General features: G+C 61.1%; 97 protein-coding genes and 1 pseudogene (1 of these 98 running past the window's edge). 29 read left to right on the forward strand and 69 right to left on the reverse strand.

The genetic code is table 11. From position 1 onward, the window contains the following. The 11 genes from OU993_RS12300 to OU993_RS12350 all read right to left on the reverse strand — a co-directional run. Positions 1–810, reverse strand: an 810-nt coding sequence (locus OU993_RS12300) for an ABC transporter ATP-binding protein (protein ID WP_268157744.1), incomplete at its 3' end; no start/stop codon positions are given. Next, entirely contained in the window at positions 807–1,817 is a 1,011-nt protein-coding gene (locus tag OU993_RS12305; protein ID WP_268159639.1) for a FecCD family ABC transporter permease, read from the reverse strand. The genes OU993_RS12300 and OU993_RS12305, both read right to left, overlap by 4 nt. Before the next feature lie 107 nt (positions 1,818–1,924). Next, entirely contained in the window at positions 1,925–3,112 is a 1,188-nt protein-coding gene (locus tag OU993_RS12310) for a FecCD family ABC transporter permease (RefSeq protein ID WP_268157746.1), read from the reverse strand. Next, the gene (locus OU993_RS12315) at positions 3,109–3,951 is read right to left on the reverse strand and encodes a siderophore-interacting protein (protein ID WP_268157748.1); all 843 of its coding nucleotides are present in this window, start codon (positions 3,949–3,951) and stop codon (positions 3,109–3,111) included. The genes OU993_RS12310 and OU993_RS12315 overlap by 4 nt, the downstream gene beginning before the upstream one ends. Before the next feature lies 1 nt (position 3,952). Continuing rightward, entirely contained in the window at positions 3,953–4,921 is a 969-nt protein-coding gene (locus OU993_RS12320; RefSeq protein ID WP_268157750.1) for an ABC transporter substrate-binding protein, read from the reverse strand. Positions 4,922–4,932: 11 nt separating this feature from the next. After that, entirely contained in the window at positions 4,933–7,434 is a 2,502-nt protein-coding gene (locus tag OU993_RS12325) for a TonB-dependent siderophore receptor (protein WP_268157752.1), read from the reverse strand. Between the two features lie 154 nt (positions 7,435–7,588). Then, positions 7,589–8,623, reverse strand: coding sequence for a FecR family protein (locus OU993_RS12330; RefSeq protein WP_268157754.1), 1,035 nt, complete (start codon positions 8,621–8,623; stop codon positions 7,589–7,591). 83 nt (positions 8,624–8,706) lie between these two features. Continuing rightward, positions 8,707–9,213 carry an RNA polymerase sigma factor gene (locus tag OU993_RS12335; RefSeq protein ID WP_268157756.1) on the reverse strand — a complete coding sequence of 169 codons (507 nt, stop codon included), beginning with the start codon at positions 9,211–9,213 and terminating at the stop codon, positions 8,707–8,709. Positions 9,214–9,362: 149 nt separating this feature from the next. Then, the gene (locus OU993_RS12340) at positions 9,363–10,856 is read right to left on the reverse strand and encodes an efflux transporter outer membrane subunit (protein WP_326493838.1); all 1,494 of its coding nucleotides are present in this window, start codon (positions 10,854–10,856) and stop codon (positions 9,363–9,365) included. 9 nt (positions 10,857–10,865) lie between these two features. Then, the gene (locus OU993_RS12345) at positions 10,866–14,033 is read right to left on the reverse strand and encodes an efflux RND transporter permease subunit (protein ID WP_268157758.1); all 3,168 of its coding nucleotides are present in this window, start codon (positions 14,031–14,033) and stop codon (positions 10,866–10,868) included. An 8-nt stretch (positions 14,034–14,041) separates the two neighbouring features. Beyond that, a complete protein-coding gene (locus OU993_RS12350; RefSeq protein WP_326493845.1) occupies positions 14,042–15,298 on the reverse strand; it encodes an efflux RND transporter periplasmic adaptor subunit in 1,257 nt (418 codons plus the stop codon). Positions 15,299–15,601: 303 nt separating this feature from the next. On the opposite strand from OU993_RS12350, the gene OU993_RS12355 reads away from it, so the two are divergent. Further along, on the forward strand, positions 15,602–16,327 hold the full coding sequence (locus OU993_RS12355; protein ID WP_268157760.1) for a response regulator: 726 nt from the start codon (positions 15,602–15,604) through the stop codon (positions 16,325–16,327). Beyond that, positions 16,324–17,595: an ATP-binding protein gene (locus OU993_RS12360; protein ID WP_268157762.1), complete on the forward strand. Its 1,272-nt coding sequence runs from the start codon at positions 16,324–16,326 to the stop codon at positions 17,593–17,595. The genes OU993_RS12355 and OU993_RS12360 overlap by 4 nt, the downstream gene beginning before the upstream one ends. 207 nt (positions 17,596–17,802) lie before the next feature. Here OU993_RS12360 and OU993_RS12365 read toward each other — a convergent pair whose 3' ends face one another. The 3 genes from OU993_RS12365 to OU993_RS12375 form a co-directional block, all read right to left on the reverse strand. Continuing rightward, on the reverse strand, positions 17,803–19,797 hold the full coding sequence (locus OU993_RS12365; protein ID WP_268157764.1) for a primary-amine oxidase: 1,995 nt from the start codon (positions 19,795–19,797) through the stop codon (positions 17,803–17,805). 66 nt (positions 19,798–19,863) lie between these two features. Then, the gene (locus tag OU993_RS12370; protein ID WP_268157766.1) at positions 19,864–20,034 is read right to left on the reverse strand and encodes a hypothetical protein; all 171 of its coding nucleotides are present in this window, start codon (positions 20,032–20,034) and stop codon (positions 19,864–19,866) included. Then, positions 20,031–21,470: an APC family permease gene (locus OU993_RS12375; protein WP_268157768.1), complete on the reverse strand. Its 1,440-nt coding sequence runs from the start codon at positions 21,468–21,470 to the stop codon at positions 20,031–20,033. The genes OU993_RS12370 and OU993_RS12375 overlap by 4 nt, the downstream gene beginning before the upstream one ends. Positions 21,471–21,591: 121 nt before the next feature. On the opposite strand from OU993_RS12375, the gene OU993_RS12380 reads away from it, so the two are divergent. Beyond that, entirely contained in the window at positions 21,592–22,614 is a 1,023-nt protein-coding gene (locus tag OU993_RS12380; RefSeq protein WP_268157770.1) for an AraC family transcriptional regulator, read from the forward strand. A 417-nt stretch (positions 22,615–23,031) separates the two neighbouring features. On the opposite strand, the gene OU993_RS12385 is transcribed toward OU993_RS12380, so the two are convergent. The 7 genes from OU993_RS12385 to urtA all read right to left on the reverse strand — a co-directional run bounded on the left by OU993_RS12385 (position 23,032) and on the right by urtA (position 29,522). Then, positions 23,032–23,442, reverse strand: a complete 411-nt coding sequence (locus OU993_RS12385; RefSeq protein ID WP_442792953.1) for an FmdB family zinc ribbon protein — start codon at positions 23,440–23,442, stop codon at positions 23,032–23,034. Beyond that, positions 23,432–24,664 (reverse strand): formamidase, encoded by a 1,233-nt coding sequence (fmdA, locus tag OU993_RS12390; RefSeq protein ID WP_268157775.1) that lies wholly within the window; start codon positions 24,662–24,664, stop codon positions 23,432–23,434. The genes OU993_RS12385 and fmdA overlap by 11 nt, the downstream gene beginning before the upstream one ends. Before the next feature lie 46 nt (positions 24,665–24,710). Next, a complete protein-coding gene (gene urtE, locus OU993_RS12395) occupies positions 24,711–25,400 on the reverse strand; it encodes an urea ABC transporter ATP-binding subunit UrtE (protein WP_268157778.1) in 690 nt (229 codons plus the stop codon). Between the two features lie 9 nt (positions 25,401–25,409). Next, positions 25,410–26,168, reverse strand: coding sequence for an urea ABC transporter ATP-binding protein UrtD (gene urtD / locus OU993_RS12400; RefSeq protein WP_268157785.1), 759 nt, complete (start codon positions 26,166–26,168; stop codon positions 25,410–25,412). 11 nt (positions 26,169–26,179) lie between these two features. Beyond that, positions 26,180–27,307 (reverse strand): urea ABC transporter permease subunit UrtC, encoded by a 1,128-nt coding sequence (gene urtC, locus OU993_RS12405; RefSeq protein WP_268157787.1) that lies wholly within the window; start codon positions 27,305–27,307, stop codon positions 26,180–26,182. 11 nt (positions 27,308–27,318) lie between these two features. Then, the gene (gene urtB / locus OU993_RS12410) at positions 27,319–28,245 is read right to left on the reverse strand and encodes an urea ABC transporter permease subunit UrtB (RefSeq protein ID WP_268157789.1); all 927 of its coding nucleotides are present in this window, start codon (positions 28,243–28,245) and stop codon (positions 27,319–27,321) included. Between the two features lie 92 nt (positions 28,246–28,337). Then, positions 28,338–29,522 (reverse strand): urea ABC transporter substrate-binding protein, encoded by a 1,185-nt coding sequence (urtA, locus tag OU993_RS12415; protein WP_442792954.1) that lies wholly within the window; start codon positions 29,520–29,522, stop codon positions 28,338–28,340. Positions 29,523–29,928: 406 nt separating this feature from the next. Here urtA and OU993_RS12420 point away from each other — a divergent pair, with 406 nt between their 5' ends. The 3 genes and pseudogenes from OU993_RS12420 to OU993_RS28880 form a co-directional block, all read left to right on the forward strand. Further along, complete coding sequence (locus OU993_RS12420; RefSeq protein WP_268157793.1) at positions 29,929–33,306, forward strand: ATP-binding protein; 3,378 nt, start codon at positions 29,929–29,931, stop codon at positions 33,304–33,306. Continuing rightward, positions 33,299–34,222: a response regulator transcription factor gene (locus OU993_RS12425; RefSeq protein WP_268157795.1), complete on the forward strand. Its 924-nt coding sequence runs from the start codon at positions 33,299–33,301 to the stop codon at positions 34,220–34,222. The genes OU993_RS12420 and OU993_RS12425 overlap by 8 nt, the downstream gene beginning before the upstream one ends. Further along, positions 34,221–34,376: pseudogene (locus OU993_RS28880) on the forward strand (recombinase family protein); the annotation flags it as partial. The gene OU993_RS12425 and the pseudogene OU993_RS28880, both read left to right, overlap by 2 nt. A gap of 129 nt (positions 34,377–34,505) precedes the next feature. Here OU993_RS28880 and OU993_RS12435 read toward each other — a convergent pair. From OU993_RS12435 to OU993_RS12470, 8 genes are all read right to left on the reverse strand, one after another. Beyond that, positions 34,506–35,597: a polyamine ABC transporter substrate-binding protein gene (locus tag OU993_RS12435; RefSeq protein ID WP_442792955.1), complete on the reverse strand. Its 1,092-nt coding sequence runs from the start codon at positions 35,595–35,597 to the stop codon at positions 34,506–34,508. A 486-nt stretch (positions 35,598–36,083) separates the two neighbouring features. Then, the gene (locus OU993_RS12440; protein WP_268157799.1) at positions 36,084–37,700 is read right to left on the reverse strand and encodes a copper resistance CopC/CopD family protein; all 1,617 of its coding nucleotides are present in this window, start codon (positions 37,698–37,700) and stop codon (positions 36,084–36,086) included. Positions 37,701–37,749: 49 nt separating this feature from the next. Further along, positions 37,750–38,244, reverse strand: coding sequence for a YcnI family copper-binding membrane protein (locus OU993_RS12445; protein ID WP_442792981.1), 495 nt, complete (start codon positions 38,242–38,244; stop codon positions 37,750–37,752). A 260-nt stretch (positions 38,245–38,504) separates the two neighbouring features. Further along, positions 38,505–39,281, reverse strand: coding sequence for an anti-sigma factor family protein (locus OU993_RS12450; protein WP_268157803.1), 777 nt, complete (start codon positions 39,279–39,281; stop codon positions 38,505–38,507). Then, complete coding sequence (locus OU993_RS12455; RefSeq protein ID WP_268157805.1) at positions 39,278–39,802, reverse strand: sigma-70 family RNA polymerase sigma factor; 525 nt, start codon at positions 39,800–39,802, stop codon at positions 39,278–39,280. Before OU993_RS12455 ends, OU993_RS12450 begins: the two co-directional genes overlap by 4 nt. A 56-nt stretch (positions 39,803–39,858) precedes the next feature. Then, entirely contained in the window at positions 39,859–41,313 is a 1,455-nt protein-coding gene (locus OU993_RS12460) for a YncE family protein (protein ID WP_268157807.1), read from the reverse strand. Between the two features lie 61 nt (positions 41,314–41,374). After that, entirely contained in the window at positions 41,375–41,824 is a 450-nt protein-coding gene (locus OU993_RS12465) for a DUF305 domain-containing protein (RefSeq protein ID WP_268157809.1), read from the reverse strand. Between the two features lie 518 nt (positions 41,825–42,342). Beyond that, positions 42,343–43,599 (reverse strand): SfnB family sulfur acquisition oxidoreductase, encoded by a 1,257-nt coding sequence (locus OU993_RS12470; RefSeq protein ID WP_268157811.1) that lies wholly within the window; start codon positions 43,597–43,599, stop codon positions 42,343–42,345. Positions 43,600–44,042: 443 nt separating this feature from the next. Here OU993_RS12470 and hpaR point away from each other — a divergent pair, with 443 nt between their 5' ends. After that, a complete protein-coding gene (gene hpaR / locus OU993_RS12475) occupies positions 44,043–44,534 on the forward strand; it encodes a homoprotocatechuate degradation operon regulator HpaR (RefSeq protein ID WP_268157813.1) in 492 nt (163 codons plus the stop codon). Here the strand turns inward: hpaR and OU993_RS12480 are convergent. The 8 genes from OU993_RS12480 to OU993_RS12515 all read right to left on the reverse strand — a co-directional run bounded on the left by OU993_RS12480 (position 44,531) and on the right by OU993_RS12515 (position 51,818). Continuing rightward, complete coding sequence (locus OU993_RS12480) at positions 44,531–45,025, reverse strand: RES family NAD+ phosphorylase (RefSeq protein WP_268157815.1); 495 nt, start codon at positions 45,023–45,025, stop codon at positions 44,531–44,533. The two genes, hpaR and OU993_RS12480, sit on opposite strands and share 4 nt — an antisense overlap. 8 nt (positions 45,026–45,033) lie before the next feature. Continuing rightward, complete coding sequence (locus OU993_RS12485; protein ID WP_268157817.1) at positions 45,034–45,384, reverse strand: antitoxin Xre/MbcA/ParS toxin-binding domain-containing protein; 351 nt, start codon at positions 45,382–45,384, stop codon at positions 45,034–45,036. Between the two features lie 97 nt (positions 45,385–45,481). Next, the gene (locus OU993_RS12490) at positions 45,482–46,465 is read right to left on the reverse strand and encodes a phosphotransferase enzyme family protein (RefSeq protein WP_268157819.1); all 984 of its coding nucleotides are present in this window, start codon (positions 46,463–46,465) and stop codon (positions 45,482–45,484) included. A gap of 2 nt (positions 46,466–46,467) precedes the next feature. Then, complete coding sequence (locus OU993_RS12495) at positions 46,468–47,751, reverse strand: aspartate aminotransferase family protein (RefSeq protein ID WP_268157821.1); 1,284 nt, start codon at positions 47,749–47,751, stop codon at positions 46,468–46,470. Between the two features lie 3 nt (positions 47,752–47,754). After that, a complete protein-coding gene (locus OU993_RS12500; protein ID WP_268157823.1) occupies positions 47,755–49,113 on the reverse strand; it encodes an aspartate aminotransferase family protein in 1,359 nt (452 codons plus the stop codon). Positions 49,114–49,126: 13 nt separating this feature from the next. Beyond that, positions 49,127–49,777 carry an HAD family hydrolase gene (locus OU993_RS12505; protein ID WP_268157825.1) on the reverse strand — a complete coding sequence of 217 codons (651 nt, stop codon included), beginning with the start codon at positions 49,775–49,777 and terminating at the stop codon, positions 49,127–49,129. Then, positions 49,774–51,042: a Tm-1-like ATP-binding domain-containing protein gene (locus OU993_RS12510; protein WP_268157827.1), complete on the reverse strand. Its 1,269-nt coding sequence runs from the start codon at positions 51,040–51,042 to the stop codon at positions 49,774–49,776. Before OU993_RS12510 ends, OU993_RS12505 begins: the two co-directional genes overlap by 4 nt. Beyond that, positions 50,994–51,818: an IclR family transcriptional regulator gene (locus OU993_RS12515; RefSeq protein ID WP_268157829.1), complete on the reverse strand. Its 825-nt coding sequence runs from the start codon at positions 51,816–51,818 to the stop codon at positions 50,994–50,996. The genes OU993_RS12510 and OU993_RS12515 overlap by 49 nt, the downstream gene beginning before the upstream one ends. A gap of 246 nt (positions 51,819–52,064) precedes the next feature. On the opposite strand from OU993_RS12515, the gene OU993_RS12520 reads away from it, so the two are divergent. Continuing rightward, positions 52,065–53,516, forward strand: a complete 1,452-nt coding sequence (locus tag OU993_RS12520) for an APC family permease (RefSeq protein ID WP_268157831.1) — start codon at positions 52,065–52,067, stop codon at positions 53,514–53,516. Positions 53,517–53,574: 58 nt separating this feature from the next. Next, positions 53,575–55,056 (forward strand): aldehyde dehydrogenase, encoded by a 1,482-nt coding sequence (locus tag OU993_RS12525; protein ID WP_268157833.1) that lies wholly within the window; start codon positions 53,575–53,577, stop codon positions 55,054–55,056. Between the two features lie 86 nt (positions 55,057–55,142). Here the strand turns inward: OU993_RS12525 and OU993_RS12530 are convergent, their stop codons facing one another. Further along, entirely contained in the window at positions 55,143–56,063 is a 921-nt protein-coding gene (locus tag OU993_RS12530; protein ID WP_268157835.1) for a LysR substrate-binding domain-containing protein, read from the reverse strand. 107 nt (positions 56,064–56,170) lie between these two features. Here OU993_RS12530 and OU993_RS12535 point away from each other — a divergent pair, with 107 nt between their 5' ends. The 5 genes from OU993_RS12535 (at position 56,171) to OU993_RS12555 (ending at position 62,935) form a co-directional block, all read left to right on the forward strand. Next, on the forward strand, positions 56,171–57,064 hold the full coding sequence (locus OU993_RS12535; RefSeq protein ID WP_268157837.1) for an MBL fold metallo-hydrolase: 894 nt from the start codon (positions 56,171–56,173) through the stop codon (positions 57,062–57,064). A 591-nt stretch (positions 57,065–57,655) separates the two neighbouring features. Further along, a complete protein-coding gene (locus OU993_RS12540; RefSeq protein WP_268157839.1) occupies positions 57,656–58,162 on the forward strand; it encodes a sigma-70 family RNA polymerase sigma factor in 507 nt (168 codons plus the stop codon). Positions 58,163–58,259: 97 nt separating this feature from the next. After that, positions 58,260–59,195, forward strand: a complete 936-nt coding sequence (locus OU993_RS12545) for a FecR family protein (protein WP_268157841.1) — start codon at positions 58,260–58,262, stop codon at positions 59,193–59,195. A 114-nt stretch (positions 59,196–59,309) separates the two neighbouring features. Further along, entirely contained in the window at positions 59,310–61,712 is a 2,403-nt protein-coding gene (locus tag OU993_RS12550) for a TonB-dependent siderophore receptor (protein WP_268157843.1), read from the forward strand. Next, positions 61,709–62,935, forward strand: a complete 1,227-nt coding sequence (locus OU993_RS12555) for an MFS transporter (protein WP_442792982.1) — start codon at positions 61,709–61,711, stop codon at positions 62,933–62,935. The genes OU993_RS12550 and OU993_RS12555 overlap by 4 nt, the downstream gene beginning before the upstream one ends. A 473-nt stretch (positions 62,936–63,408) precedes the next feature. Here the strand turns inward: OU993_RS12555 and OU993_RS12560 are convergent, their stop codons facing one another. After that, on the reverse strand, positions 63,409–64,299 hold the full coding sequence (locus tag OU993_RS12560) for a SphA family protein (protein ID WP_268157847.1): 891 nt from the start codon (positions 64,297–64,299) through the stop codon (positions 63,409–63,411). A 498-nt stretch (positions 64,300–64,797) separates the two neighbouring features. Here OU993_RS12560 and OU993_RS12565 point away from each other — a divergent pair, with 498 nt between their 5' ends. The 7 genes from OU993_RS12565 to OU993_RS12595 all read left to right on the forward strand — a co-directional run bounded on the left by OU993_RS12565 (position 64,798) and on the right by OU993_RS12595 (position 72,776). Beyond that, complete coding sequence (locus OU993_RS12565) at positions 64,798–64,947, forward strand: hypothetical protein (protein WP_268157849.1); 150 nt, start codon at positions 64,798–64,800, stop codon at positions 64,945–64,947. 72 nt (positions 64,948–65,019) lie between these two features. Next, complete coding sequence (locus OU993_RS12570) at positions 65,020–66,168, forward strand: MFS transporter (protein ID WP_326493840.1); 1,149 nt, start codon at positions 65,020–65,022, stop codon at positions 66,166–66,168. A 95-nt stretch (positions 66,169–66,263) separates the two neighbouring features. Continuing rightward, a complete protein-coding gene (locus OU993_RS12575; protein WP_268157851.1) occupies positions 66,264–67,271 on the forward strand; it encodes a helix-turn-helix transcriptional regulator in 1,008 nt (335 codons plus the stop codon). Positions 67,272–67,390: 119 nt separating this feature from the next. Beyond that, complete coding sequence (locus tag OU993_RS12580) at positions 67,391–68,821, forward strand: FAD-binding oxidoreductase (protein WP_268157853.1); 1,431 nt, start codon at positions 67,391–67,393, stop codon at positions 68,819–68,821. Beyond that, positions 68,821–70,137 carry a (Fe-S)-binding protein gene (locus OU993_RS12585; RefSeq protein ID WP_268157855.1) on the forward strand — a complete coding sequence of 439 codons (1,317 nt, stop codon included), beginning with the start codon at positions 68,821–68,823 and terminating at the stop codon, positions 70,135–70,137. The genes OU993_RS12580 and OU993_RS12585 overlap by 1 nt, the downstream gene beginning before the upstream one ends. Position 70,138: 1 nt before the next feature. Then, positions 70,139–71,827 carry an FAD-binding oxidoreductase gene (locus tag OU993_RS12590; RefSeq protein ID WP_268157857.1) on the forward strand — a complete coding sequence of 563 codons (1,689 nt, stop codon included), beginning with the start codon at positions 70,139–70,141 and terminating at the stop codon, positions 71,825–71,827. A gap of 163 nt (positions 71,828–71,990) precedes the next feature. Beyond that, complete coding sequence (locus tag OU993_RS12595) at positions 71,991–72,776, forward strand: SDR family NAD(P)-dependent oxidoreductase (RefSeq protein ID WP_268157859.1); 786 nt, start codon at positions 71,991–71,993, stop codon at positions 72,774–72,776. Positions 72,777–72,887: 111 nt separating this feature from the next. Here the strand turns inward: OU993_RS12595 and OU993_RS12600 are convergent, their stop codons facing one another. The 10 genes from OU993_RS12600 to OU993_RS12645 all read right to left on the reverse strand — a co-directional run bounded on the left by OU993_RS12600 (position 72,888) and on the right by OU993_RS12645 (position 81,743). After that, complete coding sequence (locus tag OU993_RS12600; protein ID WP_268157861.1) at positions 72,888–73,658, reverse strand: cyclase family protein; 771 nt, start codon at positions 73,656–73,658, stop codon at positions 72,888–72,890. Then, complete coding sequence (locus OU993_RS12605; RefSeq protein WP_268157863.1) at positions 73,655–74,572, reverse strand: NAD-dependent epimerase/dehydratase family protein; 918 nt, start codon at positions 74,570–74,572, stop codon at positions 73,655–73,657. The genes OU993_RS12600 and OU993_RS12605 overlap by 4 nt, the downstream gene beginning before the upstream one ends. After that, complete coding sequence (locus OU993_RS12610; protein WP_268157866.1) at positions 74,572–75,549, reverse strand: fumarylacetoacetate hydrolase family protein; 978 nt, start codon at positions 75,547–75,549, stop codon at positions 74,572–74,574. The genes OU993_RS12605 and OU993_RS12610 overlap by 1 nt, the downstream gene beginning before the upstream one ends. Before the next feature lie 81 nt (positions 75,550–75,630). Continuing rightward, positions 75,631–76,212 carry a cupin domain-containing protein gene (locus OU993_RS12615; protein WP_268157868.1) on the reverse strand — a complete coding sequence of 194 codons (582 nt, stop codon included), beginning with the start codon at positions 76,210–76,212 and terminating at the stop codon, positions 75,631–75,633. After that, positions 76,209–77,351, reverse strand: coding sequence for an MFS transporter (locus OU993_RS12620; protein ID WP_268157870.1), 1,143 nt, complete (start codon positions 77,349–77,351; stop codon positions 76,209–76,211). The genes OU993_RS12615 and OU993_RS12620 overlap by 4 nt, the downstream gene beginning before the upstream one ends. Before the next feature lie 73 nt (positions 77,352–77,424). After that, positions 77,425–78,552 (reverse strand): FAD-dependent oxidoreductase, encoded by a 1,128-nt coding sequence (locus OU993_RS12625; RefSeq protein WP_268157872.1) that lies wholly within the window; start codon positions 78,550–78,552, stop codon positions 77,425–77,427. Beyond that, complete coding sequence (locus OU993_RS12630; RefSeq protein WP_268157874.1) at positions 78,542–78,916, reverse strand: Rieske (2Fe-2S) protein; 375 nt, start codon at positions 78,914–78,916, stop codon at positions 78,542–78,544. Before OU993_RS12630 ends, OU993_RS12625 begins: the two co-directional genes overlap by 11 nt. A gap of 14 nt (positions 78,917–78,930) precedes the next feature. Beyond that, on the reverse strand, positions 78,931–79,878 hold the full coding sequence (locus OU993_RS12635) for a VOC family protein (RefSeq protein WP_268157877.1): 948 nt from the start codon (positions 79,876–79,878) through the stop codon (positions 78,931–78,933). A gap of 27 nt (positions 79,879–79,905) precedes the next feature. After that, the gene (locus OU993_RS12640) at positions 79,906–80,574 is read right to left on the reverse strand and encodes an EthD domain-containing protein (protein WP_268157879.1); all 669 of its coding nucleotides are present in this window, start codon (positions 80,572–80,574) and stop codon (positions 79,906–79,908) included. After that, on the reverse strand, positions 80,571–81,743 hold the full coding sequence (locus tag OU993_RS12645; RefSeq protein WP_268157881.1) for an alpha/beta hydrolase family protein: 1,173 nt from the start codon (positions 81,741–81,743) through the stop codon (positions 80,571–80,573). Before OU993_RS12645 ends, OU993_RS12640 begins: the two co-directional genes overlap by 4 nt. A gap of 183 nt (positions 81,744–81,926) precedes the next feature. Between OU993_RS12645 and OU993_RS12650 the strand changes: the two genes are divergently transcribed. Then, complete coding sequence (locus tag OU993_RS12650) at positions 81,927–82,820, forward strand: LysR family transcriptional regulator (RefSeq protein ID WP_268157883.1); 894 nt, start codon at positions 81,927–81,929, stop codon at positions 82,818–82,820. Between the two features lie 160 nt (positions 82,821–82,980). Here the strand turns inward: OU993_RS12650 and OU993_RS12655 are convergent, their stop codons facing one another. After that, on the reverse strand, positions 82,981–83,967 hold the full coding sequence (locus OU993_RS12655; RefSeq protein ID WP_268157885.1) for a helix-turn-helix transcriptional regulator: 987 nt from the start codon (positions 83,965–83,967) through the stop codon (positions 82,981–82,983). 118 nt (positions 83,968–84,085) lie between these two features. Here OU993_RS12655 and OU993_RS12660 point away from each other — a divergent pair, with 118 nt between their 5' ends. Genes OU993_RS12660 through OU993_RS12670 form a run of 3 tightly spaced genes read left to right on the forward strand, consistent with a single transcriptional unit; the run spans position 84,086 to position 88,501 of the window. After that, a complete protein-coding gene (locus tag OU993_RS12660) occupies positions 84,086–85,342 on the forward strand; it encodes an MFS transporter (protein WP_268157887.1) in 1,257 nt (418 codons plus the stop codon). After that, positions 85,339–87,336, forward strand: a complete 1,998-nt coding sequence (locus OU993_RS12665) for a TonB-dependent receptor (RefSeq protein ID WP_268157889.1) — start codon at positions 85,339–85,341, stop codon at positions 87,334–87,336. The genes OU993_RS12660 and OU993_RS12665 overlap by 4 nt, the downstream gene beginning before the upstream one ends. Before the next feature lie 10 nt (positions 87,337–87,346). Beyond that, the gene (locus tag OU993_RS12670) at positions 87,347–88,501 is read left to right on the forward strand and encodes an FAD-dependent monooxygenase (RefSeq protein WP_268157891.1); all 1,155 of its coding nucleotides are present in this window, start codon (positions 87,347–87,349) and stop codon (positions 88,499–88,501) included. 160 nt (positions 88,502–88,661) lie between these two features. Here the strand turns inward: OU993_RS12670 and OU993_RS12675 are convergent, their stop codons facing one another. From OU993_RS12675 to OU993_RS12730, 12 genes are all read right to left on the reverse strand, one after another. Then, positions 88,662–89,819 carry an iron-containing alcohol dehydrogenase gene (locus tag OU993_RS12675; RefSeq protein WP_268157893.1) on the reverse strand — a complete coding sequence of 386 codons (1,158 nt, stop codon included), beginning with the start codon at positions 89,817–89,819 and terminating at the stop codon, positions 88,662–88,664. A 241-nt stretch (positions 89,820–90,060) separates the two neighbouring features. Next, positions 90,061–90,645, reverse strand: coding sequence for an RrF2 family transcriptional regulator (locus OU993_RS12680; RefSeq protein WP_268157895.1), 585 nt, complete (start codon positions 90,643–90,645; stop codon positions 90,061–90,063). Positions 90,646–90,661: 16 nt separating this feature from the next. After that, the gene (locus tag OU993_RS12685; protein ID WP_268157897.1) at positions 90,662–92,443 is read right to left on the reverse strand and encodes an ABC transporter ATP-binding protein; all 1,782 of its coding nucleotides are present in this window, start codon (positions 92,441–92,443) and stop codon (positions 90,662–90,664) included. A gap of 117 nt (positions 92,444–92,560) precedes the next feature. After that, positions 92,561–93,388, reverse strand: a complete 828-nt coding sequence (locus OU993_RS12690; RefSeq protein WP_268157899.1) for an ABC transporter ATP-binding protein — start codon at positions 93,386–93,388, stop codon at positions 92,561–92,563. Next, positions 93,385–94,395, reverse strand: a complete 1,011-nt coding sequence (locus OU993_RS12695; protein WP_268159639.1) for a FecCD family ABC transporter permease — start codon at positions 94,393–94,395, stop codon at positions 93,385–93,387. The genes OU993_RS12690 and OU993_RS12695 overlap by 4 nt, the downstream gene beginning before the upstream one ends. Positions 94,396–94,502: 107 nt before the next feature. Beyond that, the gene (locus OU993_RS12700; protein ID WP_268157746.1) at positions 94,503–95,690 is read right to left on the reverse strand and encodes a FecCD family ABC transporter permease; all 1,188 of its coding nucleotides are present in this window, start codon (positions 95,688–95,690) and stop codon (positions 94,503–94,505) included. After that, a complete protein-coding gene (locus OU993_RS12705) occupies positions 95,687–96,529 on the reverse strand; it encodes a siderophore-interacting protein (RefSeq protein WP_268157901.1) in 843 nt (280 codons plus the stop codon). The genes OU993_RS12700 and OU993_RS12705 overlap by 4 nt, the downstream gene beginning before the upstream one ends. A gap of 6 nt (positions 96,530–96,535) precedes the next feature. Then, the gene (locus OU993_RS12710; protein WP_268157903.1) at positions 96,536–97,525 is read right to left on the reverse strand and encodes an iron-siderophore ABC transporter substrate-binding protein; all 990 of its coding nucleotides are present in this window, start codon (positions 97,523–97,525) and stop codon (positions 96,536–96,538) included. 11 nt (positions 97,526–97,536) lie between these two features. After that, a complete protein-coding gene (locus tag OU993_RS12715) occupies positions 97,537–100,053 on the reverse strand; it encodes a TonB-dependent siderophore receptor (protein ID WP_268157905.1) in 2,517 nt (838 codons plus the stop codon). Between the two features lie 69 nt (positions 100,054–100,122). After that, a complete protein-coding gene (locus OU993_RS12720; protein WP_268157907.1) occupies positions 100,123–101,115 on the reverse strand; it encodes a FecR family protein in 993 nt (330 codons plus the stop codon). Positions 101,116–101,270: 155 nt separating this feature from the next. Beyond that, positions 101,271–101,786, reverse strand: a complete 516-nt coding sequence (locus tag OU993_RS12725; RefSeq protein WP_268157909.1) for an RNA polymerase sigma factor — start codon at positions 101,784–101,786, stop codon at positions 101,271–101,273. 291 nt (positions 101,787–102,077) lie between these two features. Further along, a complete protein-coding gene (locus tag OU993_RS12730) occupies positions 102,078–102,836 on the reverse strand; it encodes an SDR family oxidoreductase (RefSeq protein ID WP_268157911.1) in 759 nt (252 codons plus the stop codon). Positions 102,837–102,935: 99 nt separating this feature from the next. Between OU993_RS12730 and OU993_RS12735 the strand changes: the two genes are divergently transcribed. After that, a complete protein-coding gene (locus OU993_RS12735; RefSeq protein ID WP_268157913.1) occupies positions 102,936–103,835 on the forward strand; it encodes an AraC family transcriptional regulator in 900 nt (299 codons plus the stop codon). A gap of 73 nt (positions 103,836–103,908) precedes the next feature. On the opposite strand, the gene OU993_RS12740 is transcribed toward OU993_RS12735, so the two are convergent. Then, entirely contained in the window at positions 103,909–106,635 is a 2,727-nt protein-coding gene (locus OU993_RS12740; protein ID WP_268157915.1) for an ATP-binding protein, read from the reverse strand. A gap of 319 nt (positions 106,636–106,954) precedes the next feature. Here OU993_RS12740 and OU993_RS12745 point away from each other — a divergent pair, with 319 nt between their 5' ends. The 3 genes from OU993_RS12745 to OU993_RS12755 all read left to right on the forward strand — a co-directional run bounded on the left by OU993_RS12745 (position 106,955) and on the right by OU993_RS12755 (position 109,500). Beyond that, positions 106,955–107,929 carry an alpha/beta fold hydrolase gene (locus OU993_RS12745; RefSeq protein ID WP_268157917.1) on the forward strand — a complete coding sequence of 325 codons (975 nt, stop codon included), beginning with the start codon at positions 106,955–106,957 and terminating at the stop codon, positions 107,927–107,929. A 48-nt stretch (positions 107,930–107,977) separates the two neighbouring features. Beyond that, positions 107,978–108,706 carry an alpha/beta fold hydrolase gene (locus tag OU993_RS12750; protein ID WP_268157919.1) on the forward strand — a complete coding sequence of 243 codons (729 nt, stop codon included), beginning with the start codon at positions 107,978–107,980 and terminating at the stop codon, positions 108,704–108,706. A gap of 158 nt (positions 108,707–108,864) precedes the next feature. Next, complete coding sequence (locus tag OU993_RS12755; RefSeq protein ID WP_268157921.1) at positions 108,865–109,500, forward strand: pyridoxamine 5'-phosphate oxidase family protein; 636 nt, start codon at positions 108,865–108,867, stop codon at positions 109,498–109,500. Between the two features lie 130 nt (positions 109,501–109,630). On the opposite strand, the gene OU993_RS12760 is transcribed toward OU993_RS12755, so the two are convergent. The 6 genes from OU993_RS12760 to OU993_RS12785 all read right to left on the reverse strand — a co-directional run. After that, on the reverse strand, positions 109,631–110,551 hold the full coding sequence (locus OU993_RS12760) for a 2-hydroxyacid dehydrogenase (RefSeq protein ID WP_268157923.1): 921 nt from the start codon (positions 110,549–110,551) through the stop codon (positions 109,631–109,633). Between the two features lie 83 nt (positions 110,552–110,634). Further along, entirely contained in the window at positions 110,635–111,681 is a 1,047-nt protein-coding gene (locus OU993_RS12765; RefSeq protein WP_268159647.1) for an ABC transporter substrate-binding protein, read from the reverse strand. 3 nt (positions 111,682–111,684) lie between these two features. Next, the gene (locus tag OU993_RS12770) at positions 111,685–112,854 is read right to left on the reverse strand and encodes an NAD(P)/FAD-dependent oxidoreductase (protein ID WP_268157925.1); all 1,170 of its coding nucleotides are present in this window, start codon (positions 112,852–112,854) and stop codon (positions 111,685–111,687) included. Further along, positions 112,851–114,257: an FAD-dependent oxidoreductase gene (locus OU993_RS12775; protein ID WP_268157927.1), complete on the reverse strand. Its 1,407-nt coding sequence runs from the start codon at positions 114,255–114,257 to the stop codon at positions 112,851–112,853. Before OU993_RS12775 ends, OU993_RS12770 begins: the two co-directional genes overlap by 4 nt. Then, the gene (locus tag OU993_RS12780) at positions 114,254–114,544 is read right to left on the reverse strand and encodes a (2Fe-2S)-binding protein (protein WP_268157929.1); all 291 of its coding nucleotides are present in this window, start codon (positions 114,542–114,544) and stop codon (positions 114,254–114,256) included. Before OU993_RS12780 ends, OU993_RS12775 begins: the two co-directional genes overlap by 4 nt. A 6-nt stretch (positions 114,545–114,550) precedes the next feature. Further along, positions 114,551–115,343 carry the 3' portion of an ABC transporter permease gene (locus OU993_RS12785; RefSeq protein WP_268157931.1) on the reverse strand. 2 nt of this gene lie beyond the right edge of the window, so only the last 793 of its 795 coding nucleotides appear in the window; its start codon straddles the right edge of the window (only 1 of its three bases is visible, at position 115,343); the stop codon is at positions 114,551–114,553.

The following is a 115,343-nucleotide window of genomic DNA, read 5'->3' on the forward strand; positions in this document are numbered from 1 at the left end:
CGCTTTTGGGACGATGAGGGGTGTTGCGGTGATAGGGTCTGGGATGATGATGGCGGGCAGGCCGAAGACGTCTTTGACCAGATCTTCGGTGACGATGGCGGACGGCCTTCCTTCGGCAAGGACCGCGCCGTCCTTCATGGCGATCAGGTGGGTGGCATAACGGCAGGCATGGTTGAGATCGTGCAACACGGCGACGATCGTGCGGCCTTCCGCGTTGAGATCGGCGAGCAGGTCCATCAGCTCGATCTGGTGGGCGATGTCGAGAAAGGTGGTCGGTTCGTCGAGCAGCAGGATCGGCGTTTCCTGCGCCAGCACCATGGCGATCCAGACACGCTGGCGCTGGCCGCCGGACAGCTCATCCACCAGCCGTCCGGAGAGATCCGTCACACGGGTTGCTTCCATCGCGGCGATGACGGCCTCTTCGTCGGCGCTCGACCATTGGCGGAAGAGGGACTGGTGCGGATAACGGCCGCGCGCCACCAGATCCGCCACCGTGATGCCGTCCGGCGCCGTGGAGGATTGCGGCAGAAGGCCAAGCCGGCGGGCGACCTCACGCGCCGGGATATCGCGCAGGCTGCACCCATCGAGGATCACCTGACCCGCCGATGGCACCAGCAGCCGCGACAGGGCTCTGAGCAGGGTGGACTTGCCACAGGCATTCGGCCCGACGATGACGGTGAAGGCACCATCGGGAATGGCAACGCTGAGGTTTTGCGAGATGGTGCGTTCGTCGTATCGCAGCGTCACCTCGTTTGCGTGCAGGCGGCCGGAGCCGGATGGGGAGATGGAGCCGGATGGGGACCTGGTCATTTGCGACCCTCGCGCAGGAGAAGAAAGAGGACGTAGATCCCGCCGATGCTCACCGTCATGACCCCGACGGGAAGCTGAACCCCGAACGCATGCTGGGCGGCCCAGTCGGCGGCGAGCAGCAGCAGCCCGCCGGTCAGCGCCGAGGGACAAAGCGCAACACCGGGCGAGCGGGTCAGGCGCCGGGCGATCTGCGGGGCGCAGAGCGCGATGAAGGCAATCGGGCCGGCCGTCGCGGTGACAAGCGCCGTCAGCGCAACGCCGACAAGCATCAGCAGGCCGCGGATGCGGTTCACATCGACGCCGGACGCACGCGCGCGATCCTCGCCGAGGTCCAGCTGGCGCATCGGGCGCGCCAGAACAAAGGTCAGCGGCAAAAGCACACAGAGCACCAGTGCGACGGGGAGAAGCTGCTCCACGCCAAGCCCGTTCAGCGAACCGGCGCCCCAGATGGCCGCCGCCATCGCCATCGGAAGCTCTGCCTCGCGGATCATCCAGGCATTACAGGCCGACAGCATGGCGGCAACACCGATGCCGACAATGATCAACCGAAAACCCTGCACGCCCTTGCGCCAGGCCAGCAGGTAGACGGCGATCGCGGTGAGCAGACCGCCGGCCAGCGCACCGAGCGCTGTCTCGTAATATCCGCCGGAGACCATGAGGATCACCATGAGCGCGCCGGTATGGGCGCCGGCGGAAAAACCGATGATATCGGGGGACCCCAGCGGATTGCGTGTCAGGCTCTGGAAGATCGCCCCGCTTGTGCCGAGTGCTGCGCCGAGCAGACCGGCCAGCGCCACGCGCGGCAGACGCCATTCCACCACGATCATCCGCACCATGTCCTCGCCCTTGCCCGCCAGCGCCCTCAGCACATCGGCAAAAGCGATGGGATAGGTGCCGCTTACGAGCGACAGGGCCGCAAGGCAGGCGATGAGAGCCAGCAGCAGCAGCAGAATGACCAGCGCACGGCCATCGAGCCGGAACGACAGGCGGCCGGACAGCAGGCGCACGGTCAAGGAGGGCCGACCGATATCGAGTTTTGCGGAATGGGAAGGCGAACGAGAACAAGAACGAAAGCGAGAACGAGGATAAGAACGAGAACGAGCCGATGGCACTGTCATAACCCGCCCGCCTGTCTGCGCCGGGCAAGCGCAATCAGCACCGGTGCGCCGAGAAAGGCGGTGACGATGCCCGCCTCCAGCTCGCCCGGATAAAGCACGAGCCTGCCGGCAATATCGGCTGCCAGCAGCAGGATGGGCGCATAGATCATCACCATGGGAATGATCAGGCGCTGGTCCGGCCCGGTCAACCAGCGCACCACATGCGGCACCATCAAACCGACAAAGCCGATCGGGCCGCAGGCGGCGGTTCCCGCACCGGCGAGAAGTGTCACGGCAACCAGCGTCAGGATGCGGGTGCGGACAAGGCTTGCCCCGAGCGCGCGGGCAAGATCCTCGCCGAGTGCCACCGCATTCAGCGAACGGGCGCTCATCAGCGCGATCGCAAGACCGAGACCGATACAGGGGGCGACGGCAACAACGACATCCATGTCGCGCCCGGCGACCGAGCCGATCGACCACTGGCGCATGGCATCGAAGGCCTGCGGGTTCAACAGCGTGACCGAAGAACCGATGCCGCCGAGCATGGCCGACAACGCCACACCCGCCAACACCAGGCGCACCGGGGTTACGCCACCGCGGCCTGCCATTGAGCCCCCCGCCATCCCGCCGCCCGTCATGCCTTCGCCCGTCATGCCTCCTGCCAATGCCAGCCCATAAACGCAGAGCGTCACCAGCACCGCACCGAGAAGCGCAAACCACAGATAAACGTTGATCGACTGAACGCCGAACAGCCCGACGACGAGCGTCACGCAGAAAGCCGCCCCGGCATTGACGCCGAGGATCCCCGGATCGGCCAGCGGATTGCGTGTCGCCGCCTGGATCAGCGCCCCCGACACGCCAAACGCCATCCCGCACAAAAGCGACAGCAGCGTGCGCGGCAGGCGGTAATCGACAATCACGATATGATCGACCAAACCGCCATCATAGGCAAAAAGCGCCTCGACCGCCGTGGAGACCGCCACCGGCCGTGCCCCCAGCACAAGGCTTGCCAGAAACAGGACCACCAGCAGCACAAGGCCGAAAAGAGCCATGACCAGCACCCGTGCCAGCCCCTCTGTCAGACCCTCTGCCTGACCCCGCCTGCCCCGGGCGGCCCGATCATCGGCATCGACCGACAGGACCATCTGCGCACCCTTCACAGCCCTCACGCTCGTCACACGCGTCACCCGCTTCACACGCTTCACACCCTGGCCTGCCCTTCGATCCAGTAGCCGACGGCATCGATGCGGCGTTTGTCGAAGGAGAGCGTATCGCGGAAATGTTTGCGGCACTCGGCCACCGCCCTGGCCTCGCCGGCGATGTAGATATAGCCCGGCCCTTCCGGCAATTGACGGATCTCGCGGGCAATGCGCGGCAGTTGCGTGTAACCCGGCCGCTCCGGATGCTGCCCGTGGCCGATGTGCCAGGTCATCTCAACATCAGCCGCCGTCTCGATCATCTCCCCGATCTCCTGACGATCGGCATCCGACGGGATCTCCACATGCACCACCGCCTTAAACCCTTGCGGCAATTCCTCCAGCACCCGGCCGACGGCGGGAAGCCCGGTGATATCCGTCAGCATCAACAGCCACCGGCTGCCCTTCGGCAACCAGAACCGGCCTTCCGGATTGCAGATGCCGACGACATCCCCCACTTTGGCCGCCATTGCCCAGCGGGCCGCAACACCGCCCTCATGCACCACCATGTCGAGCATCATCTCTGAGGTCTTTGCGTTCCAGCGGCGCACCGTATAGGGCCGGTTTGGCGCATAATCCGCCCCATCCGGCATCTCCCAGCGGCCACTCTCCCGCAACACCGGCAGCACCACCGGCGTCCCATCATCCGCCGGCACCGCCAGACGCACCCATTCATCCGGATGCCCGCTCACCAACAACCGCTCGCCGCCCTCCAGCCTCAACACCACCCGCATCATCGCCGGCGTCAGGTGCCCAATCGATACCACCGAGGCCAGGAAATTGTCCTCAACATAGGCCTCGTGATCGTGATCCTCGACGCCCGAAAGAGCCTGTGCGTTTGCGTGCATATCAACGTGCCTCCGAATTCCTGGCAGCGGCTTCCATGCGCGGAAGGAAACCCGGAAATGCGTAAGGAATGGCCAGAACGCTTGGCCAGGACGCGGCCCAGATCTCCGTCGGGTCATCGAGCGCGACATATCGGCCTTCTCGCACAGGCGAGAACATCTGGAACAGCCGCTGGCTTTCCAGGGCCTGGCGGGCACCTGGTTCGTACCACATGACCAGGAGATCGGCGGCAACGCTTTCCAGGTCTTCAAGGCTGGCATCGGCTGAAACATGGCCGCTGCCCGCCTTGGCAAGCCGCAAGACGCCGGGGGAAGGCCGCATGCCGATTTCAATCATCCAATCGACCCGTGTCTCGCCGGGAAGATAGACGACAATTCTGCTGCTTCCGGCAAAATAGGAGCCGAAGGTGAAGCTCTTGCCCTTCAGATCAGGATAGGCATCGCCATAGCTTCGCAAAAGGCGTTCGGTTTCGGCAATGAGCTGCCTCGCCGTCTCATCCAGTCCCAGGATCGCTCCGGCAATGTCCGTCTGCTCGCGCCATCCGGCTCTCCATGGCCCGCTGCGATAGGCAACGGTCGGAGCAATCCGGCTCAACCGCCCGTAGGAAACCGCGTCCAGTTGCGAGAAGACGCCGACAATGAGATCCGGTTTCAGACGCGCAATATCTTCGAAATCGATCATGCTGCCATCCAGAAGGACTGGCCTTTGTGCTCCGAATTTCTGCTCGCACCAAGGCGTCATGCCGCTCGCAAACATGCCGGAATAGACGATGGCAATGGGCTTGTGTCCAAGCGAGAGGAACGGCGCCTCGTCGCCATAGCCGATCGTGACGAGTCGCCGAGGCTGCGAGCGCAATTCTGTGCGCCCGAAGGCATGGTCGACAAACCGCGGGTAGGACCCGACTTGCGCCCGCGCAAAAGTCGGCGACAAGAGCATTGCCGCCGCAGCCTTCGCCAGGGCACGTCGTGTCACGGCGAACATGGTCAGAACTTGAACTTGGTGGCGACGCTGAAGCTGCGCGGCTCGCCGTAATAGCCTGTGTCGAAGTTTCCAAGACCGACATAGTACTTTTCGTTCAAGAGGTTCTTCACGTTGAAGGTGATGTCCACCTTGTCGTTCAGCGCGTACTTCGCCATCAGGTCAACCAGGAACACGTTCTTCTGGGTGATGTCTTCATAGACATTGGCCGGGCTCCAGACATAACCATAGATCTTGCTCTGCCAACGGACACCGCCACCGATGGTCAGCTTGTCCCATTCGCCGGGAAGCGTGTAGGTCGTATAGAGCTTGACGACACTTTCGGGCGCGGTCGTCTGGATGAACGAATAGACCCTTTCTCCATCCGCCTTGCGCGCATGGGAATAGGTGTAGCTGGCATAGATGTTCCAATCCGGCCTGATCTCGCCGGACGCTTCGAGTTCGAAGCCCTTGGTGGTCACGCCATCGGCGGCAGTATAATAATACTCTCCCGTATCGGGATCGATGCCGGCCGTCTCTGCAACGTTGTCCTGCTTGATCATGAACACAGCTGCACTTGTGTTCAGCCGCCCATCCAGAAGCGCAGCCTTCACACCTGCTTCGTAGCTATTGCCTTCCTCGGGATCCAGGTAGGCGCCGGTTACGGTTTGGTTCTCCTGCGGCTTGAAGATGCTGGTATAGCTCGCGTAAACGGAAACGCTGTCATTCACGTCGTAAATGACGCCAAGATAGGGCGTGAGTTCCCCTTTGGCCGAATACTGGCTGGCGCCACTCCAACTGGAGGACGCATTGTCGTAAGACCCCTTGTCATCGTAGTCATACCAACTGATACGGCTGCCCAGGACGAAAGACAGATCATCTGTCGGCCGGAGGCGGGTCGCGGCGTAGGCTCCGTACTGCGTCAGGCTGGTTTCATACCTGCCGGTCAGGTCGAAATCGGGCTCATCGGTGTTGCCGTCCCAGGTGAAGAAGTTTGGCACTGCCGGATCGTAATTCACGCCGCCATAGCCATACAGGGGCCCCTTGGTCGTTTTGCGCGATGCCGTTGCCCCGAACATAAAATCATGTTCTCGACCGAACAGCTCGATAGGGCCGGACAATTTGGCGTCGACAGTATCCTGAACCAGTCGGCCAACATATTTCCCGACATACTGGTAGACGCCCTCTCCCGTGACGGGATCAGGATAACCGCTGCCGGCGGAGCCAAGCACGCTGTCGTGTCCGTTGCGTCGGTGGTCATAGGTCAGGCTGGCCTTCCAGCCATTGTCGAATTCATGATCGAGCGTCGCGAAGATATTGCTGGTGTATGTTTCGCGCCTGCTCCAGTCGGTTGCAGGATTTGTCGATACGTCGAAATCGGTACGGCTGCCATCACTATAAAACATGGGCAGGCCCGTCCAACTGGAGCCTCGGGGCCTGTTGCGTTGATAGTCTGCACCGACCGACAAGGTTGTATCGTCGCTCAAGTCGGCTTCCAGAATGCCGTAGAGGGTGAATGATTTCTTCTCGTAATGGTCAAGATAGGATTGAGCATCTTCGAACGAGCCAGCCATTCGGCCCCGGAGCGTGCCGTCAGGATTGATAGGACCCGACAGGTCCAGTTCGGTCCGGTAGGCATCCCAGGACCCGGCAGTTCCGGTCAAAGATCCTTGAAATGTGTCTGTTGGTCGTTTGCGCACCAGATTGACGGCGGCTCCGGGGCTGCCTGCCCCTTGCATAAGACCATTTGCCCCCTTCACGATCTCGACACGATCATAGATCGTCATGTCGGGATTGCTGAGACCATAATCATAAACGCCCTCATTCTGAATGACGACGCCGTCATACTGGAACTCTCCCACGGTGAACCCGCGAGCGAGATACTCCGTCCGGTCGCTGTCATATTTTTGGACAGCGATGCCGCTTGCCGATTCCAGCGCGTCCTGCAGGCTCGTGCTGCCTTGATCCTCAAGACGCTGACGCGTCACGACCGTGACAGACTGCGGCGTTTCCCGGATGGAAAGCGGCAATCCCGTCGCCGTGCTCATCTGCGACGTCGTGTACGACCCCGTCCCCTCCGTCGTCGCCCCCTGCCCCTGCACCAGCACCGTCCCCAGCACGGTCGAGCCATCGGCACCCAGCGATGAGGCTTCGGCAGCCTCAGGCCTGATCAACGAGACGCTATTGCCGGAGAAGCGATAGGAGACGCCTGTGCCGGAAAGCAGTTGGGCGAGCGCCTGTTCGGGGGAATAGGTGCCGCGAACGGCGGTGCTGCGCAGGCCTTCGACACGAGCGACGTCGTAAAAGACCTGGATACCGGCTTTGTTGGCAAAGGACAGGATTGCGCTGTTGAGGTTCTGCGCGGGAATATTGAAGGCGATGGACTGTGGCTGGGCCGTGTTTGCGGATGCGCTCTGCTGCGCAAGGACCGGCGAAGCGGCAACCGACAGGCCGATGGCCAGTGTAACCACGCTAACCGTCGATCCGAGCCGCTGGCGAAGATCCTGGCTCCGGCTGCTGTGTCCCACCTTTACCCCCATTACAAAACCCTTTCGTCACTTTCGATTGCGCTGGCGGAAGGTTGCTTCCGCCGGTTCGCAAATGAGACGAATCCGCTCATGTTTTTCGGTAAGGTTTTTTTGACTTTTTTTGCTGCTGTCAAAAACCGCCCCTTCACCGGGGTCAGTAGAGCAGCGTCACGAGCGGCGGAACGGAGGCAGACCGGATGCCGAGTTCCTGTGTGATGGTGGCAAGCGCCCGGTCGAGATCCCTGGTCGAGAACACGCCGCTGACCGTGCGGCCTGCAAGTGTGGGATTTCCGATGACGATACGCCCTCGGCGATAGCGATTGAGTTCGGCCACGACATCGGCCAGCGGTACCCGGTCGAAAATCAGCTTTCCCTGCCGCCATGCAGCCGCCAGTTCGACATCCTTCTCCTGAACCTTGCCCAGACCGGTCCGTGCTGAATATTGGACGGATTGGCCGGGGGACAGAACGGCGCTGGCGGATTGATGTTCCGCGTCATTCAGGTTCACACGAACTTCGTGCTCGATCACCGTCACTTCCACCGCGTCTGACAGGCGATCCACCACAAACTGCGTGCCAAGTGCCGTCGCCGTTCCTTGCGCGCCCTCGACCACAAAGGGGCGGCTTTCGCCTCCCGCCTTGGGCGCAGCGGTAAAATAGGCAGCTCCCTCCAGCAGTTCGACGCGCCGCTCCCGATCGGAAAAATGCAAGGCTATCGCACTTGCGGACGACAGGTCCACGACACTGCCGTCCGACAAGGTCACGCTGCGCTGTTCGCCGGGCAGCGTCCGGTAGTCGGCAACCATCATGGTGATGGGGCTGCCGTACCAGAAACTCGAGACGCCGATTGCGGTGGCAAGACAGATCGCGGCCATGCCAGCACCCCACCAGATCGGTCTGCGGGGCGTGTGCGGCATGCCGGTTCCGGCGAGCAACCGTTGCGGCCCCGGCTTTGAGGAGACACGATCGGGGGACAGGGAGCCGGGGGCTTCACGCAGTCCCGCCAGCTCGGCCCAGGTGTTTTGCGCGAATTCAAAAGCCTCGGCATGAGAGACGCTTTGCGAATGCCAGCGCTGAAAGGATGCGCGCGCCTGCGCATCAAGCGGATCGCCGCCGAGCCGAATGACCCATTCGGCAGCTTCCGCTTCAATCTGTTCTTTGTCGTCTCGGTGTTCCACACTTCGGTCCATGTTCTTGCACCGCCACTTAGAAGCAGTCCAGAATGAGACGTTCAAGGCGTCCCTATCCGGTAACCTTCCCGCGCTTTTTCTCGCTATTGCGGCCGGAGCCGTTTGGTGACGTGCAACAGCGCCTTGGCCAGATGTTTCTGCACGGAGCTTTCCGAGATTCCAAGGCGTTCGGCGGTTTCGGCGTAACTCAATCCCTCGACCCGGTTCAATACAAAAATCTGCCGTGTACGCTCCGGCAGTTCCGCCACGATCGATCGCAGCCGATCCAGCTTTTGCCGGGAATCCGCCGCGTCTTCCTGCGAAGGGCGATCATCCGGTACGCTCGCCATATCGTCATGGGCGGCGGCATCCGTTTTCTGTCGCGCCTTCTGGCGAACGTAGTCCACGGCAAGATTGTGCGCGGTGCGATAGAGATAGGATCGCCCGTTCAGTACAACGGTACGCCCAGCCGGATTTTGCTCGGCATAACGCAGGAAAGCCTCTTGCGTCAGGTCCGCAGCGGTGTCGGCGTCCTTCAATTTTTCGGTGAGATAGGCCTGCAGTTCACGCCGATGCGCAAGGAACAGCCCCTTCAGCGTCTTGTCCGTCACGTTTGCTTTACAGCACTTTGCTGGTTGGGAAATTCATGAGGATCACTATCCGGTTTTGTTCCTGGTCGCAATCTCAACCGTGCGGAACATCACCTTGTTCTTCAAGCGCTGAAGGGCAGGCCGGCTGTCGTAAAGGCGCCGAAGCGGCCTTACTTCGGCATATGGGGGCCTTCGTTTCTGTCCACGACCAGGGGCTGGTCGGCATTGATCGTTCCGGACCAGCCGCCGCCCAATGCCTTGTTCAGCGAGATGAAATAGGTGGCGGTGTTAGCCGTGCTTTGGATGTAGCTTTCCTCGGCCGAATAAAGCGAGGTCTCTGCGTCCAAAACGTCGAGGAAATCAGAGGCGCCCGACTGGAAGAGGCTGCGCGACAGATCCGTTGCCTGCCGATAGCCGGCCACCGACTGCCGCAGCTTCTCCTGACGCAGCCGCGATTGGGTCATACCGATGATGGCGTTCTCGGTATCCTCCATCGCGGTCAGCACAGCGGACTGATAAGCGACAAAATACGTGTCGCGCGTCGCCTTCGCCTGATCGACGGCGGCCTTCAACTGCCCGCCCTGGAACAGCGGGATCGATACGCTCGGGCCGAGTGTCCAGCCGATGGTGGATTTGCGTGCCAGATCGGACACGCTGGACGCCGAGGTGGTGACATCGCCGGTGAGGCTGATCGACGGGTAGCGGGCAGCCTGCGCCACCCCGACCTTTGCCGTATAGGCCGCCAGTTCACGCTCCGCCGCCTTCACATCCGGCCGGTTGAGCAGGATCTCGGCCGGAATGCTTGCGGGCATTGTCCGCTTCGGCACGGGGATCGGCGCCGGCTTCTTTAGCCGCGCTTCCACCGCATCCGGCGTCTGGCCGATGAGAATGCCAAGCCGGTGCACCGCCTGCGCATAGGAAATGCGATAGGAGGGAATGTCGGCTTCGGTCGAGGCGGCAGTGGCGGCGGCCTTGGCAACGTCCACGCCCGTCGCCTCACCGGCCTCGAACTGCCGTCTGGTCAGCGCCAAGACCTGCAACTGCGACGTCGCCGAACGTTCCGCCAGACTGACCAGCGCCTGATATTCGCGCGCCTCGACATAATAGGAGGCGACGTCTCCAACGAGGGTGACAAGCGTCTGCCGCAGCGTCTCTTCCTCGGCTTCTTCACTGGCACGCGCGGCTTCCAGCGACCGCCGGTTGCCACCAAACAGGTCGATCTCCCAGCTGGCATCGAAGCCGGCCTTGTATTGCGTGTTATAGGCCGCATCGCCATCGCTGACACTGCGGCTGCGCGTGGCGCTGTCGGACTGGCTGAGGCTCGGCAGCAGGGCGCCTTCGGCGTTGCGTGTGGTGGCGCGCGCCAGCCGCAGATTCGCCTTGGCCGTGGCGACATCGAGGTTGCCCTTCACCGCCTCCTCGACCAGATCGTTCAGCAACGGGTCGCCAAGCCCCTTCCACCAGCCGGCAAGCTGCGTCGGCTTCAGCGGCTCCTTGCCCTTAGATGCGGTCCAGTTCTTCAAGAAGGCAAGATCCGGTTTCGTGTAATCCGGCCCGACGACACAGCCGGCGAGCATGGACGTGGCAAGCAGCACGGCCAGTTGGGCGGTTCGCACAGTCATGCGGCGGCCGGAATGTCTGAGGTCAGCATCGATCATCGTCATGGCAGGCTTTCAATGGCTGGGTGCGGAAGGGGTGTCGGCAGCAGGCGTACTGCCCGCTGTCTCCTCGTCTTCGATTGGCCCGACATGCCCTTTGAAGACCTGGCGTACGGCGACGAACAGGAGCGGGATCAGGAAAAGCCCGAGCACGGTCGCAGAGATCATGCCGCCCATCACGCCGATACCGATGGAATTCTGGCTGCCTGAACCGGCCCCGTTGGCCGTGGCAAGCGGCAGAACACCAAGGATGAAGGCAAGCGAGGTCATCAGGATCGGTCGCAGGCGCTGGCGCGACGCCTCCAGCGTAGCCTGGATGATGTCCAACCCGCGCCGCTGCTGCTCGATGGCGAATTCGACGATCAGGATCGCGTTCTTTGCCGCAAGGCCGATTGTGGTCAGCAGACCGACCTTAAAATAAACGTCGTTGGATTGACCAAAAAGCTTCGCTGCCAGCAGCGCACCCAAAACCCCGATCGGCACCGAGAGCATGACGGCGAACGGGATCGACCAGCTTTCGTAAAGGGCCGCAAGCGCCAGGAAGACGACCAGAATGGAGATCGCATAAAGCTGCATCGCCTGGCTGCCCGACAGCCGCTCCTGCGCCGAAAGTCCCGTCCATTCGTGCGAGAAGCCTTTGGGCAGCTTGGTGACCAGCGCGTCGATCTCGTTCATCGCGTCGCCGGAGGAGACACCGGGCGCGGCAGAGCCCTGGATTTCCACGGCCGATGAGCCGTTGTAACGCTCCAGGCGCGGCGAGCCGAAAGTCCATTGTCCATCGGCGAAGGCTGCGAAGGGCACCATCTCGCCGTCGGAATTTTTCACGTACCAGCGCTTCAGATCTTCCGGCTGCATACGGGAATCCACGTCGCCTTGCACATAGACCTTCTTGACGCGACCACGGTCGATGAAATCGTTGACGTAGTCGCTGCCCCAGGCCGTGGCGAGCGTGGTATCGATGTCGGACAGGTCGAGATTGAAGGCGCTTGCCTTGTCCTGATCGATCTTGATCGAATATTGCGGCGTGTCATCCTGGCCGTTCGGCCGGGTGCCGACAAGCTTATCGCTTTTTGAGGCCATGCCGAGCAGCTGGTTTCGCGCATCGATCAGCTTCTGATGACCGGCGCCGGTGACGTCCTTCAGATAGAAGTCGAAGCCTGCATTGTTGCCGAAGCCTGGAATGGCAGGCGGCGCCAGCGCAAAGACATTGGCATCGTTGATCCTCGCAAAAGCGACGCGGGCACGCTGCGCAATCGCCTGGGCTTTCGCCTGCGGCGTCTTGCGCTCGGCAAAATCCTTGAGCTTGATGAAGGCGATGCCGACATTCTGCCCCTGCCCGCCGAAACCGAAACCGACGACGCCCATCACCCCGGCGACATAGTCTTTCTCATCGTTGAGATAATGGTCCGTCACCTGCTGCAGCACCTTCAGGGTGCGGTCGGCGGTCGCGCCGACCGGAAGCTGGACGCTGGTGATCAACGTGCCCTGATCCTCTTCCGGCAGGAAGGAGCTGGGCAGACGGTTGAACAGGAACGCCACGCCGCCGACGATCAGGACAAAGAGCGCCAGGAACACGAAACGCCGCCGGAGGATGCCGCCAACCCCCGTTTGATAGGCGCGCGTGCTGCGATCGAAGGCGCGGTTGAACAGGCCGAAAATACCCTTGCTCTTGGCATCATGGCTAGGCCTCTTCAAGATCGTGGCACAGAGCGCCGGCGTCAGGACGAGGGCGACCAGCACCGACAGCAGCATGGCCGACACGATGGTAACGGAGAACTGCCGGTAGATGACACCGACGGAGCCGGAGAAAAACGCCATCGGAATGAAGACCGCCGACAGCACCGTCGCAATGCCGACCAGCGCCCCGGTGATCTCCCCCATAGACTTGATCGTCGCCTGACGGGGCGAAAGCCCGTCCTCCTCCATCACGCGCTCGACATTCTCCACCACGACGATCGCATCGTCGACCAAGAGGCCGATCGCCAGCACCATGCCGAACATGGTGAGCGTGTTGATTGAATACCCCAGTGCGGAAAGAACGCCAAAGGTGCCGAGCAGCACCACCGGCACGGCAAGCGTCGGGATCAGCGTCGCCCTGAGGTTCTGCAGGAAGACGAACATGACCACAAAGACGAGAACGATCGCCTCGAACAAGGTCTTGACGACTTCCTCGATCGACAGTTCCACGAAGGGCGTGGTGTCATAGGGGTAGACGACCTCCACATTCGGCGGCAGCGTGTCCTTCAAGCTGTCGATGGTGGCGCGCACCGCCTCTGCCGTATCGATCGCGTTGGCACCGGAGGCCAGATTGATGGCGAGACCAGCCGTCGGTTTGCCATTGTAGATGCTCGACGTGTTGTAGCTTTCCGCGCCCAGCTCGACAGTCGCCACGTCGTTCAACCGCACCAGCGAGCCGTCGCTGTTGCTCTTCAGGATGATGTTCTCGAACTGCTCGGGCGTCTGCAGGCGGCTCTTGGCGGTCACCGTCGCATTGAGTTGCTGGCCCTTGCGCTGCGGCAGCGCACCGAGTTGGCCAGCCGCGACCTGCGTGTTCTGCGCTTCGACGGCAGCCGTGACATTGCTGATCATCAGATCATATTTTTGCAGCTTGTCCGGATCGACCCAGATCCGCATGGCATAACCGGAACCGAACAGCTGCGTGTCGCCAACGCCTGCAACGCGTTTGATCGTATCGTTCAGCGTACTGTTGACGTAGTCGGCGAGGTCGGTCGTGGTCAGTTTGCCGTCGGTGGAGACGAAGCCAATGACCATCATGAAGTTGGAGCTGGACTTGCTGACCGTGAGGCCGGTGTTCTGCACGCTCTGAGGCAGCTGCGATTCCACCAGCTGCAGCTTGTTCTGCACCTGCATCTGGGCCACGTCCGGATCGGCCGCATTGGTGAAGGTCAACGAGATCGAGGTCTGCCCATTCGACTGGGAGGTCGAGGTCATGTAGTCGAGATTGTCGATCCCGGTCATGCCCTGCTCGATGATCTTGGTCACCGAGTTTTCAACGGTCTGGGCATCCGCGCCGGAATAGGTGCCGGAAATACGTACCGTGGTGGGCGCGATCTGCGGATATTGAGAGACAGACAGCGTGCTGATCGACAGCAGGCCGGCCAGCATGATCACGATGGCGATGACCCAGGCAAAGATGGGCCTTGCGATGAAGAAACGGGACAAGGATCACCTCAATTGAAGGAATGCGTGGGGGCGCCGGCATCCCCGGCGGGTACGGCAAGCGCCATCTGTTTGATGTCGCCGGTTGCCTCGTCGATCTCGACCTCGCCCGCCGTCACCGTCTGACCGTCGCGAATGCGCTGAATGCCTTCAACGACGACACGGTCCCCGTCGGCGACACCACCGGCCACCAGCCAGTTATTGCCTACGCTGCGGCGCACCGTCAGCTCGCGCTGATGCACCGTTCCATCCGCATCGACGAAGAAGGCAACCGCCACACCCTTCAGATTTCGGGTCACGGCACGCTGCGGCACAAGGAAACTGTTCGGGGCGACGCCCTCCTCAATGGTGGCGCGGACATACATGCCCGGCAGCAGAAGACGGTCGGGGTTCGGGAAGGTGGCGCGCGCCGTCACCGTGCCGACGGTCGCAGCGACCGAGGCTTCGGCGAACTGGAAGGTTCCGGCCTGCTCGTAGCGCGAGCCGTCCTCCAGCCGAAGCGCGACGGAGACATTGGTGCCGGAGGACCGGATCTGGCCGCTGGCAATGGCGCGGCGCAGTTCCAGCAGATCGGTGCTCGACTGCGTGACATCGACATTGATCGGATCAAGCTGGTTGATCGTGGCCAGCGCCGTTGTCTGCGCTTCGGTCACAAGCGCGCCGACCGTCACGGAGGAGGCATCGATACGTCCGGAAATCGGCGCGCGGATCTTGGTGTAATCGAGATTGATGCGGGCGGAATCGACGGCGGCCTTTTCGGCGGCAACTTCGGCCTGGGCCTGCGCCAGCGTGGAGGCCGCATCGTCGAGATCCTGCTTGCTGACCGCCTCCTGCGAGGTCAGGCTGCGATAGCGGTCAACCTTGGCCTGGGCGCTCGGCACTGCGGCCTCCGCCTTTTTCAGGGCCGCAACGGCGCTGTCATAGGCCGCCTGATAGGCCGCCGGATCGATCTCGTAGAGAACGTCACCCGCCACAACCTCGCTGCCCTCCTTGAAATTGCGGGCACGGATGATGCCGGTGACCTGCGGACGGACTTCCGCTACCAGCGAGGCGGCGGTGCGCCCGGGCACATCCGCCGTCAGCACCACAGATTGCGGATGCAGCGTCACGACGCTGACCTGGGCGCGGACATTGGCCGTGGGTGGACCACCCTGCTGAGCACTGTCGCTGCAGCCGGCGAGGCCGATCATCGACAGGACGGCAAGAGCCGCAGGCAGGTACACCAAACGCTTGGGAAAGGCGCGACGGGAAGACAGGCGGAGTGACATCGACACGGGGACCGTTCCAACGGAAAAGAATGCGCCGACGGGAGGAAGAGGATCGTTCCCGTCCAGCACCAGAAAGCGAAGGGTCGGCGCCACCACCGTGGCATGCCGCCCCCAGCCGGTTACTGGCCCTGTCTTACATGGCTCTCGTTTCCGAGTTTGGGCTGCTTGTGTCTCAACGTGTCTCGGGTCAGGATTTTTGTAACTGAATGTTTCCACGAACCGGCGAGAAACATTGGGTTACAATTTTTCTGAACGTCCCTTCCGCCAATCGGCTAGGCAGAGGCGGAGAGGAAGGGAAATCCCATGAATAGCAGCGGCCACATCCTGATCGTTGATGACGACCGTGAAATCCGCTCTTTGCTGTCGCGCTATCTGGGCGAGCAGGGCATGCGCGTCACCGTGGCGGCCGACCGCAAGGAATGTGAGGCGATGGTCGCCGCCAGCAAGCCGGACCTTGTGGTTCTCGACGTGATGTTGCCGGATGGATCGGGCCTCGACATCTGCCGCATGCTGCGGGAACGGCACCCGTCGCTTGCCATCATCCTGCTGACCGCCCTCAAGGAGGACGTCGACCGCATCATCGGGCTGGAGATCGGTGCAGACGACTACCTCGGCAAACCTTTCAACCCCCGCGAGCTCCTGGCCCGCATCAAGGCCATTCTGCGGCGCATGACACATGCGCCGGAAAGCCCGGCGGCCGCACGTCATTATTTCTTCGAGGGCTTCGAGGCGAACCCCGCCCTGCGGCTCGTGCGCCACGAAAGTGGTGGACACCTGGACCTGACGGGCGCCGAATTCGACCTCCTGCAGGTCTTCCTCGAACGCCCGGGACGCCTTTTGTCGCGTGACCAGTTGCTGGACCTGACGCAGGGCCGCAACCGCGACCCAATGGATCGGTCGATCGACGTTCTGATGAGCCGGCTGCGTCGAAAGCTCAACGAGCATACAGAAACGATGATCTTCAAGACCGTGCGCAACGGAGGCTATCAGCTGACCGTGACGGTCCGAACCCTTGCGACCGGACGATGAAATCGCTCTACCACCGCATTGCCGTCCTTCTCGTCCTGTCCATCGTCTCGGTGGTCGGTCTTGCCACCTTTGTCGCGAGCCGGGTGCTGGAACCGCCCGACGCTGCGGAAATTCTGGTCCCTCTTGCGTCGCAGATGCGTCTCACGCTGACCTTGATCGACCTTGACCCGCAAAAGGCGTTTGATGCGGGAGTTCAACTGGTTGACCAGCCGCCAGCCGGCGAACTTCATGAACGTTTGACAGAGGGCCTGAAGAAATTGCTGGCGGCAGAGGGCATCCATCTGCCGGCGGAGGTCATCAAGACGGAGAATGTTCCACCTTTGATGGCCCTGCTTCGCACTCCGAAGGGTAATTGGGCAGTCTTCAGCATTCCTCATCGGACACCACCCTCCGACTGGCTTATCGTACTCGGCGGATGGATGCTCCTCATCGTCCTGGGGAGCCTTGCGATCTCCTTCCTTGTGGCGTCCAAGATAACCCGGCCGCTTGAGATCCTCGAGGGCGCAACGGAACGAATTGGGAAAGATGGCCTTTTGCCACCGATTCCGGAAGATGGGAGCAGGGAGGTGCGCACGACTGCGCGCGCACTGAACCGCCTAAGCGAACGTCTGCGGCTCGCTCTGGAAAGCCGGATGCGGCTCGTCGCGGCAGCCGGTCATGACCTCAGGACACCGTTGACGCGCATGCGGTTGCGCGCTGAATTTGTGGCCGATCCTGAAGAAAGGACGAAGTGGCTGTCCGATCTGGAGGAACTTGACCTCATTGCAGACAGCGCCATCGGGCTCGTGCGCGAAGAAACATCCGATCGCGGACCAGAGCACATCCGGCTTGATATGATCGTGGCCCTGGTTCAGGAGGAACTGGATAAATTCGGATTCAAGGCAGATTTCGCGCGTACGACGCCGGCAACCGTCATCGGCCAGCCCCTGGCATTAAAGCGGGCCCTCCGCAATCTGGCCATGAATGCGGCAATCCATGGCGGTGGCGGGACACTTTTCGTTGATGTAACGCCAACCCATGCGATTTTGACAATCGAAGACAATGGTCCAGGCATCCCGGATCATCTGATTTCGCAGGCGTTCGAACCATTTTTTCGCGTTGATCCCTCTCGCCGCAAGACCGCCCCGGGGGCCGGCCTTGGCCTTGCGATTGCCAAGGAGATTATCAATCGGTTCGATGGGGAAATATCGATCGCCAATCGTCCAACAGGCGGACTTCAGCAGATTATCCGCTTTCCACTCGCATCACCATCCGACGAACAGATGTAACTTTAACTCATCATCCGGAGCAGGTTTCACGGCCTCCACCGGAAAGCAGCGCTAACCGAAATTCCTGTTCGGCTTTCGTCCTGGAGGCCGGACTGTGGTCGCGGTGCGGTCGTTTCGTCACCGCTATTCTGTTCCCGGCATCGGACCGTTGAGCCAAGGGAAAGGCCCGATTTCTCGTCGGGCCTTTCCGTTTCTCTTTCCGGTGTTTCAGTGGCAGCAACCGCTCTTGGGCTCGTCTTTCGCGCTACAGCAATCCGCCGTGCGATTGTCCCTGCTGTGGCTGTTCCTCTCGGCCGGCAGATCCATCGCGATATTGGCGTCGAAGAAGCCGTTGGGCTTCAGGGTAAAGCCTGCATATTCGACCGGCATGATCGGAAAATCCTCCGGTTTGCAGACATGGGTATGGCCGAAGGAATGCCAGAGAACCAGGTCGGCATTCTCGATATTGCGGTTCTGGGCAACGTATTTCGGCAGGCCTTCGCCACCGGCATTGACGTTCGGGTAGTCGCCAGACGCATATTTCTCTGCCGGATCGAAAGCCGTTACCCAGATGTGCTTCTTTGCGAAGCCGCCGCGCTGGGCGACCGTCGAGCCGTCCTGTGCCAACATCAGCGGGCTCGGCATCACCACCATCTTGTAACCCGGCGCCTTGCCGACGCTGTTTTGCACATTCGGGTTCTGCACCTTCCAGTAACGACCGGTTTCGCCATTGGCGGTGGAGGGCGAATCAAGCTCACGCTTCAGCACTCTGGTCTTGGTGTCGAAGACATTGCCATAAGGGTTGTCGTCTCCCCAGGGGCGGGGCACGAATTCATGCTCGGTCACGGTATTGCCGCCGCCGTCGACATCCATATGCAGGCGGGCATTGAAGAAATGCTGGTGTGTCGGGCCGCCGAGATCGTCGTCTACCATGCCGCCCCAGGCATAGGTTTCGCCGGGGGCGACCGCGGCGGTCTGGATGATGCCGGTGAGCTTGGCCTCCAGCTGGATCGTGCCGTCCTGGTAGAGATACCAGTAAAAGCCGTAGTCGTAGTTGCCGACCGTAGCAAAGAAGGAAATGACGAGGCGGCGCGAGCGGCGGACCTCGAAGATGCCGTTGCGGAATTCGTAATGCTTCCAGAGGATGCCGTAATCCTCCTCATGCATGCAGATGGCATTCTTCATCACCATCGGCTGGCCGAAATCATCCGCCGAGGGCACGTCGAAATAATGGATGTGGCCCAGGCAGTCGCAACCCAGTTCCAGGCAGTTGGCGAGACGGCCGAGGCCATATTCGCCAGCGTCGAAGGCGCTCTTCCAGAAGTGGTTGGAGGTCGGATCGGCATAGGGCACGACCATTTCCGTCACCGATGCACGGAAGACGATCGGACGCGTTTTGCCGCCGTCCTTGATGCCGAGTTCGTGCAGCACCAGGCCCTCGCGCGGGGTGAACCCGACGCGGAAAGACCAGTTCTGCCAGTCGACCTTCCAGCCATCGACGGTAAAGCTCGGCCCTTCCGGCTGGACGATATCGAGCGGCTTCAGGCCTTGGCGGGTTTCCGGAAAGGCTTCCTGGCCGTAATTGCGCTTCTTCTTGCGGACCGGGATGATCTTCTCGTCGTCGACGAGATCGACGACCTTGTTCTTCACGAGGTCAACAACAGCCACCACCCCTTCGATCGGGTGGGAATAACCGTTATCCCTGATGTCCTCTCGCCAGTAGGAGACGGCGCGCACAATGCGCTGGCCTTTTTCGAATTCCAGGCCGAAATAACCGGATGAAAAGGGATCGATCTGGACGAGCGGAATGTCCTCGTCGGTGATGCCGCGCTTTTTCACGGCTGCAACCCAGCGCGGATCGGATTTCACCGTCGCCTCGACGGTTTCGAATTCGCAGAGCATGACCGGCGGCTGACCATAGGGCAGTGCGTCATGGGCGAGACGCTTATGCTCGATGACGTGTTTGGCGGTAAGATCGACGATGCTTTCATGGGTCTCGCCGGTGGTGATATCGAGCGAGAGAATGAAAGCGAGACGCGGCAGGGGGGTGCCCTTGCGGAAATCCGCCATGTCGGTCTTGGTCGGCTCTTCCAGCCGGATGATCGGGAAACGGATGGTTTCGGAAAGCGCCGTCTCGTCTTTGAGGATGGCAACGGCTTCCGCGATCTCGGAGAGGCTCAAGGGATCGAGCGGGTGGAGGATGGTGTCGACGACGGCGTCCATGGAACAGTCCTTTGGCAATCGGGGGATATGAGGGTGGCACCGGAACTTGGCACCACCCGTGTCGTGTCAGCCGCGGCCGGCGCAGATCTCGGTCTCGATCGCAGGCATTCCGTGGATGCAGAAGATCCGGCAGAAGGCATGAGCGTCCGTGGCAAGCAGGATCGTCGCGGCGGTCAGGACGACCAGGGCTGCGGCGAGCACGCGGTCAGTGGCGGGAAAAGTCCGGAGCGCGGTCATTCGAAGGCCTTTCCGAGCGAAGCATAAAGTTCGGGTTTCGCCTTCTTGATCTGCATCGCGAACGCCGCCCCCAGCAGGCCGACCAGCACGATCAGATAGGGGAAGGACTTGACGATCAGGCTTTCGGACCCGGAGAGCAGCGACAGATTGGCGATGACCAGCGCGAGCGCAGCGATCAGGCCGGCAAGGCCGAGGGCCGGAGCAATCATCGTCGTCCAGATGCCATGGTTTGTCTTCACCTTTCGGAAGAACAGCATGATCGCCACGGAGACCAGGGCCTGTACAGTCAGGATGCCGATGACGGCAAGCGCCGACATCCAGGAGAAGACGACCGCATAAGGATCAGCTCCGGCGAGAATGAAGAGCACGAGCACGATGGCCGCGATGGCACTCTGCAGCATGCCGGCAACATAAGGCGAACCATGCATCGGATGCACCTTGCCAAGCAGCCTGAAAGCCAGCCCCTCGCGGCCGAGCGCAAAGAAATAGCGGTTCAGCGTGTTGTGGAAGGAAAGCACGCAGGCAAACAGACTGGTGATCAGCAGTATGTTCATCACCTGCGACGCCCAGGATCCCAGAATGCTGTCGGTGGCAGCGAAATAGAAGGCTTCGAGGCCGGCCTCGGCGGTCGGCTGCACGGCGGTGGGGCCATAGAACTGCACGATGGCCCAGGTGGAGAAGGCATAAAAGACGGTGATCAGCAGCACCGCAACGTAAGTGGCGCGCGGTATGGTCTTTTCCGGATTTTCCGCCTCTTCGCCGAAGATCGCTGTCGCCTCGAAGCCGATATAGGAACCGACGACGAAGACCAGCGCCACGCCGAGACCGGGCGCAAAGACGGTGGCAGGCGAAAACGAGGTGAATCCGAAACCTTCCGGTCCGCCCCCGGCAGCCACGATGCCGATGTCGAGCAGCAGAAGGATGGCGATTTCGGCGATCATGCAAACACCGAGGATGGCGCCGGAGAAGGCGATGTTGCGCTGGCCACAGACATGCACGATCACGAGGGCTGCGAAGGACAAGAGCCACCAGGGTAGATCCGCGACGGGCGCCATGGCGCCGGCCATGAAGACGCCGAAGAGCCCGTAAACGGCAATCTGCACTGCCGAATAGGTGACCAGCGCCATCAGCGCGCCGCCAACACCCGCCGGCTTGCCGATGCCGTGGGTGATGTAGGTGTAGAAGGCGCCCGCTCCGCCAACATGGCGGCTCATCGCGGTGAAGCCGACAGAAAACAGCAGATAGAGAATGCCGGCGAGAACGAAGGCACCGGGCACGCCCGCACCGTTGCCGAAGGCAAAAGCAGCTGGTGTTGCGCCAACCACGGCCGTCAGGGGCGCGGCAGCGGCAACGACGAAAAAGACGATATGAGCGAGGCCGACGGAATTCTTCGCCAGCCGGTCTGTCGGACCATCCACAGTCGATTGTAATGTCATGGGAACCCCTCTTTTGCTTGATTTTCGTCAAGAGGGTAGGCGCGACACTTTGGCCCCGAAATTGCACTTCATGCCATTGAATCGATAAACCGCGCCACGCGGCCGTTTCAGGATGGCGAAAATGGCAGTTGCACCGCGAATGAACAGGCCGATGCCCGCAATTTCATCCATTCGGGCATCGGTACTCGCCCCGCTCGTCGAACACATCGACCGACGCAGCGGCAAAACCGACCTTCTGCTCGCGTCACACGGCATTTTGCGCAGCCAGTTGGAAGATCCTTATGCGATGATCCCGATGGCGCGTTACGTCGCCATCTTCGAAGAGGCCGCCCTGATCACCGGCGAACCCTCGCTCGGCGCCAGGCTCGGAACCCTGTTTAAACCCAGCGATATCGGCCCGATCGGCGTGCTCTTTTCGATCTCGGGCACGATCCGGGCCGGTTTCCAGCGGCTGGCCAAATACGTCAACACGGTGCAGAGCGCCACGAGTTCCGGCGTCTTCGAAGAGGACGGCAATCTGGTCTGGAGCTATCGGCTGGAAGATGCCCGCATGTGGCCGAGGCGGCAGGACAGCGAATTCTCTGTTGTCGCCTCCTGCCAGCTCGTGCGCTCCTGCTTCGCCAAGAGCTGGAAGCCGCTGGAGGTGCATTTCGAGCATGTTCCGCCCCGGGATCGTAGCGTGCTGGAGCGCTTCTTCCGCTGCCCGCTGAAGTTCTGTGAATCCGCCAACCGGATCGTCGTCGCAGGCAGCGATGCTGCCCGTCTCTATCGCCAGGAGGACGCCGGCCTGTCGGCCGTGCTCGAACGGCATGTGGCGGAACTTGTCGGCAAGACGGTGGCGCCCGACAGCATCAGCGAACGGGTACGTGCTCTGATTGGCATCTATCTCGGACACAAGCCGATCACCTTGCCCGCAATTGCCGCCGAAATCGGGATTTCGGTGCGCACCCTGCAGCGTCGTCTCGCCGAAGAAGGGACGTCACTGCGCCACCTCGTGCGCGAAACCCGTGAGACGATCGCCGCCACGCAGCTGGAGGCGCATGTGCAAAGGGCGCGGGTCGCCGAGATCCTCGGATATGCGGATTCCACCGTTTTGTGGCGGGCTCGCAAGTCCTGGGAACGACATCTCGACCGACAAGAGTAGCACGGAGAAAGCCGCCTCTCCCAGTCGGGACAATACGAAACGCAGCTCACTGGATGCCGACCGGTACTGACCCGCCAAAAACCCGGCCCCCTGTTGTGGCAGGACACTCGACCACCCGAATTCGGAGACGGCTGACAGTCCCGAACTGGGCGACGCCTCCGCCGCATGGCTGACTGCCATGCCGACATGATGACGGCAGCAGGTGTGATGTTTGAAAGGCATGATCATTCAGCTGGTTTGTTTTCACCACCGCCGTCTATGTCACCGCTGATAAATGATCCGTTCGCCAATGCCCCTCCCGAAACGATGGAACAATCCCGTCAATCGGTCCGTCCAGCAACCTCCGAATACGATGTAGCGCAACGAGGCGGAGTGGCAGGCTAGCCAACTTGCGCGGGTGACAACTCTCGCGGTGTTCTAGTGACTGATCATCCAGGGCCTGGACGACGGAAAGGTTTTGGCACCATCGGCGCGGTAAACAGCCTTTGACGGCTTCGTGCCGCAACAGGCGCAGCCGGGACCGTGCCCGAGCGATTTCGATGTCTTCGGCGCGTGCGATGCGCGCTCATTCGTGCTGATGGCTGTGCGGGTGGCACCGTCCATCAGGGCGAAGAAGGGCGTCGAGAAGAACGCGCGCGGCGCCATCGTCCCGCAACTGGGGCAAGCACAGGGTTCGGCGGAAACGGACATCGGCCGGTTCTCGGTAAAGCCACCGCAGTTCGGGCAATTATAGTCGTAATTCGGCATGGCATCTGATCCTTGATTTCGACCGAGGTAAAAAATGGGAGGACGAGGCAAGCCCCGCCCCCCCTCCACCTCAAAGGTCATGGGCAAGCGGTACGTCGATCTTGCCGTCGAGGTGGATCTTCGGTCCGTCTGCGCCGGGCTTCATGTCGAACTCGAAGATGTCGAGCGGCAGCCACAGGGTTGCGCAGGCGTTCGGGATATCCACCACGCCGGAGATATGGCCCTGGACCGGAGCGGTGCCGAGAATCGCATAGGCCTGCGCCCGCGTGTAGCCAAACTTCGTCAGGTACTCGATGGCATTCAGGCAGGCCTGCCGATAGGCGATATGCACGTCGAGATAATGCTGCTTGCCACCCTCATCGACCGAGATGCCCTCGAAGATGAGATAGTCATCATATTTCGGGGTAATCGGAGACGGGCGGAAGATCGGGTTCTTGATCCCGTATTTGGCCATGCCGTCCTTGATCAGCGTCACCTTGATATGCAGCCAGCCGGCCATTTCGATGGCGCCGCAGAAGGTGATTTCACCATCGCCCTGGCTGAAGTGCAGGTCGCCCATGGAAAGGCCCGCCCCGTCGACATAAACGGGGAAATAGATCTTCGAGCCGCGCGACAGGTCCTTGATGTCGCAATTGCCGCCATGTTCGCGAGGCGGCACCGTGCGGGCGCCTTCGGCGGCTGCCTTGTCGCGTGCCTCGCCCTTCAGGCTTCCCATATGGGCAGTCGGCCCGCCGTCCGGCAGCGTCGCCAGTGCCGGCACCCGCGACGGATCGGTATCGAACAGGGCCTTTTCGCGGCTGTTCCACATGTCGAGCATCTTGTGATCCGGCAGGCAGCCGATCAGGCCGGGATGGATGAGGCCCGCATATTTGACCCCCGGCACATGCCGAGACGAGGTGAACATGCCGTGGAAATCCCAGATGGATTTCTGCGCTTCCGGGAAATGTTCAGTCAGGAAACCGCCGCCGTTCTTCTTCGAGAAGAACCCGTTGAAACCCCAGAGGCTGTTGTCGAAGGCACCGATGTCAAGGATGTCGACCACCAGAAGGTCACCGGGTTGGGCCCCCTTTACCCCGATGGGGCCGGACAGAAAGTGCACTTGTGACAGGTTCACATCGCGGACATCCGCCGCGTCGTCGTCGTTCTTGATCTGGCCTCCGGTCCAGTCATAGGTCTCGATGCGAAAATCATCGCCCGGCTCAACCCAGCAGGCCATGGGAATATCCGGATGCCAGCGATTGTGGATCTTCTCGTTGGTATAGGGCGACTCGCTGAGGTCGACCTTGATCAAGGTTTCGGGCATGTCAGCTCTCCTTCCAGGTGAAGCGGGATATTGGGTTTTGCGGGTGTCAGACGGACAGGAAACTTGCGACCTTCGCCTCGTCGATCCCTGCGCGCGTAGCCTCGTGGGCGATCTCGCCGCGCTCGATGACGAGAACGCGGTCGGCCATGTCGAGCGCGAAGCTCAGCACCTGTTCGGAAACGACAATCGAGAGGCCGATGTCATCGCGGATGCGGCGAAGCGTACGGGCCATTTCCTTGATGATCGAGGGCTGGATGCCTTCCGTCGGCTCATCGAGCAGAAGCACCTTGGGGCGCGATGCGAGCGCCCGTGCGATCGCCAACTGCTGCTGCTGCCCACCGGAGAGGTTGCCGCCCCGCCGTCCCTTCATGTCGAGAAGCACCGGAAACAGCTCGTAGATCTGCGGCGGGACTTCGGTTTCACCGGTGACTGTGAGACCGGTTTCGATGTTTTCCTTGACGGTCATCGTGGAGAAGATCATCCGGCCCTGCGGCACATAGGCGAGCCCTCGCTCCACCCGCTCGAAGCTTTCCAGCGTCTGTACCGGCGTGTCCCCGATGCGGATTACCCCGGACGAGGAAGGCACGATGCCCATGAGGGATTTCATGAGCGTCGTCTTGCCCATGCCGTTGCGCCCCATGATGGCGACGATTTCGGCTGGCTTGACCGCAAAGGACAGGCCATGGATGACCTCGCTCTGGCCGTAGCTGACTTTCAGGTTCTCGACTGCAAGCATGGGTGCCTCCTAATGGCCGAGATAGACTTCCACGACCTTGGGGTCGTGCTTGACGCGGTCCATAGTGCCTTCGGACAACACCTTGCCCTGGTGCAGCACCGTGACCCGATGGGCGATGTCTTCGACGAACTTCATGTCGTGCTCGATGACGATGACCGACTGGTTTTTCGTGATCGTGTTGAGCAGGTCCGCGGTCTTGACCCGCTCGGCGACGCTCATGCCGGCCACCGGTTCATCGAGCATGAGGAGGCGCGGCTTTTGAATGAGCAGCATGCCGATCTCCAGCCACTGCTTCTGGCCATGAGAGAGAATGGCAGCATCGGTTCGGAGCTGATCCTTGAGAAAGATCATCTCGGCGACCTCCTCCACCCGATCGATCACCTCCTGATCACGGCGGAAAGCAAGCGCACCGAAGACGGAGCGTCCGCGTGGGAAAGAGAGTTCCAGGTTCTCGAAGACGGTCAGGTCTTCGTAGATGGACGGGTTCTGGAACTTGCGGCCGACACCCGCATGCACGATCTCATGCTCGCGCATCTTCGTCAGTTCCCGCCCCTCGAACTTGATCGAGCCGGACGTTGCCTTGGTGCGCCCGCAGATGAGGTCGAGCACGGTGGTCTTGCCCGCACCGTTCGGGCCGATGATCACGCGGATCTCGTTTTCGTCGACATAAAGCGACAGGTCGTTGACCGCCTTGAACCCGTCGAACGAGACGGTGAGCGCGTCGATGCTGAGAATGAATTCCTTCGGTGTTTGTCCGATCGGTTGCATGGTTGCCTCCCTCACTGTGCCGCTTGCGGTTGCGGAGCACGACCACGGCCAAGGAGGACCGGCAGACGGCGCGCCACGAAGGGTTCGACATAATCCTTGACCACGCCGGCAAGGCCGAAGGGAAAGGCCATGACCACCGCGATGAACAGACCGCCCATGGCAAACAGCCACAGTTCCGGAAAACTTTCGGAAAAGGTGGTCTTGGCGGCGTTGACCAGCAATGCACCGTAGATGGCGCCGAACAGCGACAGGCGTCCGCCCACAGCGGCGAAGATCACCATCTCGATCGAAGGCACGATGCCGACGAAGGATGGCGACATGAAACCGACCTGGAGCGTGAACATGGCACCGCCGATCGCGGAGATGGCCGCGGCCAGGCAGAAGATGAAGATCTTGAAGTTCGACACATCATAACCGGAGAAGCGGACGCGATCCTCGCGGTCCCGCATGGCAATCAGCAGGCGACCGAATTTCGACATGCGCACCGCCTGCGCCAGCAGCAGCACGCCGATCAGGAGACCGGCATTGATGAAGTAGAGAATGAGCTTTGCCGAATCCGTGCGAATGTCCCAGCCGAGCAGGGTCCGCAGGTCGGTGATGCCGTTGACGCCGCCGGTATAACCCTGCTGACCGATGATCAGGATGGTCAGAATGGCCGCGACCGCCTGAGTGATGATGGCAAAGTAGACGCCACCCACACGCCGCTTGAACATGGCCGCACCGATGATGAAGGCAAACACCGACGGCACAAGAATGATGGCCAGCAGGGTGAAGGTGAAGGAGTGGAACGGCTGCCACCAGAAGGGAAGCGCCGTCACCTGATTCCAGTCCATGAAGTCTGGAATGCCGGGGGTCGACTGGATCTTCGTCGCCTCGGGCGTCGAAGCCTCCAGCTTCAGGAACATCGCCATGCAGTAGCCGCCGAGGCCGAAGAAAATGCCCTGCCCCAGGCTCAGGATGCCCCCATTGCCCCACAGAAGAACGAGTCCGAGCGCAACAAAAGCGTAAGTGAGATATTTGCCGATCAGGTTCAGCCGGAAGATGTCGACACTTGCCGGCAACACGATCAGCAAGAGGGCGGCAAGAATGGCGAGATACAGCCATTCCTTCTTGGAAAACAGAAAGCCGACAGTGGGCATGGACGAACTCCTTAGCGGCGGATGTTGAGGGAGAAGAGGCCTTGCGGGCGCAGCATCAGGATGCCAACGACGGTGAGCAGGGTGAGCACCTTGGCCATTGACCCGCTCAGGAAGAATTCCAGCGTGGACTGGGCCTGGGAAATGGTGAAGGCCGAGGCAATCGTTCCGATCAGGCTGCCGGCGCCGCCAAAGACGACCACCAGGAAGGTATCGACGATGTAGAGCTGGCCGGCCGTCGGACCCGTCGATCCGATCATAGTGAAGGCGGAGCCTGCAATCCCGGCGATCCCGCAACCGAGCCCGAAGGTCATGCGATCGACCTGCTTTGTATTGATGCCGACGGCACCCGCCATGACGCGGTTCTGCACGACAGCACGCACCCGTTTGCCCCAGGACGAGCGAAACATGATGAAATAGACAGCGGCGGCGATGATCATGGTCAGGCCCATGACGAAGAGGCCGTTGATCGGAATTTCGATGGCATCGCCGAGCGAAATCGAACCCATCATCCAGTCGGGAAGCGTGACGCCGACCTCGCGGGCCCCGAACACCGAACGGTAGAGCTGCTGCAAGGCCAGCGACAGGCCCCAGGTGGCGAGCAGTGTATCGAGCGGTCGTCGGTAGAGGTGGCGGATCAATGCCCATTCCACCAGCACGCCAAGGCCAAAGGACGCCGCAAAGGCCAAAGCCATGGCCACGAAGAAATAGACCGGAAACAGGAAGGGCACGTAGTCCGTCACGACGACGGAGCACAGATAGGTCACATAGGCGCCGAGGATCATGAACTCCCCATGCGCCATGTTGATCACGCCCATCTGGCCGAAGATGATGGCAAGGCCAAGCGCCATCAGCACGAAGACAGAAAAGAGAATGAGGCCGGCAAAACCCTGCATGGCCAGGATGGAGAAGAATTCGCTGTAACTGTAGTCACCGATCATGGCGGCGCCTCATGCTGTTCCGGAGGGATTGATCGGAAAAATGGGCCGGCCGAATGCTGTTAAGGCTGACCGGCCCACAGGCGGGGAACCCCTTATTGGTAACCTTCCGGGAACGGATCCGGCTCCATGAAATCCTTCGTCTCGTAGACGACATCATACTGGCCATCGGCACGGGCATGACCGATGCGCGTCTTGGACCACAAGTGATGGTTCTCGTGGATCTTGACGTAACCTTCCGGTGCCGTGGTCAGCTCAATGCCGGGCGACGCCTTTCTGACCTTGTCGATGTCGAACGACCCAGCCTTTTCAACCGCGGCCTTCCACAACCACGGACCGAGATAGGCGGCCTGGGTCACGTCGCCGATGACGATCTTGTCGCCCCACATCTTTTTGAAGGCGGAAACGAAAGCAGTGTTGTTGTCGTTCTTCAGGCTCTGGAAGTATTTCATGGCGGCGTAAGCCCCCACCATGTTCTCTCCGCCGATACCCAGAACTTCGTCTTCCGTGACGGAGATTGTCAGGAGGAGCGGCTTTTCCTTCGTCATGTCGATGCCGGCGGCCTTCAACTGCTTATAGAAGGCGACGTTCGAACCGCCGACGACGATGGCATAGATGACGTCGGGTTTCTTCAGCTTGATCTTGTTGATCACCGAATTGAACTGGGTGTGGCCGAGCGGATAATATTCCTCGCCGACGACCTCGAGCCCGAGCTTCTCGATATGCTTGCGGGCGATCTTGTTGGAGGTGCGCGGCCAGATATAATCTGAACCGAGCAGATAGAAGCTCTTGGCGCCCTTTTCTTTCACGACCCAGTCGATGCCGGCGATGATCTGCTGCGTCGCTTCCTGACCGGTATAGATGACGTTCGGCGACTCCTCCAAACCTTCGTAGAAGGTCGGATAATAGAGCATGCCGTTATACTGCTCGAAGACCGGCAGCACTGCCTTGCGTGACGCCGAGGTCCAGCAGCCGAAGACGGCAGCCACCCTGTCTTCCACCAGCAGCTTCTTCGCCTTTTCCGCAAAGGTCGGCCAGTCGGAACCTCCATCTTCCTGGATGACTTCGATCTTGCGACCGAGGATGCCCCCGCTCGCATTGATCTGCTCGATGGCGAGTTTTTCTGCCTGAACCGATCCCGTCTCGGAGATGGCCATGGTGCCGGTTACCGAATGCAGAATGCCGATCTTGACTGTCGTATCGCTGACGGCAAGCCCTGTGGTGTTGACGGTGGCCGTCGCAGGCGTCTGGGCCAGAGCCGCGCCGGTCGCGCTCAGCATGGCAATCGATGCCGCACCCGCAAGGAGGGTCCGACGACTCAATGGTATGGAAGGTAGCCTGGTATCAAAGGACATGGCGCTGCCTCTTCACGGTTGGAGCTCTGGGCTTGGCTGGCTGTGTTGGTGGCCAACTGGTGCTTAGCTCGCCGGAAATGATGCATCGCAACAATGGAGCGTTTGACGTATGGCCCCTCCGCTATTCGTCCCGTACTATCCTGAACATGAGAGAGGGACGGACGGAGAAATTGATTTAATTCAGCAACTTACACAACAGGGGCAAATTGACCGAGGACAAGAAATCCATCCCCTGATGAAGTTGCTGGCAATCCGGCTGGTATGGCGTTTGCCTCTCGCAGGTCAGGATGTGCGCGGTGGATGCTGCAGCGCGCAACCAAAGGAGATGGCATTGGGGCAGGCTGAACGCATACCGCGCATCCGGCGCACCTACAATCGTTGGGTGGCAAACCAGACGCTCGAAGACTATGCGCTGCGTTTCACCGCGCATGAGGTTCGTCGCTTTTCGGCCGGGCGCATCGCAAACACCGCGATCGGAGCGATCTCCTTCCTGGCGCTGGAAGCGATCGGCGGCGCCATCACGATGAATTACGGCTTCACCAATGCCGCTGCCGCGGTCATAGCGGCCTGCTCCATCATGCTCCTGATCGGCATACCCATCGTCTACAATGCAGCCCGTTACGGCGTGGACATTGATCTTCTGACGCGCGGTGCCGGTTTTGGCTATCTCGGATCAACCATCACCTCGCTGGTCTACGCCTGCTTCACCTTCCTGTTCTTCGCAATCGAAGCGGCCATCGTCGCGCGGGCATTGGAACTTGTGACAGGTCTGCCCCTGACGATCGGCTACATCATCAGCGCCGTCGCAATCATTCCTCTCGTCACCCACGGAGTGACCTTCATCAGCCGCTTCCAGGCTTGGACACAACCCTTCTGGGTCGTTCTTCAACTGGCGCCCTTCGTCTTTATCGCGGCACAGGGCCTGGAACCGGTCAGGAGTTGGACGGGATATACCGGCCTGTTCGGCCATGTTGACCACCACTTCGACATCAACCTCTTTGGTCTTTGCTCGGCCGTTGTCTTCTCACTCGCGGCGCAGATCGGTGAGCAGGTCGATTATCTACGGTTCCTGCCAAAAAAGACCGAGGCCAATCGCCTGCAGTGGTGGGTCGCGCTGCTGTGTTCCGGTCCCGGCTGGGTCGTCATCGGCGCCATCAAGATCTTTGCCGGGTCTTTCCTGGCCTATTATGCCTTTCGCAACGGTGTGCCCTTCGCCGAAGCCTCCGATCCGACCCAGATGTACCTGACAGTCTTCCAACAGATGATGCAATCGCCAGAACTGGCACTCGGTGTTACCGGCATCTTTGTGGTCATCTGCCAGGTGAAGATCAACGTCACCAACTCTTATGCGGGCTCGATCGCCTGGTCCAATTTCTTTTCGCGGCTGACGCACAGCCATCCCGGCCGTGTCGTCTGGCTGGTCTTCAATGTCATGATCGGTCTGCTCCTGATGGAGTTCGGGATCTACAAGGCCCTGGAGACGGTCCTGGGGCTGTATTCCATTGTCGCCGTCGCTTGGACGGCGTCGATCGCCGCCGATCTGATGATTGCCAAGCCACTCGGACTGTCCCCGAAGCTCATCGAATTCAAACGAGCCCATCTCTACGACATCAATCCGGTCGGGGTGGGCGCGATGGCGGTGGCGATGCTGGCCGCCTTCGCCGCCTATTCGGGTCTGCTGGGCGCGACACTGAACAAGATCTACATTTATGTTGCGCTCGTCGCGCCCTTTCTTCTGGTGCCACTGATCGCCTGGATGACCGCTGGGCGCTACTATATCGCCAGGACAAGCCAGGTCGCTGGTGACGACCATGGTCACGCCGGCTGCTCGATCTGTGAGCTTCGGTTCAACCGCGAGGACATGGCCTATTGCCCCGCCTATTCCGGTGCGATCTGCTCGCTCTGCTGTTCGTTGGATGCGCGCTGCCATGACATATGCAAGACGAATGCTCGGGTAGGACAGCAGACAAGGGTGTTGGCAGAACGTCTTCTGCCCGTTCGTCTGGTAGAGGCCGTGCCCGGCAGCGTGCTGCGTTATCTGGCGCTGTTTGCCGTCGTCAACGTGGCCATGGGCGGCGTATTCTGGCTGATCCACTTTCAGTCGACGATCGAACATCCAGCGATCGCCACCATGCTCAGTTTCGAGTTTTGGAAACTCTACGTCATCCTCTTCATTCTCGCCGGCATCGTCACCTGGCTGTTTGTTCTGGCGCAGGAAAGTCGCGATCTCGCTGAAGAAGAGGCACGCCGCCATACCCGTCTGCTGCTGGACGAAATCAAGGCCCACGAAGAAACGGACCGGCAGTTGCAGAAGGCCAAGGAGGTCGCGGAATCGGCAAATCTTGCCAAGAGCAAATATGTTGTCGGCCTCAGCCACGAGTTGCGCACACCGCTGACGGCCATTCTCGGTTATGCGCAGGTGCTGGAACGGGTTCAGGGAACACCCAACGTGGTGCACAATGCGGCCCGCACCATCAAGCGCAGCGGCGAGCATCTTGCCGACATGATCGAAGGTCTGCTGGACATCTCGAAGATCGAGGCCGGGAAACTGGAGATCTACCGTCACAAGATCGCACTCGGGCCATTTCTCGATCAGATCGTCGACATGTTCAGCCTGCAGGCAAAAGCGAAGGGGGTGGATTTTGAATTCCATGCAGCAGCGCCCTTGCCGGACTATGTCTATACGGACGAAAAGCGCCTGCGGCAGGTCCTGATCAACCTGCTTTCGAACGCCATCAAGTTCACCACACGCGGCAGGGTCTGCTTTTCCGTGAGCTACCGCAATCAGGTCGCCACCTTCAAGGTCGAGGATACCGGGATCGGCATTCGGGACACTGATGTTGAACGGATCTTCCTGCCCTTCGAGCGCGCGGAGCAACCGGCAGGCGAGGTGCAACCGCCTGGAACAGGCCTCGGCCTGACGATCACCAAGCTGCTCGTCGATATCATGGGCGGCGATCTGACGCTGGACAGCCGTTATGGGCAGGGTACGAACATCATGGTCCGGCTCATGTTATCCGAAGCGGTACGGCCGGAGGACAAGGCCGGCCCTGCGCTTGCCATTGCCGGGTATGAAGGATTGCGGCGAACCATCCTGATTGCCGACGACGACCCCACACAGCGCCATCTGATGGAGGAGGTTCTGACGCCTCTAGGTTTCGCCGTCATTGCGGTCAATGATGGACCTGCCTGCCTGTCGAGCCTCGCGCTGCATCGGCCGGACATCGTCATCCTCGATCTCGGCATGCCCAAAATGTCCGGCTGGGAGGTTGCCCGACGCATCCGTCAGCGCCACGGTCGCGAGCTTCCCATCCTGATCCTGTCGGCCGATGCCGGCCATGACCGGACAAAACCCGACTATGCTGGACTGTTCGATTCCTACCTGATCAAGCCCTTTGGTTTTGACGAACTGTTCGAGAGGCTTGCAGCCCTCATTCCGCTGACGTGGATCCTGGATGACGGAACGGTCGGTGAGACAAGACCGCCACCAGTCTTCAAGCCATCGGAACGGCCCGACCCACAGCAACTGCGGCAATTGAAGACGCTTGCGGAAATCGGTTTCGTTCGCTCGATTGACGCCATGCTGAACGACATCGAAATTTCGTCTCCGCACGCGGAGAGATTCTGCAAGTATCTTCGTCAACTCGCCACCAATTACAGGCTGCGCGAACTCGTAGCCCTCATTGAGGATGCCAAGGACCATGTCTGATACGTTCAGCGGAAGTCGAGTCCTGATCGTCGACGATTCGCACGAAGCGCTGACCATGCTCTCGGACGCGCTGAGCCTGGAAGGGCTTCAGGTCGACGTATCGAGCAGTGGCCGAACCGCAATCAGTATGGCGAGCGCCGAAGCGCCGGACATCGTGCTGATGGATGCCATCATGCCCGGCCTGGATGGCTTCGAGACATGCCGCATCCTCAAGGCGGCGCGCGGCTTTGAGGATCTGCCGATCATTTTCATGACGGGGTTCAACGAAAATGAGCATGTGGTGAAGGCGTTGGCTGCGGGCGGCGTCGACTTCGTCAGCAAACCGATCCTGCTCGACCAGTTATACGCCCGCATGCGAGTCCACCTCAGCAATGCCAGACGGGCGCGCTCGGCAAGACAGGCGCTGGATTCGACCGGTCGCTGGATCGTCGCCTGCGATGCGAACGGCCGGATCAATTGGGCGACGCCGCAGGCCTCGGATCTCATGGCCAAGGTCGGCATCCGGCCCGACGCCGACAGCTATCTGCCGATCGAAGTTCTCACCTGGCTTGGCGCTGGCAGCGCCGATTTGCGGACCAGTACACAGCAGCGAGCCTTTGCTTATGCGCGATACGGTTTCGAGGTCGAATTCCGCCAGCTTTCGGAAGCGAATGAGGACCAGATCCTGCTGCGCCTGATCGATCGCCAGCGGGGGGCCGACGAGGAACAACTGGCCCGCGCGTTCGGGCTGACGTTCCGAGAAGCGGAGGTCCTGCTTTGGGTGGCGCATGGCAAATCCAACAAGGAGATCGCCGACATCCTCGACATGTCACCGCGCACCGTGAACAAGCATATGGAGCAGATCTTCAACAAGCTGGCGGTGGAAAAACGAACCTCGGCAGCAACGCTCGCCGTCCGGGTTCTGTGGCGGGAGTGACCGTGTACTGCGGATTCCGGCGCTGCTGGACATCGTACGACTTCCAAAACAGAAGGGTGTAACGCTGTGGGTGACAGAACAGCCGATCGACACCAGCGCGGCGGTCGGCAAAGCTTTCCGCGATATGCTCGGCGTGTTCGCTGAATTCGAGACGTACCGCTTGGCAGTCAACTGGGGGGCTGTTTTACCTTGTGTGGAGATCGCCACGGGCCAAAACTGCCTCCTAAAAGGCAGTCCTGAATCAGGCCTTCGCTGATCTGCGAGTCCACTTTGCCAACAGGGCCTAGCTTTTTGCCTTAATTTCCGTCCAAAGCCTGCTCAGAACCCGTTGTTGTTTTTGGTCATACGGTGAGATCGTGAAGAGTTTGCCGAGCACAGCGTCGGTCGGGTAAACAGACGCATCGTTACGAACATCTTTGTCCATGAATGCTTGCGACGCGAGATTTCCGTTGGCATACCTGACGTAATTCGAGGCTTTTGCGATGACTTCCGCCTTCATCAGGTAATTGATAAATGCGTGCGCCTCATCGACGTGCTTTGCGTCTGCAGGAATTGCGAGATTGTCGAACCACATATACGTTCCCTCTTTGGGGATAGCGTATTCCACTTTCACGCCATTCTTGGCCTCTTCGGCGCGCGCCTTTGCCTGCAGCACGTCGCCCGAAAAGCCGATCGTGATGCAAATGTCGCCGGTCGCCAGCTCGTTGATATAGGCCGACGAGTTAAACGATCGCACTGCTGGGCGGATTTTTCTGAAGACCTCAGCGCCGGCTTGGAGGTCAGGCGTTGCTTTGCTGTTGGGGTTTTTCCCCAGATAAGCCATAGCGATAGCCATGGTCTCGTCGGGCGCATCCAGAATATTAATCCCGCATCCGCTCAACTTTTTTGCATTTTCGGGATCAAAGATAATATTCCAACTGTCGACCGGAACGTCGCCGAGAGCGGCTTTTACTTTATCGACGTTATACCCGATACTCGTCGTACCCCACATATAATTTATGGCATACTGGTTTCCTGGATCATAAACGGCCAGCCTGTTCATGATATCCGGCCATAGATTTCCGATATTCGTCAACTTCGTTTTGTCGAGTTTTTGGAAGACGCCCGCATTGATTTGCCTTGCGAGAAACGGACCAGTGGGCACGACCACGTCGTAACCGGAATCACCGGCGAGGAGTTTTGCTTCCAGGAGCTCGTTGCTGTCGAAGACATCATATACGACCTTTATGCCGGTCTCTTTGGTGAAGTCTTCTAAAATTGACGGATCTATATAGTCCGACCAATTGTACACATGGACAACACGTTCACTTGCCACCACCGACGTAGAACTGAGAACAACAGCGCCCACTACGATCAGCTGCAGGGATTTGTACATTTTTGACCTCGACTTCATAACAGTTGCTCGGTCGACTTCTTGGGACGGGCTTGTGCGGCAGGACCAGATCGTCTCGACATCCAGCAGCTCGACCCACCCGCGCGCGGGCCCCAAGCTTGAACGCAGGATTTCCGAAGACCGACAGTTCCGTCGCGCCCACTCAAGATGCGATCGACGGCTGATGTGTGAAATGAGCCAGTTTCATCCACATTTCCAAATGGAAGGCGTTCAATTTCAAATGCAGCAATCCCCGCTATCGCTCAGCGACCGGAGCTTTTGGAATCCGAGCCTCCCCACCAAGCGGCGTTGGCGCGGGCGTGTCGGCGCCCGGTATGGATGTCAAAACGCTGCATGCCAAAGTCGGAGCGATGACGCGTGAGAACGATTTTTGGTCGAAGCGCTCGCCGCGGTCGACGTGCCGATACAGTGCAAAACGAGAAGCGGCGTGATCTCCGCCTTGAGGCAGGGAAAGGCCATTGGGTGCCACTACGGCTTCAGATCCACGGTACCGTCAATCCTGGTCAGTTCGAAATCGTTGATTAGGATATCAAGTCTCACCGTCCATTGCCCGGAGACCGGTAGAACCAGATCGCTCACGCGCCATGTTCCATCACCAGAGGTGAGGGCCTTTCGCCGGATCGGCTCTATGCCGGCGGTCGGCTGCGAAAAGACAAAGATGACTTCCTTCGCAGAATGCGGACCAAAATCGTCTCTCATGATCACGGCTGATGCGGTGACAGGGCCTGCACGACCGGGCTTTACGGTCACCTCCGCCATCACCTTGGCGGAATGGATATGGGCGGAGGCCGGTTGCTCGGCGGCGACGGCAAGCGCCCTTGGCGGCGGGGTAAACCGCCAAGCTGCGGCAATTCCCAGGACCAAAAGCACGAGAAGTGTTTCTGCCGCGATCGTTCTGACCAAGTGCCGGGCGTCATCTTGATGACCGGTCGCGGCTCGTTGGGTCAAACGCCAGCGATTGATCGCTGCAAGCAGGAGCAGGATTGCGACAAGAACAAGTTTGAAGACAAGAAGGTTTGCGTAAGCGGTCTGCAGAAGCGCCGATGGATGTCTCACTTGAACGACCGCGAGAATCGTGCCCGCCGCGACCATAGCCAACACGGCAAGAGGAATGAAGCGCGAAAACCGGATGAGCGCTGGGCCTGCCGTCGTCGCATTGTTGCGAAATGCTAGTCCCAACGGCACCAGCGCGCCGGTCCAGATCGCGATTGACGCTGCGTGCAGAAACACCGATGGCCGCATCAGCCATTGAGGCTCGGCCGTACTGGCGTGGCCGCTGAGGGCAAATGATAGAGATCCGCTTAGCAGCGCCATTACGGAATCCAAGCGTGAAAGTCGCGCGTTGGGGGAGAAGAGCGCGAGACCCGACAAGACGAGCGCGCCTGCCATTACCAACACCGTGCTGCCGAAACTCGTCCCGAGCCCTGCTTTCCAGACTTGTGGGTCGGCAAATCGCGCAAACGGGGCCGCAAGAGCATCAAGACCCTGAAAAACAACCGAGGTCACGACACTGACCAGCCCGAGAACGATCATGAGGCCGACAAACGCGCGTGCCACGGATCTGTCGCGCATAAAGACGTTCAGAGCGAAAATGCCGCCAACCCCGAAAAAGAAGCCCGCATAAAGCCCGAGCTTCGCCAACCAAAGCGCGCCACGAACCTTCAGATCGACAACGTCTGCCACATCCGGCGGCGCACTGCTGGGCGCGCCAATCGAAAATATGATCGAGCCGGACACCGGGTGACCGTCTTCTGAAATCACGCGCCAGGACAGAACATATGTGCCGGACCCGAGGTCGGCCGGAGGTGCGATTGCGAGCGTCCTGTCCCGAAGAGCAAAATCTGGAAGCGCAACGGAACTGCCGTCAGGTTTCACCAACGAAAGGACAAGGGGTGACACGGGCTCGCTGAAAGATAGCGAAAACTTCTCCGGCACAGTTTGCAGAACCGTTCCGTCCTGCGGCATGGCACCTGTCAGCGAAGCATGTGCCATCACCGCTGTTGACAGACAAACCCAGGCACAAAATGCCAGCAGTGCGTTCCGACAACAGGCACTGAAACGCCGCCCGAGGTTCGATCTATTCATGTGCATCTTCCGTCTATGCGGTTGGAGAGCGCCCGTCAGCCGGCCTCATTCAATGTCCGCCAATCTTTTGCAGCAACGTCACGCCAGGCGCCGGGAACTCCAGATCGTCTTCCGACTGGCCCGACGCGGGAACATCAATCCATCGCTCAGCCAGGCCATCCGCGCACTCCTGGACAACCGGGAAATGGAGGATTTCGCCAGCCTTCAGATCTGTCGTCAGATAAACTCGAAGTGCAAATTCGTCATATTCGTCGTCACCGAGATTTCCTCCGCTCCAGATGACTTGTTTGACGCCTTCGCCTGTCGGCGTTCCGTAATAGTCGTAGGACTTTGCATAGGCTCCCTTGACCTTTTCGAGTGCCCAGCCGGCCTTCGGCTGAGGCTTGACGGCAATGACGCCATCAGGAATTTGAACCCGGACGACGGTTGTCGGTTTTCCCTCGCAGCCATGTGGCACCTGGAACACGGCCTTGTAGGTCGTGCCGACCGGGGCTTCCTTGACCTGAAGGGATACATGCGCGAACGCCGTTCCCGTTCCAATCATCAGGGCGGCAAGCGCTGACACCGTTTTCTTGATCACAATCACGTCTCCTATCGATAGACCGGCTTGGCCCGCCGGCTGGGATGTCGCGAGTTGTCAGGCGGATTCGAATGCACGTTGCTGAAACGCCGCATTGCCCACCCGACCTGAAAGAGTTTTCCAATTCGATGATGCCGGCGCACGCGCGATCGCTCCACTTGACGTAGAGACCGTTCGTCTGCTGAGGTTGACGCTTGATCGATTGTGAACGCGCCCGCTGCTGATCACGCCTCGTCTTGTACCTGCCGGCGAATGTCATCAGCCAGCACATGTAGCGTTTCAGACGGCAGCGAACCGACAAGACTGTATCCCATACCGTCGACCGCCCAAGCCCAGCCGCCAACTGTTCCCTGCGCGTGTGGGGTCATGGTCCGTGTTTGATCCACGATCATGGGTCTCGTCAGCATCACGAGCCGTGTGCCTTTATCATTGTCGTACATCAGCATCAGAGCGGCGCCGTGGGGCGTAGAAACGACACGACCACCCATCATCCGATAGCCAGCCTTCGACAAATCCGGCAAGACAGGCTTGCGCCTCATTCGTTCGGTGGCCCAATCGACGAGTTCGACCATATTGTCGGCTCGCAGTTCCACTGGTCGTGCCCGGTCTGCCGCGTAAGTCTCGAAACTGTCTGTGGCTTCGCGAGCAAGGGCGACAACTCCCTCCGTCGGAGGGCTGGTTAATTCATGCAAAGACCAACCGCCTGATCCACCAACGAAAAGGCAGCCAACAGCCGCTGCGGCGAGGCGCCAGTTGGAAATCCGGCTCTGCCGCTTCGTGGCAATCATATGACTAAGGTTGAGCCTTGTCGGAATTGGTTCGTCAGCGATGGGATCAAGTTCGCGGCGCAAGATTGCGCGTTGTTTGCTATAGGAGGCAAACCGGCTCGCAACCTCCGGATGTTTTTCCAGATAAGCGGAGACCTCTTCACTCCGCGAAAAATCAAGACGACCGTCGACATAAGCATGCAGGTCGTCTTCAGTGATTGGCCTATCCGTCATTTTACTCTCCGCAGATGCGAAACCGGGCGAGCGCCCCTCGAGGGGTTTTCCAGTATCTGCTTCAGGCGCTCACGCGCGCGCGACAGTCGCGACATGACCGTCCCGACAGGGATCGTAAGGATATCGGCTACTTCGGAGTAGCTGAAGTCTTCGACAGATACTAGGAGCAGCACACTGCGTTGCTCTTCCGGAAGTTGCTCAATTGCCGACGCGATGTCCGCTCTTGTCAGACCGTCCTCCTGAGTCGGCGCATGCGACATTAAACGTTCTTCGACCTCATCAAAGGTGACATGTTGCCCACGCCTGGCTGTCTGCCGCATCCGGTTGATCGCAAGATTATGCAAAATTGCAAACGCCCAAGTACGAGCGTCACTATTTCGACGCCGGTGCCAGTGTGAGATGACTCGTTCGAGACAATCCTGCACGAGGTCGTCGGCTGCAGATGCATCGCGCATGAGACCTCGTGCATAACGTCGCAAGGCCGGTATGATCGGTTCGATCTGGAAAAGAAGATCATCCATCACAATCTGTTTCCGGTTGGCTGGCCCACCCCGGGGTTGGAGTGGGCCGCTTTCGTTCAGTCTGCCTGAACCTGCACGATTTCGCCGGGCTTGCCGCCGACCGAGGTGGCGACGACGAGGTAACGCTTCTCATCCACATGCTTGGCTTCGACGACTTGCCGGATCGGACCGACGGCGTTCACGATAGCCGATCCGGCGGGGTTGGTCATGAACGCCGCCAGACCCTGAAGGTCGCCACTGCCATCCGGTTGCTCGGAAAGTGCAAGAACGTAAGGTCGCTTCGGATCGAGGCCTGCGACAGCAGCCTGCAGAACCTGGGTCAGCCCCTGATTGAAAAGCGCGACGCTCGTGGACTGCTTTTTGTTTTTATCGCCTTTGGCCGCCAGCTTCAGATGAGCGGCGTCGCTAGCGCCACTCAGCGGCACGAGGTTTTGTATGCCGTCGCCTTCGGGCACCGCGTTCGGAACATAGACCAAGGCCTGTGGCGCTTGGCCGACAGGAATATGGGCGATGACCTTGTTGGATAGGGTATCGATGACGGCAAGCTGGTCGGCGTTCTCGAGCCCGACATAAATCCGCGTGCCGTCGCCGGACGGCCAGATACCGTGTGGCAGGTTGCCCACCTCAATCGTCTCGACCTGCTCGAAGGTGTCGGTACGAAACACCTTCACTTCATTCAGCCCGCCAATCGTCACGTAAGCAAAGCTGCCGTTCTTGTTGACAACGAGATTGACGTGATTGGTGAGTGGGCCTGTGTCGATCGTTTTGATGAGGTCGAAGGGCGCCTCGGCATTGAACACCTGTGTCTTGCCGATGTCTTTCAGCGTAAACCAGACCTGTTTTCCGTCAGCGGAGGCGGCAATGTTCGGGCAAAACGGGCTCGCCTGTTTCACATGACCAACGACCTTATGGTCTGCGACGTTCACGACGGCGACATCCGGATTAAACGACGAGCAGATGTAGCCGTATTTGCCATCTGGCGAGAAGATCTGCATTCCTGGTCCTGAAGCGACCTTGATGCGGGTCTTTTCTTCGAAGGTTTTGGTTTCAATGACGGAAATGTAATCTTCGCCGCGAACCGTCACCCAGACTTCCTTTCCGTCGGGCGTAAAAGCCGCTTCATGCGGAGACCGACCGATATAGATCGTCTTCTTTACCGCATTGGTGGCAGTATCGATAAATGTCACCGAATTGGAGCCGATCGATACGACAGCGAGGGTTTTATGATCGGGCGAGAAGCCCATACCGTGAACGAGGACCTGCCCCTTGTAGAGCGGGCTCAGATTGCCGGGCTGTGGATCGCCAAGCTTGATGACGCCGAGAAGCTTGTTGTCGACTGGATCGGAGACCGACACCGTGTTCGAAAACTGCTCCGCAGCATAGATCCGATCGCGGTGGCTGATCGGAATATCCGGGGTGGAGACGAGGCCGGGCACTTGGCCGGCAAAGGCTGCCACGGGGGCAAGAACGGAGCTTGCCAGAAGAGCAAGCATCTTCAATTTGGTTCTCATGTCATTATCCTTTTCAGTAGCCCGGTTTCATCATCTGCGCCTCCGGGGGCGCCTCTGAAGTCTATTGGTGAGCGTTCTGCGCCGTCTTCGCTTCGGACGGATCGATCTGCGTTGGCACGGCCTTGGAGGCGGGAAGCGGATCGCCGAGGATCATGCGCATGGCGGCGATTTCCTGCTGCTGCTCGACAATGATCTCCTGCGCAAGCCGCTTCAGATGCTGGTTGTCGCCGTAGCGCAGATAGGTTACGGCCATGTCGATCGCTCCCTGATGATGGGGGATCATCATCTCGATGAAATCGCGATTGATATCGCCCGTCGGCTTGACGGCCATGTCGTTCATCATCTTCACCATCGCCGCGTCGTTTTCCTGCAGGAACGGCGTCTGGTCCGTGATGCCGGAAAGAGCCTGATGGTGATGCGACGACACATCCTGCGCAAAGGCCGACACCGATACGATGGCAAGCAGCGATGTGGTGACAAGAACATGCGTACGGCAAAAAACTGCGGTCATTGTCATCTCCTGATCAATCTCGAAGAGTTCAGAAGGGTAGACATCGCAGACTGCGGATTATTCCAGGCGGGGCGAAATTTTTCCTGCGCTCCTCGCCACGGTCCATTACTCCGCCCGCACAACGCGGCGACCGTTTCGCTTATCTTGGAAAAGGGACGGTAGCTGCGCCTTGGCCCGTCATGGCGCCGTTCGGATGTTTCTTCAGCTTGGCCAGCCACTTGAGGGCTTGCGGCCAATGATCAGCGCACTGCGTGATCCGAACACGGAGGCTGAATGAGAACGGGCTGCTGGGCGAGCAGTGCACGAGGCGGCAGGACTGCGGCTGCGGGCCCGCCATTGGCAGTGCTCCGCAGTGGATACAATTGTCGACCTTGTGGCGGACAGTCGATCGGCATGTGCAGGTGGGCACATCGGATTGCTATCAGTCTCAACACATCGGCAACCGGACCACGCATGGCACTGGCCCCTTCGGTCAATCCCCTGGAAATGCCTGCGTCTCCAGGGGAAGTCTGCTGTCGTCAGATCCACGAATGTATCGGAGGGGCCTGACCGTTCAGGTAATATTGGCCGATCGCATGAAATTTCCATCGAACCGGGTCGTGGAGCGTATGCGTCCGCGCGTCACGCCAGAGGCGATCGAGATTGAGTTTGCCGAGCGTTGAACGGGTTCCGACGAGTTCAAACAGCTTGTTCGATGCAAGAAGGGCAAGTTCAGTTGACAAGACCTTCGCCTCCGCAACCGCGATTTTGGCCATTCCTATTGTCTGTTCATTGGCGTTGGCAATCGCGGCATCGAGTTGCCGGCCTGACCGTTCCAGCATCAGTTCGGCAGCATGGTAACGGATTTTCAGGTCTCCGATCGCCGCGATGGTGTAGGGATCATCCGCTGCGCGTCCCTGGCCGCTATCGACCCAGGGGCGAGCATAGGCGTTGATCAGTTCAATCGTGGTCTCGATGGCGTGCTTCGCAATACCGAGATCAATCGCCGCATGGATAATCTGACTTTGCGGACCGACGGCGCTGGGGTGTTCGTAGACAAGGTGGGCGGGCAGCACTCGAGACGCTGCAACCCGCACATTTTCAAGAAGGACGGTGCCGCTGGCGGTCGTGCGCTGGCCGAAACTGGACCAATCATCAACCACGGTCAGTCCGCTTGTCGCTCTATCGGCTATCGCAACAAAGACATGACCGCTTTCATCCAGAGCCACGATCGGCACCAGGTGGGCAAACAGCGCGCCAGTCGAGTAGAACTTCTCTCCCGAGACAAGGAAATCATCCCCTTCACGCACCAGTCGGGTCTTCATGTCTTCGACATTCTTGCCATTGAATTCCGAAAAGGCATTGCCAAGCCTATGCCCTGCAAGGACCTTGCCGAACAGGTCCCGCTTCTGTTCTTCGCTGCCCGTCAGGCGAATGACGTCGATGATTTCGAAGCTGCTCTGCGGCATCTGCGCCAGCGAGGGATCCGCCGAAGCCAGCAACATGAAAACCCTGGCAAGGGTGACCTGCGAGACACCAGCACCGCCGTATGCTTTGGGTATCGTAATACCCCAAAGGCCGCTCTGCGAAAAAACGTCGATCTCTTCGAACGGCAAGCGTCTGTGCTTGTCCCTTGAGGACGCGTCGGCCAGAAAGGTCACGCGCAAATCTTCAGCAATCGCGATTGCTTCCTCGTCGCTGCTGATGACATGGGCATGTTTTTCTGGGGGAGATGGTGCCCAATTCGAAGTTGGCACGCGCTCTGTAGCCTCAACGACTGTCGACGTAGTGTTCATGTTACTGTCTCTTTGATTTGATTAAAGGGTTCTAATTCCACACTCTCGCCCGAAGACTTGCGATTTCTAAGCCGAGCGTGGACCTGACAGATCCGAACCCACGTTATTCTTCGTGCTCGGACAAGCTGGAGTGTCAGGAGGAAATATTGCCCGTCGATTGCGGTCGATGAGGCTTTCATGTCATTTGCAGCACTTCGTGCGCTGGCACACCCAAGTCGTCGACGCATTGCGCAGGCTCCCCGAGTTTGCGAGATCAAGCCTTTCCTCGGCCAGATGTGGCAGCTCAAGGTGTGTTCGATTGACCGATGCTGACATGTCGATAAGCGACCAAGGCAATGGCCAATTGCATCCTCCTCGTTTTTATCTGGGCCGACCGCCGCCTCTTGGCGTCCCTTGCTGCCAAAGGATTGGCAAATGGCCGGGATTGTGGTCATAGGTCTGGTATGACCCAATCCGACTCTACCCGTACGAAGTTGGCGCAGGATGCGCTTTTACCCCGCAATACCCGCCGCTCGTTGCCAATTGCTCTGCTGCGGGCACGCGAAGCGGTGATGGCGCATTTCCGGCCCATGCTCGCCGCCCACGACCTGACGGAACAGCAATGGCGCGTCATCCGCATTCTCGGCGAGAACGGCATGGTGGACGCCTCCGAAGTGGCCGAACGCGCCTTCATTCTGGCCCCTTCTCTGACCCGGATGATCAAGACACTGGAAGAGCGCGGCCTGATCGAAAAGGACAAGGACGAGGCGGATGGCAGGCGTGTGCTGTTGCGCATCGCGCCCGCCGGGCTTGCCGTCATCAACGAGGTCACGCCCGAAAGCCGGGCAATCTACGAGGCACTCGAGCGAAAATTTGGCGTTGAGAAGATCGATCTTCTGCTGGATCTGCTGGGGGAACTGGCCGACACCATGGATGCGGGGAACACAAGCTCCTAACGAAGACGGTTCTCGTCATCGATCAGCGTGAGGCGTGCCGGCGGCTCCGGCCCCCACTGAAAGAGCACGAGATTGAGGTTGCCGGCGGTCGCGCCAGCGGCAAAGCTGCGCACCAGCAGACCCTGGTAGCCCTGTTCGAACAGCCGCCGTGCAAAGGTCTGCGTTCTGGCTTCGCCCGTCGCCTTCATGGCATCGCGCCAGACGGGATCGGCAAGTGCGGCCGTATCCATATCCCATGCGTGCAACGCCTCTTCGTCAAGGCTGTCGAACAGGCGCTCGATCTTAGCCCTATAGGACACCAGCGTGGTCGGCTGCAGACTTCCGACCTGATTGGCCTCCCGAATGGCGGTCATGATCGACAGTGACGTATAAAGCGCCTCCATGCCCTTCGGATTGAAGCGGCCGCCATAGAGCGCGGCTCCGCGGCCCGACAAAGGTTCGCGCGCATAAACCGGGTTCAGCGCCCGATACAGAAATCCCTCAAAGGACATCAGCGCAATCAGGCGTGGACACCCGCGTCGACCGCATCAATGTAATCGAGCACGTCCGTGGCGCGTCCGTCGCGCACCAGTTGCATGGCCGTCAGGCCGGAAAAGCCAGAAAGCGGTTCCGACCGGTACCAGGCATAAGCCATCAGGGCGGAGCCGAAGCGCGGTTCCACCTTGTTGAGGATTTCCGCTACTTCGCGCAGACGCCGCTGTGTCCGATCGGACTGAATGCGGTCCTTGCGTTGAACGGCATCCTTGCCAAGACCCGCCGCACGAGCGATGTCCTCGCTCGTCGTTTGCAGTGTCTCTGCAATCTTGCGGGCCGAAAACAAGCCATTGTCGGCGAACTGAGCCAGTCCCATGACGTCACCTGCCTTTTCACGAGCCGCACTTACTGACGCATTATAGCGTCAGAAAGAGAGGCGTCAACGTATGGCTGTGAGCATCAGTCATGGTCGCTCACAGGACCTGCTCTGCCAGTTCCAGAGCATCATCGGCATATTTCTGCGTCTTGTGCGCCATTTCCGGCCGGGCTGCCGCCCAGCCGATATAGGTCAGGCTGCGCATGACCGTGAACAGCGGCAGAAGCGCCAGCGCCGCATCCGAGAGGCTGCGGCAGGACCGGTATCCGTCGATCAAAGCCGCTTCCAGCGCCGGATAGTGCGGCTCGATCCGGTTCTTGAGCAGCGCCGTCGCCAGATCGAACAGACGGTAGCCATAGCCGCAATCGTCGAAATCGATCAGCCCGATCTCGTCGCCGTGGACCATGACGTTTTCGCGCACGCCATCGGCATGGATCAACCCGTAATCGAGCCCATCCGTCCCGACTTGCGCCAGATGCTCTAGAAGCCTTGCCCGCAGGCGGCTAAGCCCGTTTCGACTTTCAGGCGAAAGGCCCTCGCAATCCCAGAACCGTCCCCAGAGGGGCGCTTCCCCCAGCAGCCCGCCGCGATCCCAGGCGGGGCGTACGAAACTGTCGCCGCCCTTGAACCGGTCGGCGCTGTCATGCAACCGTGCCAGCGTTGCGCCCAGGCGGAAAAACAGCGCCTGCGCCTCCTCTGAACCATGGGCGAGCGGATACCCGCTTTCGCCCAGCGGCGCGCCCTCCATCCAGCTGACGAGGCTGGCAAAACCCGTCGCGCCATCCGTACCGCATTCGGCCAGCAGCGTACCGGACAGCGTTGGCTGCGGGGCAGGCGCGCGAGCACCCTCCCCGACCAGATGCGCCACGAAAAGCAGTTCGGAGAGAATCGCATCGCGGCTGTGATAGCCGGGTCTGTGCAGCCGCAGCGCCGCATAGGCCCCATCGGCGAGGCGAACGCGGAACACCGCATTCTCCCGATATTTGATCAGCCGGGTCTCCGTCCCTTCAAGACCCCAATGGGCGAGCGCGCGGCCGGCGCGCTCGTGCAGGTGACGAAGGAAATCATCCGTGTTCATCATTGTCAGAGACCGGACAGCACGTCGTCGAGGACGGAGAGCATCAGGTCCGCATTATCCTTGGAGAAGGGCATGGGCGGCCTGATCTTGGTGGCGTTCTGCTGCACGCCGAGTTTGCCCATCAACACGCCACGCTCGCGCATCGCGTTGATGACGCGGGTGGCGATCTCCGCCGCCGGTTCCTTTGTGGCCCGGTCGAGCACAAGTTCTGCCCCGAAAAACAGGCCGGAACCCCGCACATTGCCGATCAGATCGTGTTTTTCGCCAAGCTTTGTCAGCCCCGCACGGGCATATTCGCCCACAACCCGCGCATTTTCCATTAGCTTCTCGTCTTCCAGCACATCCAGCACGGCGCTTGCGGCCGCACAGGAGACGGGATTGCCGCCGAAGGTGTTGAAATACCGGAAGGCCTTGCGGAAAGCGTTCAGCGTGTCGGTGCTGGCCACCACGCCGCCAATCGGGTGGCCATTGCCCATCGGCTTGCCCATGGTGACGATATCGGGCGTGATGCCTGCATATTGGTGGCCCCAGAAATGGGTGCCGGTGCGCCCGAAGCCTGGCTGCACTTCATCACAAATCAGCAGGCCACCCGCCTTGCGCACCGCTTCGGCAGCCGACACCAGGAAGCCCGGTGGCAGTTGCGGGAAGCCTTCGTTGGCGAAATAGGGGCATACGATCAGAGCGGAGAAGCCGAAAGGCGATGTCTTCAGGTCTTCGATGGCCTCGTTCAGCGCCTCGGTCCAGGCGCGGGTGAAAGCCTCGCCGCCCTCGCCGCCCAGAGGACGATAACCATCGGGCGCCGGGACATGCCGCACATGGCCGCCATACCCGCCCACGGGGGGCATGCGGATCGACAGCTGCGAGACGGCCGCGGTATTGCCGTGATAGGTGAAATTGGTGGCAATCACCCCGGTCTTGCCGGTCACCGCCTGCGCCATGCGCAGTGCCACATCATTGGCCTCCGAACCCGTGCAGGTCAGGATCGCAGTATCGAGACTGTCATCGAAGGTAGCCGTCAGCCGCTCGACATAATCGAGAATGCCCTCATGCAGGTAACGCGTATGGGTGTTGAGCGTGGCAGCCTGGCGGGCAATCGCCTCAACCACCCGCGGATGGCAATGCCCGACATGCGGAACATTGTTGTAGCTGTCGAGATAACGGCGCCCATCCGCATCCCAGACCCAGACGCCTTCGCCTTTCACCAGATGCACCGGATCATTGTAGAAGGTGGAGACATTCTTGCCGAGAAGCCGTTCGCGGCGGGCAAGCAGAGCTGCATTGTTCGACATGGTTTAAACTCCTGCGGCAGCGGATAACCCTGCATCGAGCGCGGAAAGGATACGCTCGACATGTTCGGCGGTGATGATCAGCGGCGGCGAAAGGATGATGTTGGAGCCGGAGGTGCGCACCATGACACCCGCCTCATAGGCGGTGTCATAAACCTTCTGCACCACCTGTTTGGACGCGGCGGCCTTGGTCTTGCGGTCGCTGACCAGTTCCAGCGCGCACATCAAGCCCTTGCCGCGCGCGTCGCCCACCAGTTCATGCTTCTCCTGGAGCAGGAAAAGACCGGCCAGCAGTTCCTCGCCACGCACAGCAGCATTGGCGGCAACATTCAGCCGCTTCGTTTCCTTCAGCGTCGCAATGGCGGCAGCGGCACCGACCGGATGGCCGGAATAGGTATAGCCATGGCCGATGGAACCGAGGCTGCTGTCGCTGTTTTCGAACACATCCGCCACCTTCTGCCCGATCATCACCGCGCCGAAGGGGAAATAGCCGTTGGTGATGGCCTTTGCGGTGCACATCAGGTCAGGTTTCACGCCCCAGAGGCGTGAGCCCGTCCAGGAACCGGTGCGCCCGAAGGCGGTGATGACTTCGTCGGCGATCAGGAGAATGCCATGCCTGTCACAGACCGCCCGCATCAGCGGCATGAAGGTCTCGTGCGGCACGATGACACCGCCGGCTCCCAGCACCGGCTCCATGATGAGCGCCGCAATCGTATCGGCACCCTGGAAGGCGATTTCCTCCTCGAACTGGCGCGCGATGGCGCTGGCGATCTCGGCGCCGTCCGTGGTGTTGAACGGGTTGCGGTAGGTGAAGGGTGCGGGCAGGTGGTAGACGCCCGGCAGCAGCGGCTCATAGGCACGGCGGAAATTGGAATTGCCGTTGACGGACGCGCCGCCAAAATGGGTGCCGTGATAGCCCTTCTTCAGGGCAATGAACTTGGTGCGTTCCGGCTGGCCGTTCAGCTTGTGATACTGGCGGGCAAGCCGCAGCGCCGTTTCGACCGAATCCGATCCGCCCGAGGTGAGGAAGGAGCGCACCAGCCCATCCTCCTTGAACCAGTCCGCCAGTTCATAGGACAGCTCGATCAGTGGCGAGGTCGTGGTGCCGCGAAAGGCCGAATAATAGGGCAGATCGTCGAGCTGCTCGCGGATCGCCTGTTTCACCGGATCGCAGGAATAGCCGAGATTGACGTTCCACAGGCCGCCGACTCCATCCAGCAGGCGCTGGCCATGAACATCGACAATTTCCACGCCATCCGCGGCAGCCACGATGCGCGGCGGATGTTTGCGCATCTCTGCCGGATGCGCCATGGGATGCCAGAGATGGCGGGCGTTGTTTTCCATCAGGAAATTGGAATCACGCATGGGAAATATCCTTTCAGAGACCAAGCATGGAAAGCGCACGCGCGTAGCCGTCCGCCGGCTGCGTCACGTCAAAATGAACATGGGGGAGACCGACCGCTTCGGCGCCCTCGATATTTTTCGCCTGGTCGTCCACGAACACGCAGGCCTCACGGGGCAGGCCCAATTCGGCCAGCACCAGTTCATAGGCGCGCGGATCGGGTTTGAGGATGCCGGTATAGGTCGCATCGACGATGACATCGAAGAGATCGATCAGCGGGAAGCGGCGACGGAACTCGACACCGTAGAACAGGTCCAGCTCGTTCGAGAGGATGGCGAGACGCAACCCCGCCTTCTTCGCGGCAAGGATGGCATCGCGCGCCTGCGGCCGCAGCACCAGATCGGCCTCCGCTCCCCGCGCCCGCTGCACGAAGGTCTTCATGTCCGTCCAGTCTTCCCCCACCAGGCGGCCAACCTCGCGGGTGCGCTCCATCCAGTAATCGCGCTCGGTGATCTCGCGATTTTGCATCGAAACCCAGAGCGGATCGCTCGCCGGGTCGAAGGGGCCGCGCCAGGTGAGCGTTCCCGGTGCAAGGCCAAGTGCGCGTTCGGTCACGTCGTGGGTCTCGAAGAGTGTGCGCGTCACCACACCTCCGAAATCGAGGATAAGGGCTCGGGTCTCGTTCATGGCTGGCCTTTCGGAATGACGCCTTCGGCAACCCAGGCGTCGAATATGGCGAGTGCGCGTTCGGCAAATTCCGGCGCGTTGATATGCGCATCCACCCGTTCCAGATGAATGTCATCCGGCAGGCTGGTGCTGATTTCCTCGATGAAGGCGATGTGACCGTCCGGGTCGTGGAGCGGCTCGCCCGCGCGGTCCCATTCCTGCACGCCGGTCAGCGGCAGCAGAAAGGCGCGAGGCCCCTTTCCCTTCATCAGCTTTTCGGCAACCAGCCTGGCCAGTTCCCGACGCTTCTCGACCGTGGAGGTCACCGAACCGAGCAGCCGGTTATGAACGTGATAGGGCCGGTCGGCGAAATGGGCGGGCATGACCTGCCAGGCCGGCAGATCGATCATGTCGATGGCGCCCGGTGCCACAATCTGCGGAATCCCGGCCAGGCCGGCGTTCTCCAGACGATCCGCCCCGGATGTGACGACGGTGCCGTGATGATGATTGGACACCTCCTGGATGCAGAAATCCATGACGGCAGCAAAGCCGCGCTTGGCGGCAATGGCTTCGAAGGCGCGCCCACCCATGCCGGTGGAATGGAAGACGGCAACGTCATAACCGCGCGCTTCGAGGGCAGGTTTCAGGATCTTCATGTAGCTGAGGCAACTGCTGCCAAGCGAGGTCATGCCGACGAGCGGCTTGTCCTTACGTGGTTTGCAGCCATGCCTCGCCGCACCGACGATGGCGCCTGCCGCCTGGGAGAGAATGCAACGGCAGATCTCGTTGAGGCCGTAAAGCCCGCCCGACCACAGGATCGTCATCAGGTCTGGCGAAATGCGCTCCGGGGGCAGAAGATGGGAATGGGCAATGGTGGAAATCAACAGTTTCGGCACGCCGAGCGGCAGAACGGCGGCCACGTCAAGCGCCAGATCCGTCCCCATGGAACCGCCCAGAAGCACCGTGCCACGGATCTCGCCTTCCAGATACAGTCTTTCGGCAAGGGCCATCGCGCCCGTTGCCATCAGCGCCATGGACGTATTCTCATCGCCCGAATGGATGATGTCATCCATCGAGACACCGGCGGACTCCGCAATATCGAAGCGGGAGTAATCCGGCACATAGGGCGGATCCTTCAGGACGCTCACGTCCATCATCACCGGTCGTCCGCCGGCCTGCCGCACCGTCTCCGCAATAAAGAGAAGTTCGGCGCTTTTCGTATCGCCTGTCCCGACAATCAGGATTGCGATATCGCTCGGGTCTTCGACCTTTCTGCTGTCATCCATTCCGTTCTCCCGTGCCGGTCCTGCCCGGTCTTCTGGGTTCCCCATAATGCCCTCTCGATGGAGCGGGCGATCTCGGCGGCGTGTGCCCCGAATTCCTCAAGTTTCGCGCGATCGACACGCATGGCCGGTCCGGCAACCGCGATGGTGCCGCGCGCCCTGCCCTTGGCGTCGAGTATGGCAGCGGCAGCACTCATCACACCCGCTTCGTAGCCGCCTTCACTGATGCAGTAGCCGAGCCGCCGCCCTTCATTCAGCCGTTCGCGCAGCTGATCGGTCGAGGTGGCTGTGGCAGCAGTGAATGCCGTCAGCGGCGTTGCGAATGTTGCCTCCAGTTCCGCCGGGCCGAGGGTCGACAGATAAGCAAGTCCGGATGCTGTGGCATGAAGCGGCAGCAACTGACCGGGATCGATGATGACCCGGTGCGTATAGTCGCTCATCTCGACATGTACAGTCGCTAGCCTATCGCCCGCCGGCTCCGAAACATGAACGGTCTCACCGGTCGTTGCGACCAGTTCGCGGGCAAAGGGCGCAACGATGCTGGCGAAGGGATAACGCTGCTCGCGGATGCGGGCGAGCCGCACCGGTGCCGAACCCAGGCGGTAGCGGCGGGTGAAAGCGTCCTGCTCCACGAAGCCGAACCGCGCAAGCTCCACCAGCATGCGACGGGTCGTTGCCTTGTCCATGCCCGACGCCGTCGCCATGTCGGTCAGGCCGGGCTCCGTGCGCATGTCCGCCAGTGTGTTCAGAAGATGCATTGCCTTCGCAATCGTGCTCATCGGTTCCCTCGCGCGATCCGCGCCTGTGTTCGGCGCAATGGTTCTAGGCCCTTTTGATTTCGCAGCGGCTAGATACTTAACATGCGAAATATCTTGACAGGTGCCCGTTCAGTTTGCAAGTCTATATTTGAAGCTAGGGTTCAAATAATGAACCAATAAGCGACCGTCCAAGAAAATCAACAAGAAGCTGGACGGGTGACTGGGATTTCCAAAGTCAACTGGCGACAGAAGAGGGGAACTCGACACATGGACGCCATCCAAACTTCGACACCCGGTGCGAACCGGCTTAAAAAGAACACACTCGGCACGGCAGCGGTGACCTTTCTGGTCGTCTCGGCTGCAGCACCGCTCACGGCGGTCGCCGGCGGCGTGCCGCTCGCCATGCTGCTGGGCAATGGTGCCGGCATCCCCGGAACCTTTCTGCTGGTGACGGCAATCCTGCTGATCTTTGCAGTGGGATACGTCGCCATGGCCCGGCATATTCGCAATGCGGGGGCCTTCTACGCCTATACCGCCCAGGGGCTTGGCGGCGCCCTAGGCGGTGCTGCGGCCCTCATCGCCATTCTCGCCTACAACGCCATGCAGATCGGCGTGTTTGGCATGTTCGGCGCGGCGACGTCCGGGCTTCTGGCCAGCCTTGGCCTGACACTACCCTGGTGGGTCTACACCTTCATCGGCATTGCAGCCGTGGGCGTGCTCGGTTACCGGCGCGTGGATTTTTCGGCGAAACTGCTGACCGTACTTGTCGTGCTGGAATATGCCGTCGTCCTCGTTATCGATGCCGGCATTCTGCTCAAGGGCGGCGACAGCGGCCTTACCGCGAGCCCCTTCACGGCACCGGCATTCTTCTCCGGCTCCCCGGCTATCGGCATCCTGTTCTGCTTTGCCGCCTTCATCGGTTTCGAGGCCACGACGATCTACAGCGAGGAAGCGCGCGAACCGCACCGCACGGTCCCCCGCGCTACCTATATCTCCGTTCTGATCATCGGCCTTTTCTACATGCTGACGAGTTGGCTGATGGTCATGGGCGAAGGCGCAGACAAGCTGGGCGACAGTCTGAAGGGCCTTGCCGATCCGACCACCTTCCTGTTCGTGCTCGCGGAACGTTATGTCGGCTCCTGGATCGTGACGCTCATGCAGGTGCTGTTCGTCACCAGCCTGTTTGCGGGCGTTCTCGCCTTCCACAACGGCGTTGCCCGCTACATCTACGTTGCGGGCCGCGAAAAGCTGCTTCCGGCGTCCGTCGGCGTGACCCATGATGTCTTCCAGAGCCCGCATGTCGGATCGCTGGTCCAGACGGCCATCGCCATGGTCGTCGTGGCGTTCTTCGCCTATGCGGGTCTCGATCCGGTGCTGGCGCTGTTTTCCTGGCTGACCAATGTCGCAACCCTTGCCATCATCGTTCTGATGGCCATGACCGCCTTCTCCATCCTGGTCTTCTTCCGCCGCAATCCGGGGCTTGAATCGAACCCCTTCTCCACCACCATCTTTCCGGTGGTCTCCGGCGTGATCCTGACGGTGCTCGTCTACTTCATCGCGGTCAACTTCGGCGGCCTTGCCGGAGCAGAAGGCGCATTGGCGGTGTTCCTGCCCGCACTGGTGCTGATTGCTGCGGTAATCGGCCTCCTCCTCTCCCTCCGGCTCAAAGCCGCGGACCCGTCGGCCTACGCCAGGCTGGGCGCCGGTCAGGCAGAGTGAAACCGGCAGCAGGCGCGCCCACTGCGCGCCTGCGCAACCTCCAACAAGGACGACCACCATGCAGGAAGAGATCAATCGCCTTCGCGACCAGAGCATTGCCGCTCCTTCGCTTTTCATCGACGGGGCATGGCGCGAAGCCGAAAGCGGTGCGCGGATGGACGTCATCTCGCCCATCGACGGCAGGATCATCACCAGCATTGCCGATGCCGACCGGAGCGATGTCGATCTCGCCGTCACGGCGGCGCGCCGCGTCTTCGAAAGGGGCAGCTGGTCGAAGGCTGCCCCTGCCGAACGCAAGAAGGTGTTGCTGAAGCTGGCCGACCTCGTCGACAGCCATGCCCTGGAACTGGCGGTGCTCGGGGTACGCGACAACGGCACCGAAATTTCCATGGCGCTCAAGGCCGAGCCCGGCTCCTGTGCCCAGACCTTCCGCTACTACGCGGAAGCCATCGACAAGCTCTATGGCGAGATCGCCCCGACCGCCCCCGGCATTCTCGGGCTCGTGCACCGCGAACCGGTTGGCGTCGTGGCGGCGATCGTTCCATGGAATTTCCCGATGATGATCGCGGCGTGGAAGATCGCGCCGGCGCTTGCGGCGGGCAATTCCGTGGTGCTGAAGCCGGCGGAAGGCGCGTCGCTGACCTTGCTGAAGCTTGCCGAACTGGCCAGCCGGGCGGGCCTGCCGGATGGCGTGCTCAACGTCGTGACCGGGCGCGGCGCGGTGACGGGCGAAGCGCTCGGCATGAGCATGGATGTCGACGTGCTGGCCTTTACCGGCTCCGGCCCGGTCGGACGCCGGCTGCTGGATTACTCCGCCCGCTCCAACCTGAAACGCGTCTATCTGGAGCTTGGTGGCAAATCGCCGAATATCGTCTTTGCCGATGCGCCCGATCTCGGAAAGGCGGCCCAGGTTTCGGTCAACGGCATCTTCCGCAATTCCGGCCAGGTCTGCGTCGCCGGATCGCGGCTTCTCGTCGAAAAGCCGATCCATGCCGAGTTCTGCGCCAAACTCGTCGAGCTTGCAGCCGGATTGCGCGTGGGCGATCCACTCGATCTTCAGACGCAGGCCGGTGCCGTGACCAGTGACGTGCAACTGGCCAAGAACCTTTCCGACGTCGAAACCGCCCTTGCCGAAGGCGCAAGGCTGCTGGGCGGCGGCAAGCGGATTCTGCAAGAGACCGGCGGCTTCTATATGCAGCCCACGGTGCTGGAGGCCACGCCGAGCATGAGCATTGCCCGCGAAGAAGTGTTCGGCCCGGTGCTGACCGTCATCCCCTTCGAAACGGAAAGCGAGGCCTTGCAGATCGCCAACGGCACCGATTACGGCCTTGCCTCTGCCGTGTGGACCGGCAATCTTGCGCGCGCCCATCGCATGATCCGGGGCCTGAAGGCCGGTGTGGTGCATGTCAACACCTATGGCGGCACCGACATTACCGTGCCGCTCGGCGGGGTGAAACAGTCCGGCAATGGCCATGACAAGTCGCTGCACGCCTTCGACAAGTATCTCGACCTCAAGACCGCCTGGATCGACCTGACGTAAGGTCAGCCGGCTGAAGTCGTTCCGGCCTGCTGACAGGCAAACCGATCGGTCTCCCGGCTCCTGCATCAATATCAGGGGCCGGAATCCTACCTGTCGGCGCGGCCGCCGCGGCGCCGCTCCCGTTCAGCCGCAACGAGCAGGTCCAGGAAGACGCGCACCTTGGCAGGCCGGAACCGTGCCACGGGGAAAACGGCGTGAATGCCCCCCTCGGGCAGCGACCATTGTGGCAGGAGTTGCACGAGCCTTCCTGCATCGAGATCCGGCTCCACGAGAAAATCAGGGAAGACCCCCAGGCCGATACCTGCCAGAGCGCAGGCATAGGCCGCCGGCGTCTTGTCCGTCTTGACGATGGAGCCGGGCTCGATCGTCATCGGCGAGCCGTCACGGGAAAAGGTCCAGCGCAGCGCATTCCTGAGAGCCCCATTGGCGATCCAGGGACGATTTTCCAGGTCGGCGGGTTCGTTGACGCTGCCGATGCGTTGCGCGAGCGCCGGCGTCGCCACCAGCAACTGCCGGAAACTGCCCAGCCGGCGCGCTGGATGGCTGGAATCGGCAAGCCAGCCCACCCGGATCGACAGGTCGAGCCGTTCGGCGACGATATCACTGATCTGATCATCGAAGGCCACGTCCACCCGCATGTGCGGATAACGGGCAAGATAGGCGGCAATGGTCGGTGCCAGCACGGCGGAACCGTAATCCAGCGGTGCCGCCAGCGTCAGCACGCCACTGGGCTCGATCCTGTGCTGCGAGACCTCGGCATAGGCCGATTCCGCGTCACGCAGGATCTCCGTGCAGCGCTCATAGAAGAGCCGCCCCTCCTCGGTTGCCCGCAGGCGGCGGGTGGTGCGGGTGAGGAGCGTGACCCCGAGTTCCTTCTCGAGCATCGCCACCTGATGGCTGACCACCGCCTTGGCCACACCCAGCCGATCACCGGCGGCCGTGAAGGAGCCGGTCTCCAGGACGGTGGTGAAATAGATCAGCCGGTTCAGATTGAGGAGGTCGTTCACGTTATTGTTCGATCTATTCAGACAGTCTGTACGAATGACCGATATTTATCACTCAAGCAAGATCTGGGATGCAGCGAACATCAACATCAAACGCTCGAGGAAGCCCGATGATCAACCGTCGCGATGTCATGAAACTCTCTGCCGCCGCCGGCCTTGCGGCCCTTCCGCTCACCGCAGCCAGAGCTTCCAGTGCCGCGCTCGACTGGACCTATTTCCAGGCCGACGAAAGCGGCTTTCGCCGGACCCCCGTGCTTCTCGCCGGCCAGAAGCAGGCAATCCTCATTGATGGCGGCTTCACCCTGTCCGATGGAAAGGCAGTTGCTGAAGCCATCAAAAAGACCGGCAAGCGGCTGACGACCATCTACGTGACCTGCAACGATCCAGATTATTATTTCGGTCTTCGCCCGGTGGTCGAAGCCTTTCCCGACGCAAAGGTGATTGCGAAACCGGCCACCGTCGCCGCGATCAAGGCCAATATCACCGAAAAGCTCTCGGTCTGGAGCCCGCAACTGAAGGAGAATGGTCCTCAGACGCTGGCCGACGTCGTCATCCCAGAAATCTCCGAGGCGACGTCGCTTGAACTCGAAGGCACGCGCATCGAGATCGTCGAGATTGGCGACATGCACGACCGGCGCTACCTTTACGTTCCCGCCCTGCAGGCGGTGTTCGGCGGCGTCCTGGTCGATTCCGGAATTCATGTCTGGGTCGCCGATACCGCGACGCCGGAGAGCCGCGCCGCCTGGGTCAAGGCACTGGACGGCATCATCGCCAAGGCACCGAAGATCGTGGTGCCGGGCCATCAGATGGCCGGTGCGCCTCAGGGCCTCCAGGCTGTGACGTTTACGCGCGACTATCTCCTCGCCTTCGAGGAAGAGATGAAGAAGAGCAAGGACAGCGCAGAACTGATTGCCGCGATGACCCGGCGGTATCCGGCCCTTGCCGACGTCTCGTCGCTGGAACTTGGCGCCAAGGTTGCCAAGGGGGAGATGAAATGGGGTTGAGCCCCGACCTCATCGGGCCGGCATGTTGCCGGCCCGACCCTGGCCCGCAATGTTGGGGGCCAAAACAAAAATCGCCTTCGGCAAATTCGGAGCGGTTCAGGCCCTTCAAACCATGATGCGGACTCGCGACGAGAGTTCACGATCCGGTTGATTTTACTGTATGATTTTACAATATTCTTGTTTCGCTCCCAATTCAGAAAAAGCTTTCCTTCAAGGCAAATACGCGTATCGCTGCGGCAGTTTTGCGCCGACAGCGAATTCTTCCCCTAGAGTTTCGCTTCGCTCCACCGGAACAGACTCCAGGCAGCAACGTCGGTGCATGCGCGGCGTTTGCCGCCGGCCCTGCCCAGAGCTTCTCAAGCCGTCTGTTTACAATGTCTCGCCAGCGGGTTTGTAACGCGCGGGTCTGGCGGCTCAAAACTGCGCTTTGACGGCGGGGGCGTGGCATTGCGACAACGGGCCGGGGCTTCGGATCATTCCGGCCGGTACGGCGCTTGCGGAGGCGCCGACTATGATCTAGAAGAAAGATGATCGCAATACTCAACATAAATGGACGCCCGGCGTTTCGGGCGCTGTAGAAGGAAACGGCCGATGACGGAGCTGTTGCTGCGACTGCTCGACGATCGGCAGGAGGGACGGCTGCAGCGCTTCTTCCGCCGTCGCCTCGAAAGCCGCGAGGATGCGGCCGACGCAACGCAGGAGACGCTGCTCAGGGTGTTGGAAGCGTCGCACGGCACATTGATCGAAAACCCTCAGGCCTATCTTTATCAGGTTGCGAAATCGGTGGCGCGCATCACCATCGCCCGACGGTCGAGAGATGCCATTCTGTTCGTCGCGCCGGAGGAAGGCGTCGACCAGCCCGACGAGGCTCCGCTCGCCGACCGTATCGTCATGGCCCGCCAAGGCCTGTCGATCATGGCCCGCGCCATAGAGGAACTGCCGACGCGATGCCAGCAGGTGTTTATCCTGAGCCGCCTGCGAGGTCTTTCCAATGGCGAAATCGCCGTTGAGCTCGGTATATCGCGCAATATGGTCGAGAAGCACATCATCCGGGCGTTGATGCATTGCCGCAAAACCCGGTCAGCGTTATTGCTCTGACAGACCGTCGAGAGTTGCGACCCTTTCGTCTTCTGTCCAGTGACGGCGGTTCGTCTTGGTCTCGCGCTACCCGACGTCGCAAATTAGGCCGTTTAGCATGCGCATAGGCAAGCCCGAGATAGACGATCAGACGGCAGAGGCTGCGGCCGGATGGGTTGCCCGTTTGCAATCGAGCGATGCAACCGATTCCGATCGCCGCGATTTTGACCGGTGGCTGGACGCGGACCCCTCCCACCGTCCGGCCTATGAGGAGATGCGAGACCTGTGGTCGGACCTCAAGGGCCTTTCACAGGCGCCGCGCAAACGGTCATCACGAAAAGCGGCAGCCTCGATCATCGGACTTTGTCTCCTCGCGGCAGCGGCAGCGATCCTTCATATCGGCGGGATGACGGATCGATGGCGGGCCGATTATTATACCGACGTCGGCGAAGTGCGGACGGTCACTCTTCAGGACGGAACGCGAGTCGACCTCAACAGCGACACTGCCATCGTCGTTCATTATTCGCAGTCCGAGCGGCGTGTTGACCTGTTGCGCGGCGAGGCCTTTTTCGACGTGGCGAAGAACGCGGCGCGGCCCTTCGTCGTCGCGGACGATCGCGTTCGTGCCCAGGCGCTTGGCACACGCTATTCCATGCGGGTGCCGCCTTCCGGTTGGGGCGAAGAGGTGCAGGTCGAGGAAGGCCACGTCGAAGTCGCCACGAGCGCAGACAGCAAAGTCCTTGAGGCAGGCGAGGTTGCCACACTTGGCAATGATGGCAGGCTCGCCGTCACCCGGCGCGATGTGACGAGCGATACGGCTTGGCGCGGCGGGAAGCTGGTTTTCTCCGGTCGGCCCCTCCGCGAAGTCCTGGCGACGCTCGACCGCTATCGGCACGGGCGTATCCTCTTACTCGACGATCGTGCAGGCTCGCTGGCGGTTTCCGGCATCTTCGATCTCGCCGATACCGACAAGGCCTTGCGGATTCTCGAAGAAAACCTGCCGCTCTCCGTAACGCGCATGCCGGGCCTGATGGTCATTGTCAGAGCGCGATGAAGATTTTCCGTTCGTCGACGTCAGGAGGCACCGGCCCATTTCACTCTTAGTCTTCAGGGGAAGGCGACGCCGCAAGGTTCGCCTTTGGAACTGTGACGTGTGAAGGGGGCCGGAATGGCATCGAAGACGAAATTGGATATGCGGCGTTGGTTCAACACGAGCGGATTGCTCGGGCTGACACTGCTTTTTGGCCTCAGCGCCACGGAGGCCCGCAGCAACGGCGTGATCGCCACGGATCCGGTTTCGGTCTCCATTCCCGCCGATACGTTGGAGAGCGGCATTCTTTCCTTCGGCCGGCAGGCCAATATCCGGCTTCTCTATCCGACGGCGATCACGCGCGGCAAGACGACGGCTGGCGTTTCGGGCCAGTTGTCGGCTGAAGCGGCCCTGCGTCAGTTGCTCGGAGGGTCCGGCCTTTCCTACAGTTTCGCAAGCCCGGGCACGGTGCAGATCTTTGATCCGGTGGCGGCAACGGTTTCGCAGACCGTCGGTTCGACGGTGCTTGCTCCGGTGCTTATCGAAGGTGAGTTCGAAGGCGCAGCGGGTATCGTTGCAACCGATGGCTATGTCGGCAAGTCCGGTCGCACCGCCACCAAGACCGACACGCCCGTTGCCGAAACACCGATGTCGGTGTCCACCGTGTCTCAGAAGCAGTTGCAGGACATCAAGCCGCAGAACCTCTCGGAGGCGGTGAACTATACGCCGGGCGCCCGGATAGGCCAGTATGGTGCGGAACCACGTTTCGACGCCTTCAAGGTGCGCGGCATCGATCTGTCCACGACCGGCATCTTCCGTGACGGTTTACGGCAGGTCAGCAGCCAGAACGGCAGTGCACGCCTCGAGCCCTACGGTGTCGAGGCTGTAACCATGCTGCGCGGACCGGCGGCATCCCTTTATGGTGCCAGCAGTTCGAGCGGCATCGTCGACATCATTTCCAAGCGGCCCACCGAAGAGACGATCCGCGAGGTCGAGCTGCAATATGGTTCCTTCGGTCGCGTACAAGGCGCCTTCGATCTTTCGGGCACGGTCAACGACGATACGACCATGCTCTATCGGCTGACCGGCGTCGCCCGCGACGGCCGAAACGAGATCAGCGCCATCCAGGACGACCGGCTCTTCATCGCACCCGCCTTCACCTGGCAGCCGGACGACGGAACTCGCCTCACCTTTCTCGGCGAGTATATGGACAGCACCACGGGCGGCACCTGGGGCTACATCAACAATTACGGCAGCGACGGCAAGTCGGTCGGCGCCATCCCGGTCTATGGCGGCGATGCTCGCTTCAACGATTTCAGGCAGCAACAGTGGCGTGTGGGCTACGAGTTCGAGCATGCGCTCACCGACACTGTGACGCTCTACAGCAAGGCGCGTTATTCCGGCCTATCGGCCGACCAGCAGTGGGTCTTCGCGAACTATCCGGGCATCACCATCGAGGACAATGAGGGCCTGTCTGCCGATACCTACCTGAAGATCGCGTTCGAGACCGGCGCTGCAAGCCATACGCTCCTGACGGGCGTCGACTTCAGCCACATGTCCTACACGTCGCGGCAGGGCAGCGGACCAGGTCTCTTCACCGACAGCTTCACCTATGTCCCTGATGTCAGCCTCGTCCTGAAACAACGGATGAACACGGTCGGCCTCTATGCGCAGGACCAGATTGAGATCGGTGGATGGCGACTGACCGTTGGCGTGCGACATGACTGGCTCGACACCGAATATCAGGCGCAGACCGTCGGCGCGACGTCAGCGCCCGTCTATGACGGCGACGATACGAAAACCACGGGTCGTCTCGGCCTCGGCTACGTCTTCGACAACGGCATCATGCCCTATGCCAGCTACGGCACCTCATTCGTCGCCAATCCGGGCGTGATCATCACGACGGGAACCGTCACCGGTCAAGCCGAACCGACCGTCGGCAAACAGTACGAGATTGGCGTCAAATATGCTCTGCCCGATCACAATGCCATGATCAGTGCAGCAGTCTTCAACATCGATCAGGAAAACGCGACCGTCTACGAGACGTCGTCCGGCATAAACCTCCTGCGCCAACTCGACCTGCGCTCGCGCGGGATCGAACTGGCGGCGACGGCTTCGCTGGACAATGGCTGGAGCGTCATCGCGGGCTATTCCTACAATCGGGTCGAGATCACGACGCTCACGCCGGAGACCCTTGGAAATCAGCTCAACTCGTCACCCTACCATGTCGCTTCGCTCTGGCTTGATCACGAGTTCCAGAACAACACGCTGGAGGGGCTCGGGATCGGTGCAGGCATTCGCTACGTCGGCTCCAGCTTCGGCGACAACGTGCATACGCCGATACTCGACAACGAAGCGCGTACGTTCGTCGACGCGACGCTGCGCTACGATCTGGGCAAGGTCAATCGATCCTTTGCTGGCATCAAGCTGCAGGTCAACGCCACCAACCTTCTGAACGAGGTGAAGCAGGTCTGCACAACGGGCTTTTGCTACTATGACGAAGGGCGCAAGGTCGTAGCCAGCCTGAAGTATCGATTCTGATGGCCTTGCAGCCGGCGAACGATCGCGTGCCACCAGTCGCGATCCTGGTCGCGATCGGTGGATTGTATGTCGCGCAGAGCGTGATCGGCGGCCTGACCATGCTTGGGTTGCCGGCGGTGCTGCGTGCCCAGGGTATGGCGCTCGACCAGATCGGCCTTCTCTATTTGGTCGTCCTACCCTGGTCGGTGAAGGTCCTGTGGGCGCCGACGGTAGAGCGATACCGCCTGCCGGCCTTCGGCCGGAACCGGTCGCCAGTCATCGTGCTTGCCGGGTGCCTGATGGCAGCGGCGGGGCTCGCCGTCGTGGCCTTCATCGGACCGGCACCGCTGCTGCCCGTAATGGTCGTACTCTTTGCTGTGGCCATCGTCACCTCGACAGTCGATATTGCCTGCGACGGCTATGCGGTCGAGACGCTTGCGGAGCGCCATCATGGATGGGGCAACGCCGCCCAGGTCGGCGGCTCCTATCTGGGCTCGGCGATCGGGGCCGGGCTGTTCCTGGTGCTGGTTGCCCGAACGGGCTGGACCGCTGCAACAGTTGTGATGGCGCTGACGGTGGTGGCGCTGAGCTTGCCCTTCGTTTTGGGGCCTGCCCAGCGGTCGATGCCGGTGAACCGGACCCATACGCCATCTCTGAAAGCGGCACTGTCCAGACGGGAAGTACAAAATGCCATCTTGATTGCTGCCGTCTTCTCAGCCTCGCAACGCTGGGGCCTTTCGATGCTGGGCCCTTTCCTCATTGATCAGGGGCTCGATCTCGCGACGATCGGTGCGCTCAATGGCATAGGCTCCATGATCGTGGGCGTTGGCTGCGCCCTGTTCGGCGGAGCTTTGGTACGATGGTGCGGCGCAACGACCGTGCTGTTGCTTGCCATCGGCTTTCAGGCCGCAATGCTGATCGGCTTTGCCGTCGGCGATGCGTCGGGCCATATTCCGCGATCGCTATTGATGGCCGCGGCAGTTGTCAGCTCTTCGGGGATCATGTCCATCGGCTTCGTCGCCCTCTACGCCCAGTTCATGGGTTGGTCCGATCCGAAACAGGCCGGCATCGACTTCACGATCTTCCAATGCACCGACGGCGTGGTTGCGATCGCGGGTGGGGTTGGTGCCGGCCGGATCGCTGAACATCTTGGTTATCCGGTCTTCTTCTCGATTGCCGCCGCGGTTTCCCTTGCCGCCGCAGCAGCCATTGGTCGTCTTGTCCGCCGGCCGAACCATGGCTAACCCGGATAAATGAAATCTCTAGCTGACTTCGGCTGACGTTGGGACGACGAGAAGGCCGCCGCAGCGGATCCACCGCCCGGCTTTCATTGCCCTCAAATCAACCCCAGACTGATAATACGCGCAACGTCACACACCAACCATTCAAGAGCGCCAAGGCCGTGACGCGCGGCCCCGTCGAGGCTGCTTGATACACGCCGGATCAATAGTCCTGGAGAGACTGTCAGCGGCCCTGCAAATGACCGGTTTCGCCCGAGGAGATCAGCGTCGCGCCAAATTGGCGGGACTTTCAGCGTCCCTTTATCAATCTGTTGCGATTTTTTCGATAGGGCGGCTGGCTGGCGGCAAGGCATCGGCCTGCCGGAAACCGGCGCGCGTATGGTAAGTTTATTCTTACTTATCTGGAAAGCGTCATACGCGCGTCGGACGTTGCGGGCTCTGTGTCGTCACGTTGACAACAGTCCCTGCAGCGATTTTCAGAACTTCGTTGCGAAGTTGATCCAGAAAATGTCCCCCTGGGGACGATTTTCGGCAACGACATCATGCTGCCACGAAGCGCTGACCTGCAGGGCGGGGTTGAACGAGTAGCTGACGGACGGACCGATCGCAAAACCCTTGCCCCGGTGTCCGTCGGCCGGCGCGGTGGGGCCGCTGTCGTCCGTCAACTGCTGGAGATAATAGCCGACAGCGCCGATGCGCCATTTGTCGAAGTTCCAGCCCACGGCATAATCGACGACCAGTTCATTTCCGGTCGTGTAGTTCGTGTCGGTGTTCTCCGTGTTGAAGATGACACGGGCAACCACACCCAGTTCAAGCCCCTGCGGATCCGAGTAATGATATCCCAAGGCGGGCTGAAACGACCAGTGATTGAGGCCGGGACTTGCCGGGTCCTTCACGTCATATTTGCCGGTGGGCGCGGAAATATCCATGCCGACAGAAAACGTGTTGTAGCGATCGGGATGCCAGGTGACGCCAAGGGTTCCGGTGATGTCGGCAAGGCCGAACTCCTGCGCCGACGTATAGGGAAGCGACAGATCGACGTTTACCAGCGGAACGACCAACTGCGTCATGATATGACCACCGGCAAGCTCGATCGGTGTCACGTACAGGAAACGCAGTGTCTCGACAGTGGTCTTGACGTTGAAATCGATCGGCAATTCGTTGCCGTTGCCGTCGTTCAGGCGACTGGATCGATAATGGTTCGACTGCGACAGGAAATACAGCCCCGGGAATGGCGGAAAGGCGCCGGCAAAGAACTGCGATGCTCCTGGGCCGTATTGCGTATTGCCGTTTTCCGCCGCCTGGGCGGGACACAGCAGGATCGTGGACAAGCCAAGCGCAAGCCCAAGTGTCTTCATTTGCATCATTCATCCTCCTCACATGAACAACGGCGCAAATGTCTGCTAAGGGTGCAACATGGATCATGCGCGGCGCCGCGGGGCGCTGCGTCCGGTTGTTGCCGGCATTTTGTGATTTCCGTCCCCCTGGCGTCCACCTCGCCACCGGCAGTCTCTGGATTTGCGATCCGAGTTGCCGTTCGTGAGAGCTAGGTAAATTATTGATAATTGTAAAATTTTTAAATTGAATATCTCGTATTTTCAAAATCTATGGAATAGTTCCTGACTATTGACATCAATATTACCTAAAGTTGATTGCCATTGCGCTCTTCCATTCTGAAACGCCTTCCATTCACGGGAGTGATACCAGCAATTCAACGATCTCATTTGGCACAAAACACACGAGCGATTAGTCGTTCCTTTCACGGATGACGTTCTGCTGCTTGAGGAGCCACGGCAGCGTCCCGCTCATTGCCGACCCAAGCCGGGCCCCTGAACACGGTTTCATCCATTCGAGCCAGAACTGCGTTGAACAGCAACGCCGCCAAGCTGATGAACCGGCAGCAGCCTTGCGAGACGTTGAAGCGCGCTGCCCGTGGCGTGCGTGAAGCGCAAGCCCAACGCGGCGATGAGGAGAGCCGCGCCGGCATGACACGCGTCCAGCGATATTTCGGTTGAGGTCCAGGCCCGTCCGGCAGCCGTTGCCGCATGCCTTGCCTCGCCCCTGTCAGATGTGAAGAGGAGGAGACAATGCTGACAAAAGAGACGAGTCGGGCCGCGTTGGCGGCACTGGTGATCTGCCACTGTGCGGGCATGCTCGACATGGTCGCACTGCCGGTATGGATCGGAGCCCTCGTCGGGCGCTACGATTTCAGTGCGCAGCAAGCCGGCGGGTTGGTCACCCTGTTCATGGGAGGTGCCTTCCTCGCCAGCCTGGTTCTGGCGCCCCGCTTCAACACTCTGGACCAGCGACGGATAGCAACGGGCAGTTTCGGCATTGCCGGCGCCGCCTTCCTGCTGGCCTCGACGCAAAGCGGTTTCTGGATCCTCGCGGCTCTGCACCTGGCAGCCGGGCTTGGCGCCGGATCGGCCCTGTCCATGGCGCACGGGACGATGGGAAGAACCGCAAACCCGCACCGCACATTTGCGATATCCTTTGCGGCGCTCGGATTTCTGGCCATCATCTTGCTGGCGACATTGCCACAGCTTTTGATCGCCTTTGAGCGTTCCGTGCTGTTTGTGGTTTTCGGCGGCATCATGGTACTGGCCGCGATCATTGCCGGCCTGATGTTCCGCAACCCGCCCATGGTGGCGGAACAGCTGAAAAAACCGTTCAACAGGGCGACCTGGCTGACGATTTTCGGCATCGGCATCATGACCTTCAATCAGTCGATGGTGTTCTCCTTCGTTGAAGTCATCGGCACTCTCCGCGGCTTCGAGCCGGACACGGTTCTGGGTGTCCTGATCGCCCTCGGCTGCATCAACTTTCTTGTTCCGGCGCCGCTTGCCGCCGTCCTGCAGACGAGGGTCTCCGCACCGCTCATGACGCAGCTGGGGCCGATGATCCAGGCGGCGCTCGCACTTGGCGTGACGACGGCGACGGTCCTGCCGATCTGGGCTCCCTCGGCGGCCTTCTTCGTGACCACGCAGATCTTCACCCACACCTTCGTCTTCGGGCTTCTGTCACGGCTGGATCCGACCGGGCGCGCAACGGCGGCCACACCGGCAATGGCCCTGATTGGAGCCGCGAGTGGCCCGTTCGTAGGCGGTGTTCTGGCTCAGAACCTCGGTTATGAAGCCCTTGGAATGGCGGCCGTCGCCGTCAGCCTCTGCTCGACGTTATGCTTCACCATGGCGCGTTATTCGTCAGGAGCCGTGCAGCCATTGCGGGCCGCATGACCAGCGCGCAGCAGACCCGCATGTTCGCCGCGTCAGTGTGGTAGGCTGGTCAATGCCCGCCGGATTTCAGCATCCGCCACGGAAAGGAACCCAGAATGGCGAGCGAAGGACTGAGTGCCGTTCTGAGCTCGATCAGGGTCTCGGAAAGCGGGCTTGTGACCATGGATCTTTTCGATCCGTGGTCGATCGATATCGACTATGCCAAGCCCATCACGGTCACGGTGGCAAAGGGCAGGCTCTGGCTGAAGACCGGAGACAAGGCGCCGGAAGTTTTCGAGACCGGTGACAGCTTCGTGCTGCCGCGCGGCATTTCCCGACACCGTTACATCGTCTCGTCCTCGCCGTCGGCATCCCACTCCATCTCCACCCGACGTCTGGAGGAGATGGGCCGTTTCGAACCCCTGTTGCCGGATCGCCCCGACGTGTCGTTGCGCCGGCTGGTCTGGGGGCAGCAGGGCGGAGAACAGACGCGTCTGATGTCCTTCACCTTCGACTGGAGTGATCGCAAACTTGGCCCGCTGATCGAGGGCATTCCCGAAATCATCCGTCTCAAACGGGCCGAAAACGACGGATTTCTGCGGGATCCGTTTCTCGGACTCGATCTGGAGACGGACGATGCCGGACGGCCGGGTTTCCAGGCGCTCATCGCGCAACTGGCACAGCTCTTTCTCGTTCAGGCATTTAGAAGTTATGCGTTGCGCCATGCGGCAGGTCACGGCGGGCTGCTGGCCGCCCTAGCAGACGCCCACCTGTCGCGTGCCCTCAGCGCTATCCACACCAGGCCCGGCGAGCCCTGGTCGCTGGAGAAGCTCGCCACCTGCGCCGGGCTGTCGCGCTCCCTTTTTGCGCGCCGGTTCCGGGAGGTGACGGGTGTCACACCCATGGGTTACCTGCGGTCCTGGCGCGTCCACATGGCGCGGCGCGCATTACGGGACGGCGATGCGACTGTTTCGTCCATCGCATTCGACCTCGGTTATCACTCCGAGGCGGCCTTTCGCACGAGTTTCCGCCAGGAAACCGGCCTCAGCCCTCGCGAATACGCAAAATCGGTTGCCGCGACGGTCTTTGATCCAAGTCACCGCGAGACGGATCAGTCGTTTTAACAGACGCTACCATACAGCCATGCAGCGCGAAGACCGCTACCTTCTTCTGGACGCAGTGGAGGCGTCACCTCAGGGAGGAAGTCAATGTTCTTGCGCACCCAATGTCCGGGGGCGGGCCGATGAGTGGCCTGCCGAGCGGCATCAAGGCCGATGTTTCGGCGTCCACCTGCGACGCCTTTTCCACCGATAGCGATACGCGCAGCGGGTTTTCACCTCGCGCCGTCCTCTATCCGCAAACACTCGAAGATCTGCGGAAAATCGTCCGCTGGGCAAACGACACCCGAACGCCGCTTGTGCCGGTCTCGTCAACCGGCCCTCGCCGACGGGGTGATACCGTCCCTCGCGTCAAGGAGGCAGTGGTTGTTGATGTGTCGGGCATGAACCGGCTGGTGCATGCCGACAATCGTGACAGGATCGCGATCATCGAGGCGGGCGTCGATTTCGGCTCAATCGATGACCTGCTGCGGCCCCATGCTCTGCGCGCATTCCGTCCCCTGATGCCGCGGTCCGGAAAATCGGTGATCGCCAGCTATCTCGACCGCGAACCGATCATCAACGCCGACGTGCACTGGGATCCCGCCGATCCGTTCGGCGGAACGGCCATCATTTCCGGTGGCGGAGAGCTGACGCTCAACGGGTCGGCGGCGCTCGAAGGGACACTGCGGGAACAATTGGAACGTGGCCATCGCCACATGGTGACATTCGGTCCCGGCAATGTCGACCTGACCCGTGTCGTTCAAGGCTCTCAGGGCTCGCTCGGAATCATGGGATGGGCGGCCGTTTATTGCGAGCGTCTGCCGCAGGTCGAGCAGAGTATCTTCCTCTGTTCGGACACGCTGGCCCCCGTCCTGTCCGCCATGCGCGAGGCCGTCCACCGGCGCATCTGCACGATCGCCTTCGTCACGGACGCCGTACAACTCGCCATGCTTCTCGGGCTTGGACTGGAGGTCGCCGAAAAGCTGCCGGCCTGGACCTTCTGTGCGACCCTGGCCGGTTACGTTCATGCGCCCGAACGCAAGGTGGCCTGGCAGAGGGCTGATCTGGAAACGATCGCTGCACGCCACGGCACAAGCGTCACGACAGGTGTGCTCGAAGTTAGTGCGAACGATCTTGCGGAAAAGCTGCGACAGTCAGGACCGGTGTGCTATCGGGACCTCTGCCTCGGGGCGCACAAGGAGCTGTTCTTCCTGCATCCCATCTCGTCCGTCGGACAGATGATCGAAACGCAGCAGGAGCACCTTGCGCGCGGTGTCCTCCATGGAAGACCCGTCGGCACCTACATCCAGCCTCTGGCGCAGGGAACATTTGCCCATGTGGAGCGTATCATGCCCCACGCACCGGATGCAGATGTCGAAAGCGGGTGGCGGGCACTTGCCGAGACCAGCCTGATCGCCGGCGCGTTTTTCAGTCGTCCGCACGGCGTCTCCCGCGATCTCGCTTTCGTGCGGGACGACGGCAGCGCAGCGCGGATGATCAGCGCGGCAAAGACCCTGCTGGATCCGCACAATCTCATGAATCCCAACCGTTTTGTCGTTCAGGAGGCAAAATGATGCCCGGCGGAAATCTTCTTGATCAACGTCTTGCCGCCATGGACCGCTGCACGCGCTGTTCGCAGTGCAAGTTCGTGCCAGTGCCAAAAAGCCGCGCGCACATGTCGGCCTGTCCCAGCATCGATTTTGTCGAGTATCATGCGGGAAGCGCCAGCGGGCAGTTGATCATGGCCTCTGGCATTGCTCATGGCGAAATCGGTTACACACCGGAGCTGCTCGACACCATCAGCGCGTGCACCATGTGCGGCGCCTGCGACACGGCCTGCAAGGTCAACTTCGCCGAGATCGTCGAGCCACTGGAGGGGCTTTATGCCTTTCGGGCAAGGATTGTCGCCGATGGCCAATCGCCGAAGCGGCATCGCGAGATCATGGAGAGGATTGCCGAAACCGGCAATGCGCAGGGACGTGCGCGCAGCGAAAGAGCTAAGTGGGCAACCGGTCTGACCTTCAGCAACAGGGCCGAGGTATTGCTGCATGTGGGAAGCGTGCTCAGCTACGATATGAGCAAACACCAGAGCCTGCGGACGATCGTTGAGGCCGTGCAAAAGGCAGGTGTCCCATTGGCCTATCTGGGACAGAACGAAGGCTCCTGCGGCATGCTGGCCTGGGATCTTGGCTATCATGACCAAGCAAGGACACTTGCCAACGCTTTTGTCCGGCAGGTCCGGCAATCGGGCGCGAAGACGGTGGTCACCTTCTCCTCGTCGGCGATCTCGGCCTTTCGCAGCATCTATCCGAGAATGGGTATCGATACCGGTGACATCCGCTTCCTGCACTTCACCGAATACCTGCTCGAAATGACAGAGATGGGCCGACTGTCACTGAAAAAGGCCTGTGGTCACATCTGGCAGAAGGTGGCTTTTCACGACACGTGCAAACTGGGACGCCTGACGGAACCATACCAGCGCGCCGATTATGCGCTCACCAAGGAGATGGGCGGCATCTACACGAGCCGCAGCCCGGAAGCGCTCAACTTTTCGCGCAACGGAATCTACGAGGCGCCAAGAGCCTTGTTGCGTCAAATGGAGATCGAGGTGGAGGAACTCGAACGCAACCGCGAGTTCAGCTACTGCTGCGGCGCACAGGGCGGCGTAAAGGAGACAATCCCGGCAGCCGCAAAGATGGCCGCCCGCAACCGTCTGGACGAGTTGAAGGAGACGGAGAGCCAAGTGATGGTCAGCGCCTGCGGAAATTGTGCGCATCACCTGGGCAAACACACGCGCGCACCGGCAATCGTGGTCGATCTGATCGACATCCTCGCCCCAAGCATCGTGGTCGGTGCGGCAAACGTGGTTGTCCACGAGAGGGTAGAGTGACATGGCACGCAACAACGCTAAACACCGTATGGTTCTCAGCCCTCAGGCCCGGACCGAGCTCGAGACCATCCTCGGCGCGCGATATGTCACGGATGATCCGGCACTCCTGTCCGGCTATGCCTGGAACACGGGTGTCGGAAAGATCCCCGGCGGCGACAAATTCGTGCCAATCTGGCCGATCGCTGTCGTGCTGCCCGCCACGACCGAGGAAGTAGCGGCGGTCATCAAATGCTGCAAACGGCATGGGCTGAGTTTCCGCCCGCATTCGACCGGTTATGGATCCATGGGCTGCGTGACGTCGCCGGACTCAATCTGCATCGACCTCAGGCGCATGAATCATCTTGAGATACTGCCCGAGGATCGCATGGCGGTGATCGGTCCTTACGCAACCGCCAATCAGTTGCAGGCCGAAGCACGCAAGCACGGACTGACCTGCCATGTCGTCGGCGCCGGTCCGGCCCACTCTCCTCTCGCTTCGGCGACCTCGTTGATTGGAGTCGGCATCACCTCGCAGTTTACCAGCGCCAATATGCGCAACATGCTGGCCTGGGAATGGGTGACGCCGGAGGGTGAGATCATTCGCGGAGGAAGTGCGGCAAGTGGCATGGGCTGGTATGCCAGCGATGGTCCGGGGCCGGGCACGCGGGGATTGCTGCGCGGCTTCTTCGGCGGCGGTGGCGGCATCGGCGTGTTCACGCGTATCGGCATCAAGCTTTTCCCGATCAACCACCAGGGCAAGATGGAAACCTTGGGCCAGGTTCCGCAGTTGCGTTCCCCTTTGCCGCCGAACACGGCACTGCTGCATGCGATCTTCCCCGGCTACGATGCGCAGCGTTCCGCGACATTCGATCTGTTGCAGGATGATGTCTGTACGGTTTTGCTGCGCATGCCTCCAAACCATGTGGGTTGGACGCTCACGGAAAGCAACGCCGAATTCGTCCGACGCACACGCGACGGAACGCTTCCGGAGCCGGCAAGGCCGGAGAATGGCGCGAGCTGGACAATCTTGATCGCCTCACGCTCGGCAGCCGAGCACCAGTGGCGCCATGACACGGTGCGCGAGATCGTTGCCCGCCACGGCGGCCGCTTCGCAACGATGACGCCTGAGGAGGAGGGTGTTCTCTATCACAACCTCGCCACCTCCCAATATGTGCCACGCGTGCTGCGCGCTTCGGGCGGCATCACGACGAGTTTTGGGGTTCTCGACAGCTTTCACTTCCTCCCAAAGGCGGTGGAAATGGGGGAAATGATGCTGGCGAAAGATACGGCACCCGGCGGAGATCTCTGCGAAGGAAACCCCGATGAACAATGGATATGGCCCCATGAGGGGCGGTATATGTGGGCGGAAAACATCATCCACTTCGATGCCACCAACGAGGCCTCCCGTGCGGCCGGCGCGCGCGCACTGATCGGCCATTTCGCCGCGCAGTGGAAGGACCCTGTGGGGATGACCGGCCTTTTGGTTGGCCCGATACAGGACGTCACGGGACCACGTATCGGCAAGGCACCGGCCTTCGCCCGAAAGGTCAAGACCTACTTCGACAAGGATGACCGGTCCAAGACAAAGGAATACGTCATCCCCAACATGCCACCGGTCGTGGAAAAGATTCTGCCCGCCTTCCGTCCGGTATTTTCCTCGGCACCGGTGCTGCACATCCTGTCGAAAATGGTGGGTAAGAACGGCACCTGACGGAGCTCAGTCCGTGCCGGCTTGAAGCCGCAGACCATAAAGGCCAAATTGCCGATGCAGCCTGTGCCACCGGCACGGACAACAGGACGATCGACGAAAAAGCAGCCGGCGCAATCCGGCTCGCCCCCTCCCCCAGATTTCAGAACCCGCGGAGAAGAGACGCATGCCCGACACGACACCATCCGGCTCGCTTGCCGGATTGTTTGGCCTTGATGGTAAGCGAGCACTTGTGACCGGGGGAACCTCCGGCATAGGTCTTGCGATCGTCGAGGCTTTCGCCGGAGCAGGCGCCAGGGTGATGACCTGTTCGGATCGCCAGGACGACGTCGACCGGTTCGACGTTCCGAATGCGACGGCCATCCTGCACCGCCTGGCTGACAAGGCTGCCGCTGACGAGCTGGTGAGCCGCAGCGAGGCGGAGCTTGGCGGTCCCATCGATATCCTCGTCTGCAACGCCGGCATCGAAGGCCCTGTCGGCTCGACCGGGGAGGCAGACGAAGAGGCCTATCGCCGTGTCTTCGACATCAACCTTCATTCCGCCTATTGGCTGGCGGCGCGATGCAAGGATGGCATGGCCGCGTCCGGCGGTGGCTCGATCATCCTGATGGCAAGTCTTTCGGCGCTACGCGGCAACCGCATGATCGGGATCTATTCGATGTCGAAAGCGGCCTTGTGCCAGATGGCACGCAACCTCGCGGTTGAACTCGGCCCCCACAACATCCGGGCGAACGCCATTGCACCGGGGCTGATCGAAACCCCCTTCTCGCGTTCTCTCCTGGCCAATGACGCCTTCATCGAGCGTCGGCTGCAAGCGACACCGCTGCGTCGCGTGGGTCAACCGATGGAGGTTGCCGCTGCAGCGCTGTTCCTGGCCGGACGCGGCGGGGCGTTCATGAGTGGCCAGACGCTGGTGATCGATGGCGGCACCCTGGTGACCGACGGCAGCTGAGCCATCGGTCGTTGGTTGAGGAACTGTCAGGGTGTCGCGGCACCGCCATTCCTGGCGGTTCAATCGAAGACAGACGTCATCGTTTCGCCCGCCCGCAAACGCATGGCATTGTCAGAGCATTGCGATCGCGCGGCACCAGCCGGCGGAACCGCCTTTGATCTTCACCGGCAGGCAGGACACGGTGAAGCCGGAGGACGGCAGTTGATCGAGCTGCGTCAGCTTTTCCATGTGCATGAAAATCCCGGCGCGTGCCGCCTTGTGCCCTTCCCAGATCAAGCCGGCATCGCCGGTTTCGGCAAAGCGCCTGGCGGTCGCCGGAAACGGCGCATCCCAGGACCAGGCATCCGTTCCGGCGATATGCACACCCTTCGCCATCAGCCAGAGCGTGGCGTCCCGCCCGATGCCACAGCCGCGGCCGAGATACTCCGCCCGGCCATAAGCGGCGCCGGCTGCGGTATTGACCAGCACGATGTCGAAAGGCTGAAGATCATGACCGGTAGCATGGACCGCGGCCTCGATGTCCGCGGCCGTCGCCACATGACCATCCGGCAGATGACGCAGGTCGAGCTTGACGCCCGGCCGAATACACCAGTCGAGCGGAACCTCGTCGATCGTCCAGGCGCGCTCGCCATTGTTCATGGTGGAGGCGAAATGCCATGGCGCATCCAGATGCGTGCCGGCATGGGCTGTCAGGTTCAACTGTTCGACCGCCCAGCCTTCGGCCCCCGGCACATCGGCAATGTCGAGGCCGGGGAAGAAGCGCAGGACTTCTTCCGTGCCTTGCGCATGCGTCGAGTAGGTGATTTTCGGGCCAAGCCCCGGCGGATCGGCCGGCACGTCGTTTTCGATCGCAACCGAAAGGTCGATGATCTTCATGGTCAATCTCCTGAAAGGGCGGCTCTTGCCAGGGTCTCGAGGTCCGCATCCGCCTGAAATTTGAGAGCACGCGCCGGATCGGCATTGAGCGGGGGCATGGCACCGAACGTCCTGCGCAGGATCTCGTCCTTGCCCCAGCGGAGCAAAGCAGGCCGGCCGGTCACGCGGCTGACAGCATCGGCGACCTCTCGCAGACTGGCATAAAGAACCGGTGGCTGGACAACCGTCTGGCCGGACGCGGGAAGCTCCGCGGCATGTAAGAGCGTGGCCACGGCAGCCTGGCGCGACATCCACCAGCAGGTGCTGTGTGCCGGCACCGGACACTCATACTCCCGACCGTCCGCGATGGCATGAAAGATCTGGCTCATGAAGGCAGAGCCGTGGCCACTGTCGCGGACCGGCCGGGCAACAATCCCGGGGAAGCGCAGACTGAGGGCGGAAAGGACCCCGCGCCGCGTCATGTCCGACAGAAGGACCTCCGTCATCAGCTTGTGGGCGCCATAGGTCAGGAGCGGAGATGTCGGCGTCTGCGCGGTTACCGGCGCCGCGCCGAGATCTCCGTAGACCGCGATGGAAGAGGCAAAAACGAACCGCGCGCCGGGGCGCCGAGCCGCAACGCCGCGCGCAAGCGCGAGCGGTGCCAGCAGATTGGTGTGGTGGCCGAGGTCCTGCTCGCGTTCGGCAAGGCTGCCCGGCACACTTGCCAGATGGAAAACAAGATCGAACTCCGGTTCAAGCAGGGTTTCCAGAAACATCGGATCGGCCAGATCGCCGGCGATGGCCTCAGCACCGTCGGGAACCGCGCTGCCCAGCAAACGGTCCGTCAGAACCAGTCGCTCAAAAGGAATGCGCCCGGCGGCAAGCGCGGCGACGAGGCCCCGCCCCAAAAATCCGTCTGCTCCGGTGACCAGGATGCGCATCAGGCCTTCACCACCCCCTGCTCGATGATGCCGAAGGGGCAAGATCCATCCGGCAGACGCGCCTCCATGCGGACGCGATCTCCCCAGGTCAGGAAGGGGGTGCGGGCGGCACCTTCGTCCAGCATTTCGATGACACGGATTTCGGAAATGCAGGACGAACCGGCGGCGCGATCCGTGTTGGAAACCGTCCCTGACCCGAGGATCGTTCCAGCGGTCAGTCTGCGGGTTCGCGTGCAATGTGCGATCAGTTCACCGAAGGAGAAATGCATTTCGTCGCCGCAAGCCCGTCCCACCTCTCGACCGTTAATCTCGACGTGAAGCTTCAGACCGACACGGCCGTTCTGCCAGCAGTCGCCCAATTCATCCGGCGTGATGGCAACCGGAGCAAAGGCAGTGGACGGCTTGGCCTGAAGAAATCCGAAGCCCGCCCGCATTTCCCGCGGTCCAAGCGCGCGCAGAGACCAGTCGTTGATCTGCACCAGCAGGCAGATGCGGCTTTCGGCCTCGTCTGCCGTCGTTCCCATCGCAACATCGGACAGGATCACGCCAAACTCGCCTTCCATGTCGATGCCCAGCGCGTTGTCCGGAAACTCCACGTCGGCAAGGGAACTGCGCAGGTCGTCGCTGGCCCCCTGATAGACCAGCGGGATTGTTTCGAAATCCGGGTTCGGCGGATTGTCGAACGCCTTGTCCATCAGCCGGCCGTGGTTGAGGAAGGCCGATGCATCCAGCCATTGCGGCGCGCGGGGCAAGGGAGCCAGGCAACGCTGCGGCTCGAAACGGGTGGCGAAGGGCTCTTCGCCGGCATTCAGCCGCGCGTAGAGCGCCGCAAGCCGCGGAGAAACCACATCCCAAGCCTCGATGGCAGACAACAGGCAGGTGGCGATACCGGTTGCCGGAACGGCGTGCGCCAGATCCCGGGAAACGACCCAGAGCTGACCGTTGCGCGTTCCATCGTGATAGGTTGCAAGCTTCATCTCGATTTCGTTCCTGTTGTTCTGGCCTGTTGTTCTGCCCTGCAGCGTCAGCCCATCTTCGGCTTGGGTGAGGTGAATCGCTCAGTGTCCGGTAAGCTTGGCGGCAAGTTCCGGCTCGAAGGTCCCCGACACCAGCACGAAGAGCATGCGGCACATCTTACCGGACCGGTTCGCCCAGGCATGGTTGGTGCCGCGCTGGATGACGACCGAACCCGGTTTCAGAAGAACCTCGCCCTCGTCCAGAACCAGGGTCATTTCTCCTTCGATGACGATGCCGTAATCGACCGATTCCGTGCGATGCATCAGGGGATGGGGCGAGTTCTGCTTGACGGTGGATGCTGCCCTGTCGCCAATCTGTTCAAAGGCTTCACCCATGCGCTGCGCACCGGTCTTCAGGAATTCCTCGGTATCCGGCGGGATGTCCACAAAACGAATCCTGGTGCCGCCGGGAGGCGGAGGCAGCACCAGGGGCCCGAGCGTCGGATCGACACCGTTGCCGACCCGTGCGGGACTTTCCTGCGTCGACCAGACCTCGTGGAACATCGTGCCCGGTATCGCCGAGATCTCGACCACGGTGGGAAGCGGTCCAACCTGCGTCAGCACGGAACGTCCCTCATCGTCATGGCCGGTCACGATGCGGGTGATGGTGGGGAAGCTGGTCATGCGGGTTTTGCCTCGAAAAGATTGACGGTTTTCGCCTTGGTGAAAAGACCGATGGAAATCATGCTGACGATCACGGCGGCGATGCCGAGTGCCGGATAGCCGAAGTTTTCGCCGAGTGCGCCACCGACGATCGGTCCCAGGGCAGCGCCGACCATCAGCATGGCCGGTGTCGCAGCCACGGCGCGACCGGTCGGATCAAGCCGGGCCAGCAGGCCGAAGGCGAAGGTATGGGTGAAGATCTGGACGGCGACGAATGTGGCTGCGGCTGGTGCCCACAGAACGATGCTGGTCGCACTGGTCACCACCAGCGCCAACACCGCCTGCACTGCTGGCCCGGCCTGCGTCACAGCCGTTGCCGAGATGCGCGTCTGAAGAAGAGCGGCAAGCGGGGATGGGAATAGAAAATTCACGAAACCGAGCGCGATCAGCACCGCCAGAACATGACCTGGCTCAAACCCGCGCGCCCGGCCGATGACCTCCACGAAGGAGAAGACCATGGCCTGGTTGAAGGTCATGAAGCTGATGCCGAGGATGGTGAACCAGGTTGCGCGGTTGAACGCTTGCCATCCCTGTTCCGCCCTGCGGTCGACCTTGGGAAAAAACAGGATCGCGACGATGGCGGCAAAGGCCATGATCCCACCGAACGCCCAGAACAGTGCCGGCGCGCCAAACGCGATCATCACCTGTGGAAGAAGTGCCAGCACGACGATGGCGAAGAGACCGAGCGCGATACCCGCCATTGCAAAAAGCCGATGTGGATTGGTTGCGCGTCCCATCGTGCCGTGCACCATCGACAATGCCGTGCCGACGGCAAGTCCGGAAACAAGATGCAGAAGAGCCAGTTCCGCAAACCCGGTCCGGCCGGCTGCGACAAAAAATGCGCCAGCGGCGACGGAAAATCCGGCACCAGCGGCCAGACGCTGGTTCATGCGGTTGAAACGGGGCGCCAGGACCAGACTTGCGAGCACGGCACCAACCAGAAACAGGGTCACGACCGCACCCGCGTTTTGCGGAGTGAATTGCAACCGTTCCACCAGAGCACCAACCCAGACCGGCAGTGCAATCAGATCGAGCATTCCGGAAAAATGACCGATGACGAGCGCCGTGGCACCGGCTACGCCGAATTTCTGTCCTGACATTGTAACTCCTCCAGTTGATAGCGCCAGGGCAAGGGCGTGCGGTCTCCCAACCGCAACGCCGGCGCGGATGGGTTCAGATGGGTTCCGCCAGTGTCCTCATGGAACGCTTCATGATCTCTGCGTGCTCCTGGGGGCTCCCGCCATGGATCTCGATCTCCGCCAAGCGGCCGGAATTCTCGACAACCATCTGACAGCGTTCAAAACGCCTGTTCTCGAAGGCGACCAGCGCTTCATCGATACCGACCGGCTTGCCGAGTTCCTCGGCAAGGACGATGGCATCCTCCATGCCGATACAGGCTCCAGCGGCAAGATGCGGCGTGGTGGCGTGGACCGCATCGCCGACGAGAACGACCCGGTTTTTGAACCACGGGCGCGGCATCAGCAGCTGTTCGAGCGGACGATAGACGATCTGGTGTTCGTCGCAGAGTTCAGAGGCGATCTTCTGGATGATCGGCGAGGGAAATTTCAACAGCAGGCCCCGCAGGGTCTCGACGAAGGTTTCCGGCGGGACGAAGTCATTGGTGGCCCGGTCTTCGGTCAGGAAGAGGTAGACCTCGTCCTTGTTGACGCCGTTGACACCGACCTTCAGCGTCGGTCCCATCCACATGGTGACCGTGTCGATACCCTCAGGTTTCGGCAATACCGCACGCCAGACGGCCTGGCCGATGAAGCGCGGCTTCGGCGCGTCCGGGAAAATCGCCGTGCGCACAGAGGAATAAAGTCCGTCCGCGCCGATCACCAGGTCATAGCGACCGGAACTGCCGTCGCGGAATGTAACCTCGACCACGTCATCCTGCTCGACAATGCTGCTGAACGTGGTGCCCAGCCGGACATTGACGGTGGACGCGCGAACGGCATCCGACAGGATCCTGGCCAATGCCGGACGCATGATGGCGCCGCCACCGGGAATATCGGGACCAGCCACGCGGGGTGTTGGCAAAGTGGCGAGGATCGCATCATCCGGCCCACGCATATGCACGCCGTCGCTGAGGTTGCCTTCCTCCATGAAGCGCTCCAGCAGACCAAGCTGCTGCAGCAGCCGGAAGGTCGCGCCGTGCAGGCTGATGCCGGCGCCATAGGAGCGCCATCCCGCATCGATTTCGACGAGATCGACGGCAACCCCCTGGCGGGACAGTTGCAGGGCTGCGGTCATGCCGGCGAAACCGCCACCGATCACGAGTATCTTGGAACTAATTGTCACTTTTGCTCTTCTCCTCCACGGGCAACGCGACGAACACGTCACCCTCCTCGCTGACGCTGATGGCGACTGCCGTCAGTCTCTGGCCCAGGCACGGCCCAAGGACGCATTCGCCGGTTTCAATCTCAAACAGGGCGCCATGGGAGTGGCAGGTCAGATGTGTCCGCTCGCCGTTCAGATAGCCATCGGTCTTCCAGGCCATCGGCGTGCCGGTCGAATAATGCGGACAGGCATCCAGCCAGCCGCGCAACACGCCGCCCCGCCGCACCAGGATCACCTTCCGCCTTGCCCCGTCGATCGGACCGAAGCCTTTCGCCTCGCCTTCCCCGATGTCCAGAGCACGGCACAGATAGCGTGTCTCCCCCATGGTGCCGTTCCGGATCAGCCTTTTGCACCGGGCGGCGGACCACCGGTCGGGGCCCATTTCTCCCGCATTTCGAACAGCACGATCTGCGAGGCTTCGGCCCCCATCGGTGCCTCGCGCGCGATCCAGGTGTCGTCGTGCTTGTCCATGTCGGCATCGTATTCGAAGTGACAGCCGAGCGGGCTGTTGAAATACCAGAACCAGTTCGAGCCGAACTTGTGACGCCCAGGGCCCCAGAAGCTCTGATAGCCCTTCTTCACGAAGCGCGTACCGGCAACCATCAGTTCGGTCGGGCCGCCCATGTGGAAGGCCAGATGTTCGCAGCCCTTCATGTATTCCGGCGTGCGAATGAAAAACAACGTGTGGTGATCATCATTGGCCTTGGGACGCAGGAAGGGGCCGGCTCCCGTCAGGACGTCGGTGATGACGAAACCGAGGCGGTCGCAATAGAATTTGGTGGCGACATCGAGGTCGGGAACGAAAAGCACAACGTGGCTGAGCGTGCGCGGCAAGGCCGGCATCTCTTCCCAGACGCCGATCTCGTTCGGTCGGCGCTGGGCCGGTGCGCCGGGGGCATTGATCTTCTCGGCCGGCATGTCGAGTTCGCGGCGGATCGTCACCTGGAACTTCAGCTCGAAGCCATGATCGTCCTTGAGTTCGATCGAACCGTCGGAGAGGCGCGTGACGCGGCGATCCGTGCCGAGTTCCGCTTCGATCGCATCCAGATCTTCCGCGGAGCGAACGCCGTAGACCTGCTGGCGCAGCATGTTCGAGGTCGGCAGCGGCGGTGGCAGCATCGGGTCGGCCTTGTGGCGGATGATGATGCCGGTGCCGTCCAGCGTCTCGAAGATCCCACCCTTTTCCGTCACGTCGACAGGCTTCAGACCCCAGGCGGTGAGGTATTCAATGGAGGCGGCAACATCGTCGACGCCGAAAACGAGATAATCAGGACCGATGATATTCATGGGAATTCCTTTCGAGGGCGACCGAGATCACCCGGCATGAAGAACGTATTCGCGTGCGACAGTGATCGTGACGTCGGCAGTGCCCGATGGCGTCTCGTCGCCGATCGCCTGCCTCACCGACTGCGCGAAGGCGACGGCAGCGGCCTCGTCGGCCAGAAAGAACACGTCGACCGCGTGAACCGGCGAAGGAAAGACCGGGAGGTTGCGACAGTGTGCCGGTGCCGAGGCAAAGATGGCCGCAACCGCATCGCTCGTGTCGGGGGCAAAGGGCGGTGCGCCGTGCCAGACGACAAAGACCTTGGTGCGGCCTTCATGCGGTTCTCCTGGCGTGCGAATGACGTCTTCGGTCACGGGCAGACCGAACACCGTACTGTCATCGACCATCTGTGGTTCATCAGGCCGAAGGTGTTCAATATAGAAGGATGTCTCACGCGAGGCCTTCGCGGTCGCAAGGTCCGGGAACCAGACTTCCGTCACGAAATCCAGGCCAAGCGTGAACACGCCCACCCGCGTGTCCGATCCGGGATAGACGCCGTCAAACGCGTGGTTCTGAACATAGCGGCGCGGCGCCTGATCCGGGTGGAGGCGGATGTAATCGAGAACCAGTGCCCCATGGATGTCCTTCATGTGGGCCCGATGCTCGGCCAGCGTCAGTCCGGGGCGCCGACGTCCGAAGATCATGGTTTTGATGGTCATGCGGCAACCTCCACGGCGACTTTGCCGCCCAGCACTTCGGCCACCCAATCGGCGATATAGGCCCCGGCATTGGCGGAATTGTCGAAACTGGAATGCTGCACACCGCCGGTGCGCTCGTCGAAGATTTTCAGTTCGCGCTTCGGGCTGTTGACCAGCTGGTCATAGGTTGCATGTGCCCATTGCAGCGGAATCTGGCTGTCCTTCTCGCCATGGGTCACGAGGAAAGGCACGCGGATGCGGTCCAGAATTCCGTTGAGATGCACCTTCTCGGCAATCTCCATGAAGGCATCCATATCCTTGGCGCCCCAGACCCAAATGACATGGCTCCAGTAATGCGGGACCGGGAAATTGCCTTCGCGCGCCAGACGCTTCTTCTGGACGTCGCGCCAGTCGTGATTGGCGCCCCAGACCACGCCGCAGGCGAAACGCGGCTCGAAGGCCACGGCGCGCGGACAGTAGTAGCCACCGAGCGAGACGCCTTCCATACCGATCCGCTTCGCATCGACATCGGGCTGCGTCTCCAGCCAGTCGACCACGCGGCTTGCCCAGTGCTCGCTGTCGAAGCGTGCCGTCATCGCATGCAGCCGCAATGCTTCGCCGGTTCCCGGCTGGTCGACGATCAGCGAGGCAACGCCTCGCTTCGCAAGCCAACCTGGCAGACCGACCAGGAACTTCATCTCCTTGGTGCTGTCCAGCCCGTTGACCTGAACGAGCAGGGGCGCGGGTCCCGTGACACCTTCCGCCGGCACGTAAAGCGCCGACAGATGCTTGCCTTCGTAGGGAATGCTGACGCGGCGGCACGAGGAACCGGAAAGCTTCAGACCTTTTTCGAATGCTATCAGGAAGCGCTCATACAGCGCCAGACGCCCCTCCGAACCATGCGCCAACAGGCGCTCAGCGGTCAGCATGTAATTGGCAGCGCGAAGCAGCTTGTCACCGGCCGAAATAAGCCGTCCTCGCGCTTCATCCTCCTCGGCGAGAGAAACGAGCTTGTCGGCCATCCTGATCCAGGTGTCGCGGAAGGCCTGGGTACCGGCGGCATCCGGCGCCTTGGCTGCGTCCTGCAGCGGCGCGCACATTTCCTCGATCTCTCCCATCCGGGCGCCCATCTCGATCGACAGATTGACCGACAGGTTCCAGACGTAATTGGTGGGAAAGTACTTGAACATTGCTTCTCCTCGAAATCGCCCCTCCGGCGATACTGTCGATGGGAAGCAGCCAACGCTCTGGCCTCCCGGCCTGACGTCGACAATTCCTCCCAACTGGAGATCTAGCGAACATTAGCCTGTTTACAAAATTGCTTTGATGAATGATTTGTATTTATGGGGAAAATAGATGGGAGGCTTTTAGAGATGCGGTTCAAGAACCTTGACCTGAATCTACTCGTGGCGCTCGATACCTTGATCAGGGTCCGCAATGTCAGCCGAGCGGCGGAAGAAATGTTCATCACCCAATCGGCCATGAGCAATGCACTCGGGCGGTTGCGGGACTATTTCGACGATGCGCTGCTGATCCAGGTGGGGCGCTCCATGGAACTTTCGCCATTGGCTGCCTCGCTCGAACAGCCATTACGCGACATCATCGTGCGGATCGAAGCCGCTGTCGTTTCCACGCCCTCCTTCGAACCGGAGACATCCACCCGAAGCTTCAGTCTCATCGTCTCCGACTATACGATGATGACGATCATGCCGAACTTCATCAGGCTGCTGCAGGCCCGCGCCCCCGGCATCCAGGTCGATCTCAAACCGCAGCAGAACCATCCGCATATCCTGCTGGAACGTGGTGAGGCGGACCTCCTGATCGCCCCGACACCCTTCTGTTCCGAAAACCACCCGAGGGAGGTTCTCTTGGAAGACGATCTCTGTTGTGTCGTGGCTGCCGACGGACCATTCGGCCACGGCAGCCTGTCGACAGAGGATTTCCTGGCTGCCGGATTCATCGTGATGCAGCCTCCCAACGGGGGAGAGAGTTTTGCGCAGCGCGCCTTCGACAGCGTTGGTCTGAAGCTCAGGGTAGAGATCAGCAGCTACAGCTTCAGCTCTCTGCCCATGCTCATTCAGGGAGGAAACCGCATCGCTCTCATTCAACGGAAGCTTGCGAATATCTTTGCCGGCCTTGGCGGGATCACGATCATTGAAACGCCGATTACCCTGCCGAAGCTGCAACAGTCTCTTCAATGGCACAGTTACCGGACACGCGATCCCGCCCTGAGCTGGATCCGCAGTCTGATCCATGAAGCAAGTTAGACCATCTCTGGCTTCTGCCGACAGGCTGCGGGCGAGAAGCCAGCGCAACGCCCCGGCGGTCGCAGGGAATGCCGTGGGATCGGAACGACCGGGTCACGCACAGCATCACAGTCTGCTCTGCGTCATGCGATGATACTTGATGCCGAGACCGGTTTGTCCGTCACGCCTCGCGCGCCCTTGACCGTGCCGCCAGCGCCCGTGACGGCTGGATGCCGAAGCGGCGCAGGTACAGCTGCGAAAAATGGCTGGGATTGCTGTAACCGACGGCAATCGCCGCCTGAGTGATGTTCACATCACTTGCCTCGATCAGCCGACGCGCCTCCAGAAGCCGTTGCTCCTGGAGGAAAGCATAAACAGCGAAGCCAAACAGGCTCTTGAAGCCGGCTTTGAGGCGTTTCTGACTGAGGCCGACCTCCCGGGCGAGGTCATCGAGCGTCCAGGGGCGCGCAAGGTCGCCAATCAACAGATCGCGGGCGCGCTCGAGCGGGCGGCGGTCGCGTGGCGGGATCGTCTGGGGCGCTAGCGAGCGGCGCATGGCACCTATCGAGGCGTTGATGATGTCGAGCGCACGCGCCTCAAGGGTCAGGTCGTCATTTTCCACCATGGCACTGTCGAAAAGCGCGCGGGCGACGGCGAGAAGATCAGGCGGTACCGGCAGCACGCCAACCCAGGTGCCATTACCAGACGCCATGTGCAGGGCATGGTTTTCGTCGAGGTTGGCCAGCACATCGCCGGCACCGAGCCTTTGCCACAGGGCGATATCGACGCGGATGTCCATACCCTTGAACCTGCTGCCGACAGGCACGTCGTAGAAGCCGATCGCGCCGGTCGGCGCCGCCATCACATAGATGCGCCCGGGCCGATAGGGCACGGACGACAGCCGCCGCTCTGCATCCTTGTCGAGCAACCAGCCCTGGCCGGTCGCTTCGAACAGAAAATCAATGGCCACGCAGGGTTCCGTTGCAAACCGGCCGACAAAATCAGGACCGATCACCATGTCGAAGACGGAAATTGTCAGGCCCGGCCGAACACCCAGGATCTTATAGGCGCCCTCCGTCGCGGCGGCGGAAAACGTCGGATCGGCTGGGTTTGGCCCCAGCACGACCACGTCGTTCTGATCCGACTGTGCCAGCGCACGCTGTTCCACTCGAAGATTCATTCGCTACCAAAATAATGGACCGGATCGCAATATCGCTGAACCTGATCATGATAGTCAAGTTTAATGCGACATCTTACTGAGACCCGGAAACTCGTTGTGAGGGGCAATGACGACTGCTCTTGTGAATATTGCTGCACGCTCCACATCATGGACCGTCCTCGGCCTGCTTGCGGGCCTTTATGCCGCCCAGTCCGTCACGGGCAGCATGGTGCAGACCGCACTTCCCGTCGTCCTGCGCGATGCGGGCATTCCGCTCGACCAGATCGGTTATCTCGCCGTTCTCTTCCTGCCCTGGGCGCTGAAATTTCTCTGGGCACCGCTCGTCGATCGATTCCTGAACGAACGTAGCTGGATCTTCGGATGCCAGTTCGGCATCATCCTCTGCTTCCTTGCTGCGATGGCGCTGCCACCGCAGACGCATCTGGGTTGGCTCGCCGGTGTTCTTCTCGTGATGGGCCTCTTTGCCGCGACACAGGACGTGGCAACCGATTCGCTTGCCGTGCGCGCCTCCGACGCAGGCAGTCGTGGTTTTGCCAGCGGCGCCTCGACGGCCGGTGCCTATCTCGGTTTCCTGATCGGCGGAGGGTTGTGGCTCATCGTCTATCAGCATGCCGGCTGGGCCGTTTCCATGGCCTTCATGGCAGGCTTCGTCTGCCTTCTCACCATCCCCGTATTTCTGTCCAACGGACTCGCGGCACCGCGAGCGAAAAAGACGGCCGGTACACATCGCGTCGGCCTGAAAGCCACTTTCGGCAACCGAGACCTCACCCATGGCCTTGTTTTTCTCGTCGTCTATCAGATCGGAATCCGCATGGGTTCGTCGCTGGCCGGTCCTTATCTCGTCGACAAGGGTGTCGCGCTCGACATGATTGGCCTCCTGCGTGGTGCAGGTGGGGCGCTCATCGGCTTGCTCGCCTCGTCGCTCGGTGCGCTCGCCGTGCAAACGGCCGGCATCCTCCGGTCGATCGTGATGGCCGCAATCCTCAACGCCGTGCTGCTCGCAGGCCTGGCCCTCATCGAATTCACCGGCTCGGTCTCGCCGGGGCTCGCCGTATGTATCCTTCTCCTTCAGGTTGGCGCTGTCGCATTTTCCTTCGTCACGCTTTACGCGGCGATGATGAACTGGTGCAATCCGGACCAGACGGCGACGGATTTCGCCGCACTCCAGAGCATCGACGCGATCCTTGCAATCGCCGCCTCCTCGGTTGCCGGCGTGCTTGGCAAGGCCTTCGGTTATGCCTGGCTGTTTTCCGCCTCGGCGGCCTTCATCCTCGTCGCCATTCTCCTCGTACCGCGCACCCTTGCCGCCACCGCGCGGCTGAGCGAGCGCTTCCCCATCCCAGAAAAGGTATCTGAATCATGATGCGTCACCGCTTGTCCGGCGTTTCCCTTCTTGCTCTCGCCGTCGGTCTTTCACCGCAAGATATTCTGGCGCAGGACAATGAGGCAACGACGATGCTTGAGAGGATCACCATAACGGCGACCAAACGCAGTGAAGACTACTTCCTGCTGCCGTCTGCGACCGATATCGCCACTGCAGAGGACCTGGAGAGCCGCGACATCGACACCGTTGCCGATCTCGACCGGATTTTCCCGGACGTCAACATCCGCTCGCGCTCCAGCCGGACCTATGCCAACTTCACGATCCGCGGCCAGGCCTCGCTCGATTTCTACAATCCGAGCACACAGGTCTATATCGACGGCCTGCCGCAGGACAGCTTCAACCTGACGCGAGCGCTGCCCGCCGAACTCGAAAGCGTAGAGCTTCTCTATGGCCCGCAGGGCACACTGTACGGCCGCGGCGCGATCGGCGGCGTCATCAATATCGTCACTCGCAAGCCCGACAACGAGGCGCGCTTCGGCTTCGATGCCAACCTAACCGATCAGGGCGCGGGCGGGACCTTCCACGCCAGCACGCCGATCATCGAAGACGTTCTTTACGGTGACGCCAGCATTTCCTTCCTGAACGGCAATGATACCTATACGACCACAACGGGCGAGGATGTCGGCGGGACGAAAGACATCAACGGCCAGGTGCGCCTGCGCTATGCTCCAACCGACAGCCCTTGGGATATCACCGTGACCGCCGGTCGCGGCCATGTATCCTCGACGGAAGAATATTTCGTTCTGGAATCGATGCTGGAGGACCGCGTCGCCTATCCGGCACCGTCTCAGTACGATCTCGACACCTGGAATTTTGGCATCAACGCCGCCTACGACCTCGGTTTCGCGACGATCACCGCCCTCACCGGTTACCAGAAAAGCGATCTCGACCGCACGATCTTCGGCAGCTATACGCCGGAAAAACAATGGACACTGAGCCAGGAACTGCGCATCGCTTCCAACCCGGATCAGGGCAGCGCGATCGACTACGTGGCCGGGCTCTATTACCAACATCTGGATTTCACCCGCAACGTGCCGGCCTATGGACAGGTTTCGAACCAGAAGATTGATTCCTATGCACTCTTCGGTGATGTGACCTGGCATGCCACGGACCGGCTCGACATCTCGCCCGGTCTGCGTCTCGACTACGAATACGCGGCGGCGGAAGCGACGGGCGGCATCACGCTCAACGACGACAATTCCTTCACGGCACTTTCGCCGAAACTCGGGGCGAGCTACAGCCTCAGCGACGAATGGCGCGTCTACGGCCTTCTCAGTACAGGCTTCAAGGCCGGCGGTTTCACCCGCAACGTGGCGCCTGCCAACATCGCCTTCACCTACGATCCGCAGCACACCTACAATGGTGAGGCCGGGCTGAAATATCGCAACGAGACGGGTACGCTGGAAGCACAGCTTTCGGCCTATTACAATGTCACCAAAGACTATCAGATGTTCGTTGGCACGCAGCCGTATCAATATCTGCAGAATGTCGGAGAGGTGACGGCAAAGGGGATCGACCTGAAGATCCGCGCAAAACCCACCGAGGAAATCGGCATCACGGCGGGCCTTGCCTATAACCACACGCGCTTCACCGACTATGAAAACCCCTTGACGACCGGCGCCGACCTGACGGGCAACACGGTACCTTATGCGCCGGAATTCACCGCCAACCTCATGGTCGACTACCGTTTCGAGGTTGAAAGCGGCCGCGGCGCGTTCGTCCCCTATGCCGGCCTCACATATGTCGGCGAGCACTATTTCGACGAAACCAACACGATCGGCCAGAAGGCTTATGCGCTCGTTGATCTTGGCGTGAAATGGGAGATCGAGGAACAAGTCACCGCGGAAGTCTTCGTGACCAATGTCTTCGACAAGACCTACACGACCTATGGCTTCCAATATCCGGGCCTGGGCAATCTGTACCAGCTTGGCCAGGGCCGCACGATCGGCGCGCGCATCAATATGACGTTCTGAGGAGACCTTTATGCGTATCCTCATCGTCGGAGGCGGGCCGGCAGGCCTGACGTTTGCAGCCTGCCTACTGCGGCACGGCATCGAGCCGGTCATCGTCGAGAAGGCCGCTCATGGCCGCACCGGCGGCTACTCGATCGGCCTGCATGTCAACGGCTGGCGTGTTGCGGAAAAGCTGGGACTGGTGGAAGCCTTCCGCGAGAAGGCGATGCCGCTCGGCCTTGCCCATCACCGCGACCGACACGGCCGAAAGCTCTTCTCCTATGACTACCGAACGCTGGCAGAGGCCGCCGACGGTCGCCTTCTTGCCATCATGCGCCAGGATTTCCAGGAGGTCCTGACCACCGCCGTGCAGGAAAATTGCCCGATCCGCTACGAAACGACCGTGATTTCTCTTGAGGACGATGGATCGGGCGTGGACGTTACATTCTTCGATGGCAGCCGTGATCGCTTCGACCTCGTCGTCGGCGCCGACGGCTATCGCAGCAGCGTGCGCGCACTGGTCTTCGGACCGCATGAAACGTTTCTCCGACCGCTCGGTTACCGCGCGAGCGCCTGGCGGGTGCGCCTTACAAAACCGCTCGGCGCGAGTTTCATCGGCATGATGGATGTGGATCATCAGGGCGGTCTCTACACGGTCGGCGACGGCACGGCAGCAACACTGTTCTGCTGGCGCGACGAGCGCACGGACCGGCTCGATCCCGATGCGCGTCGCGCTGTCCTGCAACAGGAGTTCGGCCACTGGCCGGAGCCGGTCGCATCCGCCCTCACATCGGCAATCGACTGGGACCAGTCGTTTTTTGACACCGTGTCCCAGATCGAAGTCCCCAGATGGTCAAAGGGCCGCATTGCCCTGCTGGGCGATTCCGCCTGGTGTCTGACCTTCCTGGCGGGACAGGGTACGTCCACCGCCATGGCCGGAGCCTACATCCTCGCCGCGGAACTGGCTCGGAAAGGCCATGTCGAAGCACTTGAAAGCTATGAGGCACGGATGCGGCCGCTGGTGACGAAGATGCAGGCGGTGTCGCGCAACATCGGCAGCCACTACATCCCGCAGAGCACCTTCGGCATGCGCCTGCAGTCGTGGCTTCTGCCGATCATGCTGTCGCGACCGCTCATACGGTTTACGTCAAGCCGGCTGGCGGCACCACCCGTAGCGATAGACTGAAACCTTATACATGTGTCGGCTCCGGCCAGACGGCGCAGGCAGATCTTGGAATCCGCATGCTCACACCGTCCGGATCACACCCCGTTATGGGCGAGGACACGTATGGCGGAGATCAAGCCGCATTGCTCGGTTGCGCCAGCCATCGTGCGGTTGAGGCCCTTCAGTAAGCCGCGCGGTAAATCGCCAGCGCGTCCGCCTCGGTTAGCGGTCGCGGATTGTTGACGAGAAGCCGCGTCTGGTTCATCGCGTCCTTTGCAAGCTTCGGCAACCATTCTTGCGTGATGCCGAGATCCCGCAGGCGCTGCGGTAGCCCGCAATCGATCGATAATTGCGCCAGAGCATCACAGAAACCCGCCACCCGCGCCTGCCCCTGCAGATTGCCGAGCGCCGGAAAGGCATGCGGCGCTAGGTCGACATAAACGTCATGGGCAGTGACCGCGTTGAAACGCAGCACATGCGGCAGCACCAGCGCATTGGACAGCCCGTGCGGGATATGGAAGTGCCCCCCGAGCGGATAAGCGAGCGCATGCACTGCCGCGACCGGTGAATTGGCAAAGGCCTGACCGGCGAGCATCGAGCCCAGCAACATGTCCGCCCGCGCCTCAGCATTGGCGCCATCTTTGACCGCGGTCAGCAATGCCGGCCCCATCAACTGAAGTGCCTGGATGGCCAAGCCACGCGAGACCGGATTGTTGTTGGCATTTGCCGAGGCAAAGGCTTCGATCGCATGCACCATGGCATCGAGACCGGTCGCAGCCGTCACATGCGGCGGCAGTCCATAGGTGAGTTCCGGATCCAGCAGCGCGACATCCGGCAGAAGAACGAATGAAACGACACCCATCTTTTCCGCCGTTCCTGTCGTGACGATCGCGATCGGCGTCACCTCCGAACCGGTACCGGCCGTGGTCGGCACCAGAATGAGCGGCAGGCGTGGGCCCTTGGCTTTGCCGACGCCGTAAATCTCCTTCAGGTCCTCGCGGCCCATGGCGAGCAAAGCCACGAGCTTTGCGACATCAAGCGACGACCCGCCGCCGAGACCAACGATGCAATCGGCGGCGGCCTCCCGCGCAAGCCGCGTGGCGGCCTCGATCACCACCTCCGGCGGATCGGCCACCACATCGGCAAACAGCGACACCTCGATCCCCGCCGCCTTGAAAACATCAAGCGCCCTGTCAACGATGCCGGTCTTCATCATGCCCGGATCCGTGATGAGCAATACGTTTCTGCCAAACGCGGCCAGAACGAGATCGCCGAGTTTCAGGAGTGCCCCGGCTCCGAACTGGATGCTGCGGGTCGTATTGAAGAGAAAAGGCTGCACGTGTTCTTTCCTTGACGTTGATCTGTCACGATCCTGCAGCCCCATTCGGCCGCCCGAGACATCCCTCGCATCTGCAATGTCACCGATGATCCATTGTTTTTGCGCCGTGCGCAACGCGCGGCGACCCCAGAACCGACACCTCCGTCTTCAGCACCCCCGGATAATCCGCCAACAGATCGACAGGCCGCGGCAGAAAGAATGGTCCGACAATCCGGGCGGCCTTTTGCGGCTCCGGATCGGATCAGCGGGCGGTGTTGGCAGGAGACTGGTTTCTCTGCCCTCTTGCGCGTTCGGCAAGGATGAGGCCGAGGCCGGCCTCGTCGTGAGGATCGGACACGGGTTGATCCTGGTGATAAAGCGGAGCCGTATCCCGTTTTCGGTGGGCGGGGTTGAGCAAGGCACAGTCGAGACAGTCGACCCGCCTGCTGGCGATCTCGCTGACCAGGTCTGCGATCGAAAAACGATCCATGAAGGTGAAGAAGGTGGCTTCGGCGGCGCCGACAATCGCGGTGAAAGCGGTATTGGCACCAGGCGGCTCAGCACTGTTGCGAGCCTCCGTGTGACGCACGAGATCCGGTTGCATGCGCCTCAGCACGTCACCAAGCAGGATTTCCTCCGGCGGACGCGCAAGGGTGATCCCACCTTGACGCCCCCGCATGGCTTTCAGAAGACCCTGCTGGACAAGATCGGTGACGATCTGGGCGGCATGATCCTTCGTTGCCTTGGCCGCTTCGGCCACATCCATCGTGCGAACGGTCTTGCCGGCCGCTTGTGCGCAAGCGGTGAGGATTGCAATGGCGATCTCGGATTGGCGGGTCAGGCGCATTCGTCTGCCTCCCTTGTCATTCACCAGCAAGCGATGCCGCGGATGGCTTGCTGTCGTTAACGGCAATGGCGTGACCGCTGGATTGCGCGGCATGAAGCTGGCGGAAGCGGCCATCCTTGCGGGCGATCAGGTCCGCGTGGCTGCCCTGTTCGACGATTTGGCCATCTTCCACGACGAGGATGCGGTCCGCATTGGCGATGGTGGCCAGTCGGTGGGCGATGATGAGCGTCGTGCGGCCTTGCGACAGATCGGCAAGTGATTGCTGGATGGCCCGTTCCGTTTCCGTATCCAGCGCCGAGGTTGCTTCATCGAGGATCAGGATCGGCGGGTTCCGGAGGAAAATGCGGGCAATGGCAAGCCGCTGTTTCTGCCCACCGGACAGTTTGACGCCGCGCTCGCCGATGATGGTGTCAAGGCCGGCCGGAAGCGCTGCGATAACACCATCGAGACGGGCGCGGCGGGCCGCCTCGCGGATCTCGCCCTCGGTCGCCTCAAGCCGCCCATAGGCGATGTTGTCGCGGATAGAGCCGGCGAACAGGAAGACATCCTGCTGAACGATACCGATGTTGGAGCGCAGGGACTTCAACGTCATGTCGCGAATGTCGATGCCATCGATCAGGATTGCGCCACCTGTCACCTCGTAAAAGCGCGGCAGCAGCGAACAGATCGTCGTCTTGCCGGCACCCGACGGGCCGACGAAGGCAATCGTCTCGCCGGCGCGGATCGACAAAGTGAGCCCTTCGAAGATCGCCTTGTCGGGACCATAACCGAAACGCACCGCGCGATAGTCGATATCCCCCTTCAGCCGCGCGACGGAACGGGCCTGCGTCCGATCGGCAATATCCGGCCGCGTGTCGAGGAACTGACAATAACGCTGGAAGCCGGCAAGTCCCTTCGGATAGGTCTCGATGATCGAATTGATCTTGTCGATCGGGCGGAAGAACACGTTGACCAGCAGCAGGAAACCGACGAAGCCGCCGGCTGTCAGATCGCCCTGCACAACGAACCAGGCACCGGCCAGCATCACCACCACCTGCACGAAACGCATGGAGAGGTAGGACAACGACATCGACGCCGCCATCACCTTATAGGCTTGCAGCTTGGTGGCGAGATAGTTGCGGTTGTTCTCGGCAAACAGTTTGCGTTCGTGATCCTCGTTGGCAAAGGCCTGGACGACACGGATGCCACCGACATTTTCCTCGATACGGGCGTTGAACTCCGCCACCCGGCCATAAAGCGCATGCCAGGTTGCGGTCATGCGCTGGCCGTAGACGGTGGTCAGGATCGCCGTGACCGGTACAATGATGGCCGTGATCAGCGCCAATGGCACATGCACCCAGAGCATCAGCACCAGCGCGCCGATCAGCGTCATGAGGGCGATAAAGAGATCCTCCGGGCCGTGATGCGCCACTTCGCCGATCTCTTCGAGATCCTTGGTCAGCCTTGCCACGAGATGGCCGGTTTTCTGGTTGTCGAAGAAACCGAAGGAGAGTTTCTGCAGATGATCGAAGGCCTTGCGGCGCATCTCCGTCTCGATGTTGAGGCCGAGCATGTGGCCCCAGTAGGTGACGATGACCTGCAGGCCGGCATTCACGATGTAGATGAGCAGCAGGCCGAGCGATGCGAGCGCAATCAGGCCCAACTGGTTCGTCGGCAGCAGCCTGTCGATGAACAACGTCACCGCCACGGGAAAGGCCAGTTCCAGCAGCCCGGCGGCAACGGCAGAGGAGAAGTCGAGCGCAAACAGACCGCGATGGGGGCGATAATAGGCCGCAAAACGCTTCAACAGGTCACTCACAGAGCCTTCCTTCCGTTCGGTTGCTGCTAAGACTATGACGAACGAGCGTGCCGCTTCCGGTAAAACTTTCTCGCGCCAGACCTTCGGTTTCTATCTGCGCGATATTTGCCCCAAGGTTCAAGGCGTTTTGTTTGATGCCTTTGGGACGATGAGGGGTGTTGCGGTGATAGGGTCTGGGATGATGATGGCGGGCAGGCCGAAGACGTCTTTGACCAGATCTTCGGTGACGATGGCGGACGGCCTTCCTTCGGCAAGGACCGCGCCGTCCTTCATGGCGATCAGGTGGGTGGCATAACGGCAGGCATGGTTGAGATCGTGCAACACGGCGACGATCGTGCGGCCTTCCGCGTTGAGATCGGCGAGCAGGTCCATCAGCTCGATCTGGTGGGCGATGTCGAGAAAGGTGGTCGGTTCGTCGAGCAGCAGGATCGGCGTTTCCTGCGCCAGCACCATGGCGATCCAGACACGCTGGCGCTGGCCGCCGGACAGCTCATCCACCAGCCGTCCGGAGAGATCCGTCACACGGGTTGCTTCCATCGCGGCGATGACGGCCTCTTCGTCGGCGCTCGACCATTGGCGGAAGAGGGACTGGTGCGGATAACGGCCGCGCGCCACCAGATCCGCCACCGTGATGCCGTCCGGCGCCGTGGAGGATTGCGGCAGAAGGCCAAGCCGGCGGGCGACCTCACGCGCCGGGATATCGCGCAGGCTGCACCCATCGAGGATCACCTGACCCGCCGATGGCACCAGCAGCCGCGACAGGGCTCTGAGCAGGGTGGACTTGCCACAGGCATTCGGCCCGACGATGACGGTGAAGGCACCATCGGGAATGGCAACGCTGAGGTTTTGCGAGATGGTGCGTTCGTCGTATCGCAGCGTCACCTCGTTTGCGTGCAGGCGGCCGGAGCCGGATGGGGAGATGGAGCCGGATGGGGACCTGGTCATTTGCGACCCTCGCGCAGGAGAAGAAAGAGGACGTAGATCCCGCCGATGCTCACCGTCATGACCCCGACGGGAAGCTGAACCCCGAACGCATGCTGGGCGGCCCAGTCGGCGGCGAGCAGCAGCAGCCCGCCGGTCAGCGCCGAGGGACAAAGCGCAACACCGGGCGAGCGGGTCAGGCGCCGGGCGATCTGCGGGGCGCAGAGCGCGATGAAGGCAATCGGGCCGGCCGTCGCGGTGACAAGCGCCGTCAGCGCAACGCCGACAAGCATCAGCAGGCCGCGGATGCGGTTCACATCGACGCCGGACGCACGCGCGCGATCCTCGCCGAGGTCCAGCTGGCGCATCGGGCGCGCCAGAACAAAGGTCAGCGGCAAAAGCACACAGAGCACCAGTGCGACGGGGAGAAGCTGCTCCACGCCAAGCCCGTTCAGCGAACCGGCGCCCCAGATGGCCGCCGCCATCGCCATCGGAAGCTCTGCCTCGCGGATCATCCAGGCATTACAGGCCGACAGCATGGCGGCAACACCGATGCCGACAATGATCAACCGAAAACCCTGCACGCCCTTGCGCCAGGCCAGCAGGTAGACGGCGATCGCGGTGAGCAGACCGCCGGCCAGCGCACCGAGCGCTGTCTCGTAATATCCGCCGGAGACCATGAGGATCACCATGAGCGCGCCGGTATGGGCGCCGGCGGAAAAACCGATGATATCGGGGGACCCCAGCGGATTGCGTGTCAGGCTCTGGAAGATCGCCCCGCTTGTGCCGAGTGCTGCGCCGAGCAGACCGGCCAGCGCCACGCGCGGCAGACGCCATTCCACCACGATCATCCGCACCATGTCCTCGCCCTTGCCCGCCAGCGCCCTCAGCACATCGGCAAAAGCGATGGGATAGGTGCCGCTTACGAGCGACAGGGCCGCAAGGCAGGCGATGAGAGCCAGCAGCAGCAGCAGAATGACCAGCGCACGGCCATCGAGCCGGAACGACAGGCGGCCGGACAGCAGGCGCACGGTCAAGGAGGGCCGACCGATATCGAGTTTTGCGGAATGGGAAGGCGAACGAGAACAAGAACGAAAGCGAGAACGAGGATAAGAACGAGAACGAGCCGATGGCACTGTCATAACCCGCCCGCCTGTCTGCGCCGGGCAAGCGCAATCAGCACCGGTGCGCCGAGAAAGGCGGTGACGATGCCCGCCTCCAGCTCGCCCGGATAAAGCACGAGCCTGCCGGCAATATCGGCTGCCAGCAGCAGGATGGGCGCATAGATCATCACCATGGGAATGATCAGGCGCTGGTCCGGCCCGGTCAACCAGCGCACCACATGCGGCACCATCAAACCGACAAAGCCGATCGGGCCGCAGGCGGCGGTTCCCGCACCGGCGAGAAGTGTCACGGCAACCAGCGTCAGGATGCGGGTGCGGACAAGGCTTGCCCCGAGCGCGCGGGCAAGATCCTCGCCGAGTGCCACCGCATTCAGCGAACGGGCGCTCATCAGCGCGATCGCAAGACCGAGACCGATACAGGGGGCGACGGCAACAACGACATCCATGTCGCGCCCGGCGACCGAGCCGATCGACCACTGGCGCATGGCATCGAAGGCCTGCGGGTTCAACAGCGTGACCGAAGAACCGATGCCGCCGAGCATGGCCGACAACGCCACACCCGCCAACACCAGGCGCACCGGGGTTACGCCACCGCGGCCTGCCATTGAGCCCCCCGCCATCCCGCCGCCCGTCATGCCTTCGCCCGTCATGCCTCCTGCCAATGCCAGCCCATAAACGCAGAGCGTCACCAGCACCGCACCGAGAAGCGCAAACCACAGATAAACGTTGATCGACTGAACGCCGAACAGCCCGACGACGAGCGTCACGCAGAAAGCCGCCCCGGCATTGACGCCGAGGATCCCCGGATCGGCCAGCGGATTGCGTGTCGCCGCCTGGATCAGCGCCCCCGACACGCCAAACGCCATCCCGCACAAAAGCGACAGCAGCGTGCGCGGCAGGCGGTAATCGACAATCACGATATGATCGACCAAACCGCCATCATAGGCAAAAAGCGCCTCGACCGCCGTGGAGACCGCCACCGGCCGTGCCCCCAGCACAAGGCTTGCCAGAAACAGGACCACCAGCAGCACAAGGCCGAAAAGAGCCATGACCAGCACCCGTGCCAGCCCCTCTGTCAGACCCTCTGCCTGACCCCGCCTGCCCCGGGCGGCCCGATCATCGGCATCGACCGACAGGACCATCTGCGCACCCTTCACAGCCCTCACGCTCGTCACACGCGTCACCCGCTTCACACGCTTCACACCCTGGCCTGCCCTTCGATCCAGTAGCCGACGGCATCGATGCGGCGTTTGTCGAAGGAGAGCGTATCGCGGAAATGTTTGCGGCACTCGGCCACCGCCCTGGCCTCGCCGGCGATGTAGATATAGCCCGGCCCTTCCGGCAATTGACGGATCTCGCGGGCAATGCGCGGCAGTTGCGTGTAACCCGGCCGCTCCGGATGCAGCCCGTGGCCGATGTGCCAGGTCACCTCAACATCGGCCGCCGTCTCGATCATCTCCCCGATCTCCTGACGATCGGCATCCGACGGGATCTCCACATGCACCACCGCCTTAAACCCTTGCGGCAATTCCTCCAGCACCCGGCCGACGGCGGGAAGCCCGGTGATATCCGTCAGCATCAACAGCCACCGGCTGCCCTTCGGCAACCAGAACCGGCCTTCCGGATTGCAGATGCCGACGACATCCCCCACTTTGGCCGCCATTGCCCAGCGGGCCGCAACACCGCCCTCATGCACCACCATGTCGAGCACCATCTCGCAGGTCTTTGCGTTCCAGCGGCGCACCGTATAGGGCCGGTTCGGCGCATAATCCGCCCCCTCCGGCATCTCCCAGCGGCCATTCTCCCGCAACACCGGCAGCACCACCGGCGTCCCATCATCCGCCGGCACCGCCAGACGCACCCACTCATCCGGATGCCCGCTCACCAACAACCGCTCGCCGCCCTCCAGCCTCAACACCACCCGCATCATCGCCGGCGTCAGGTGCCCGATCGATACCACCGAGGCCAGGAAATTGTCCTCAACATAGGCCGCGTGATCGTGATCCTCGACGCCCGAAAGAGCCTGTGCGTTTGCTTGCATGCGAGTTTACCTTTCACTCAAGCGTGCGCAGGCCGCGAGACGACGCGCGAAACCAGGGTAAAAATAAGGAATGGATAAAACTGTCGGTGCGGAAACGGCCCAGAATGCGACGGGTTCGTCGAGTGCGATATAGGACCGCCTCGCGAAGGCCGGGATCTTCTGGAAGAGCCTGTTCGTTTCGGCACTCTCGCGAATGGCGGCGTTTCCATACCACATGATAAGTAGATCTGCGTCGAGATCCGCGGCCATTTCCAGCGACAATCCACCGGACCATTGCTCTGGTCGCGCCTCAGCCAGTTTCTCGACAATGGACGCAGGTCGAAGGCCCATCGCCACGAGATTGGCGACTCGGGGATCGGTCGGCAGATAGACGCCAAGCTCGTTACTTCCCGAACCAAAAGATCCGAAGAGGAAGGTTTTTCCAGCCAGAACCGATTGGCTTGCTGCAAGCTCATTCAGTAGACGGTTTGTTTTCCCGATAAGATGTGAGGCTTTCTCTTTGAACCCCAGCGCCAACCCGGTCATTTCCGTCACTTCCTGCCATTTTGCGGCCCATGGCGAGGACCTAAATGGCACCGTCGGCGCAATTGCGGAAAGTCGCTGATAGTCCTGCTCGTTCACACCCGAATAGACGCAGAGGATCAGATCTGGCTTGAGGAGCGCGATTTGCTCAAAATCCGGTGTGGGATCCACAAATTCCGGTTTCTGATTTCGGAGAAGGGCGCGGCTCCAGGGAAAGACCCCTTCTTCGAAATTCCCGTAGCGTATCATTCCAACGGGAACCACACCCAAAGCCAGCGCGGCATCCTCGCCGCACCAGCCAAGCGTTACGATCCGATGTGCCGGTCTCGAAACGGACGTCACGCCGTAAGCATGCGATATATCAACGGGAAACGCGCCTGCATACGCGGGCCACGCTGTGCCGGTCACCAGATACATACCGATGCCGCCGACCAGCAGATTTCTTCTTGAAATCAACGTCTTGTGGTCCGACACCGCGCCTGACCTTAAAACTCGCGTTTCAACGTCAGGGTTGCGGTTCGTCCTTCGCCGTAAAAAACGGAATTGTAGAAGCCCATAGTCCTGAAGTACCGTTCGTCCGCGATGTTATAGATGTTCAGATTGAGCGACGTCTTGTCATCGAACTTGTAACGCGCCATCGCATCGAAGATGGCGTAGCTACCTTGTTCAATGCTTTGGTCCGCATCCAGATAATAGGCAACATTCTTAGTCTTGCTTTGCCACCGCATCGTCGCTCCGATCGTCAGCTTCTCCCATTCGCCCGGAAGCGTATAGGTGGCGCCGAACTTCAGGGTGCTGCGCGGCTGGAACGTGTTGACGGCGTTGCCGTCGTCATCCTTCGCATTGCGGAACGTATATCCGCCAAACACATTCAGACCGTCATAGACTTCGCCAGCGACTTCGATTTCAAAGCCCCGCGTCGTGGTACCGTCAATAGAGCGGTAGATCGAACGATTATGGACGCTATCCCAGTCGACGTATTCGGCGACATTGTCCTGATTGGTCTGAAAGACTGCAAGCGAGGCATTCACGCGACCATCCAGCCAGGAAGCTTTTATGCCAGCTTCATAGTTATGTCCTTTCGCAGGATCGAGGTAGTTGCCTTGCGCATCCTGATAGGTCTGCGGTTTGAAGATGTTCGTGTAGCTCGCGTAAAGGGTATAGTCGTCGGTCAGGTCATACGTGACGCCGGCATAGGGGGTCACGACGCCGGAATGGCTGTAATCGTAGCTTTCCCAGTAGCTGACCTTCTCACCCTTCCACCAATTGACACGGGCGCCGAGTGTAATGGCCAGTGGATCGGTGATGGAAAAGCGTCCGGCTGCATAGATTCCGATTTGGCGATCTTCGGTATCAGTGACATTGCTGGGATCGGTGTTCCATTCGGGCTCGGAATAGCTTCCATCCCAAGCAAAAATATTGCCTACATCCGCAAGTGTGCCATCCACCGCCGTGCGCTCGACGATATTCCCGTCGGTTCGGGACGCGAAGAAGCCTGTCACGAACTGGTGGTTTCTATCGAACAGATCAAAATCGCCATTGAGGCTGCCAGCAACCGAGTTCTGCGCCCGGTCGCCGTTATAGCGGGTGGCGTAACCAGAGGTCCCCAGCCCCGTAACAGGATCTGGATTGCCGGATATGTACAGAAGCTTCGATGAGAAGTCGTTCTCAAGATGATTTATGGAGAACCGGGCTTTCCAGTCGTTGTCGAAGGTGTGTTCAACGGAGGCAAATGTCTCCACCACCGTGGTGTCCCAGTTCGTCCAATCGGCACCAGTCGTGGATCCTTTCGGCCAGTCTATGAGATTACCGTTCGAATCGAATGCAGGCATACCAGCCCACGTCACACCATCGGACTTCGTACTCTGACGGTTTGCACCCACGGTCACGGTTGTGTTGTCAGCAATATCGGCCTCTACCACGCCGTAGATGACGTTCTTGTCCTGCTGGTAGACGTCAATGGTATCTTCTTTTGTCTGCAAAGCGCCAACCAGACGACCGCGCAACGTACCCTCATTGTTGAGAGCACCGGATATATCGAATTCGGTACGATAATTGGACTGGGTACCAGCGAGACCGGATATGTAACCTTGAAACTCGCTGGTTGGCCGCTTGCGGATGAAGTTGACGGAAGCCCCGGGCTCGCCGGTGTTCTGCATCAATCCAGTTGCACCTCGAACGATTTCGATATGGTCATAAATGACCGTATCAAGCGATCCGTCGCCATACTGATAGGTCGAATCCAGCGTCGTGGGCACGCCGTCATACTGATAATTGTCGATTTGAAAGCCGCGGGAGTAAAACTCGAAGCGGTCCGTCTCATACTGGTTGACCGTCACACCCGTTGCATTCTGCATGACGTCCTTGACGTTTGCCATGCCTCGATCTTCGATCATCTGGCGCGTAACGACACTCGTCGATTGCGGGGTTTCCTTTTGCGTCAGTACGAGACCATTGGCGGTTTTCATCCAATCGGCCGTATAGGAATCGGTTCCCTCTGTAACGGCCCCCTGCCCCTGCACCAGCACAGTCCCCAGCACGGTCGAGCCATCGGCCGCAACGCCCCCTGCGCTCGCCGCCTGCGGATCGATGAGAGCGGCCGAGCCCGGGCCGCTGATCCGCACCGTGATGCCGGTGCCCTGCACGAGTTGCTGCAACGCCGCCGATGGCGTCAGGGTGCCGGAAACGGCGGTCGAGGTTTTGCCGGCGGCGAGTGCCGAGGAATAACTGATCTGCCAGCCGCTCTGGCGAATAAATGCGTTGATCGCGGCAGACAGCGGCTGGGCGGGGATCTGGAAGCTGACGGTTTGCGTAGCGCCGGCAACGGCCTGCGCCTGCGCGGCGCCCGGGGCAAAACCTGTCAGGCAAGCCAGCATGCTGGATGCCAAAAGCACTTTCACCCTGCGGCGGAAAGGCTCGCCCGCCATCATCTTCACGCGTGAATTTGTCCCCGATACCATACTCGTCCAACCCTCTTTCCAGACAGCGAGCCGGGCGCGCATGCGGCGCGTCCACCCCTTCTGTCAGCAAGGACGCAGCAGGGGGGACAAACCGGCAAAAAAGTTGATATTTTATTGAAGGATTATCAGTCCGCCCGGAAGCCGGTGGAATCCAACACCTGCCGCATCGGCAAGCGTCCGGAGCGCGCCCTCGACGTCGTCGAGGCGATAATTGCCGGTGACCAGCAAGCGGTTCACCCGCTTGTCGACCACCATGATCGGCCCGCGATGGTAACGGCGCAGTTCCTGCAGCACCGTGCCAAGACGGGCGTTTTCGAAGATGATGCGCCCTTCCCGCCAGGCGAGCCTGGTGGACGGGTCTGCCGCGTGCACCGGAGATACGGCGGACGCCGTGATGCTGACCGCTTCGCCCGGGGCAAGTTCGGCTTTGTCTCTGCCATCGCACAGACAGAGAACCTGAACGCGGCCCCGTTCCAGCACCACCTCATCCTCGTCATCGCCGGTTCTGACGGAAAAGGCCGTGCCCAGCACTTCCACCTCACCGTAATGGCCGCTGACGGTGAAGGGATGGGCGGGATCGTGAACGACATCGAAGAAGGCTTCGCCGCGCAGCAGGCGTATGTGGCGCCGACCGGCCGCAAAATCGAGCGCCACCGCCGTATCGGTGTTCAACATCATCGTCGAACCGTCCGGCAGGGCAACCGTCGTCTGGCTGCCGGTCGCGGTCAGGTAATCCGCCTCAACGGCAATGGTGAGCGCCGGATATTGCCAGATGCCGACAGAAAGCAGAACCGAGGCGGCAAGTGCTGCGGCGGGCAGCGGCCAGCGGCGGGCTTTCGGCCTAGCGAGCGCGCGTCGATCGACCGGCAACGTTTTCACCGCGTCGATGAAGGGTTTCGAGTTCCACAGGGTCTCGAGACTGCGAAACTCTGCCGCATGGCGGGGATCCTCTGCCAGCCATGCCTGGAAGGCCGCGTGTGTCGCGGCATCCGGCTCGCCGTTGCGCAACCTTGCAAACCAGTCGAGCGCCTGGTCCGCCGCCGTGTCTACAGGGGCAGACCCGCCGGTCGTTCCGTCCGTGTCGTGTGTGTCCTGATGTCCCACTCAGCCGGTCCGATCGAAACGTGTTTGCAGGGTCCTGTTACCTTGACGCGCAGAGGCTGCCAATCCGGCAAAATCCGCTGCCGGGCAGGCGACCCGGACAACGCCATCGAGTGCGCGGGCAGGCGGGAGGCTTGGTGAGGCTGGCATAGGCTTCTTCACTTTCGGTCCAGACGCGCCATGGCATCCCGGCAATGGGCCATGGCGAGTTTCAGGTCGTTGAAGACCGTTCGTTCGGAAATGCCGAGATGTTCGGCGATCCGAACATTCGACCACTCTTCGATGCGGCTCAGCACCAGCACGGCCTGCGCGCGCTGAGGCAGCCCGGACAACGCCGCTTGAAAGGCGCCGAACGCCTGCTTTTCGATCAGCGCCTGTTCGATGGAGGGAATATCAGCGGAGACGCCGGCAAGCACACGCTCGTCCAGTCCTTCCACCTCGGCGCCGGCCCGGGTCTTTCGCCGCCTGAGATGGTCTAGGGCAAGATTGCGGGCCGTCTGGTGCAGAAAACCCTCGATATGCTCGACACGCCCGCTCTCCACAGCCTTCCGCGCGCGCAGATAGGTCTCCTGCGCCAGATCCTCCGCCGTCTGCGGATCGCGCACGATGCGCATGACCGTCCACAGCAAGGAGCGCCGATGTGCTGCAAAAATGGCGTTCAGAACGGCCGGCAAACACTAAGCCTCCTGGATATCGAGAGCATGTCGGAGCGGATGATGGCCCCTGCCTCCCTCGGGCTCCTAATACGATCGCAAGAGCAGCGCAACATAAACATGATAAATCCACCCATGTTTATAGGACTTAACCATCGCCTTGCCGTTATGCTGCGATCTGGAGGCAATTATTGGCCCATGGCAGGGGTTATCCGCCCACCATTAAAGGGCCGGTAAAAGGCCGGAACATCGGCCATGATGCTACGGCCTTGTTGTTCATGGTTGCGGTTCGGAACCGGGCTTCCGGCCCTGTTACGCAGCGTTGCGGCCAGCCCCCTGAAAAAGGGCCTGCGCGTCCGCGCCGGCGGCGATCATCATCGGTGCATTTTTATCCGTCACAGCCCGCCAGACGGCATCGGCGACATCATCCGCGGTCGTAACCTCCGTGGCAGAACGCAGCTTGGCCAGATAGTCGTACACGAAGGCGCTGTAGGGTTCGGGAACGTCCAGCCCCATGCGCGCCACCGCGTTCTTGCCGAAACTGGTGGTCGGCGCCGAACCCGGCAGAACCAGACAAGCCCGCACCCCGAACAAAGCCGCCTCGACAGCTAGGCTTTCGGTCAAAGCGTTCAGCGCCGCCTTGCTCGCACTATAGACAGACAAGGCCGGAAACGGCGCCAGGGTTACGCTGGAGCTGACATTGACGATGACGCCCGCACCGCGCTGCCGCATCTGCGGCAAGACCGCCTTGGTCATCGCGATTGCACCGAAAAGATTGGTTTCGAAGAGCTCCCGGACCTTCGACATCTCGGTGCCCTCGAGCACGTTCAGCAATCCGACGCCGGCATTGTTGACCAGGGCATCGATCGGCCCCGCCGCCTCGACAGCCTGGGCGATGCTGTCGGCGTCGGTCACGTCGAGTGCCACGACCTGCAAATTGTCCGTTTCGGGCAAGGGGCTGGCTTGGGGATTGCGCATGGTCGCCACCACCTCCCAGCCGCTGGCAAGGAAGATCCGGGCGATGGCGAGGCCGAAGCCAGAGGAACAGCCGGTAACAAGGATTTTGGGCAATGTCATATCTCCTGATGATGAAGCCAAGTCATCATCGGCTTGTTTATTCGGACTTTCTATAGCCATATGTCCAATATCCTTTTGCAGGAGTCCGAATCCATGATCGATCCAGTCGCCGAAGTCGTTCTGTTGCTGAAACCAATGCCATCCATCGCCAAGCAGGTGTCGGGCGCTGGACAGTGGCTTGTCGAGCGAACCGAACTCGGCAGTCCGTTTTATTGCGCAGTGCTCGAAGGCGACTGTCTCATGACGATCGCCGGCCGACAGCCCATGCTCTTGAGCGCCGGTGACTTCGTGCTCGTTCCGGAGACTTTTTCCTTCACGATGCGCAGTGTTGTACCACCGCCGCGCAGCGCACTTGCCCAGCGGCTTGAGACCAGTCCCGGTGTCTTTCGTTTGGGCGATCCCGATGCAGAGGCTGAGATGAGGGCGATGGTCGGACACTGTACGTTCGGGTCCGACGACAGGATGCTTCTGGTTTCGCTGTTGCCTGAAGTTGTCCATGTGCGTGGCGAGGTCCGGCTGATGGCGCTCGTGCAGATGATCAATGAGGAAACGGGCGCCAGTCGGACAGCCCGCGAGATCGTGCTCTCGCATCTGCTTGAGGTTCTGTTCATCGAGGCCTTGCGATCGACGGGATCGACGCAGGCACCGCCGGGGCTTTTGCGCGGCATGGCCGATCCGCAACTGGCCCCTATACTGCGGCGCATTCACGAAGATCCCGCCCGCAACATCAGCGTCGACAGCCTTGCGAAGGAGGCTGCGATGTCACGCTCCACCTTCTATGCCCGTTTCCAGCGGGAGATCGGCATGACGCCGATGGACTACGTCACGCGCTGGCGTATGGCCCTTGCCAAACAAATGCTGCGGAAGAAGGTGGCAACGGCGGAGATTGCGCAGCGCGTGGGATATGGCTCCGCCAGCGCATTCAGCGTCGCCTTCAGCCGTCACGTGGGACGATCACCCGGCGCATATTCACGCGCCGACGCCGCGGCGTGAATATGCGCCGGGTGATACTTCCCGGGGGAAAGCGTACCCGGTGCCATGAACTGAACGGCCCGCCGGCCACGTTTTACCTTCGCGCGCGCAGTTCCAGCGATCCCGCCTGCATCGAACGGGCAGATCGCACCGCCTTTGCCGAAAACCTCTCCGCATCTGCGTGCCGACCGCGAGACGCCGAAAGCAGCGCGGCAAGGCGCAAGATCTCCGGATGACACCATCGTTCCTGGCGCAGGCACCGGTTGGAGAGGGCCTGCGCCAGGCAGTGTTCGGCTTGGTCCATGTCGCCTGCCTGAAGGAAGGCTTCCGCCAGGATGCAACGATAGAAGGCGACGCGCGTCAGCCAGCCGCCGCGGGTAAGCTCCTCTATCCCATCCTGCATCCTTGCCAGGCCCTCGCCCCGTGCCGCTTCGATCGCGCCAGCGAAAAACTGGCTAGTTCCCGACCACACGCTGATGTTTTCCTGTGTGCTGATGTCCGCGAGCTGGCGCTGCAACCGCGACGCGGTCTCGAGGTTTCCCGTAAGATAGGCGATTGGCAGGGCGGCCAGCGAGATCGCATTGCCCTGCGAAATCAGATGGCCCAGTCCATTGGCCCGAGACACCGCCGCCATCGCCATCTGAGAGGCCCGGTCCGGCTCTCCCATCAGCCAGAGCAGAAACGACCGCGACATTCCGATGGCGACGCAGAGATCCATCTGGAAACGCGACAGGCCGGGACGATCCTCGAGCCCCTGCCAGGCTTCTGAGAGTAGCTCGAGCCGGCGTGACGCCGACGACAGGCGGCCGGCATAAACCTCGATATGCGCAAGCAGCCGCTCCGCATCAGGCGCTGCTGACCACTCCAGACCGGACGTCGCCCCGAAACGCTCAAGCCCCCGCAAGGCTTCTCGCGGCCGACCGGTATAGGCCAGGTGTACCGCCTGGCCCCAGACGGCCCGCAGTTGAAATTCAATGCTGCCCGCCACAGAAGCATGCAGAAGACTGTCAGACCATGCCGCACCGGTTTCCGGTCTCAGCCGCAGTGCCAGGGTGAGGGCCCAGGCACGGGCGATCGTCAGCTTTACCGTGGCAAGCGTCGTCTCCGGGGCAAGATCCTGCCCTGCACCAAGCGCCAGTTCGACCGCCGTCAGCATTTCCTTGAAGGCGGACAGTTCCTGCCATAAAGGCAATGCGCTCACCGTGAGATCGACACCCATCTGCGGGTCACCCTCGGTGCCGAACGCCCAGCCGATTGCCGCCCTCACATCATCGATGCGACCCCGATGCTTGCGCAACCACGGCTGAGAGCTGTCGGTGGACCAGGCCTGCTCCGCCTGGCGGAGCCACTCCCGCATCCGGCTGGCGAAGTGTCGCTTCGCCCTGTCCCGCTCGGGCGCTGCAGCCAGTCGCTGGCGTGCATAGGAACGGGTGCTTTCCGCCAGGCGGTACTGGATGGATCCATCCTCGGATTCAGCCGAGACCATCGATTTCGCCACCAGTTGAGCCAGCGCGTCCCGTCCGGCCAGCGCATCGAGGCAGCCAGCGGAAAACAGTGCATCGGCATCGTCAGCGGTAAACCGACCGGCGAAAACCGACAGCAGACGCAGAAGGACCGCCTCGCTTTCCGGAAGCAGGCGATAGCTCCAGTCCAGTGCGGCCTCCAGCGTCTGATGGCGGAGCGGCGCATGTCGCGGCCCGCGCCCCAGCATGTGGAGCCCCTGCTGCAGCGCAGTGTCGAGTGCAGAGGGTGTGAAAATCGCAGCATTGCCGGCGGCAAGCTCGATGGCAAGCGCCAGGCCTTCCACGCGGGCACAGATCGAGACGATGCTGTCGACATTGTCATCCGTCAGCTGGAATGCACCGGTGCTTTTTGCCCGCGCAACAAAGAGTTGCACGGCTGGAAAGCCATGTGCTTCGGCGGCGCGCAGCTGCCGTTGGTCTTCGGGATAGGCGAGACCGGCAAGAAAATGGACATGCTCGTGCCGGGTCCGCAGTGGCGCGCGGCTCGTTGCGATGATGCCGGCCAAGGGTATCGTCGAGGCAATCCGATCGACGGCAGCCGCCGCCATGGCGCTGACATGCTCGCAATTGTCCACGATCAGCAGCGTCCGGTTCTGTCGCAACACCTCGATCACACCCGCCACGGGGTCCTCCAGGCCAAGCGACACACCGACCGCCGTCGCCAGAGCCGGCACGACAAAGCGGGGGTCGTCGATCGTCGACAGATCCACAAAGGCGGTGCCGCCGGGAAACTGACCGCGCATCCGCTCAGCGATTGCGATGGCAAGCGAGGTCTTTCCCACCCCTCCGGGGCCCGCAATAGTGACGTAGCCGGGTCGATCCAGCTTCTGCGCGATCATCCCCGCCACCTCATCACGTCCATAAAGCTGTGGCACGTCCGGCGGTCCGGCGGGTTGCTGTCGATCGTTACGAAGCGCGTCCCACCCGTCAGCACCGTCAAGCCTGGCGACGAACTTGTATCCCCGCCCGGCAATGGTTGCGATATAGGCGGTATCGCCGTCATGTTCGGCCAGCTGCCGGCGCAGGGTCGCAATATTCACCTTCAGATTGTCCATATGGACGAAGCAGTCGGGCCAGGCATGCGCGACCAGTTCGGCCTTGCTGACGACATCGCCCGCCCGGCTCACCAGCAAGGTCAGCAGATCGAAGGCTCGACCGCCCAGGTGAACAGGTTCGCCCTGATGCAGCAGAAGTTGCCGTTCCGGCAAAAGTCGGAAAGAACCAAAGCGGTATTCGGACCGCAGTGGCGCAGGCCTGGAACCTGCATCCTTTCCTCCGCCGTCGCGCGTCTCTTGCATTGGATATCCCCGGATGCGCCAGCGTTCGTCACAGTGTATCGCCTAAACCGGCATCCGCCAGGCGAAAACCAAAAAAGTGCAACCGGACTTTCGGGAGCAGGATTGGCGCTGATCGTCATGCCCGGCCAGCAACGATCGACGTCTTGCACCAGGCCGCAGCGGGATGGTCTTCCTCAACGGGCGTGCGGCGGGAGCGCCACATGCTTGCCCCTCTGCTTTTTACCTCAATTAACTCGAGCTGCGAAGAGCCCAATGCTACCCCAGGTGACAGAAGGGCGTTTATCAGAGACCGTCCGGATTGCCTGGTGAGGGGACTGACATGAAACACATCATGATGATGGCGGCGACAGCCCTGCTGATCGCGACACCTGCAGCAGCCGAGACGCGCTGCGAAATGGCAGCAACAACGGCGGCGGCGAAAACCCCTCCCGTTATACGTTATAACACGCAGACGATCGACGGTGTGTCGATCTTCTACCGCGAGGCAGGACCGGCCGATGCGCCGGTGCTTCTGCTCCTCCACGGCTTTCCGACATCGTCGCACATGTTCCGCAACCTCATTCCACAGCTCGCCGATCGTTACCATGTGATCGCGCCCGATTTCCCGGGCTTCGGACATAGCGAAGCGCCGGATCATACCCGCTTTGATTATACCTTCGCCCATCTGGCCGATCTGATGGACAAGCTGACGGTATCGCTGGGCGTCACTCATTACAGCATGTATGTCATGGATTACGGCGCCCCGGTCGGCTACCGGCTGGCGATCAAACATCCGGAGCGGGTGCAGACGATGGTCGTACAGAACGGCAATGCCTATGTGGAAGGCCTCGACAATGACTTCTGGGCGCCGGTCAAGGAATATTGGGCCGATCCGTCACAGGCACGACGGGAGACGCTGAACGTCATGGTGACCCCTGCCATCACGAAGTTCCAATATACCGACGGGGTCGGCGATCTTTCACGCATCAGCCCGGACAACTGGACGATCGATCAGACCTTGCTCGACCGTCCCGGCAATCGTGACATCCAGCTGGACCTCTTCCGCGACTACGGCACCAACGTGCCGCTATATCCGCAATTCCAGGCCTTCTTCCGCGACCACAAGCCACCGACGCTGATCGTCTGGGGCAAGAACGACAAGATCTTCCCCGAGGCCGGCGCACATCCCTACTTGCGCGACCTGCCGGACGCGGAAATGCACATCCTCGACACCGGCCATTTCGCCCTCGAGGAAAAGCTCGACGTCATGGCGCCGCTGATCCGGGATTTCCTCGATCGCAAGCTCTGCAAGTGACGAAAGGCTGAGGTTCAGCAAAAACGGCACCTTTGGAAGGACAGGACCATGGACGGCAATGATATTGCTTCCCCAGCACTTGCCACTGAAACGGGCACGTCAATCGTGCTGGTGCATGGGGCCTTTGTCGATGCCTCGGGTTGGCAGCCTGTCTTTGAGCTGCTGACGCGTCAGGGGCATGAGGTCATCGTGGTGCAGAACCAGACGCTGACGCTTGAAGGAGATGTCGAGGCCACGCAGCGGGCCATCACGACAGCGCGGCATCCGGTCGTTCTGGTCGGCCACAGCTATGGGGGTGCGGTCATTACCGAGGCCGGACATTCGCAGAAGGTCAAGTCTCTCGCCTACATCGCAGCCTTCGTGCCGGATGCCGGGGAATCGGTCGCACTGCTGAATGATGAGCCCGCGAAGCCTGGCGAGGCGAAAGCGCCGGTCATGCCACCGCGCGATGGTTTTCTGCTCGTCGATCCGGCAGCCTTTCCGCTGGCATTCGCAGCCGATGTCGCGCCGGAAAAGACCCGCTTCATGGCCGCCGCGCAAGTGCCGTGGGGTCTCATGGCCGCCACGACGCCCGTCAGCCGGGCACCCTGGAAAACGAAACCGAGCTTTTATCTGGTCGCCACCGCCGACCGGATGGTTCCGCCGAGCGCCCAACGACGGATGGCGTACAGGGCCGGCGCCAGCGTATTCGAAATCGACAGCAGCCACGCAGTGATGCTGTCCCACCCGCTCGAAACCGCGAATTTCATCGCGACGGCAGCAGATGTGCCAAGCTGAAGAAATGCACCGGCCCTGGAACGGCTATGCGGTCGCATGCCGGATCGCCGCGATGCGGCGATCGCGCGGGGATAAGCCAACTTCCGGCTGCAGGTGATTTCAACTATCGTTTCACTGCATGGCCGATTTGAAGCCATGCAGTCGGAGAGGAGCCGGGGATGACGTATGGTTTCATGAGCATTGCCCTGACACCGAGCGTGCGTGCCGCCCAGGCGGAGATGGGGGCTGAGGAGCTTTGGTCCGATTTCAGGGGCGACCGCGCGTTTGACCGGTTCACCGCCAATGAGGCCGCCTTCATCGCGGAGCGTGACAGCTTCTACATGGCGTCCGTTTCTGAAAAGGGCTGGCCTTATGTCCAGCATCGGGGCGGACCGCCCGGTTTCCTGAAGGTGATCGACGACCAGACCCTTGCTTTCCTCGACTATCGTGGCAACCGGCAATACATCAGCACCGGCAATTTCAAGGCCGACGACCGGGCCTGCCTTATCCTGGTCGATTATTCGAGGCGTGCGCGCCTCAAAATCTTCGCTCACGTCGAAACACTGTCTCTCGAAGCCAATGCCGAACTGAAGTCCTATCTGACCGACGCGCAATACCGCGCAGTCCCCGAGCGAATATTCCGGCTGCGACTCGAAGCCTTCGACTGGAACTGTCCCCAACACATCTTGCCACGGTACACCGCGCACGAGGTCTCCATCGCCGCGCAACGCCTGCATGATGACATTGCCGCCCTGGAGCAGGAAAACGCAGCGTTGCGCCAGAGGATCCAGGCTCTCACCAATGAGGGATCGTGAGTGCGCGATAGTGCCGGGAAGGCCGGGGGCACCCACAGAAGCGAGGCCGACTGGATCCGATGCTGAATAGGTCCCGACGGCGCGGATCACCTGGGAGCGACAAACAGGCTCCTTCCGCGCGATCTACCCGCTAATAACCTGCCGCGCGATCGACTTGCCCCTCGGGCGTCTTGCCACGTTCGATCGCCGCGATGGCGCGCAGCACGTGGCCGGTACCTGCCACCGGATCGACCCAGCTGGCGATATGCGGCGTTATAGTGACATTGCGTTCCGTCCAGAAGGGATGATCGGCAGCCAGCGGCTCCTTGCGGAAGACATCGAGCATGGCACCACCGATCTGGCCGCTGCGGAGAGCGTCAAGCAGGTCCTCCTCAACAAGTTGCTCACCGCGCCCCGCATTGATGACATAAGCCCCTTTTGGCAAGGCAGCGAATGTCTTGTGATCGAGGATGCCAATCGTTTCTTCGGTGTGCGGCAGAAGGCTGATCAGGATATCGGTCCCATCAAGAAAGGGTTTGAGGCCGTCCGGGCCGCCGAAGATCTCAAAACCTTTGACCGGCCGCCCGCTCCTGTTCCAGCCGCGCACCTTGTAGCCCATTGCCGACAGCGCCCGGGCGCAGGCCTGGCCGAGCCCGCCCATGCCCATGATGCCGATTTGCGGATTCGACAGATCAAGCTTCTGCCAGATCCCGGCCGTCTGGTTTACGCGCATCTCATTCATGCGCCGATGATGATTGGTCACCGCCATCACGACGTATTGCACCATGCCGTCGGTTATCGACTTGTCGACCATGCGCACGATCGGCAGGTGCGGCGGGATCGTGTTGTCGTTCAGAAGATGATCGACGCCGGCGCCCAGCGAAAACACCGCTTTGAGATTGGGATAACGCGCGATTTCCCCGGCACCCGGCGCCCAGCAGAGAATATAATGAACCTCTTCCAGCGGCCCTGTTTCGGGCCAGGCATGAACGACGAGATCGGGTGCCTGACTGGCGAAGGCCTGTTGCCAGGCTGCCGTCGGGGCAGTCTTTCTGATGATGACGAGGCTCACGCCACACTCCAAACGCACATGTCAAACAAGCCGTCGGAAAGCCCACGCGGCCCTCCGACGGCGAAAGGCTCAGCCAGAACGGCTCACCGTTCGATCATCTTGTTCCAGCGGCTGTTCCATTCGGCGCGCTTGGCATTGATCGCATCCCAGTCGAGGACAACGGCGGTTTTCATGTAGCTCTGGAATGCGTCGAGCTTCGCCTTGCCTTCCGGCGTCGAGGCGACTGCCTTCGGATTGGAAGGATAGACATCGCCCGCATCGAGCGCCTTGGACTGCGCGTCGGCTGAGAGCAGATAAGCGGCAAGCTTCTGCGTCAGTTCCGGCTCGCTGTTCTTGGCGATCGGGCAAGCCGTGTACATCAGCACCACGGAGCCTTCCTTCGGCTGCGCATAATTGACGGGGATGTTCTGTGCCTTGAGCGTGCTGACCGCTGTCGGAGTGAGCGGGAAGATTGCCGCTTCGCCCGTCTGAGTCATTTCGGAAATCTTTGCCGAGTTCGGGATGTATTCCAGCACGTTCTTGCCGATCATCTCGCCGAACTTCGTAAAGCCCGGTTCGACATTGGTCTCGTCACCGCCCTGGATGCGATTGAACATCAGGAAAGCGTGCAGTCCGAAGGACGAGGCGGAGGCCGACTGGAAGACCACCTTGCCGGCAAATTTCGGATCGGCAAAGTCCATCCAGGACGTCGGGGCAGCCCAGCCGTTGTCGGCAAACAGCTTCGTGTTATAGGCAATCCCCGTCATGCCCATGTTGACGCCGACGGCCATGTCGTCCTTCATGCGGGCAGCTTTGTCGACTTCGGCAAGCTCCGGGCTTGGTTTGAGCTTTTCGCACAGGCCGAGGCCGATGGCGCGATACATGACGCCATCGTCGAGGAACATCAGGTTCATCTGCGGCGCGTCCTTGGCGGCGGTCGCCTTGGCGAGAATATCGCTGGACGTGCCGGGTACGATGACGATCTTCACGTCATTGGCCTTTTCGAAGGCCGGGAAGACGGCCTGGGTGAAGGTGCGTTCCAGGTTGCCGCCGTTCATCCCGACATACAGCGTCTTGGTCTCGGCATGGGCAGAACCGGCGACGGTCAGGCATGCGATGCTTGCGGCAAGTGCCGCATGGATGGATCTCATCATTCACGTTCCCCTTGATTGAAGGCTCTGCGGAAAAACGCCGGCGCCCGAGCCCAAAGCGGCGTCGACGGAAAAACGGTCGATCGAAAAGGCGTCGATCGGCGTGGTGGTCTCACCGGTGGTGATCAGCTCGGCAATCACCTCGCCGACCCCTGGCGCGATCTGAAAACCGGCACCGGAAAAACCGAAGGCATGGATGAGATCGGGTGTCGTGCGGCTTGCGCCGATCACCGGGTTCTTGTCCGGCATCGCGCCTTCCGTCCCCGACCAGAAACGGATTGCATGGGCGCCTTTCAACAATGGGAACAACTGCACCGCGCGCTGCATCACGCGCGTGACCGCGCTGCCCGTCGGCCGGGAAAAATCGGCGTCGTCGGCCCTTGCCAGTCCACGCTCGCCGCCGATGATGCAGTTACCGCGCTCCACCTGTCGGGCGTAGACATTGCCGCCCTCGACGCCAGTATTGACAGTCATGAAGACCTTCATCGGTTCGGTGACGATCATCGACGGATAGATCCGGCCGAGAGGCACGCCTTCTCCGAAAGCATCGGCGAAAGGCCCCGCCCACGCGCCGGCGGCATTCACAAGATGCATGGCGCGGATTGCCGGTTTCCCCTGTGCCTCGACCAGAAACCCGCAGGCTTCCCTGGAAACGCCAAGCACTGGCGTCTGCTCGAAGATCGCGACACCTGCCCGTCTTGCGGCAGCGGCAAACCCGGCAGAGACAAGACGCGGATTGGCCTGGCCGTCATCGGCAGAAAACGAGGCGCCGAAAGCGACATCGCGACTGACCCAGGGAAACCGTTCCGCAAGCGCCCTCGAACCGATCAGCTCGAGTTGCAGGTCGGTCGATGCGGCCGTCCGGGCATAGGCTTCGAGCGACGCCATCTCCGCTTCGTTTCGGGCGAGCTTCAGTTGCCCGGTGCGGCGAAACTCGCCATCAATGCCGATCAGCTGCTTGAGTTTTGGCCAGACCGCATGGGCACGCTGGGCCAGCGGCAATTGCTCCGTCGGCCTGCCCTGGCGGCGCACGCCGCCATAATTCGTGCCGCTCGCCTGCGCCCCGCAGAAGCCACGCTCAAGCAAGGCGACCGACAGGCCCTTCTGCCTCAAAGCCAGCGCGGTGGAACACCCGACGAGACCGCCGCCGATGATCGCGACATCGACCTTCATTCCGCGGCCTCCCCGATCGCCGGGAGCGCCAGTTCCGCAAAGGACATGGGCAGCGGTTTTACCGGGGCCTGTCCACGCAGCCGGCCAACGGCCGAAATCGGCTGGCCAGTCGCGGCGGCAAGCAGTTCGGCAGCCGCCGCACCGCAGACGCGCCCCTGGCAACGCCCCATGCCGACCCGGCTTACCGCCTTTAGCCGGTTCATTTCGACAATGCCGAAATGATCGGCGGCATCGCGAATGGTCGAGACATCGATCTCTTCACAACGGCAGACCGTCGTGTTGCCCGGCAGGTCGGCGATCCAGTGGGCTGGGAACGGAAAGGATTGTTCGAGAACCGTACGGAAGGCAAAGATCTTGCGAAGTTCCCTTTCCAGCAGACCTACCCGCGCGCGATCGACCGCAAGCCCGCGATCATCGAGCAGCGACAGTGCGGCGCGTTCGCCGGACAGTTCTGCAGCATCAGCACCGGCAATGCCCGATCCATCACCGGCAAGATAGACACCGGGAACGCTCGAGCGGCGGGCCTCATCCGTCTCCGGCAGGAAAACACGATCACGCTCGTTGAATGCAAACCGGCAGCCGGCGAGATCGGCAAGCTGCGCTTCTGACTTCAGCCCGAGCCCGAAGCCCGCGCCGTCGCAGGACAGATGCCGGGGTTTGCCGCGCACCTCGAAGGAAACGCCCTCAACGCGGTGTGTTCCCTCAAAACGGAGCTTGTTGATGCCATAATGGAAGGCGACGCCTTTCATCATCATCTCGGCGACGAAACGGGCGCCGCGCAGGACGATGGCAGGAAAGCCGGGAAGCGCCTTCACCATAGCAACGCGGGCGGAAAACGGTGCCGCATCCAGCACCGCGACTACCTTCACGCCGGCCTTCAGATATTGCCAGGCAACAAGATAGAGGAGCGGGCCGGTGCCGACAAAAACGACGCGCGAACCGATGACGCAGCCCTGGGCTTTCAAGGCGATCTGCGACCCGCCGAGCGAAAAGACACCGGGCAGGGTCCAGCCCGGTACGGGCAGAATCCGGTCCATCGCACCGGTTGCCAGGATCAATCCATCATGGACAAGCCGCTTGTGTGCGCCGTTCATCGCCACGTCGGCAATGCCATCCGCGAGGTTCCAGACGAGGCTATTCGGCAGATAGTCGAGCTTATCCTGGAGCGCGGCAAATTCGCCGTGAAGCCGCTTTGCCTTCGGTGCCTCCGAACCATACCGTGCCCTGGCATCTCTCCCGTCCGGCACAAGGGGCTGGCGATAGATCTGTCCGCCGCAGGCTGGCGCTTCATCGACGACGATCGGGCGAAGCCCCGCGGCGACAAGGGTGGCTGCGGCGCGGATACCGGCCGGACCGGCCCCGACAATGAGCGGCTGTGCCGGGTTCTTCGCGGCGGCACTCATGCGGTCTCTCCGGCGCCGGTCATCACATGCATGCCGTCGGCAAGCGGGGTCGAACAGGCGCGAACGCGGTCACCGTTTTGCAGGGTGACCCAGCAATCCTGGCAAGCCGACATCTGGCAGAAACCGGCCCTCGGTTCCTGCGTGAAATCGCTCGGCCTGAGCTGTTCTTCAACAGTCAGGATGGCGCTCAGCAGCGTGTCGCCGCGCCGTCCCTCGCACGGTCTTCCGTTCAGCATGAAACGGATCGGAACTTCGTTCTGTCGCGCAACGCGATACAAGAGCGGCATTGGCGTTCACTTCTGCCCGACGAGAATGCGGTCCAGTCCGAATGCCCGGTCGAGCACGAGCATGGCGACACCGGTCAGGGCGATCATCAGCGCGGAAACGGCTGCCATCATCGGATCGATGGATTCCGTCGCGTACATGTACATCCTGACCGGCAGCGTGACGGTCTGGGGTGAGGTGACGAAGATCGACATCGTCAGTTCGTCAAAGCTGTTGATGAAGGCGAGCAGCCAGCCGCCGGTGATGCCGGGCAGGATCATCGGCACCGTGATCCGCCGGAATACGGTGAGCGGTGCCGCCCCGAGCGTCAGTGCCGCCTGTTCGGCGTTGCGATCGATGCCGGTCAAGGCCGCCATCACGAGCCGCAGCACGTAAGGCGTGACGACGACGACATGGCTTGCCACCAGCCAGCCGAAACTGCCCGTGGCGCCGATCAGCGTGAACAATCGCAGCAGCGCGACACCAAGGATGAGATGCGGAATGATCAGTGGCGACAGGAACAAGCCGTTCAGAAAGGACCGGCCGGGAAACTCGTAGCGCGAAATCGCGATGCCAGCCGGAAGCGAGATCAGCACCGCGATCGTCGCCGAAAAGGTTGCGAGCCACAGGCTGTTGTAGAAGGACGCCATGAAATCCGGATGGGCGAACACGGCCTTGAACCAACGCAGCGAAAACTCGCTCGTCGGGATGGTCAGCGTGCTGTCGGGCGTGAAGGCGACCAGACAGATGATCACGAGCGGCGCCAGCATAAAGCAGACAACGAGCGTGTGGAAGATCAGGGCGATTGGTCCGTTGCGATCC

The organism is Rhizobium sp. SL86, from assembly GCF_026672545.1.
In the GTDB taxonomy this organism is placed as follows: domain Bacteria; phylum Pseudomonadota; class Alphaproteobacteria; order Rhizobiales; family Rhizobiaceae; genus Neorhizobium.

Bases quoted from the DNA above. Each gene is read 5' to 3' on its own strand.
- OU993_RS12315 (WP_268157748.1), bottom strand. From the start codon at position 3,951: ATGCACGCAAACGCACAGGCTCTTTCGGGCGTCGAGGATCACGATCAC.
- OU993_RS12330 (WP_268157754.1), bottom strand. From the start codon at position 8,623: ATGGACCGAAGTGTGGAACACCGAGACGACAAAGAACAGATTGAAGCG.
- OU993_RS12340 (WP_326493838.1), bottom strand. From the start codon at position 10,856: ATGACGATGATCGATGCTGACCTCAGACATTCCGGCCGCCGCATGACT.
- OU993_RS12350 (WP_326493845.1), bottom strand. From the start codon at position 15,298: ATGTCACTCCGCCTGTCTTCCCGTCGCGCCTTTCCCAAGCGTTTGGTG.
- OU993_RS12355 (WP_268157760.1), top strand. From the start codon at position 15,602: ATGAATAGCAGCGGCCACATCCTGATCGTTGATGACGACCGTGAAATC.
- OU993_RS12360 (WP_268157762.1), top strand. From the start codon at position 16,324: ATGAAATCGCTCTACCACCGCATTGCCGTCCTTCTCGTCCTGTCCATC.
- OU993_RS12365 (WP_268157764.1), bottom strand. From the start codon at position 19,797: ATGGACGCCGTCGTCGACACCATCCTCCACCCGCTCGATCCCTTGAGC.
- OU993_RS12370 (WP_268157766.1), bottom strand. From the start codon at position 20,034: ATGACCGCGCTCCGGACTTTTCCCGCCACTGACCGCGTGCTCGCCGCA.
- OU993_RS12375 (WP_268157768.1), bottom strand. From the start codon at position 21,470: ATGACATTACAATCGACTGTGGATGGTCCGACAGACCGGCTGGCGAAG.
- OU993_RS12380 (WP_268157770.1), top strand. From the start codon at position 21,592: ATGGCAGTTGCACCGCGAATGAACAGGCCGATGCCCGCAATTTCATCC.
- OU993_RS12385 (WP_442792953.1), bottom strand. From the start codon at position 23,442: ATGACCTTTGAGGTGGAGGGGGGGCGGGGCTTGCCTCGTCCTCCCATT.
- fmdA (WP_268157775.1), bottom strand. From the start codon at position 24,664: ATGCCCGAAACCTTGATCAAGGTCGACCTCAGCGAGTCGCCCTATACC.
- urtE (WP_268157778.1), bottom strand. From the start codon at position 25,400: ATGCTTGCAGTCGAGAACCTGAAAGTCAGCTACGGCCAGAGCGAGGTC.
- urtD (WP_268157785.1), bottom strand. From the start codon at position 26,168: ATGCAACCGATCGGACAAACACCGAAGGAATTCATTCTCAGCATCGAC.
- urtC (WP_268157787.1), bottom strand. From the start codon at position 27,307: ATGCCCACTGTCGGCTTTCTGTTTTCCAAGAAGGAATGGCTGTATCTC.
- urtB (WP_268157789.1), bottom strand. From the start codon at position 28,245: ATGATCGGTGACTACAGTTACAGCGAATTCTTCTCCATCCTGGCCATG.
- urtA (WP_442792954.1), bottom strand. From the start codon at position 29,522: ATGCTGAGCGCGACCGGCGCGGCTCTGGCCCAGACGCCTGCGACGGCC.
- OU993_RS12425 (WP_268157795.1), top strand. From the start codon at position 33,299: ATGTCTGATACGTTCAGCGGAAGTCGAGTCCTGATCGTCGACGATTCG.
- OU993_RS12435 (WP_442792955.1), bottom strand. From the start codon at position 35,597: ATGTACAAATCCCTGCAGCTGATCGTAGTGGGCGCTGTTGTTCTCAGT.
- OU993_RS12440 (WP_268157799.1), bottom strand. From the start codon at position 37,700: ATGAATAGATCGAACCTCGGGCGGCGTTTCAGTGCCTGTTGTCGGAAC.
- OU993_RS12445 (WP_442792981.1), bottom strand. From the start codon at position 38,244: ATGATTGGAACGGGAACGGCGTTCGCGCATGTATCCCTTCAGGTCAAG.
- OU993_RS12450 (WP_268157803.1), bottom strand. From the start codon at position 39,281: ATGACGGATAGGCCAATCACTGAAGACGACCTGCATGCTTATGTCGAC.
- OU993_RS12455 (WP_268157805.1), bottom strand. From the start codon at position 39,802: ATGGATGATCTTCTTTTCCAGATCGAACCGATCATACCGGCCTTGCGA.
- OU993_RS12460 (WP_268157807.1), bottom strand. From the start codon at position 41,313: ATGAGAACCAAATTGAAGATGCTTGCTCTTCTGGCAAGCTCCGTTCTT.
- OU993_RS12465 (WP_268157809.1), bottom strand. From the start codon at position 41,824: ATGACCGCAGTTTTTTGCCGTACGCATGTTCTTGTCACCACATCGCTG.
- OU993_RS12470 (WP_268157811.1), bottom strand. From the start codon at position 43,599: ATGAACACTACGTCGACAGTCGTTGAGGCTACAGAGCGCGTGCCAACT.
- hpaR (WP_268157813.1), top strand. From the start codon at position 44,043: ATGACCCAATCCGACTCTACCCGTACGAAGTTGGCGCAGGATGCGCTT.
- OU993_RS12480 (WP_268157815.1), bottom strand. From the start codon at position 45,025: ATGTCCTTTGAGGGATTTCTGTATCGGGCGCTGAACCCGGTTTATGCG.
- OU993_RS12485 (WP_268157817.1), bottom strand. From the start codon at position 45,384: ATGGGACTGGCTCAGTTCGCCGACAATGGCTTGTTTTCGGCCCGCAAG.
- OU993_RS12490 (WP_268157819.1), bottom strand. From the start codon at position 46,465: ATGATGAACACGGATGATTTCCTTCGTCACCTGCACGAGCGCGCCGGC.
- OU993_RS12495 (WP_268157821.1), bottom strand. From the start codon at position 47,751: ATGTCGAACAATGCAGCTCTGCTTGCCCGCCGCGAACGGCTTCTCGGC.
- OU993_RS12500 (WP_268157823.1), bottom strand. From the start codon at position 49,113: ATGCGTGATTCCAATTTCCTGATGGAAAACAACGCCCGCCATCTCTGG.
- OU993_RS12505 (WP_268157825.1), bottom strand. From the start codon at position 49,777: ATGAACGAGACCCGAGCCCTTATCCTCGATTTCGGAGGTGTGGTGACG.
- OU993_RS12510 (WP_268157827.1), bottom strand. From the start codon at position 51,042: ATGGATGACAGCAGAAAGGTCGAAGACCCGAGCGATATCGCAATCCTG.
- OU993_RS12515 (WP_268157829.1), bottom strand. From the start codon at position 51,818: ATGAGCACGATTGCGAAGGCAATGCATCTTCTGAACACACTGGCGGAC.
- OU993_RS12520 (WP_268157831.1), top strand. From the start codon at position 52,065: ATGGACGCCATCCAAACTTCGACACCCGGTGCGAACCGGCTTAAAAAG.
- OU993_RS12525 (WP_268157833.1), top strand. From the start codon at position 53,575: ATGCAGGAAGAGATCAATCGCCTTCGCGACCAGAGCATTGCCGCTCCT.
- OU993_RS12535 (WP_268157837.1), top strand. From the start codon at position 56,171: ATGATCAACCGTCGCGATGTCATGAAACTCTCTGCCGCCGCCGGCCTT.
- OU993_RS12540 (WP_268157839.1), top strand. From the start codon at position 57,656: ATGACGGAGCTGTTGCTGCGACTGCTCGACGATCGGCAGGAGGGACGG.
- OU993_RS12545 (WP_268157841.1), top strand. From the start codon at position 58,260: ATGCGCATAGGCAAGCCCGAGATAGACGATCAGACGGCAGAGGCTGCG.
- OU993_RS12550 (WP_268157843.1), top strand. From the start codon at position 59,310: ATGGCATCGAAGACGAAATTGGATATGCGGCGTTGGTTCAACACGAGC.
- OU993_RS12560 (WP_268157847.1), bottom strand. From the start codon at position 64,299: ATGATGCAAATGAAGACACTTGGGCTTGCGCTTGGCTTGTCCACGATC.
- OU993_RS12570 (WP_326493840.1), top strand. From the start codon at position 65,020: ATGCTGACAAAAGAGACGAGTCGGGCCGCGTTGGCGGCACTGGTGATC.
- OU993_RS12575 (WP_268157851.1), top strand. From the start codon at position 66,264: ATGGCGAGCGAAGGACTGAGTGCCGTTCTGAGCTCGATCAGGGTCTCG.
- OU993_RS12580 (WP_268157853.1), top strand. From the start codon at position 67,391: ATGAGTGGCCTGCCGAGCGGCATCAAGGCCGATGTTTCGGCGTCCACC.
- OU993_RS12585 (WP_268157855.1), top strand. From the start codon at position 68,821: ATGCCCGGCGGAAATCTTCTTGATCAACGTCTTGCCGCCATGGACCGC.
- OU993_RS12590 (WP_268157857.1), top strand. From the start codon at position 70,139: ATGGCACGCAACAACGCTAAACACCGTATGGTTCTCAGCCCTCAGGCC.
- OU993_RS12595 (WP_268157859.1), top strand. From the start codon at position 71,991: ATGCCCGACACGACACCATCCGGCTCGCTTGCCGGATTGTTTGGCCTT.
- OU993_RS12605 (WP_268157863.1), bottom strand. From the start codon at position 74,572: ATGCGCATCCTGGTCACCGGAGCAGACGGATTTTTGGGGCGGGGCCTC.
- OU993_RS12610 (WP_268157866.1), bottom strand. From the start codon at position 75,549: ATGAAGCTTGCAACCTATCACGATGGAACGCGCAACGGTCAGCTCTGG.
- OU993_RS12615 (WP_268157868.1), bottom strand. From the start codon at position 76,212: ATGACCAGCTTCCCCACCATCACCCGCATCGTGACCGGCCATGACGAT.
- OU993_RS12620 (WP_268157870.1), bottom strand. From the start codon at position 77,351: ATGTCAGGACAGAAATTCGGCGTAGCCGGTGCCACGGCGCTCGTCATC.
- OU993_RS12630 (WP_268157874.1), bottom strand. From the start codon at position 78,916: ATGGGGGAGACACGCTATCTGTGCCGTGCTCTGGACATCGGGGAAGGC.
- OU993_RS12635 (WP_268157877.1), bottom strand. From the start codon at position 79,878: ATGAATATCATCGGTCCTGATTATCTCGTTTTCGGCGTCGACGATGTT.
- OU993_RS12640 (WP_268157879.1), bottom strand. From the start codon at position 80,574: ATGACCATCAAAACCATGATCTTCGGACGTCGGCGCCCCGGACTGACG.
- OU993_RS12645 (WP_268157881.1), bottom strand. From the start codon at position 81,743: ATGTTCAAGTACTTTCCCACCAATTACGTCTGGAACCTGTCGGTCAAT.
- OU993_RS12650 (WP_268157883.1), top strand. From the start codon at position 81,927: ATGCGGTTCAAGAACCTTGACCTGAATCTACTCGTGGCGCTCGATACC.
- OU993_RS12660 (WP_268157887.1), top strand. From the start codon at position 84,086: ATGACGACTGCTCTTGTGAATATTGCTGCACGCTCCACATCATGGACC.
- OU993_RS12665 (WP_268157889.1), top strand. From the start codon at position 85,339: ATGATGCGTCACCGCTTGTCCGGCGTTTCCCTTCTTGCTCTCGCCGTC.
- OU993_RS12670 (WP_268157891.1), top strand. From the start codon at position 87,347: ATGCGTATCCTCATCGTCGGAGGCGGGCCGGCAGGCCTGACGTTTGCA.
- OU993_RS12680 (WP_268157895.1), bottom strand. From the start codon at position 90,645: ATGCGCCTGACCCGCCAATCCGAGATCGCCATTGCAATCCTCACCGCT.
- OU993_RS12690 (WP_268157899.1), bottom strand. From the start codon at position 93,388: ATGACCAGGTCCCCATCCGGCTCCATCTCCCCATCCGGCTCCGGCCGC.
- OU993_RS12705 (WP_268157901.1), bottom strand. From the start codon at position 96,529: ATGCAAGCAAACGCACAGGCTCTTTCGGGCGTCGAGGATCACGATCAC.
- OU993_RS12715 (WP_268157905.1), bottom strand. From the start codon at position 100,053: ATGCGCGCCCGGCTCGCTGTCTGGAAAGAGGGTTGGACGAGTATGGTA.
- OU993_RS12735 (WP_268157913.1), top strand. From the start codon at position 102,936: ATGATCGATCCAGTCGCCGAAGTCGTTCTGTTGCTGAAACCAATGCCA.
- OU993_RS12740 (WP_268157915.1), bottom strand. From the start codon at position 106,635: ATGCAAGAGACGCGCGACGGCGGAGGAAAGGATGCAGGTTCCAGGCCT.
- OU993_RS12745 (WP_268157917.1), top strand. From the start codon at position 106,955: ATGAAACACATCATGATGATGGCGGCGACAGCCCTGCTGATCGCGACA.
- OU993_RS12750 (WP_268157919.1), top strand. From the start codon at position 107,978: ATGGACGGCAATGATATTGCTTCCCCAGCACTTGCCACTGAAACGGGC.
- OU993_RS12755 (WP_268157921.1), top strand. From the start codon at position 108,865: ATGACGTATGGTTTCATGAGCATTGCCCTGACACCGAGCGTGCGTGCC.
- OU993_RS12765 (WP_268159647.1), bottom strand. From the start codon at position 111,681: ATGAGATCCATCCATGCGGCACTTGCCGCAAGCATCGCATGCCTGACC.
- OU993_RS12770 (WP_268157925.1), bottom strand. From the start codon at position 112,854: ATGAAGGTCGATGTCGCGATCATCGGCGGCGGTCTCGTCGGGTGTTCC.
- OU993_RS12775 (WP_268157927.1), bottom strand. From the start codon at position 114,257: ATGAGTGCCGCCGCGAAGAACCCGGCACAGCCGCTCATTGTCGGGGCC.
- OU993_RS12780 (WP_268157929.1), bottom strand. From the start codon at position 114,544: ATGCCGCTCTTGTATCGCGTTGCGCGACAGAACGAAGTTCCGATCCGT.